97 protein-coding genes and 1 tRNA gene (2 of these 98 cut by a window edge) are annotated in these 115,343 nt (G+C 71.3%); 53 read left to right on the top strand and 45 right to left on the bottom strand.

The window, feature by feature from the left end:
- The 4 genes in view from KVT44_RS34280 to KVT44_RS34265 are tightly spaced (at most 7 nt apart) and all read right to left on the bottom strand, a layout consistent with a single transcriptional unit that may run on beyond the window.
- Positions 1–183: the 5' portion of an ADP-ribosylglycohydrolase family protein gene (locus tag KVT44_RS34280; RefSeq protein WP_217571241.1), read on the bottom strand. It extends 1,209 nt beyond the left edge of the window; 183 of the gene's 1,392 nt are visible here — the first part of the coding sequence; it begins with the start codon at positions 181–183; its stop codon lies off the left edge, out of view.
- Positions 183–1,343 carry an ADP-ribosylglycohydrolase family protein gene (locus tag KVT44_RS34275; protein WP_217571210.1) on the bottom strand — a complete coding sequence of 387 codons (1,161 nt, stop codon included), beginning with the start codon at positions 1,341–1,343 and terminating at the stop codon, positions 183–185. The genes KVT44_RS34280 and KVT44_RS34275 overlap by 1 nt, the downstream gene beginning before the upstream one ends.
- A 7-nt stretch (positions 1,344–1,350) precedes the next feature.
- On the bottom strand, positions 1,351–2,673 hold the full coding sequence (locus KVT44_RS34270) for an ADP-ribosylglycohydrolase family protein (RefSeq protein ID WP_217571209.1): 1,323 nt from the start codon (positions 2,671–2,673) through the stop codon (positions 1,351–1,353).
- Positions 2,670–3,770 (bottom strand): ADP-ribosylglycohydrolase family protein, encoded by a 1,101-nt coding sequence (locus tag KVT44_RS34265; protein WP_190170204.1) that lies wholly within the window; start codon positions 3,768–3,770, stop codon positions 2,670–2,672. The genes KVT44_RS34270 and KVT44_RS34265 overlap by 4 nt, the downstream gene beginning before the upstream one ends.
- A gap of 249 nt (positions 3,771–4,019) precedes the next feature.
- Here KVT44_RS34265 and KVT44_RS34260 point away from each other — a divergent pair, with 249 nt between their 5' ends.
- The 3 genes from KVT44_RS34260 (at position 4,020) to KVT44_RS34250 (ending at position 11,162) form a co-directional block, all read left to right on the top strand.
- Positions 4,020–4,751 carry a VIT1/CCC1 transporter family protein gene (locus tag KVT44_RS34260; protein WP_217571208.1) on the top strand — a complete coding sequence of 244 codons (732 nt, stop codon included), beginning with the start codon at positions 4,020–4,022 and terminating at the stop codon, positions 4,749–4,751.
- Between the two features lie 365 nt (positions 4,752–5,116).
- Positions 5,117–9,709, top strand: a complete 4,593-nt coding sequence (gene gltB, locus KVT44_RS34255) for a glutamate synthase large subunit (RefSeq protein ID WP_190170206.1) — start codon at positions 5,117–5,119, stop codon at positions 9,707–9,709.
- On the top strand, positions 9,702–11,162 hold the full coding sequence (locus KVT44_RS34250) for a glutamate synthase subunit beta (RefSeq protein WP_099923164.1): 1,461 nt from the start codon (positions 9,702–9,704) through the stop codon (positions 11,160–11,162). The genes gltB and KVT44_RS34250 overlap by 8 nt, the downstream gene beginning before the upstream one ends.
- Positions 11,163–11,303: 141 nt before the next feature.
- Here KVT44_RS34250 and KVT44_RS34245 read toward each other — a convergent pair whose 3' ends face one another.
- The 3 genes from KVT44_RS34245 to KVT44_RS34235 are packed head-to-tail and all read right to left on the bottom strand — an operon-like array spanning position 11,304 to position 18,524.
- Positions 11,304–12,314 (bottom strand): ABC transporter ATP-binding protein, encoded by a 1,011-nt coding sequence (locus KVT44_RS34245; protein ID WP_217571207.1) that lies wholly within the window; start codon positions 12,312–12,314, stop codon positions 11,304–11,306.
- Positions 12,311–15,088, bottom strand: a complete 2,778-nt coding sequence (locus KVT44_RS34240; protein WP_217571206.1) for an ABC transporter permease — start codon at positions 15,086–15,088, stop codon at positions 12,311–12,313. Before KVT44_RS34240 ends, KVT44_RS34245 begins: the two co-directional genes overlap by 4 nt.
- A gap of 1 nt (position 15,089) precedes the next feature.
- Complete coding sequence (locus tag KVT44_RS34235; RefSeq protein WP_217571205.1) at positions 15,090–18,524, bottom strand: FtsX-like permease family protein; 3,435 nt, start codon at positions 18,522–18,524, stop codon at positions 15,090–15,092.
- A gap of 104 nt (positions 18,525–18,628) precedes the next feature.
- On the opposite strand from KVT44_RS34235, the gene KVT44_RS34230 reads away from it, so the two are divergent.
- Entirely contained in the window at positions 18,629–19,360 is a 732-nt protein-coding gene (locus KVT44_RS34230) for an ABC transporter ATP-binding protein (protein ID WP_217571203.1), read from the top strand.
- Between the two features lie 63 nt (positions 19,361–19,423).
- On the opposite strand, the gene KVT44_RS34225 is transcribed toward KVT44_RS34230, so the two are convergent.
- Both KVT44_RS34225 and KVT44_RS34220 read right to left on the bottom strand, forming a co-directional pair.
- Positions 19,424–20,272 (bottom strand): chitosanase, encoded by an 849-nt coding sequence (locus tag KVT44_RS34225; protein WP_217571201.1) that lies wholly within the window; start codon positions 20,270–20,272, stop codon positions 19,424–19,426.
- 20 nt (positions 20,273–20,292) lie between these two features.
- A complete protein-coding gene (locus KVT44_RS34220) occupies positions 20,293–21,249 on the bottom strand; it encodes a rhomboid family intramembrane serine protease (protein WP_217571199.1) in 957 nt (318 codons plus the stop codon).
- 157 nt (positions 21,250–21,406) lie between these two features.
- On the opposite strand from KVT44_RS34220, the gene KVT44_RS34215 reads away from it, so the two are divergent.
- The 3 genes from KVT44_RS34215 to KVT44_RS34205 all read left to right on the top strand — a co-directional run bounded on the left by KVT44_RS34215 (position 21,407) and on the right by KVT44_RS34205 (position 24,686).
- On the top strand, positions 21,407–22,126 hold the full coding sequence (locus tag KVT44_RS34215; RefSeq protein WP_217571197.1) for a VWA domain-containing protein: 720 nt from the start codon (positions 21,407–21,409) through the stop codon (positions 22,124–22,126).
- On the top strand, positions 22,123–22,683 hold the full coding sequence (locus KVT44_RS34210; RefSeq protein ID WP_217571195.1) for a HutD family protein: 561 nt from the start codon (positions 22,123–22,125) through the stop codon (positions 22,681–22,683). The genes KVT44_RS34215 and KVT44_RS34210 overlap by 4 nt, the downstream gene beginning before the upstream one ends.
- A 341-nt stretch (positions 22,684–23,024) precedes the next feature.
- Positions 23,025–24,686, top strand: coding sequence for a cytochrome bc complex cytochrome b subunit (locus KVT44_RS34205; protein ID WP_217571193.1), 1,662 nt, complete (start codon positions 23,025–23,027; stop codon positions 24,684–24,686).
- On the opposite strand, the gene KVT44_RS34200 is transcribed toward KVT44_RS34205, so the two are convergent.
- Together KVT44_RS34200 and KVT44_RS34195 are read right to left on the bottom strand one after the other, a co-directional pair.
- Positions 24,661–25,629 carry an acyl-CoA dehydrogenase family protein gene (locus KVT44_RS34200; RefSeq protein WP_217571191.1) on the bottom strand — a complete coding sequence of 323 codons (969 nt, stop codon included), beginning with the start codon at positions 25,627–25,629 and terminating at the stop codon, positions 24,661–24,663. The two genes, KVT44_RS34205 and KVT44_RS34200, sit on opposite strands and share 26 nt — an antisense overlap.
- Positions 25,629–26,774, bottom strand: coding sequence for an acyl-CoA dehydrogenase family protein (locus KVT44_RS34195; protein WP_217571189.1), 1,146 nt, complete (start codon positions 26,772–26,774; stop codon positions 25,629–25,631). The genes KVT44_RS34200 and KVT44_RS34195 overlap by 1 nt, the downstream gene beginning before the upstream one ends.
- A 46-nt stretch (positions 26,775–26,820) precedes the next feature.
- Between KVT44_RS34195 and KVT44_RS34190 the strand changes: the two genes are divergently transcribed.
- From KVT44_RS34190 to KVT44_RS34180, 3 genes are read left to right on the top strand one after another with little or no spacing between them, the layout of a single operon-like run.
- Positions 26,821–27,612, top strand: coding sequence for an SDR family oxidoreductase (locus KVT44_RS34190; protein WP_217571187.1), 792 nt, complete (start codon positions 26,821–26,823; stop codon positions 27,610–27,612).
- 39 nt (positions 27,613–27,651) lie between these two features.
- Entirely contained in the window at positions 27,652–28,263 is a 612-nt protein-coding gene (locus KVT44_RS34185) for a TetR/AcrR family transcriptional regulator (protein WP_099923177.1), read from the top strand.
- Between the two features lie 39 nt (positions 28,264–28,302).
- Complete coding sequence (locus KVT44_RS34180; protein ID WP_217571185.1) at positions 28,303–29,460, top strand: acetyl-CoA C-acetyltransferase; 1,158 nt, start codon at positions 28,303–28,305, stop codon at positions 29,458–29,460.
- 398 nt (positions 29,461–29,858) lie between these two features.
- Here the strand turns inward: KVT44_RS34180 and KVT44_RS34175 are convergent, their stop codons facing one another.
- Genes KVT44_RS34175 through KVT44_RS34155 form a run of 5 tightly spaced genes read right to left on the bottom strand, consistent with a single transcriptional unit; the run spans position 29,859 to position 33,538 of the window.
- Positions 29,859–30,086, bottom strand: coding sequence for an SIMPL domain-containing protein (locus tag KVT44_RS34175; protein ID WP_254650255.1), 228 nt, complete (start codon positions 30,084–30,086; stop codon positions 29,859–29,861).
- Positions 30,083–31,147: a nitronate monooxygenase family protein gene (locus KVT44_RS34170; protein WP_217571183.1), complete on the bottom strand. Its 1,065-nt coding sequence runs from the start codon at positions 31,145–31,147 to the stop codon at positions 30,083–30,085. The genes KVT44_RS34175 and KVT44_RS34170 overlap by 4 nt, the downstream gene beginning before the upstream one ends.
- A complete protein-coding gene (locus KVT44_RS34165; RefSeq protein WP_217571181.1) occupies positions 31,147–31,917 on the bottom strand; it encodes a CoA-transferase subunit beta in 771 nt (256 codons plus the stop codon). The genes KVT44_RS34170 and KVT44_RS34165 overlap by 1 nt, the downstream gene beginning before the upstream one ends.
- Complete coding sequence (locus KVT44_RS34160; protein WP_217571179.1) at positions 31,914–32,777, bottom strand: CoA transferase subunit A; 864 nt, start codon at positions 32,775–32,777, stop codon at positions 31,914–31,916. The genes KVT44_RS34165 and KVT44_RS34160 overlap by 4 nt, the downstream gene beginning before the upstream one ends.
- Positions 32,774–33,538 (bottom strand): enoyl-CoA hydratase family protein, encoded by a 765-nt coding sequence (locus KVT44_RS34155; RefSeq protein WP_075026328.1) that lies wholly within the window; start codon positions 33,536–33,538, stop codon positions 32,774–32,776. The genes KVT44_RS34160 and KVT44_RS34155 overlap by 4 nt, the downstream gene beginning before the upstream one ends.
- A 108-nt stretch (positions 33,539–33,646) precedes the next feature.
- On the opposite strand from KVT44_RS34155, the gene KVT44_RS34150 reads away from it, so the two are divergent.
- On the top strand, positions 33,647–34,393 hold the full coding sequence (locus KVT44_RS34150; RefSeq protein ID WP_217571239.1) for an SDR family oxidoreductase: 747 nt from the start codon (positions 33,647–33,649) through the stop codon (positions 34,391–34,393).
- Between the two features lie 10 nt (positions 34,394–34,403).
- Entirely contained in the window at positions 34,404–35,321 is a 918-nt protein-coding gene (locus tag KVT44_RS34145) for an SDR family oxidoreductase (protein WP_217571177.1), read from the top strand.
- A 57-nt stretch (positions 35,322–35,378) separates the two neighbouring features.
- Here KVT44_RS34145 and KVT44_RS34140 read toward each other — a convergent pair whose 3' ends face one another.
- Both KVT44_RS34140 and KVT44_RS34135 read right to left on the bottom strand, forming a co-directional pair.
- Complete coding sequence (locus KVT44_RS34140) at positions 35,379–36,422, bottom strand: ankyrin repeat domain-containing protein (RefSeq protein WP_217571175.1); 1,044 nt, start codon at positions 36,420–36,422, stop codon at positions 35,379–35,381.
- 95 nt (positions 36,423–36,517) lie between these two features.
- Entirely contained in the window at positions 36,518–37,414 is an 897-nt protein-coding gene (locus KVT44_RS34135; RefSeq protein WP_190170224.1) for a hypothetical protein, read from the bottom strand.
- 230 nt (positions 37,415–37,644) lie between these two features.
- Between KVT44_RS34135 and KVT44_RS34130 the strand changes: the two genes are divergently transcribed.
- Positions 37,645–38,427, top strand: a complete 783-nt coding sequence (locus tag KVT44_RS34130; protein ID WP_217571173.1) for a trypsin-like serine protease — start codon at positions 37,645–37,647, stop codon at positions 38,425–38,427.
- A gap of 549 nt (positions 38,428–38,976) precedes the next feature.
- Here KVT44_RS34130 and KVT44_RS34125 read toward each other — a convergent pair.
- Positions 38,977–40,746: a beta-galactosidase family protein gene (locus tag KVT44_RS34125; protein WP_217571171.1), complete on the bottom strand. Its 1,770-nt coding sequence runs from the start codon at positions 40,744–40,746 to the stop codon at positions 38,977–38,979.
- Between the two features lie 109 nt (positions 40,747–40,855).
- Here KVT44_RS34125 and KVT44_RS34120 point away from each other — a divergent pair, with 109 nt between their 5' ends.
- The 6 genes from KVT44_RS34120 to KVT44_RS34095 all read left to right on the top strand — a co-directional run bounded on the left by KVT44_RS34120 (position 40,856) and on the right by KVT44_RS34095 (position 48,756).
- Positions 40,856–41,740, top strand: a complete 885-nt coding sequence (locus tag KVT44_RS34120; protein ID WP_217571169.1) for an AraC family transcriptional regulator — start codon at positions 40,856–40,858, stop codon at positions 41,738–41,740.
- A gap of 11 nt (positions 41,741–41,751) precedes the next feature.
- Entirely contained in the window at positions 41,752–42,120 is a 369-nt protein-coding gene (locus tag KVT44_RS34115; RefSeq protein ID WP_095858152.1) for a chorismate mutase, read from the top strand.
- Between the two features lie 207 nt (positions 42,121–42,327).
- Positions 42,328–42,927, top strand: a complete 600-nt coding sequence (locus KVT44_RS34110; RefSeq protein ID WP_217571167.1) for a two-component system response regulator — start codon at positions 42,328–42,330, stop codon at positions 42,925–42,927.
- Positions 42,928–43,009: 82 nt separating this feature from the next.
- Positions 43,010–45,508, top strand: coding sequence for an aminopeptidase N (gene pepN, locus KVT44_RS34105; RefSeq protein WP_217571165.1), 2,499 nt, complete (start codon positions 43,010–43,012; stop codon positions 45,506–45,508).
- A 465-nt stretch (positions 45,509–45,973) separates the two neighbouring features.
- Positions 45,974–47,338, top strand: a complete 1,365-nt coding sequence (locus tag KVT44_RS34100) for an aminotransferase class I/II-fold pyridoxal phosphate-dependent enzyme (protein ID WP_217571163.1) — start codon at positions 45,974–45,976, stop codon at positions 47,336–47,338.
- Positions 47,335–48,756: a lysine N(6)-hydroxylase/L-ornithine N(5)-oxygenase family protein gene (locus KVT44_RS34095; protein WP_217571161.1), complete on the top strand. Its 1,422-nt coding sequence runs from the start codon at positions 47,335–47,337 to the stop codon at positions 48,754–48,756. The genes KVT44_RS34100 and KVT44_RS34095 overlap by 4 nt, the downstream gene beginning before the upstream one ends.
- Positions 48,757–48,815: 59 nt before the next feature.
- Here the strand turns inward: KVT44_RS34095 and KVT44_RS34090 are convergent, their stop codons facing one another.
- Positions 48,816–50,630, bottom strand: a complete 1,815-nt coding sequence (locus tag KVT44_RS34090; RefSeq protein WP_190170233.1) for a bifunctional UDP-sugar hydrolase/5'-nucleotidase — start codon at positions 50,628–50,630, stop codon at positions 48,816–48,818.
- Between the two features lie 138 nt (positions 50,631–50,768).
- Between KVT44_RS34090 and KVT44_RS34085 the strand changes: the two genes are divergently transcribed.
- The gene (locus tag KVT44_RS34085; RefSeq protein ID WP_217571159.1) at positions 50,769–51,482 is read left to right on the top strand and encodes an SIMPL domain-containing protein; all 714 of its coding nucleotides are present in this window, start codon (positions 50,769–50,771) and stop codon (positions 51,480–51,482) included.
- A gap of 150 nt (positions 51,483–51,632) precedes the next feature.
- Positions 51,633–53,069, top strand: coding sequence for a pyruvate kinase (gene pyk / locus KVT44_RS34080; RefSeq protein WP_099923193.1), 1,437 nt, complete (start codon positions 51,633–51,635; stop codon positions 53,067–53,069).
- A gap of 17 nt (positions 53,070–53,086) precedes the next feature.
- Here pyk and KVT44_RS34075 read toward each other — a convergent pair whose 3' ends face one another.
- Both KVT44_RS34075 and KVT44_RS34070 read right to left on the bottom strand, forming a co-directional pair.
- Complete coding sequence (locus KVT44_RS34075) at positions 53,087–53,863, bottom strand: helix-turn-helix domain-containing protein (RefSeq protein WP_217571157.1); 777 nt, start codon at positions 53,861–53,863, stop codon at positions 53,087–53,089.
- A gap of 106 nt (positions 53,864–53,969) precedes the next feature.
- A tRNA-Leu gene (locus tag KVT44_RS34070) sits at positions 53,970–54,042 on the bottom strand.
- Between the two features lie 100 nt (positions 54,043–54,142).
- Here KVT44_RS34070 and KVT44_RS34065 point away from each other — a divergent pair.
- Together KVT44_RS34065 and KVT44_RS34060 are read left to right on the top strand one after the other, a co-directional pair.
- Complete coding sequence (locus tag KVT44_RS34065) at positions 54,143–54,793, top strand: ANTAR domain-containing response regulator (RefSeq protein ID WP_075026314.1); 651 nt, start codon at positions 54,143–54,145, stop codon at positions 54,791–54,793.
- 121 nt (positions 54,794–54,914) lie between these two features.
- Complete coding sequence (locus KVT44_RS34060) at positions 54,915–55,298, top strand: DUF2267 domain-containing protein (RefSeq protein ID WP_099923195.1); 384 nt, start codon at positions 54,915–54,917, stop codon at positions 55,296–55,298.
- Between the two features lie 121 nt (positions 55,299–55,419).
- Here the strand turns inward: KVT44_RS34060 and KVT44_RS34055 are convergent, their stop codons facing one another.
- From KVT44_RS34055 to KVT44_RS34025, 7 genes are all read right to left on the bottom strand, one after another.
- Positions 55,420–56,136, bottom strand: a complete 717-nt coding sequence (locus KVT44_RS34055; protein WP_099923196.1) for an ABC transporter ATP-binding protein — start codon at positions 56,134–56,136, stop codon at positions 55,420–55,422.
- Positions 56,133–57,116 carry an ABC transporter ATP-binding protein gene (locus tag KVT44_RS34050; RefSeq protein WP_217571154.1) on the bottom strand — a complete coding sequence of 328 codons (984 nt, stop codon included), beginning with the start codon at positions 57,114–57,116 and terminating at the stop codon, positions 56,133–56,135. The genes KVT44_RS34055 and KVT44_RS34050 overlap by 4 nt, the downstream gene beginning before the upstream one ends.
- Positions 57,113–58,897, bottom strand: coding sequence for a branched-chain amino acid ABC transporter permease (locus tag KVT44_RS34045; RefSeq protein WP_217571152.1), 1,785 nt, complete (start codon positions 58,895–58,897; stop codon positions 57,113–57,115). The genes KVT44_RS34050 and KVT44_RS34045 overlap by 4 nt, the downstream gene beginning before the upstream one ends.
- A gap of 5 nt (positions 58,898–58,902) precedes the next feature.
- Entirely contained in the window at positions 58,903–59,835 is a 933-nt protein-coding gene (locus KVT44_RS34040; RefSeq protein ID WP_075026312.1) for a branched-chain amino acid ABC transporter permease, read from the bottom strand.
- Between the two features lie 194 nt (positions 59,836–60,029).
- The gene (locus tag KVT44_RS34035; protein ID WP_180293036.1) at positions 60,030–61,250 is read right to left on the bottom strand and encodes a branched-chain amino acid ABC transporter substrate-binding protein; all 1,221 of its coding nucleotides are present in this window, start codon (positions 61,248–61,250) and stop codon (positions 60,030–60,032) included.
- 835 nt (positions 61,251–62,085) lie between these two features.
- Positions 62,086–62,571 carry a PaaI family thioesterase gene (locus KVT44_RS34030; protein ID WP_217571150.1) on the bottom strand — a complete coding sequence of 162 codons (486 nt, stop codon included), beginning with the start codon at positions 62,569–62,571 and terminating at the stop codon, positions 62,086–62,088.
- 54 nt (positions 62,572–62,625) lie between these two features.
- Complete coding sequence (locus KVT44_RS34025; protein ID WP_099923200.1) at positions 62,626–64,905, bottom strand: FdhF/YdeP family oxidoreductase; 2,280 nt, start codon at positions 64,903–64,905, stop codon at positions 62,626–62,628.
- A 122-nt stretch (positions 64,906–65,027) separates the two neighbouring features.
- On the opposite strand from KVT44_RS34025, the gene polA reads away from it, so the two are divergent.
- Together polA and KVT44_RS34015 are read left to right on the top strand one after the other, a co-directional pair.
- Positions 65,028–67,757 (top strand): DNA polymerase I, encoded by a 2,730-nt coding sequence (polA, locus tag KVT44_RS34020; RefSeq protein ID WP_190170239.1) that lies wholly within the window; start codon positions 65,028–65,030, stop codon positions 67,755–67,757.
- Between the two features lie 1,239 nt (positions 67,758–68,996).
- Complete coding sequence (locus tag KVT44_RS34015; RefSeq protein WP_099923202.1) at positions 68,997–69,959, top strand: serine hydrolase; 963 nt, start codon at positions 68,997–68,999, stop codon at positions 69,957–69,959.
- On the opposite strand, the gene KVT44_RS34010 is transcribed toward KVT44_RS34015, so the two are convergent.
- Entirely contained in the window at positions 69,880–70,734 is an 855-nt protein-coding gene (locus tag KVT44_RS34010) for a DUF4184 family protein (RefSeq protein WP_217571148.1), read from the bottom strand. The genes KVT44_RS34015 and KVT44_RS34010 overlap by 80 nt on opposite strands.
- A 256-nt stretch (positions 70,735–70,990) precedes the next feature.
- On the opposite strand from KVT44_RS34010, the gene KVT44_RS34005 reads away from it, so the two are divergent.
- The 3 genes from KVT44_RS34005 to KVT44_RS33995 all read left to right on the top strand — a co-directional run bounded on the left by KVT44_RS34005 (position 70,991) and on the right by KVT44_RS33995 (position 74,025).
- Positions 70,991–72,706 (top strand): lytic transglycosylase domain-containing protein, encoded by a 1,716-nt coding sequence (locus KVT44_RS34005; RefSeq protein WP_217571146.1) that lies wholly within the window; start codon positions 70,991–70,993, stop codon positions 72,704–72,706.
- A gap of 152 nt (positions 72,707–72,858) precedes the next feature.
- A complete protein-coding gene (locus KVT44_RS34000) occupies positions 72,859–72,993 on the top strand; it encodes an SPW_0924 family protein (RefSeq protein WP_107096558.1) in 135 nt (44 codons plus the stop codon).
- A 39-nt stretch (positions 72,994–73,032) separates the two neighbouring features.
- Positions 73,033–74,025 (top strand): DUF3068 domain-containing protein, encoded by a 993-nt coding sequence (locus KVT44_RS33995; RefSeq protein ID WP_217571144.1) that lies wholly within the window; start codon positions 73,033–73,035, stop codon positions 74,023–74,025.
- On the opposite strand, the gene hrpB is transcribed toward KVT44_RS33995, so the two are convergent.
- Together hrpB and KVT44_RS33985 are read right to left on the bottom strand one after the other, a co-directional pair.
- The gene (gene hrpB, locus KVT44_RS33990) at positions 74,015–76,585 is read right to left on the bottom strand and encodes an ATP-dependent helicase HrpB (RefSeq protein ID WP_217571142.1); all 2,571 of its coding nucleotides are present in this window, start codon (positions 76,583–76,585) and stop codon (positions 74,015–74,017) included. The genes KVT44_RS33995 and hrpB overlap by 11 nt on opposite strands.
- 4 nt (positions 76,586–76,589) lie before the next feature.
- Positions 76,590–77,441: a class I SAM-dependent methyltransferase gene (locus KVT44_RS33985; RefSeq protein WP_217571238.1), complete on the bottom strand. Its 852-nt coding sequence runs from the start codon at positions 77,439–77,441 to the stop codon at positions 76,590–76,592.
- 367 nt (positions 77,442–77,808) lie between these two features.
- Between KVT44_RS33985 and rpsA the strand changes: the two genes are divergently transcribed.
- The 5 genes from rpsA to KVT44_RS33960 all read left to right on the top strand — a co-directional run bounded on the left by rpsA (position 77,809) and on the right by KVT44_RS33960 (position 83,449).
- The gene (gene rpsA, locus KVT44_RS33980) at positions 77,809–79,308 is read left to right on the top strand and encodes a 30S ribosomal protein S1 (RefSeq protein WP_075026303.1); all 1,500 of its coding nucleotides are present in this window, start codon (positions 77,809–77,811) and stop codon (positions 79,306–79,308) included.
- Between the two features lie 295 nt (positions 79,309–79,603).
- Complete coding sequence (locus KVT44_RS33975; protein ID WP_217571236.1) at positions 79,604–81,130, top strand: flavin monoamine oxidase family protein; 1,527 nt, start codon at positions 79,604–79,606, stop codon at positions 81,128–81,130.
- A 147-nt stretch (positions 81,131–81,277) separates the two neighbouring features.
- The gene (locus KVT44_RS33970; RefSeq protein ID WP_099923207.1) at positions 81,278–82,216 is read left to right on the top strand and encodes a PAC2 family protein; all 939 of its coding nucleotides are present in this window, start codon (positions 81,278–81,280) and stop codon (positions 82,214–82,216) included.
- A gap of 193 nt (positions 82,217–82,409) precedes the next feature.
- On the top strand, positions 82,410–83,018 hold the full coding sequence (coaE, locus tag KVT44_RS33965) for a dephospho-CoA kinase (RefSeq protein ID WP_099923208.1): 609 nt from the start codon (positions 82,410–82,412) through the stop codon (positions 83,016–83,018).
- Between the two features lie 50 nt (positions 83,019–83,068).
- Entirely contained in the window at positions 83,069–83,449 is a 381-nt protein-coding gene (locus KVT44_RS33960; RefSeq protein ID WP_054235974.1) for a tetratricopeptide repeat protein, read from the top strand.
- Positions 83,450–83,487: 38 nt separating this feature from the next.
- Here KVT44_RS33960 and KVT44_RS33955 read toward each other — a convergent pair whose 3' ends face one another.
- Positions 83,488–83,754 (bottom strand): DUF6343 family protein, encoded by a 267-nt coding sequence (locus KVT44_RS33955; RefSeq protein ID WP_179436611.1) that lies wholly within the window; start codon positions 83,752–83,754, stop codon positions 83,488–83,490.
- A gap of 124 nt (positions 83,755–83,878) precedes the next feature.
- Between KVT44_RS33955 and KVT44_RS33950 the strand changes: the two genes are divergently transcribed.
- Entirely contained in the window at positions 83,879–84,865 is a 987-nt protein-coding gene (locus KVT44_RS33950; protein WP_217571235.1) for an acyltransferase domain-containing protein, read from the top strand.
- A gap of 90 nt (positions 84,866–84,955) precedes the next feature.
- Positions 84,956–85,441: a DoxX family protein gene (locus KVT44_RS33945; protein WP_217571140.1), complete on the top strand. Its 486-nt coding sequence runs from the start codon at positions 84,956–84,958 to the stop codon at positions 85,439–85,441.
- Positions 85,442–85,459: 18 nt separating this feature from the next.
- Here KVT44_RS33945 and KVT44_RS33940 read toward each other — a convergent pair whose 3' ends face one another.
- Entirely contained in the window at positions 85,460–85,945 is a 486-nt protein-coding gene (locus tag KVT44_RS33940) for an RNA-binding S4 domain-containing protein (protein ID WP_099923211.1), read from the bottom strand.
- A 224-nt stretch (positions 85,946–86,169) separates the two neighbouring features.
- Here KVT44_RS33940 and KVT44_RS33935 point away from each other — a divergent pair, with 224 nt between their 5' ends.
- The 3 genes from KVT44_RS33935 to pip all read left to right on the top strand — a co-directional run bounded on the left by KVT44_RS33935 (position 86,170) and on the right by pip (position 89,120).
- Positions 86,170–87,243: a HoxN/HupN/NixA family nickel/cobalt transporter gene (locus KVT44_RS33935; protein WP_217571234.1), complete on the top strand. Its 1,074-nt coding sequence runs from the start codon at positions 86,170–86,172 to the stop codon at positions 87,241–87,243.
- Between the two features lie 179 nt (positions 87,244–87,422).
- On the top strand, positions 87,423–88,148 hold the full coding sequence (locus KVT44_RS33930; protein ID WP_254650277.1) for a uracil-DNA glycosylase: 726 nt from the start codon (positions 87,423–87,425) through the stop codon (positions 88,146–88,148).
- A gap of 9 nt (positions 88,149–88,157) precedes the next feature.
- A complete protein-coding gene (gene pip / locus KVT44_RS33925; RefSeq protein WP_217571136.1) occupies positions 88,158–89,120 on the top strand; it encodes a prolyl aminopeptidase in 963 nt (320 codons plus the stop codon).
- Positions 89,121–89,126: 6 nt separating this feature from the next.
- Here pip and KVT44_RS33920 read toward each other — a convergent pair whose 3' ends face one another.
- Positions 89,127–89,810: a GntR family transcriptional regulator gene (locus KVT44_RS33920; RefSeq protein ID WP_095855243.1), complete on the bottom strand. Its 684-nt coding sequence runs from the start codon at positions 89,808–89,810 to the stop codon at positions 89,127–89,129.
- Between the two features lie 194 nt (positions 89,811–90,004).
- On the opposite strand from KVT44_RS33920, the gene KVT44_RS33915 reads away from it, so the two are divergent.
- Together KVT44_RS33915 and KVT44_RS33910 are read left to right on the top strand one after the other, a co-directional pair.
- A complete protein-coding gene (locus KVT44_RS33915; protein ID WP_190170247.1) occupies positions 90,005–91,480 on the top strand; it encodes an NCS1 family nucleobase:cation symporter-1 in 1,476 nt (491 codons plus the stop codon).
- A 5-nt stretch (positions 91,481–91,485) separates the two neighbouring features.
- Positions 91,486–92,196, top strand: coding sequence for an aspartate/glutamate racemase family protein (locus KVT44_RS33910; RefSeq protein WP_217571134.1), 711 nt, complete (start codon positions 91,486–91,488; stop codon positions 92,194–92,196).
- A gap of 13 nt (positions 92,197–92,209) precedes the next feature.
- Here KVT44_RS33910 and KVT44_RS33905 read toward each other — a convergent pair whose 3' ends face one another.
- The gene (locus tag KVT44_RS33905) at positions 92,210–92,638 is read right to left on the bottom strand and encodes a RidA family protein (RefSeq protein WP_217571132.1); all 429 of its coding nucleotides are present in this window, start codon (positions 92,636–92,638) and stop codon (positions 92,210–92,212) included.
- A gap of 185 nt (positions 92,639–92,823) precedes the next feature.
- On the opposite strand from KVT44_RS33905, the gene KVT44_RS33900 reads away from it, so the two are divergent.
- From KVT44_RS33900 to KVT44_RS33870, 7 genes are all read left to right on the top strand, one after another.
- Positions 92,824–93,663, top strand: coding sequence for a nucleotidyltransferase domain-containing protein (locus KVT44_RS33900; RefSeq protein ID WP_217571130.1), 840 nt, complete (start codon positions 92,824–92,826; stop codon positions 93,661–93,663).
- Positions 93,664–93,704: 41 nt separating this feature from the next.
- A complete protein-coding gene (locus KVT44_RS33895) occupies positions 93,705–94,436 on the top strand; it encodes a hypothetical protein (RefSeq protein ID WP_054235966.1) in 732 nt (243 codons plus the stop codon).
- Positions 94,437–95,069: 633 nt separating this feature from the next.
- Positions 95,070–96,947 (top strand): FUSC family protein, encoded by a 1,878-nt coding sequence (locus KVT44_RS33890; protein ID WP_217571128.1) that lies wholly within the window; start codon positions 95,070–95,072, stop codon positions 96,945–96,947.
- 34 nt (positions 96,948–96,981) lie between these two features.
- The gene (locus KVT44_RS33885; protein WP_217571126.1) at positions 96,982–98,370 is read left to right on the top strand and encodes an amidohydrolase; all 1,389 of its coding nucleotides are present in this window, start codon (positions 96,982–96,984) and stop codon (positions 98,368–98,370) included.
- Positions 98,371–98,394: 24 nt separating this feature from the next.
- On the top strand, positions 98,395–99,567 hold the full coding sequence (locus KVT44_RS33880; protein ID WP_217571124.1) for a cytochrome P450: 1,173 nt from the start codon (positions 98,395–98,397) through the stop codon (positions 99,565–99,567).
- Positions 99,568–99,662: 95 nt separating this feature from the next.
- Entirely contained in the window at positions 99,663–100,352 is a 690-nt protein-coding gene (locus tag KVT44_RS33875; protein WP_217571122.1) for a DUF899 domain-containing protein, read from the top strand.
- Positions 100,353–100,539: 187 nt separating this feature from the next.
- Positions 100,540–100,713 carry a hypothetical protein gene (locus tag KVT44_RS33870; protein ID WP_095855250.1) on the top strand — a complete coding sequence of 58 codons (174 nt, stop codon included), beginning with the start codon at positions 100,540–100,542 and terminating at the stop codon, positions 100,711–100,713.
- Between the two features lie 12 nt (positions 100,714–100,725).
- Here KVT44_RS33870 and KVT44_RS33865 read toward each other — a convergent pair whose 3' ends face one another.
- The 3 genes from KVT44_RS33865 to KVT44_RS33855 form a co-directional block, all read right to left on the bottom strand.
- Positions 100,726–102,639: an ABC transporter ATP-binding protein gene (locus KVT44_RS33865; RefSeq protein ID WP_229889005.1), complete on the bottom strand. Its 1,914-nt coding sequence runs from the start codon at positions 102,637–102,639 to the stop codon at positions 100,726–100,728.
- Positions 102,640–102,873: 234 nt separating this feature from the next.
- Positions 102,874–103,320, bottom strand: coding sequence for a hypothetical protein (locus KVT44_RS33860; RefSeq protein ID WP_217571120.1), 447 nt, complete (start codon positions 103,318–103,320; stop codon positions 102,874–102,876).
- Positions 103,317–104,069 (bottom strand): ATP-binding protein, encoded by a 753-nt coding sequence (locus KVT44_RS33855; RefSeq protein ID WP_190170256.1) that lies wholly within the window; start codon positions 104,067–104,069, stop codon positions 103,317–103,319. Before KVT44_RS33855 ends, KVT44_RS33860 begins: the two co-directional genes overlap by 4 nt.
- A 271-nt stretch (positions 104,070–104,340) precedes the next feature.
- Between KVT44_RS33855 and KVT44_RS33850 the strand changes: the two genes are divergently transcribed.
- On the top strand, positions 104,341–105,201 hold the full coding sequence (locus KVT44_RS33850; RefSeq protein ID WP_075026282.1) for a helix-turn-helix transcriptional regulator: 861 nt from the start codon (positions 104,341–104,343) through the stop codon (positions 105,199–105,201).
- The gene (locus KVT44_RS33845) at positions 105,202–105,480 is read left to right on the top strand and encodes a DUF397 domain-containing protein (RefSeq protein ID WP_190170257.1); all 279 of its coding nucleotides are present in this window, start codon (positions 105,202–105,204) and stop codon (positions 105,478–105,480) included.
- A 121-nt stretch (positions 105,481–105,601) separates the two neighbouring features.
- On the opposite strand, the gene KVT44_RS33840 is transcribed toward KVT44_RS33845, so the two are convergent.
- Positions 105,602–107,044: a PLP-dependent aminotransferase family protein gene (locus KVT44_RS33840; RefSeq protein ID WP_190170258.1), complete on the bottom strand. Its 1,443-nt coding sequence runs from the start codon at positions 107,042–107,044 to the stop codon at positions 105,602–105,604.
- A 41-nt stretch (positions 107,045–107,085) separates the two neighbouring features.
- Between KVT44_RS33840 and KVT44_RS33835 the strand changes: the two genes are divergently transcribed.
- The gene (locus KVT44_RS33835) at positions 107,086–107,622 is read left to right on the top strand and encodes a carboxymuconolactone decarboxylase family protein (RefSeq protein ID WP_217571118.1); all 537 of its coding nucleotides are present in this window, start codon (positions 107,086–107,088) and stop codon (positions 107,620–107,622) included.
- Between the two features lie 49 nt (positions 107,623–107,671).
- Here the strand turns inward: KVT44_RS33835 and KVT44_RS33830 are convergent, their stop codons facing one another.
- From KVT44_RS33830 to KVT44_RS33820, 3 genes are all read right to left on the bottom strand, one after another.
- Positions 107,672–109,159, bottom strand: a complete 1,488-nt coding sequence (locus tag KVT44_RS33830) for a glutamate synthase subunit beta (RefSeq protein WP_054235955.1) — start codon at positions 109,157–109,159, stop codon at positions 107,672–107,674.
- 157 nt (positions 109,160–109,316) lie between these two features.
- Entirely contained in the window at positions 109,317–109,796 is a 480-nt protein-coding gene (locus KVT44_RS33825) for a DUF1772 domain-containing protein (RefSeq protein WP_190170260.1), read from the bottom strand.
- Positions 109,797–110,030: 234 nt separating this feature from the next.
- A complete protein-coding gene (locus KVT44_RS33820) occupies positions 110,031–110,726 on the bottom strand; it encodes a DUF2293 domain-containing protein (RefSeq protein ID WP_217571116.1) in 696 nt (231 codons plus the stop codon).
- A 386-nt stretch (positions 110,727–111,112) separates the two neighbouring features.
- Between KVT44_RS33820 and KVT44_RS33815 the strand changes: the two genes are divergently transcribed.
- The gene (locus tag KVT44_RS33815; protein WP_217571114.1) at positions 111,113–111,745 is read left to right on the top strand and encodes a uridine kinase; all 633 of its coding nucleotides are present in this window, start codon (positions 111,113–111,115) and stop codon (positions 111,743–111,745) included.
- 128 nt (positions 111,746–111,873) lie between these two features.
- Positions 111,874–112,302, top strand: coding sequence for a CBS domain-containing protein (locus KVT44_RS33810; RefSeq protein WP_054235951.1), 429 nt, complete (start codon positions 111,874–111,876; stop codon positions 112,300–112,302).
- Between the two features lie 85 nt (positions 112,303–112,387).
- Here the strand turns inward: KVT44_RS33810 and corA are convergent, their stop codons facing one another.
- The gene (corA, locus tag KVT44_RS33805) at positions 112,388–113,515 is read right to left on the bottom strand and encodes a magnesium/cobalt transporter CorA (protein WP_054235950.1); all 1,128 of its coding nucleotides are present in this window, start codon (positions 113,513–113,515) and stop codon (positions 112,388–112,390) included.
- 260 nt (positions 113,516–113,775) lie between these two features.
- Between corA and KVT44_RS33800 the strand changes: the two genes are divergently transcribed.
- Positions 113,776–114,567, top strand: a complete 792-nt coding sequence (locus KVT44_RS33800) for a methyltransferase domain-containing protein (RefSeq protein ID WP_217571112.1) — start codon at positions 113,776–113,778, stop codon at positions 114,565–114,567.
- A 5-nt stretch (positions 114,568–114,572) separates the two neighbouring features.
- On the opposite strand, the gene KVT44_RS33795 is transcribed toward KVT44_RS33800, so the two are convergent.
- Positions 114,573–115,343: the 3' portion of a sugar kinase gene (locus KVT44_RS33795; RefSeq protein WP_308314190.1), read on the bottom strand. 147 nt of this gene lie beyond the right edge of the window; 771 of the gene's 918 nt are visible here — the last part of the coding sequence; the start codon falls outside the window, past its right edge; its stop codon occupies positions 114,573–114,575.

Raw genomic sequence — 115,343 nt, 5'->3', positions numbered from 1 at the left:
CGCCAGTGCGCGCAGATACCGCGAGGCCGGAGTCGGGGACGTGCCCGCGCGCGGTGGGGCCTCCGGTCCGCCCGCCGCGTGCCAGCGGGTGGCGATCGCCTCCGGTGCGCGGCCGTCCTGGTAGGCCTGGGCGAGTTCGTGGCCGAGCAGGTCCTCGGGTTGGACCCAGGTCAGTCGGAGCATCATGGGGTCCCCGCCAGCTCGGCGTACGCGGACTCGTGGGCGCGGCGACGGCCCACGTCACGAGCGAAGATCTCGCGGGTCACATCGGTGAGGGTGGTCGCCGGGGCGTGCAGGTCCAGGCGGCTGGCCTCGGCGACCGTCTTGGCCCAGTCGTGGGGGATCTCGGAGCCGAGGGCACCGGCGAGGGCGCCGGACATGGTGGCGATGGAGTCGCAGTCGCGGCCGTAGTTCACCGAGCCGAGGACCGCGTGCCGGTAGTCGCCCCCGGACACCACCAACATGCCCAGGGCGACGGGGAGTTCCTCGATCGCGTGGAGGCGGGAGGGGCGGCGGGCGGCGAGGGAGGGAGAGCGGTAGTCGGGGCCGACCGTGTCGTAGGGGGCCACCGCCTCGCGGAGCGGGATCAGCGCCGACTCGAAGTCCGTGTGCCGGGCGGCGACTTCGCAGACCGCCTCGATCGCCGACCGGGTGCCGTCCTTCGCCAGGGCCAGGCAGGCCGCGACGACCGAGTCCGGGCTCGCCCCGGGCGCGCACGCCGCCGCGACCCCCGCCGCGAAGACGCCCGCCGCCTCCCGCCCGTACGACGACTGGTGGGCGCCCGCGACGTCGAGCGCCTCGGCGTACGCGCCCGCCGGGTTGGCCGCGTTGACCAGGCCGACCGGTGCCATGTACATCGCGGCGCCGCAGTTGACGATGTTGCCGGTGCCGGCCTCCCGGGGGTCGACATGGCCGTAGTGGAGGCGGGCCACCAGCCACTTCTCCGCGAGGAAGATCCGCTGGAGGGGGATGGCCTCGGCCTCCAGTTCCGGGATCCAGCGCGGGCCCGTCATGAGGTCGGGGACCAGGTGCTCGGCGACGGCGTACGCGTCGAGGTGGTCGCGGACGGTGGCGTACACGCGTACCAGCGCATGGGTCATCAGGGTGTCGTCGGTGACGTGTCCGTCGCCCTTGTGGTACGGGGCGATGGGGCGGGCGGTGCGCCAGGCGTCGCCGTTCCAGGGGCCGACGATGCCGTGGATCCGGCCGCCGTGCCGTTCGACGATCTGCTCGGGGGTGTAGCCCTCGACGGGGCCGCCGAGCGCGTCGCCGACGGCGGCTCCGACGAGGGCTCCGGTGATGCGTTCGTCGAGGGTTCCCGTTCCTTCTCCTTTGGGCGTCATGCCCGAATCATCCCTCTGGGGTGGCCAGTTCCGTCGCTTCCAGGAGGTCGGCGAGTCCGATCAGGTCCGTGCCCGTGAGCCGGGGCAGCGCGCAGCCGGACAGGATGCGGCAGGCGTCGCGCCAGGAGGCCGGGATCGCGGCGCCGCCGCCCAGCGCGCCGGTGAGCGCGCCCGCGAGGGCCGGGGCCGAGTCCGCGACCCGGGACAGACAGGCGGCGGCGGGCACCGCCTCCGCGATCCGGCCGCGTGCGGCGGTGGCCAGGGCGAGGGCGACCGGCACGGTCTCCGCCGCCGCGATGCCGTAGCTGTAGACGTGGTCGACGATCTGGTGTTCCAGGAGGGGGACCAGGGCGAAGGTGTCCTCGCTGGCGCGGGCCAGCCGCAGTGCGTGCCGCGCGTTGCGGCCGATCTCCGTCGACTCGGGGAGCTCGGCGAGGGCGGCGTCCGCGCAGGCGTCGACGTCGGCCCCGGCGAGGGCGAGCGCGAGGGCCGCGGCCATCGCGCGGGCGCCGTGCACCCCGTCGCCGTCCTGGGTGTAGCGGGCGTCGAACTCGGCGAGTTCCGCGGCGAGTCGGGGGTCGCCCGGGTGCGCCACGGCGAGCACACAGGCCCGTACACAGGCCGCGTCGTCGAAGTAGTGCGGGTTGTCGTGGCCGGTCGCGGGCGGGCGCAGTCCGGTGGCGAGGTTGCCGAGGCCCGCCCGTACGGAGATCCGGGCGCGAAGGGGGAGCAGCGCGGACTCGACCTCGGGGGCGCGCTCGGCGGCCGCGGCGACCTCGCTGGCGACGGCATTCCAGGACAGGTCGATGGACGCCCGCATCCGGCGTTCCCGGCTGAGGTCGCCGAGCGCGCTGCGGTCCCCGGCGCGCAGCACGGCCTCCGCCGCGAACGCCGCCCATTCCGCGTCGTCCGACGGGCCGAGCCGCAGGGGTTCCGGCGGCTGGTTCAGCGCGATGGGCACGGGCAGGGTCGTCGTCGCGTTCTGTTCCGCGAAGGTGTCCAGCTCGCGGGTCAGCCGCCGGGTCCACTCGGGCATCCGGGCCGCGCGGTGCCGGCCGGCGGGCCAGCCCGCGGCGTCGCCAGCGGCCAGCCCGAGCAGGAGGCCCTCGATCCGGCGGGGGCACGGGGCGGGTGTGGGGGCGGCGCCCGGCTCGGTACGGGGGGCCGCGTCCGACGAGGGTGAGTCCCCGGTGTCGGACGTCGTGGGTGAGTCCTCGATGTCGGTCGTCGAGGGGAAGTCCTCGACGTCGCAGATCGAGACCGATCCCCCGGCTTCCGGTGCCGAGGCCGATCCCGTACCGGGTTCGTCGCCCACCAGGCCGGGTCTCATGGCTGCACCTCGTCATCGTCGTCGGCAAGGATGTAGTCGCTGGTGAGGGTGTACGGGTCGGGGGGCGGAGGTGCCGTGCTCCCGGTCCCCCACTTCCCGTCGTCCCCCGGTGTGAGCAGTTCCGCCACGTCCAGTACGTGGTGGCCCGCCATGGAGGGCAGGCAGCTGCCGCGTGCCGGGCCGATCGCCGCCGCCCAGTCCGCCGGGATCGCGGCAGCGCCCCGGGTCGCCCCGGCCAGCGCGCCCGCCACCGCGGCCGTGGTGTCGGCGTCGCGGCCCATGTTGACGGCGGTGAGGACGGACTCGGTGAAGTCGCCGTCGGCGGCGGCGTACGCGCCGAAGGCGAGGGCGACGGCCTCGGGCGCCAGGTCCGTCCAGGGGTAGCCGCCGATGACGACCGCCGAGCGGACCGCCCGTTCGCCGCGGTGGGCGACGGCCACCGCCCGGCGCAGGGAGCGGGCCGTCCAGGAGTCGTCCGGGATCACGGCGAGCGCGGAGGCGACCACCGCGATCGTGGCCGCGCCCGCCATCGCCGCCGCGACCCCCGCCGCGACCGCTTGGCCGCCGTAGATGCCCTCGCCTTCGTGGCTCACCGAGCCGTCGATCGCCACCAGCCGGGCCGCCTCCGCCGGGCGGCCCGCCGCGAAGACTCCGAAGGGGGCCGCGCGCATCGCCAGACCGTCGCTCCAGGCGTGCCGGTGCTGGGCCGAGATGGGGGCCGCGAGTCCCCGGCGCAGGTTCTCCAGGGTGCCGCGCTCGCTGAAGCCGGCGCCCCGGAACGGCCCCTCGTCGCGGTCGGCGATCCACTGGTGCCAGGCCGCCTCGACATGCGTCACGGTGAGCGCCGAACCGTGCCGGGCCAGCAGCAGCCCCGAGAAGATCGCGTACTCCGTGTCGTCCGTCCCGGCCGGGTGCTCGGCGACGTACCCCGTGATCCGTCCCCACTTCGCGCGGATCTGCGACGGCCTCATGTTCTCGGCGGGCGCGCCCAGCGCGTCCCCGACGGCGAGGCCGAGCAGCGCGCCGCGGGCCCGCTCGCGCAGAGCGGCCGAGTCCCCGGGTGCCGGGACGGAGGGAATGCAGGCGATGGAAGCCATACGGTGCCTCTCCTCTCAGGGCGCAGAGCCCTTTGGGGATGTGTCCCACGGGAGGGGGCGGGGAGAGCCGTCCGCGGCTCCTCATTCACCCGGTCGACATCTGTGCATGATCCTTCACGGATGAGCGCTTGAGGGTAAAGCCGCAGGTTAGCCCAGCCTTTCCTTGCTGGCGGAGAAGAAATTCCAGGCGTAGTTTCGTGGTTGTCGAAAAGTAGAAACAGTCCAATCGACGGATCCTGGGGGACCGGTATGTCCATCATCGACACCGAGGCGACGCTGCACGAGGCGCACCGCGACAACCACACCCACCGGGACGTGAACGGCGGATGGCTGCGCCCGGCCGTGTTCGGCGCGATGGACGGGCTCGTGTCCAACCTCGCCCTGATGACCGGCGTCGCCGGCGGGTCCGTCTCCCATCAGACGATCGTCATCACCGGGCTCGCGGGCCTGGCCGCCGGCGCCTTCTCCATGGCCGCGGGCGAGTACACCTCCGTCGCCTCGCAGCGCGAACTCGTCGAGGCCGAACTCGACGTCGAGCGGCGTGAGTTGAGAAAGCATCCGCAGGACGAGGAGCGCGAGCTCGCCGCGCTGTACGAGTCGCGCGGCGTCGATCCCGCGCTCGCCCGCGAAGTGGCCAAGCAGCTCTCGCGCGACCCCGAACAGGCCCTGGAGATACACGCCCGCGAAGAGCTCGGCATCGACCCCGGCGACCTGCCCTCCCCGGCCGTCGCCGCCGTGTCGAGCTTCGGCTCCTTCGCCCTGGGCGCCCTGCTCCCCGTACTGCCGTATCTGCTCGGCGCGACCGTCCTGTGGCCCGCGCTGCTGCTCGCGCTGATCGGGCTCTTCGCGTGCGGCGCGATCGTGGCCCGGGTGACGGCTCGAAGCTGGTGGTACAGCGGAATCCGGCAGCTCGCGCTCGGGGGTGCCGCGGCGGGTGTGACGTACCTCCTGGGCAGCCTGTTCGGTACCGCCGTAGGATGATGTCTCGCGCACCTATGCAAGGGACTGCATAAGTAGCCGTTACTCGCTGGTTTCGATCGCTTAACCACTGGGAATGAGCCGTAAGCGCTGCGGGCAATGAGGCCTGCGCCGCGCCAGTGCGGTGGGTGACGTTGCCCGCCGTACTCCGGGCCCACGGACATGGATCTGTCCGCTTAGGTCCCCTTAACTTCACTGTCGTGCGAGGTACCCCCACGCCACCCCTGGGTGTCCGCATGTTGGAACGTAGTATCCGGTTCCCGAGAACCGCCCCATCATGTAACCTGCACGAAATTTTGCACCCCTAAGCAGAGGGCCAACGTCGTCCCTCGGCACATGCATATGCCACGACGACGACGGGAGAGCCGATGCGTACGCCGCGCCAGCCGTCCCAGCACTCCGCGAATGGCCAGAACTGGTCCTTCATGGATGCTCGCCCTGCTGCGCAGGGTATGTACGACCCCCGCAACGAGCACGACGCCTGTGGCGTCGGCTTCGTGGCCACCCTCACCGGTGAGGCGAGCTACGCGCTGGTCGAGCAGGCGCTCACCGTGCTGCGCAACCTGGAGCACCGGGGTGCCACCGGCGCCGAGCCCGACTCGGGCGACGGCGCGGGCATCCTGTCCCAGGTGCCCGACGCGTTCCTCCGCGAGGTGGCCGGATTCGAGCTGCCCGCGGCCGGCGCGTACGCGGTCGGCATCGCCTTCCTGCCCGAGGACGGCATCGAGGATGTCGTCTCACAGATCGAGACGATCGCCGCCGACGAGGACCTGACCGTCCTCGGCTGGCGCGAGGTCCCGGTCGCCCCCGAGCTGCTCGGCGCCACCGCCCGCTCCACGATGCCCGCCTTCCGCCAGATCTTCGTCACGGACGGCGTCTCGACCGGCATCGAGCTGGACCGCAAGGCGTTCGTGCTGCGCAAGCGCGCCGAGCGCGAGGCCGGCGTGTACTTCCCGTCGCTCTCCGCGCGCACCATCGTCTACAAGGGCATGCTGACCACCGGCCAGCTGGAGCCCTTCTTCCCGGACCTGTCCGACCGCCGCTTCGCCTCCGCGATCGCGCTCGTGCACTCCCGGTTCTCCACCAACACCTTCCCGAGCTGGCCGCTCGCCCACCCGTACCGCTTCGTCGCGCACAACGGCGAGATCAACACGGTCAAGGGCAACCGCAACTGGATGAAGGCCCGCGAGTCCCAGCTGGTCTCCGACCTCTTCGGTGACAAGGGCCTGGAGCGGGTCTTCCCGGTCTGTACGCCCGACGCGTCCGACTCCGCCTCCTTCGACGAGGTGCTCGAGCTCCTCCACCTCGGCGGCCGCTCGCTCCCGCACTCCGTGCTGATGATGATCCCGGAGGCGTGGGAGAACCACGACTCCATGGACCCGGCCCGCCGCGCCTTCTACCAGTTCCACTCCACGATGATGGAGCCCTGGGACGGCCCGGCCTGTGTCACCTTCACCGACGGCACCCAGGTCGGCGCGGTCCTCGACCGCAACGGTCTGCGCCCCGGCCGCTACTGGGTCACCGACGAGGGTCTCGTCGTCCTCGGTTCCGAGGTCGGCGTCCTCGACATCGACCCCGCGAAGGTCGTCCGCAAGGGCCGCCTCCAGCCCGGCAAGATGTTCCTCGTCGACACCGCCGAGCACCGCATCATCGAGGACGACGAGATCAAGGCCGCCCTCGTCGCCGACAAGCCGTACGCGGAGTGGCTGGAAGCCGGCGAGATCGAGCTCTCCGACCTCCCCGAGCGCGAGCACATCGTGCACACCCACGCCTCGGTCACCCGCCGCCAGCAGACCTTCGGCTACACCGAGGAAGAGCTGCGCATCATCCTCGCGCCGATGGCCAACACCGGCGGTGAGCCGCTGGGCTCCATGGGCACGGACTCCCCGATCGCGGCCCTGTCGGCCCGCCCGCGTCTGCTCTTCGACTACTTCACCCAGCTGTTCGCGCAGGTCACCAACCCGCCGCTGGACGCGATCCGCGAGGAGCTCGTCACCTCGCTGCGCTCCTCGCTGGGCCCGCAGGGCAACCTGCTGGAGCCCACGGCCGCGTCCTGTCGTAGCGTCACCCTGCCCTTCCCGGTGATCGACAACGACGAGCTGGCCAAGCTCATCCACATCAACGCCGACGGCGACATGCCGGGCATGAAGGCCGCGACCCTGTCCGGTCTCTACCGGGTCAGCGGTGGCGGCGACTCCCTCGCCGCGCGGATCGAGGAGATCTGCACGGAGGCCGACGCCGCCATAGAGAACGGCGCCCGCCTGATCGTCCTGTCGGACCGCCACTCCGACGCCGAGCACGCGCCGATCCCCTCGCTGCTGCTCACCGCGGCCGTCCACCACCACCTCATCCGCACCAAGCAGCGCACCCAGGTGGGCCTGCTGGTCGAGGCGGGCGACGTCCGCGAGGTCCACCACGTGGCCCTCCTCATCGGCTTCGGCGCCGCCGCGGTCAACCCCTACCTGGCGATGGAGTCGGTCGAGGACCTGGTCCGCGCCGGCACCTTCCTGACCGGCATCGAGGCCGAGCAGGCCATCCGCAACCTGATCTACGCGCTCGGCAAGGGCGTCCTCAAGGTCATGTCCAAGATGGGCATCTCGACCGTCGCCTCCTACCGCGGCGCCCAGGTCTTCGAGGCCGTCGGCCTCGACCAGGCCTTCGTCGAGAAGTACTTCAACGGCACCGCCACCAAGATCGGCGGCGCCGGCCTCGACGTCATCGCCAAGGAGGTCGCGGCGCGGCACGCCAAGGCCTACCCGGCCTCCGGCATCGCCCCGGCGCACCGGGCCCTCGACATAGGCGGCGAGTACCAGTGGCGCCGCGAGGGCGAGCCGCACCTGTTCGACCCGGAGACGGTCTTCCGCCTCCAGCACTCGACGCGCTCCGGCAGCTACGACATCTTCAAGAAGTACACCGACCGGGTGAACGAGCAGTCCGAGCGCCTGATGACGCTCCGTGGCCTGTTCGGCTTCAAGTCCGACCGGCAGCCGATCTCGATCGACGAGGTCGAGCCGGTGAGCGAGATCGTCAAGCGCTTCTCCACCGGCGCCATGTCGTACGGCTCCATCTCCAAGGAGGCGCACGAGACCCTCGCCATCGCCATGAACCAGCTGGGCGGCAAGTCCAACACCGGCGAGGGCGGCGAGGACGCGGACCGGCTCTACGACCCGGCGCGCCGCTCGTCGATCAAGCAGGTCGCCTCCGGCCGCTTCGGCGTCACGTCGGAGTACCTGGTCAACGCCGACGACATCCAGATCAAGATGGCGCAGGGTGCCAAGCCCGGCGAGGGCGGCCAGCTGCCCGGCCACAAGGTCTACCCCTGGGTCGCCAAGACCCGGCACAGCACCCCGGGCGTGGGCCTGATCTCCCCGCCCCCGCACCACGACATCTACTCCATCGAGGACCTGGCCCAGCTGATCCACGACCTCAAGAACGCGAACCCGCAGGCGCGGATTCACGTCAAGCTGGTCTCCGAGGTCGGTGTCGGCACCGTCGCCGCGGGTGTCTCCAAGGCGCACGCGGACGTGGTGCTCATCTCCGGCCACGACGGCGGCACGGGCGCCTCCCCGCTGACCTCCCTGAAGCACGCGGGCGGCCCCTGGGAGCTCGGCCTCGCCGAGACCCAGCAGACGCTGCTGCTCAACGGCCTGCGCGACCGTATCGTCGTACAGACCGACGGCCAGCTGAAGACCGGCCGTGACGTCGTCATCGCCGCGCTGCTCGGCGCCGAGGAGTTCGGTTTCGCGACCGCGCCGCTCGTCGTCTCCGGCTGCGTCATGATGCGCGTCTGCCACCTGGACACCTGCCCGGTCGGCATCGCCACCCAGAACCCGGTGCTGCGCGACCGCTTCGCCGGCAAGGCCGAGTACGTCGTGAACTTCTTCAGGTTCATCGCCGAAGAGGTCCGCGAGATCCTCGCCGAGCTGGGCTTCCGCACCATCGAGGAGGCCGTCGGCCACGCCGAGAACCTCGACGTGGAGCGGGCCGTCACCCACTGGAAGGCGCAGGGCCTGGACCTGTCCCCGCTCTTCCACGTGCCCGAGCTGCCCGATGGCGCGGTGCGCCACCAGGTCGTCGCCCAGGACCACGGTCTGGAGAAGGCGCTCGACAACGAGCTGATCAAGCTCGCCGCCGACGCGCTGGCCGCGAACACCCAGGCCGACGCCCAGCCGGTGCGCGCCCAGGTCGCGATCCGCAACATCAACCGCACGGTCGGCACCATGCTCGGCCACGAGGTGACGAAGAAGTTCGGTGGCGGGGGCCTGCCCGACGACACCATCGACATCACCTTCACCGGCTCCGCGGGCCAGTCCTTCGGCGCCTTCCTGCCGCGCGGTGTCACGCTGCGCCTGGAGGGCGACGCCAACGACTACGTCGGCAAGGGCCTGTCCGGCGGCCGGGTGATCGTCCGTCCCGACCGGGGCGCCGACCACCTCGCCGAGTACTCGACCATCGCGGGCAACACCATCGCGTACGGCGCGACGGGCGGCGAGCTCTTCCTGCGCGGCCGCACCGGCGAGCGCTTCTGCGTCCGCAACTCCGGCGCGACGGTGGTCTCCGAGGGCGTGGGCGACCACGGCTGCGAGTACATGACCGGCGGTCACGCGGTCGTCCTCGGCGAGACGGGCCGCAACTTCGCGGCCGGCATGTCCGGCGGCATCGCCTACGTCGTCGACCTGAACCGCGACAACGTCAACGCCGGCAACGTGGGCGCCGTCGAGGAGCTCGACGACACCGACAAGCAGTGGCTGCACGACGTGGTGCGCCGCCACCAGGAGGAGACCGGCTCGACCGTCGCCGAGAAGCTCCTGGCGGAGTGGGACACAGCGGTGGACCGCTTCAGCAAGATCATCCCCAGCACGTACAAGGCAGTGCTCGCCGCCAAGGACGCCGCCGAGCGAGCCGGACTCCCCGAGTCCGAGATCACCGAGAAGATGATGGAGGCGGCGACCAATGGCTGATCCCAAGGGCTTTCTGAACCACGGCCGCGAGGTCGCCAGGACCCGCCCCGTCGGGGAGCGCGTCAAGGACTGGAACGAGGTCTACGTTCCGGGCTCGCTGCTCCCGATCATCTCCAAGCAGGCCAGCCGTTGCATGGACTGCGGGATCCCGTTCTGCCACAACGGCTGTCCGCTGGGGAACCTGATCCCCGAGTGGAACGACTACGCCTACCGCGAGGACTGGTCCGCCGCGTCCGAGCGTCTGCACGCCACGAACAACTTCCCGGAGTTCACGGGCCGCCTGTGCCCCGCTCCCTGCGAGTCGGCGTGCGTGCTCGGCATCAACCAGCCCGCCGTGACCATCAAGAACGTCGAGGTCTCGATCATCGACAAGGCGTGGGACACGGGCGACGTCGCCCCGCGGATCCCCGAGCGCCTGTCGGGCAAGACCGTCGCGGTCATCGGTTCGGGCCCGGCGGGTCTGGCCGCCGCCCAGCAGCTCACCCGGGCGGGCCACACGGTCGCCGTGTACGAGCGTGCCGACCGCGTCGGCGGCCTGCTGCGCTACGGCATCCCCGAGTTCAAGATGGAGAAGCGGCACATCAACCGCCGCATCGAGCAGATGCGCGCGGAGGGTACCCGCTTCCGCACCGGCATCGAGATCGGCCGCGACCTCAAGGCGACGGACCTGCGCAAGCGGTACGACGCCGTGGTCATCGCCGCCGGTGCGACGACCGCGCGTGACCTCCCGGTCCCCGGCCGCGAGCTCAAGGGCATCCACCAGGCCATGGAGTACCTGCCGCTGGCCAACAAGGTGCAGGAGGGCGACTACGTGGCGCCCCCGATCACGGCCGAGGGCAAGCACGTCGTGGTCATCGGCGGCGGCGACACCGGCGCGGACTGCGTGGGCACCGCCCACCGCCAGGGCGCGGCCTCGGTCACGCAACTGGAGATCATGCCGCAGCCAGGCGAGGAGCGGAGCCCGGGCCAGCCCTGGCCGACGTTCCCGATGCTCTACAAGGTCACCTCCGCGCACGAGGAGGGCGGTGACCGCGTCTACTCGGTCTCCACCACCCACTTCGAGGGCGACGAGGACGGCAACGTCCAGTGGCTGCACCTCACCGAGGTCGAGTTCGTCGACGGCAAGCTGAACCAGAAGCCGGGCACGGAGCGCAAGATCCCCGCCCAGCTGGTCACGCTGGCCATGGGCTTCACCGGCACCGACGTCGAGAACGGCGTGGTCTCGCAGTTCGGCCTGGAGCTCGACGCGCGCGGCAACATCGCCCGCGACGCCGAGTTCGCGACCAACGTGCCCGGCGTGTACGTCGCCGGTGACGCCGGCCGCGGCCAGTCGTTGATCGTCTGGGCCATCGCGGAGGGCCGCTCGGCCGCCCGCGGGGTCGACCGCTTCCTGACCGGGGCCAGCGACCTGCCGGCCCCGATCCGCCCGACGGACCGCTCGCTGATGGTCTGACGCTCCACCCCAACAAACGTCCCGTACAACGGCGTACGGAACTGAACGCGGCGCCTGCCTTGTCCCCGACCGGACGGTGGTGGGCGCCGTGGTGCGTCGTCAGCGGGTCGGGTCGGCGGCGGGGCGTCGTGGTGGCTGGTCTCAGTCGGCCGGGTGCCCGGTGTCGTCCGGCCAGACCCCGATGTGGTCCTGCTCCAGTTCCAGCATCACCCGGTCCTCCATCCCGAGGGCCGCAGTGTACTCGGCGGGCAGCTGGAGCCGGCCGGCCCGGTCCAGCGTCGCGAACTCCCGTGCCACCAGGGACTCCTGGCCCTGCGCGTCGACCTCCGTGCGGCGCAGCACCTCCGTCGAGGTACGGCCGTCACGGATCGCGACCGCGCGCCGGACCTCGCCGGCGACCGCCTGGTCGTGCGTGACGATCACGATCGTCGTGCCCAGCTCCTCGTTGGCCCGGCGGAACGCCGCGAAGACCTCCGCGCCGGTCGCCGAGTCCAGCTCACCGGTCGGCTCGTCGGCGAGCAGCACGGACGGCGAGTTGGCGAGGGCCACGGCGATCGCGACCCGCTGCTGCTGCCCGCCGGACATCTGCTGAGGCCGACGGTCCCGGCAGTCGGCGACGCCGAGCATCGCGAGCAGTTCCTCCGCCCGCTCGGCCCGCCGCTTGCCGCGGCCCCGGCCGCCCTTCAACTGCATGGGCAACGCCACGTTCTGGGCCGCCGTCAGATAGGGGAGGAGATTGCGGGCCGTCTGCTGCCAGACGAAACCGACCACCTCACGGCGGTAGCGCAGCCGGTCCTTCGCGTTCATCGTGAGCAGATCGCGGCCCGCGACCCGCGCGGCGCCCGCGGTGGGCACGTCGAGGCCGGCGAGGATGTTCATCAGGGTCGACTTGCCGCTGCCGGAGGCGCCGACCAGGGCCGTCAACTCGCCCTCCTGGACCAGCAGATCGAGCCCCTGGAGCGCCTGCACCTCCACCCCGGCGGAGCCGCCGCGCCCAGGGGAGCCGTCCCCGGCCGCCCGGCCGGAGAAGATGCGGACCAGCCGGTCGCAGGCGATCAGCGCGTCCCGCCCGTACGCGGGCCGGTCGCGGCGCGCAGCCGCCCGATGCTCCAGCTCCGCCAGACTCGTCCGCGAGCTCGTCGCACGGGTCATCGCATGCCTCCTGTCCTGAGTTCGGTGATCGACGTACGGCGCCCAGCCCACCAGGCCTGCGCGACGGCCACCGCCCACGCCAGCAGTACCGTGCCCGCCGCGGGCAGGAGCAGCGACCACACGTCGGTACGCAGCGACGCGCCGATCACCGGCACTCGGCCCGCCGCGGTGGCCAGCGCGAGACGTTCCAGGTCGATGCCGGGAGCGAGCAGCCGGACCGTGGCCCAGCCGGCGAGCATCCCGCCCGAGGCCGCGAGCAGCGCCTGGGGCAGCGCGTCCAGGCTGAGCAGCCGACGGCCCTGGCGGGGCGTGAGGCCCATGGTGTGCAGCCGGGCCAGCAGCGCGGCCCGTTCCGGCGCGGACTGCAGGAGGGAGAGCAGCAGGGCGAGTACGGCGTACCCCGCACCGGCCAGGGCGGCCGTGGTGTAGATCCGCTCGGCGCCCGCCTGCAACGGCGCATCGGAGAGCGCCGCCCGTTCCTCGCCGCGCAACGTCACGGTGAGTCCCTTCCCGGCGCCGCGCACGGCCGTCCGCAGGGCCGGTGCGTCGAGTGCGGCACCGGTCGCCAGCAGCGTCGTCGGGTCGGAGTGCGTGAGGCCCGCGGCGTCGACCAGCAGGAAGTCGGTGCCGGGGGCGGCGGGGGTGCGGGAGCGTACGGCGGCGATCCGGACGGTGATGTCACCGGCGAGGGACGTGATCCGACGCGGTGCGCGGCCCAGGCGCTCCGCGAGACCGGGGGAGGCGACGGCGTTCAGCACGCCCCCCGTCCCCGTACCCTCCGCCGCCTTCGGCTTCAACACATCCGCGGGGAAGGCCCCGAGGCCCGTCTGCCGGGCCAGCCGGGCGTACGACGCCGGCTCGACCCCGATCAGCGTCAGGCCCTCCTTCGCCCCTGCCCCGCCGGAGGTGAGCTCCGCCGTGCGCTCGATCCGCACGGCCGTCACCGCACGCACGCCCGCGACCTTACGTACCGCCCCTGCCACGCCCGCCGGGAGCGGCGTCACCTCACCCGGCCCGGCGATCCGCGCGTCCGCGCCGGTCGCCAGCAGCGCGGCCCGGTCCCGGGCGTCGGACACCCCGGCGAGCACGGAACCCCCGAACGCCGCCGTCGTCAGGGCCAGCAGCAGCGCCAGCAGCGGCAGCGCGACGCCCACCGTGGAGGAGCGGCCCGCGCGGGCCAGCGACAGGAAACCGACCACCCCGCGCCCTCGCGCGGCCGGGCGGGCGGCCCACCGCAGCGGCAGCGGGTACAGCCGTACGAGCACCAGCGCCGCGATCAGCCCGACCAGGACCGGAGCGGCGCTCACCAGGAGGTCGCCCGCGCTGGACGCGCCGCGCCGCCGCAGCGCCACGACCGAGCCGACGGCCAGCACCAGCACGGTGAGTTCGGCGACCGTGCGGCGCCTGCCGGGCCTGGCGTGGGCGAGATCGTCGCGCTCCGCGTGCGCCCGCGGCCTGCGGTGCGCCACGACCGCCCGCACCGGCAGTACGGCACAGGCGAGGAGAGCGACGGCGGACGCCCCGAGCACGGCGGGCAGGAGCCGGGCCTCGTCGACGGTGAGCACGGCGAGCAGCAGACCGGCGGCGGCCGCGGGCACCGCCACGACCGTCGTCTCGGCGAGGAGCCGTCCGGCGATCCCGCGCAGCGAGCCGCCCCGCGCACGCAGCAGGGCGAGTTCGGCGGCCCGGCGGACGGCGACCAGCCCGCCGGCCATCACCAGGACGACGGCGGCGACCGCGCCGATCCCGAACGCCCCGACCGCCACGACGGGCGTGATCGCCGCGCGGGTCGTCGTGTAGGAGCCGACGACCGTCTCCAGGTCGGTGGCGACGGCCGCGGTGCTCCCGGCCACCTCGCGCATCCGCAGCAGCTCGGGCCCGCCTTCGAGGGAGGCGATCCGGGAGACGAGCCCCGGGACGTCCTGTGCGGTGAGCCGTTCGGTGGCGGGGGCGAACCGCCAGTACAGCTCAGGCTGTCCCTGGCTGCCGAGGAGCACCGGGGCGGCGCCGGGTGCCAGCAGGAGGCCCGCCTGCCAGTAGAACTGCGGCGGGAGGGACGGGTCCGCGGCCACGCCCGGGGTGCGCAGGACCGGCTCCGCGGACCAGTAACCGCCCTGCGGATGCCGGGGCTCCACGATCCCGGTGATCCGCACGACCAGCGGCGCGCCCCCGAAGCCGTCCACGTCGATGACGGAACCGACCCGCAGCCGCAGCGTCCGGGCGGTCGCCTCGGTCACGGCGGCCTCGACCTTCCTGGTGTCCGCCGTCACCTCCCCGGCGGCGGTGGGGAGCCGTCCGTCGCGCACGGTGGAGTGGGCGGCGAGTTCCGACTGCGCGGCCAGCGTGAAACGGGGCGGCGCGTCGATCACCGGCAGCCAGGGGTTCAGTCCGACGAGGCTCTTGGAGGTCCGTACCCCGTAGGCCGACTCCGTGGTGTCCGCCCGCAGCGGCGCGGGCAGCCTGGCCAGCGCCGCGCGTCGGACGGCCGCGAGTGCCGGGGGCCGCACCGCCTTCTCCCGGGTGGCCTGCGCGATCTCCAACCCCGGCTGCGGTGCGCTCAGTTCCACCGAGGTGGCGGCCGGGGGCGCCCCGGCGATCTCCTGCCGCAGCCCCTTCGTCTCGTACGCGTCAAGGGCCCGCGGCAGCGCCGCCGCGAGGAACGCCGTGACCAGCACGAGCACTCCGAACGCGACGGCCGCCCCGGGGGCGGTCCGCAGCCGCGTACGCACCCAGGGCGCCACACCGCGCTCCGTGCGCTGCCTCCACCAGGCCATCTCAGCTGTCCCCCTGGTGGCGGAGCGCGACCGCCGGGTCGGCGCGGCGGACGGCCGTCGCGGCACTGATCAGCAGGGGCAGGGCCGCGACGCCCACGAGGAGCAACGCCACCTGGGACACCGGGAGTTCGACGAGGACGCGGGGGACCGGTCGCGCGGCCCCCGGGGTCAGCACGATCAGCGGGACGACGGCCCGGGTCAGGACGGTGCCGAGGCCGAGACCGGCGAGCAGACCGGCCCCGATCAGCAGGCCCTGCTCCACGGCGACCAGCCGGGCGAGTTCCCGGCGGCCCGCACCGAGCGCCCTGAGCACGGCGAACTCCGCGGACCGCTCGCGCCGGGAGCCCGCGGTGCCCACCGCGAAGCCGCCCGCGGCGAGGGCCGCCGCGGCCACCGCCACCGCCAGCAGCGCCGCGCGCGGCCCGGCGCCGAGCGGGTCGCCCAGCAGCCGGTCCGCGGCCTCGTCCCGTACGAGCACCTGGTCCGGCTCGATGTCGGGTCGTGCCCGCAGCGCGGCCGCGACCTGTGCGGCCCTGCCGGGGGCGGTGCTCAGCCACCATTCGGCGGGTGCGAGCGGAGCGCGTGCGCGCTGCGCGAACACCGCGTTCACGGCGCGCAGATCCAGCAACAGCGCGCCCCCGTCCGCCCTTTCCGCCCCGCCCTCGTCCGCCGCTCCGTCCGATGCTCCCGCTCCGTCTGCGGTGGCCCCGGCCCAGGCCGCGCCCGTTCCGGTCGTCGGCAACTCGCTCACCGACCGCACGATCGTCACCCGCAGCCGCTCCCCGTCCAGCGTCACGTCGATGCTCTCGCCCGGCTCGGTCCCGGCCGCGCGCAGAAACGCCCGGGTGGCGACGGCCGCGATCCGTGCCGGGGGCGTGGCCCGCGCGGCGTCGAGGCGGACGGTGAACTCCGGCGGACCGGAGGGCGACTCCTCGCTCCCGGGCGCGTCGCCCGTCCCGTACGAGACCGTCAGTGGCGCCGTCCTCGACGCGGCCGGACGCAGGGCCGTCGACGGGAGCGCCGCTCCGTCCGCCGTCTCGGTCCTGCTGCCGCGCCAGCGCACCCCGGCGGGCACCGCGACCTCGCGGGCGGTTCCGTCGGGGCCTGTGGACAGCATCCGTACGACGGTGAGCCGGTGCTGTTCGGGCTCGCCCGCGGGAACCGTGCCGTCGAGCTGCAGCCCGGCCACCCGCAGCGGCCCGGCCGGCGTGGCCCGGGCGCCCGAAGCCGACACGTCCAGGTCGAGGGTGACCCGGTGGACCCGGCCGTCGACGGGCAGCTTCCCGGCGCTCAGCCGGTACGCGATGCCGTAGCCGTCCTCGACGACGACAGTGACCAGCGGCGCGAGTCCGGAAGGAGAACGCCCCGCCTTCGCCCCTCCACCCGCGGCCGTCGTCCCGCCCGTTGCCGCCGTCTCGTCGGTGATGCGCAGGTCGAGCGCGAGCCGCCGGGTGCCGTCGGGCAGGGACACCGAAGGTCCGGCCGCCTTCTCCCGAGGCGCGAGATCCCGCAGCAGCCGCCCCACGGGCTCGTCGGCGAGGTCGCCGCGCATCAGCATCCCCTCCCCGGCGTGCGCCGTGTCCAGAGCGAGCACCGTCGTCCTGCGGCCGCCGGAGAGGTCCGTGGTGGCGCGGTAGGCGGGAGCGGCCTCACGTACCCCGGGCAGCGCGGCGTACAGACCGGTCTGGCCGGGGCTGCCCGGCCTGCCGTCCAGCACCCGTACGGAAGCGCCCGTCCCGAAGTCCGCCTGGTCTCCCTGCGACCGCTGCCACGACGCGCTCTGCCCGATCGCCAGCATCCCGGTCGTCACGGCGAGGACCAGCAGCAGCACCGGCCCCGCCCCACGCAGCGGACGCCGGCTGAACTGCCAGCCCGCCAGCGCCGCCGGCAGGCCCCGCCCGCTCGCGGCCCGCCGCTCCGCGAGCCGCGCCCCCAGCGGCAGCAGCCGCAGCGTCAGCACCGTGCCCGCCAGCAGGGCCAGTGCGGGCGCCGCGACCAGCAGCGGATCGATGCCCAGATCGCCCGCCCGGTCACGGCTGAGCGCGCCGCCACCGGACGAGCCGGTCTGCCGGTCGAGTTGCCAGTACGCCACCGCCGCGATCAACAGCAGCCCCACATCGGCCCCGGCCCGCACCGGCGCCGCGCCCGCCGCGGCCCGCACGCGCCGCAGCCGCGGCGGCGCACCCGCCGTCGCGGCCAGCGCGGGCGCCACGACCGCCGCCGCGCAGCACACCGCGACCCCGGCCGCGACCAGCCACACCTGGAGCACCGGAGCGTCCCCGAGCCGCACCCCGGACCGGTCGAGGGACGACCACCGGGCGAGCAACCGCACCAGCGGGCCGGACACCAGCGCGGCACCCACCGCCGCCGGTACGGCGAGCAGCAGCGCCTCCAGCGCGGCGAGGCCCGTGATCCGGCGGCGCGAGGCACCCCGCGCCTTCAGCAGATCGGTCTCGCCCGCCCGCTCGGTGTCGAGCAGCCGGGCCACCAGCAGCAGCGCGTACCCGGCGAGCAGCACCAGCTGGACGGAGACGATCATCAGCGTGGACCGGGAGACGAGCAACGCGCGCCCGGTCCTGTCGAGCACGGCGGGCAGCGCCGTCCGCACGGTCGCCCCGGCTCCGAACGCCGCGTTCTCGCGCAGCACTTCGGGCTCGCGCGCCGAAGCCTCGCGCAGCGCGTCGATGCCGTCGGTGGTCAGACTCCGGTAGTCGGCCGTCGCCACCCACCCGGTGGTGCCAGCGGAGGTGCGGGAGGCGAGGACGGACGGGTCGGCGAGCAGCGGGCCGTAGGTGGTGAAGTCGACGGTGCGCACCCCGTGACCGCCGAGGGTGTCCAGCTGCCAGTACGGATCCGCGCCGTCGGCGGCCCGGTACACGCCGGTGACCCGGACCGTCAGGGGCGCGCCGCCCAGCCGGTCGGTCAGGGCGATCCGCGCGCCAGGCCGCACCTTCAGCCGGTCGGCGGCCACTTCGGGCAGCGCGACGGGCACGGGAGCGGTACGCGCCGCCGGGGCCGGGCCGGGCAGCGTGCCCGAGACCAGCCTGATCCGCGACCGGTCGAGGGCGGCGAAGTGGGTGAGGTCCGGCTGCCCCGTGCGGCCCTCGGTGCCCTGGAGGGAACGGGGCAGCGCGTACGGCCCCGAGCCGCGCAACGTCCGTACGGTCACCGGAAGCCCCGCGAAGGTCCGGCGCGCGCCGCGGACCGCCGCGTCCTGGGCCTCCTCCTCCCGGCCTCGGGGCACATCGGCGCTGATGACGAGCGAGGCGGAGGTCGCGGCCGGGCCGCTCAGGTTCTGTCGGAGCGCCGCGTCCCCGACCGAGGCGGAGAACGCGGCGAGGGCGGCGAGCACCGAGGTGGTCAGCAGCACCGCGAGCAGGGCGGCGCCGAGCAGCAGCCGATGCGCCCGAACGCGCAGCAACAAGAAGCCCGTCACTCGTCCCCCACCCGATTGCCGAGCCACCTCCTCGCCAACCCGACATGAATATCATGGGGTTTCCGTTCTGGGTACATGAGTTCCATTCCGCAGGGGGTGCGTCGATGACGGAGAACACCGGCACGCGGTCCGGTGCCGCCCTCGTGGGCGAATCCGCCGACGAACCGATGGTGCGGGTCGAGAACCTGCACCACTCGTACGGCACGGGTGCCGTGGCCGTGCACGCGCTGCGCGGCGCCTCCTTCGAGCTGCGGCGCGGTGAACTCGTCGCCCTCAAGGGCCGGTCGGGCTCCGGCAAGACGACCCTGCTCCATCTGATCGGCGGCCTCGACCGCCCGGACCGCGGCCGCGTCCTCATCGACGGCACCGACCTGTCCGCACTCGGCGAGAACGAGCTGCTGGAACTGCGCCGCGACCGCATCGGCTACATCTTCCAGTCCTTCGGACTCATCCCCATCCTCACCGCGGCCGAGAACGTGGGAGTGCCGCTGCGGCTGCGCAGAGCCGACCCCCGCGAACGTGAGGAGCGCGTGGCCCTGCTGCTCGCCCTCGTGGGGCTCGCCGACCACGGAGCCCAGCGCCCGGCGGAGCTCTCCGGCGGGCAGCAGCAGCGGGTGTCCATCGCCCGCGCCCTCGCCAACCACCCGGCCCTGCTGCTCGCCGACGAGCCGACCGGACAGCTGGACGCGCAGACCGGCCTGGCGGTGATGGAACTGCTGCGGGCGGTGGTCGCCAGTGAGGGCGTCACGGCCCTGGTCGCCACGCACGACCCCCAACTCCTGGGCCTGGCCGACCGTGTACTGGAACTGAGCGACGGCGAGGTCGTCGAGCACTGACGGCGCCCGACCGACCGGGCGCGGGCACCTCGGCGGAGGGGCCCCGGCACCGTGGGGGAGGGGCTACGGCACCTTGTACGTCTCCCCGTACACCTTCCACTCCAGCGGCGTGCGCAGGTCCAGGTTCCCGTCGTACAGGAACATCCGCTGGGCCGTGTCGATGCGGGTCGTGTCGCGGTGGGCGCTCTCGGCCTTCATCGCCGCGCGACGGACGTCGAGGAAGATGTCGAGGTAGGTCTTCTCGGAGCCGCCCTCGGCCGGGGTGTCGGCCTGGGCCATGGCACGGGTGCGCAGGTCGTAGAAGCCGCCCGCGCCGGTGCCGGGCCCGTGCATGACCATGGCGTCGTAGTAGATGAACTGGCCCAGCGTGCCGAGGCCGTCGAGTGTGGCGCGGCGCACCGCGGGGTCGAAGTAGACGCGGTCCCGCTCGGCGTCCTGCGCCCTGCGGAAGGCGGCCACCGAGGCCTCCTTGCGCCAGGCCGCCACGAAGCCCGGGCCGAGACCCTCGTGCGAGTCCGTCCCGTCGACCTTGCGCAGGGCGGGCAGGTAGCGGGCGAGGCCGTTGCCCGGGTGGTCCTTCGTGTAGCCCTCGACCAGGACGAGCAGATCGTGGGTGCCGGTGCAGAAGCCGATGAGGCCCGCTGTGTACCCCTGGCCGTCGCCGATGTCCTCGATGTAGGCATACGCGCTGCGCCAGTCGAGTGTGGAGTTCTCCGCGCTCGCCACGAGCTTCTGCGCCAGCTCCTTCTTGTCCGGGGTGGCGAGGCCCGCGCCCGCCGTTCGCTCGGCGTCCTGGCGGGCCCGCGCGGGCCCGGCGGCCCCGCTCGCGTCCGTGAGTCCCGGGGCGAGGAAGCAGACCGCGACCGCGACCAGGGGGAGGACCGCGAGCAGGAGGAGCCGGGCGCGTTTCATGGGCTCAGCCTAGGGAGCGCTCAGGCCGCTCCGCTCGTCAGCTCGGACACCCTTCCGACGGCCGTGATCACCAGCAGCGCCAACAGCGCGGCGCACGCGGCCGCTTGGACGAGCGCCCGGCGGCGGTCCCGGGGCGCATACGCGTAGGCGAGCGTGACCACCCCGCCCGCCAGCAGTCCGCCGAGGTGGCCCTGCCAGGAGGTGAGTCCCGCCGAGATGAGCAGCCACAGCAGCAGGCCCGCCATGAAACGGTTGACGGCGCTCATGTCGGCGCCCAGCCGGCGGGCCATGACGTAGTACGCGGCCCCCAGCCCGAAGATGGCACCCGACGCACCGAGCGTGGGCGTGTACGGCGCGATCACCAGCACGAGGACCGAGCCGCCGAGGGCCGAGAGCAGATAGAGCGTGACGAAGCGGATCCGGCCGAGCTGGGCCTCCACCACCCGGCCCAGGTTCCACAGCGAGACCATGTTCATCACGATGTGCAGAATCCCGAACGTGCCCTCGGTGGGCGGCAGATGGAGGAACGCACCGGTCAGCATCCGGTACCACTCCCCGTCGACCACGCCCTCCGGGTGGAAGTCGGAGGGGTACTGGGCCTGCCAGACGTAGTGCCCGCCGTCGGGCCCCGTCAGCGCCGCGCCGAGCATCTCGAACCGGTCCACGATCGCCGGGCGCACCACCTCGCCCACATAGGCCAGCACGTTGAGCGCGATCAGGACGTACGTCACCACGGGCACGGTCGAGATACGGCCGCCGAACGCCGTGCGCGCCTGCCGGATCGAACGGGCGCCCTCCTTCACGCACTCCACGCACTGGTGACCGACGGCCGCCTCACGCATGCAGTCCGGGCAGATGTAGCGGTCGCACCGTGTGCAGCGCACATGGGACTCCACCTTGGGATGGCGGTAGCAGGTGGTGACGGGGGATGGGGCGGACTCGGTGGACTCAGTGGATTCGGTGGATTCGGATTCCACGACCGGCTCCTCGCGGGTACGGAGATCAGGGGGACGATGAGCCGGTGGGGTCGGCGGCGAACAAAATAGCGAACGCCCATGTGGGAGGGGGACGGCAGGGGTTGTCGGTGCCGTAATCTCGGCGTTTCCGCAACCCCTCGCGCGATGGGAGCCCCGCATGGCCGGAATCAGCCTCACCAAGGTGGAGGAGACCGCGCCCGCGCTGGTCAGTCTGTACAAGAGCGCCGGTGTCTCCCTCACCAAGCACGGGCTGAGCGGACAGCGGGCCGCGGTGTACCTGGTCGTCGACTACTCCGGGTCGATGAAGCCGTACTACAAGGACGGCAGTGTGCAGGCGCTGGCGGACCGGGTGCTCGGCCTGTCGGCGCACCTCGACGACGACGGCACCGTCCCCGTCGTCTTCTTCTCCACGGACATCGACGCGGTCACGGACATCGCGCTCGACAACCATCAGGGCCGGGTGGAGAAGATCGTGGCCGGGCTCGGCCACATGGGGAAGACCAGTTACCACCTGGCCATGGACGCGGTCATCGACCACTACCTCGACAGCGGCTCCACGGACCCCGCCCTGGTCGTCTTCCAGACCGACGGCGGCCCCATCAACAAGCTCGCCGCCGAGAGGTACTTGTGCAAGGCGGCGAAGCTTCCGCTGTTCTGGCAGTTCATAGGGTTCGGTGACCCGGACAGCAAGCAGTTCGAGTTCCTGCGCAAACTCGACGAGCTGCCGGTGCCGCGGAAGCGGGTCGTCGACAACGCCGGTTTCTTCCATGCCGGTTCGCAGCCTCGGCAGGTCTCCGACGGCGAGCTGTACGACCGGATCGTGGGCGACTTCCCCCAGTGGCTGACGGCCGCGCGCGAGCGGGGGATCGTCCGGTGACCGTGCGTGTTCTGCCGGCGGCCGGGCGGGTGGCCGTGCCCTGGAAGAACGGTGGCGGGGTGACGCGCGAGATCGTCGCCCGGCCCGAGGGTGCGGACATGGGGGACTTCGAGTGGCGGGTGAGTCTGGCCGACGTCGGCTCCGACGGGCCGTTCTCGGCGTTCGCCGACGTGGACCGGATCCTCACCATGGTCGAGGGCGAGGGGATGGACCTGACGGTCGGCGGTGAACACCGCCGGGTCGCCACGCGGTTCGTCCCGCAGCGCTTCGCCGGTGACCTGCCGACCGGCTGCCGCCTCCTCGGGGGGCCGGTCGTCAACCTCAACGTCATGTGGCACCGGGGCGCCGCCGCGACCCCGACCGTCACGGTCGCCGACCCCCGGCGGTCCCTCGCCCTCCCGGCGGGTCCGGCCGTCCTGGTCGTCGCCCTCGACGGCGCGGCCGAGGCGGCTGGGGTGACCCTCGGGCGCTACGACGCGGTGCTCCTGACGGACGAGGAAGCGACCCTCCGCGCGACGGGCCACACCGCCGTGATCACCCTCACGCCGAGAGCCTGAGCACCCACCCGGTTCCTCGCCCCCGCCGCCCCTACCCGTCCCATCCCAGGGGGCTCCGCCCCCAGACCCCCGGCTGGGCTCTCAACCTGCGGCTGGGTGGGGGCTGGCCGCGCAGTTCCCCGCGCCCCTGACGGGGCGCTCTTGTCAGCGCCGGTTCACATCTTCAGCCCGTCCGGCGTTTGAGGACGAGGCCGTTCAGGCCGATCGGGGGTCTGGGGGCGGAGCCCCCAGGTTGAGGATGGGACGGGTAGGGGCGGCGGGGGCGAGAGACAGGTGGGGGGTGACGCGCCGTTGGCTTCGGGGAGGTGTCGTGCCACCCTGGTGGGCCGAGGGGGTGGCCCATGGGCGCGGGAGAGATCAACTCCGGTCGGGGGCAAGGGACTTCACGTGCGGGGCGAAGGGACGAGACGCCGGCGGGCGAGCGCCTGGCGGACTGGGCCGACGGACGGCTCGGCCTCTACGCGCTGGCCAAGGCCAACATGCGCAAGGTCTTCCCGGACCACTGGTCCTTCATGCTCGGCGAGGTCTGCCTCTACAGCTTCCTGATCCTGATCCTGACCGGCGTCTACCTCACGCTCTTCTTCGAGCCGAGCGCCTCCGAGGTCGTCTACCACGGCCCGTACGAACCGCTCAACGGCATCCTCATGACCCGCGCCTACGAGTCCACCCTCCACATCAGCTTCGAAGTGCGCGGCGGACTCCTGGTGCGGCAGATCCACCACTGGGCGGCGATCGTCTTCCTCGCCGGGATGCTCGTGCACATGATGCGCGTCTTCTTCACCGGCGCGTTCCGCAAGCCCCGCGAGGTCAACTGGCTCTTCGGCTGGACCCTGCTGATGCTCGGCCTGATCACCGGCCTGACCGGCTACTCGCTCCCCGACGACCTGCTCTCCGGCACCGGCGTCCGCTTCGCCCAGGGCGCGATCCTGTCGGTCCCGATCGTGGGAACGTACCTCTCCTTCTTCCTCTTCGGAGGCGAGTTCCCGGGCCACGACATCATTCCGCGCTTCTTCCCGATCCACGTCCTCCTGCTGCCGGGCATCATGCTGGGCCTGGTGGTAGCCCATCTGATCCTGGTCTTCTACCACAAGCACACGCAGTACCCGGGGCCCGGACGCGACCAGAAGTCCGTCGTCGGGATGCCGTTCATGCCGGTGTACATGGCCAAGGCGGGCGGGTTCTTCTTCCTCGTCTTCGGGGTGCTGTCGCTGATGGGGGCGATCGCGACCGTCAACCCCGTCTGGGCCTTCGGCCCCTACCGGCCGGACCTGGTGACGACCGGCGCACAGCCCGACTGGTACCTCGGCTTCTCCGAGGGGCTCATCCGGGTGATGCCGGGATGGGAGATCAACGCCTGGGGCCACACCCTCCAACTGGGTGTGTTCATCCCCTTCTCCCTCTTCCCGCTGATCATGACCGCCATCGCCGTCTACCCGTTCATCGAGGCGTGGATCACCGGGGACAGACGGGAACACCACATCCTGGACCGGCCGCGCAACGTCCCCACCCGCACCGGGCTCGGTGTCGCCTGGCTGACGCTGTACGGAGTGCTCCTGGTCGGCGGTGGCAACGACCTGTGGGCCACCCACTTCCACCTCTCCATCAACGCCATCACCTGGTTCGTACGGGTCTCCTTCTTCGTCGCCCCGGCCCTCGCCTTCGTCGTCACGCGCCGGATCTGCATGGGACTCCAGCGACGGGACCGTGACAAGGTGCTGCACGGAAGGGAGTCCGGGATCATCCGGATGCTTCCGCACGGCGAGTACGTCGAGGTGCACGAACCGCTCACACCGGCGGAGCGGTTCACGCTCACCCAGCACGAGCAGCCCCCGCCGTACGAGGTGGGACCGCTCGTGGACGCCAACGGCGTCGCCCGCCGGGTCGGCCCCGGCCGCAGGCTGCGCGCCCGGCTCGCCCGCGCCATGTACGGGCCCGACACCCAGATCCCGAAGCCGACGCCGGAGGAGTACCGGGAGCTCACCGGCGGCGAGCACCACCACTGAGCACCTCGGCCCGGCACTCGGCCGGGGTGCCCCACGCGGTACGCAGGGCACGGGCCTTGGCCAGCCACAGGGACAGGTCGTACTCCGCGGTGTAGCCGATCGCGCCGTGCAACTGGAGCGCCGTGCGCGCGGTGGCGTACGCGGCCTCGCAGGCCGTGACCTTGGCCGCGGCCACGTCGGCGGGCGCCATCGTCAGGGCCGCGCCGAACAGCAGCGGCCGCGCGAACTCCAGGGCGATCTTCGCGTCGGCGAGGCGATGCTTCACCGCCTGGAACGAGCCGACGGGGACGCCGAACTGGGTGCGCTGCCTGACGTACGCGACGGTCCGGTCGAGGAGTGCGAGACCGACGCCGAGCGCCTGGGCGGCGGTGGCGAGCCGGGCCCAGACGAGGGCATGGGCGACGGGAGGGGCGGTGGAGAGCAGTTCACCGCCCGGTGTGAGGGGTGTGAGGCGGCGGGCGGGGTCCAGGGAGGCGCGCACCGGGCCGTGGCCTGGGGCCAGACGCAGTCCGTCGGCCGCCAGGGCGAGGCGGGTGGTCGCCGCGTCGCCGTCCAGTGCGTACGCCCCGTCGAGGGCCAGCGTCGCCGACGTCTCGCCCGAGGCCAGCGACGGGAGCAGCCGCCCGGCGGGCAGGGGGTCCGCCAGCTCGGCCAGCAGGGCGGCCGCCGCGACCGTCTCCACCAGCGGGCCGGGCACCGCGTGCCGTCCCAACTCGACGAAACCCACGGCCAGTTCCACCGGACGCGGGCCCATCCCTTCGTACGCGTCCGGCACCGCGAGCGCGAACACACCCGCCTTGGCGATACGGGACCACAGCGCGCGGCCGCCGCCGTGGTCGCCGCGGCTCCAGTCCCGTACGACCGACGGGGTGTCCGCGGCCGTCAGCATCGCGTCCAGCGAGTCGGCGAACGCCCGCTGCTCGGCGTCGAGGAGGAAGCGCATCAGCGGCGGCCCTTCGGGAGGCCGAGCAGGCGCTCGGCGATGATGTCGCGCTGGATCTCGTTGGTGCCGGCGTAGATCGGACCGGCGAGCGAGAAGACGTAGCCCTCGGACCAGTCCGTGTCCGCCGACTCGCCGTCCGGGCCGAGGAGGTCGAGGGCCGTCTCGTGCAGCGCGATGTCGTACTCGGACCAGAAGACCTTGTTCAGGCTGGCCTCCGGGCCGATGGTCCCGCCGTCCAGGAAGCGGGAGGCGTTGGCGTACGTGAAGAGCTGGTAGGCGCGGGCGCCGATCACCGCGTCGGCCACCCGGTCGCGCAGCGCCGTGTCCGAGGGGTCGGCGCGACTGCGCCACAGGGCCTCCAGCCGGTCCGCGGCGGCGAGGAAGCGGCCCGGTGAACGCAGCGTCAGCCCTCGCTCGTTGCCCGCCGTCGACATGGCGACCCGCCAGCCTCCGCCCGGCTCGCCGATCACGTCCTCGTCCGGGACGAAGACCTCGTCGAGAAAGACCTCGGCGAAGGCCGGTCTGCCGTCCAGGCGGCCGATGGGGCGCACGGTGACCCCGGGCGCGCGCAGGTCGAACATCAGATAGGTCAGGCCTTGATGAGGCCTCGGTGTGCCCGGCTCGCTGCGGAAGAGACCGAACGCGCGGTCGGCGAAGGCGGCCCGCGACGACCAGGTCTTCTGCCCGCTCAGCAGCCAGCCCCCGTCCGTACGCACCGCGCGCGAGGTGAGCGAGGCCAGGTCGGACCCCGCCTCCGGCTCGGACCACGCCTGCGCCCAGACGACCTCCCCGGTGGCCATGGAGGGCAGGATCCGGGCGCGCTGTCGCTCCGTGCCGTGGTCGAAGAGGGTGGGCGCCAGGAGGTTGATGCCGTTCTGGCCGACCCGGCCCGGCGCGCCCGCCGCGTAGTACTCCTCCTCGAACACCAGCCAGCGCACGATGTCCGCGCCCCGGCCGCCGTACGCCTCCGGCCAGGACACCACCGACCAGCGGTCCGCGGCGAGTTCGGCCTCCCACACGCGGTGCGCCGCGAAGCCCTCCTCGGTCTCCAGGGACGGAAGGGGCGTCCGTGGCACATGGGCGGCGAGCCAGGTCCGGGCCTCGGCGCGGAAGGCCTCGTCGGCGGGGGAGAGGGTCAGATCCATCGGCAGCACCTTCCCTAACAAGTGTTTGGTAGGTTAGCGTGGAGGTATGAGCGACGTCGAGAGTCCGGCGTACGTCAGCGGGCACGGGCTGCTGACCGGGCGCACCGCTGTCATCACCGCCGCCGCGGGCGCGGGCATCGGCGGGGCGACGGCGCGCAGGTTCCTGGAGGAGGGGGCGCGGGTGGTCATCAGTGACGCCCATGTCTGCCGCCTCAAGGAGAGCGAAGAGGCCCTCGCCGCGGAGTTCGGCGCGGCGAACGTCGCCTCGCTGCCGTGCGACGTGACGGACGAGCAGCAGGTGGAAGCCCTCTTCGCGCTGGCGGGAGAGCTCCACGACGGCCTGGACATCGTCGTCAACAACGCCGGCCTCGGCGGCACTTGTGCCCTCGTCGACATGACCGACGAGCAGTGGTCGAGAGTGCTGGACGTGACACTGAACGGCACGTTCCGGTGCACCCGGGCCGCCCTGCGCCGATTCAGGGACCAGGGCGGCGGCGGAGTCGTCGTCAACAACGCCTCCGTCGTCGGCTGGCGCGCCCAGGCCGGTCAGGCACACTACGCCGCCGCCAAGGCGGCCGTCATGGCGCTCACCCGGTGCGCGGCCGTCGAGGCCGCCGAGTACGGGGTGCGCGTCAACGCGGTGTCACCGAGTCTCGCCATGCACCCGCACCTGGTGAAGGTGACCACGCCCGAACTGCTGGAGGAACTGACGGGCCGCGAGGCCTTCGGCCGCTACGCGCAGCCCTGGGAGGTGGCCAACGTGATGGTGTTCCTGGCGTCCGGCTACTCCTCGTACATGACCGGCGAAGTCGTCTCCGTCAGCAGCCAACATGCGTAGGGCGCCGTCGGCCGGCACCCCTGGGACCACAATGGAACCGTGCCTACCAAGAAGAAGCCCCAGGTGACCGCCACCCCCGAGCGGCGCCGCGAACTCCTCGACACCGCCGCGGAGGTCTTCGCCGAGCAGGGCTACAACGCCACCACCGTACGCAAGATCGCGGACGAGGCCGGGATGCTCGCGGGCAGCCTCTACTACCACTTCGACTCCAAGGAATCGATGCTGGAGGAGATCCTGCGGACCTTCCTCGACGAGCTCTGGGAGGGCTACGACGCCGTCCTGGACGCCGAACTCGACCCGCGCCGGACGCTGGAGGCCCTGGTCACCGAGTCGTTCCGGGAGATCGACCGGCACCGTGCCGCCGTCGCCATCTACCAGAAGGAGTCCCGGCACCTCGCCGCCCAGCAGCGCTTCGCCTTCCTCGCCGACTCGCAGCGCAACTTCGAGAAGGCGTGGCTGAGCACGCTGGAGCGCGGCGTGGCCGCCGAGGTCTTCCGGGCCGACCTCGACATCCGGCTCACCTACCGCTTCGTGCGCGACACCGTGTGGGTCGCCGCGTCCTGGTACCGGCCCGGCGGACAGCACAGCCCCGAGGAGATCGCCCGGCAGTACCTGTCGATGGTGCTGGACGGCATCTCCGTACGCGAATAACCCATGTCTGCGATACCCCATGTCTGCGAGGGAGTTGTCATGGCCGAGGCCTACATCGTCGAAGCGGTCCGTACGCCCGTCGGGCGGCGCGGGGGAGGCCTGAGCGGTGTCCACCCGGCCGACCTCGGCGCGCATGTCCTCAAGGCGCTGGTCGAGCGCTCCGGAGTGGACCCCGCCGCCGTCGAGGACGTCGTCTTCGGCTGCCTGGACACCGTGGGGCCGCAGGCCGGGGACATCGCCCGCACCTGCTGGCTGGCGGCCGGACTCCCCGAGGAGGTGCCGGGCGTCACCGTCGACCGGCAGTGCGGCTCCTCCCAGCAGGCCGTGCACTTCGCCGCCCAGGGCGTCCTGTCCGGCACCCAGGACCTGGTGGTCGCGGGCGGAGTGCAGAACATGAGCCAGATCCCCATCGCCTTCGCCTCCCGCCAGGCCGCCGAACCCCTCGGCCTCACCGAAGGCCCCTTCGCGGGCAGCGAGGGCTGGCGGGCGCGCTACGGCGACCGGCCCGTCAACCAGTTCGCCGGCGCCGAGATGATCGCCGCCAAGTGGGGCATCAGCCGCCGCGACCAGGAGGAGTTCGCCCTCCGCTCGCACCGGCGGGCGATCCGCGCCATCGACGAGGGCCGCTTCGCCCGCGAGACCGTGGCCTACGGCGAGGTCACCGCCGACGAGGGCCCGCGCCGGGACACCTCACTGGAGAAGATGGCGGGCCTGAAGCCGGTCGTCGAGGGCGGCACCATCACCGCCGCCTGCTCCTCCCAGGTCTCCGACGGCGCCGCCGCGATGCTGCTCGCCTCCGAGCGGGCGGTACGGGAGCACGGGCTGACCCCGCGCGCCCGCGTCCACCACCTCTCCGTACGCGGCGAGGACCCCATCCGCATGCTGTCCGCGCCCATCCCGGCCACCGCGTACGCCCTGAAGAAGACCGGCATGTCCCTTGATGCCATCGACCTCGTCGAGATCAACGAAGCCTTCGCCCCGGTCGTCCTCGCCTGGCTCAAGGAGACCGGCGCCGACCCGGAGAAGGTCAACGTCAACGGCGGCGCCATCGCCCTGGGGCATCCGCTGGGGGCGACGGGCGTGAAGCTGATGACGACGCTCCTGCACGAACTGGAGTGCACCGGCGGCCGGTTCGGCCTCCAGACGATGTGCGAGGGCGGCGGCCAGGCGAACGTGACGATCATCGAACGGCTCTGACGCGTAGGACGGCGGGGCGGGCGACGGTGGGCCTCCGCCCGCCCCGGTGCCAGGTAGCGTACGAGCCTGGCAGCGTTGGCGCCCTCACCTGCGCGAACACAGGCGATTTTGGTCCGCACCGCTACACAGTGCCACCACGGGTTCCTGCTTCACAGGCCCTTGCCCCTCTCCTGCGAGAGCTGGTCTTGCAAGGCCTCCACAAGCGTTACTTTCCGCCCGCCCGGCGGTAGGTCCGACGAGTTTGTTGTCGGACATTGCGACCTTAGCAATGGGGTCGTGCCCCAGGGGGCCGTGTGCGCAGGATGCCCGCTGGCTTCACCCTGAAGAGCGGTCAGCCGATCAAGCGTCCGATATCAGGAACCTCCCAGTCGCCTCCGTAACCCTCAACCCTCGCACTCCTAGCTGAACCTGAGCCGGGATCCGGAGACCGACGCGTCCGGTATCCCGTGTCCGCGCAGTGTCTCGCGCAGGCGGGACACCGCCGAGCCCGCCTCCTGGAACGCCTTGTCGGGCGACGGCTCCAGCATGTCGACCGCCAACTTCACCCGCACCAGCTGAGGTTCCGCCCGCACGCTTCCCGCACCGAACACACTGAGGCCCCACGGCTCATCCATGGTCTGAGTCATCCGGGCATTGAAGCACCCACGACCGCCAGGACACCGAGAGTTTCCCGGGCTTCCGCCATCACCCGGTCGACCAGCTCCTTGCACGACGGCAGGTCCTCGATCACCCCCGCGACCTGTCCCGAGGCCATCACCCCCAGGTCCGTGCGCCCATCCACCATCGACGACTTCAGGAGCATCGGCGTGTTCGCGGCGAGCAGTACCTGGCTCCAGGTCAGCTCCTTGCCGTGCTTCATGGCGAGACCGTCGCGGAGCATCCGCGACCAGGAGAGCCCGGACAGCCTCCGGAACCCGGCGGCCCGGCGGACGGCCTGTGCGAGGGCCCTCGCACGGCCGGACCTCTCCAAGGAGTCGACGAAGTCCGTACGCAGCATGCGATGGGGGAGGCCGTCCACGGCCGTCGTGACCGTGACGTCCCTGACCGTCGCCGCCAGGTACTTCGCCTTCACTGCGGCCGGGACCGTCGAGTCCGAGGTGAGCAGGAAACGGGTGCCCATCGCGATGCCCGCCGCCCCGTACGCCAGCGCCGCGACCAGCCCCCGCCCGTCGTGGAAACCGCCCGCCGCGACCACCGGGATGTCCACCGCGTCCACCACCTGCGGCAGCAGCACCGTCGTCGCGACCTCGCCGGTGTGGCCGCCGCCCTCGCCGCCCTGCACGATCACCGCGTCCGCGCCCCAGGCGGCCACCTTCTCGGCGTGCCGGCGCGCCCCGACGGAGGGGACGACGACCACGCCCGCCTCCTTCAGCTCGGCGATCAGCTCGCGGGAGGGCGCGAGGGCGAAGGACGCGACGCGCACCCCCTCGTCGACGATGATCCGTACCCGCTCGCCCGCGTCCCCGGCGTCGGCGCGCAGATTCACCCCGAACGGCGCGTCCGTACGGGACCTGACCTCGCGTATGGCCTCTCTCAGATGGTCGAGGGTCATCGTCGCGGAGGCCAGGATGCCCAGCGCCCCCGCGTTCGCCGCCGCCGACACCAGGCGGGGTCCGGCCACCCAGCCCATACCGGTCTGCACGACGGGGTGACGGACACCGACGAGGCGGGTGAGCGCGGTCTCCATCAGCTCCTGACCTCCCGGTCCCGGGCGCCGGCCGGATCGATGACCTCGCGGATCAGTCTCAGCTCCTCGGGCGTCGGTTCACGGGTGCGGGGCACCTCGTCGGGGACCGACAGCGCAAAGCCCGTCGCCTCCCGCACCTGCTCCACGGTGACGCCCGGGTGCAGTGAGGCGAGCCGCATCGAGTGGTCGGGCGTGGCGAAGTCGAAGACACCGAGGTCGCTCACCACGCGCGGGATGCGATGAAAACGGGTGGCGCTCGGGCCCGCGGCGGCGGCACGGTCGTACCCCACCCCGCACACCATGTCGACCCGCTCGACGAAGACGCGCGGCGAGTGCCTGGGGACCCAGTAACTGGTCGGGTTGTTCAGGGTGTTGACCGGCGCGCCGCGCACGCCGAGCAGCTGGCGCGCGGGCCTGGACCAGTCACCGATACAGGAGATGTTCTGGTTGCCGAAGCGGTCGAGCTGACTCGCGCCCATCATCACGTGCCGACGTCCGCCGGTGACCATGGTCAGGTGCTGCCGGTACGGCAGCCAGCCCTCCGGGGTGCCGTCGAGGCCGACGAGCATCGCCTCGCCGTCGGTCAGCAGCAGATTAGGGGAGAAGGTGCGCTTGGCGAGACGGGCGCCGATGGAGGGGATGGGGCCCATGGGGCTGGCGAGCACCTCGCCGTTGTCCCGCCAGGCCTCGGCGCAGGCGATCACGCAGTACTCGGCGCGGGTGACCACGGCTGCGGGGGCGCCGGGGGCGGGGGTGGATGCGGGGCTCATCGCTGCTCCTCGTGCCAGGCCCGTACGGCGGACTGGTAGGCCTGTTCGTCGCCGGCGAGGAAGCGCGCGGCGAACTCGGTGTACGGCGTGGTGGCGTACAGCTTCTGGAAGGGCTCGTCGCGTCCGTGGTCGGGGGCGCAGGACGTGAAGTGCGCGCCGTTCGGAGTCTCGACCACGCCCGTCACGCTCGACCGCTTCAGCAGCAGGGTCTGCGGGGCGGCCTCCTTGGTGAGCTCCGCCGTGTCGACCACGCGCTCGCACGAGACGTACGCGGCGTCGGCCGCCTCGCAGAACAGGTCGTCGAAGTACGGGTCCGGGCCCAGATACTGGCCGTTGCCCAGGCGGTCGGCGCGGTTCATGTGGACCAGGGCCGCGTCCAGGCGCAGGGCGGGCATGGCGACGAGCTCCTCCCGTACCCCCGAGGAGGCATCGGCGTACGGCGAAGTGACCGTGCGCAGACCGGGGTTGACCCGCATCACGTCCGAGCCGAGCCCGGCCCGGACGGGGAGGAAGGGCAGGCGGTTCGCGGCGGCGTGCAGGCCCCACATGAACATCGCCTCGTCGACCTCCATCAGCTCGAACGCCCCGCGCTCGCGCGCCGCCCGGTAGTGCGGTTCGAGCGGGATCGAGTCGAGGGTGGTGAAGGCGGTGACGAGCCTGCGGATCCGGCCCGCGGCGGCGAGCAGGCCGACGTCCGGGCCGCCGTACGACACCACGGTGAGATCGGTGATCTTGGTGCGGAGCAGTGCTCTCACCAGGGCCATCGGCTTGCGGCGCGAGCCCCAGCCGCCGATGCCGAGAGTCATCCCGCTGTGGAGCCGGGAGACCACCTCGTCGGTGGTCATCGTCTTGTCGCTCACCTGTCGACCCCCTCCTTTCCGAAGGTGTCGCGGACACGGTCGGCGACCCCGCCGAGGTTCGCCTCGAAGGTGAAGCCCTGCTCGAATCGGTAGCTGCGGCGCACGTCCACGGGGTCGATGCCGTTGAGCGCGGCCTTCGCGAGCCGGATCAGCTCGCCGTCCTTGGCGGCGATCTCGCGCGCCAGCTCCAGCGCGGCGCCCAGGAGTTCCCCGCGCGGCACGACCCGCCACACCGAGCCGTGCGCGTGCAGCTCGGCGGCGGTCGCCGTGCGCGAGGTGTAGTACAGCGCGCGCACCAGGTGGCCCGGGACCAGGCGGGCCAGATGCGTGGCCGCGCCGAGGGCGCCGCGGTCCAGCTCGGGCAGGCCGAACGTGGCGTCCTCGCTCGCCACGATCGCGTCCGCGTTCCCCACCAGCCCGATCCCGCCGCCCAGACAGAAGCCGTGCACCGCCGCGACGACGGGGACCTCGCACTCGTAGACCGCGGCGAAGGCCTCGAAACAGCCGCGGTTCGCCCCTATGAGCGCGCGATGGCCCCCGCTGTCCCTGGTCTCGCGCTGCATCTCCTTGATGTCCACGCCCGCGTTGAAACCGCGCCCCTCTGCCGTCAGCACGACGCACCGGACGCCGGGGTCGCGGCCCGCCGCGCGCAGGGCGTCGGCCAGGTCGAACCAGCCGCGCACCGGCAGCGCGTTCACCGGCGGGAAGTCGACCGTGACGACGGAAATCCCCTTTTCCGGGGACGAGGTGGAGACACCCATGGACGCATCAGCTACCTTTCCACCTCAGGACCATTCCACCAAACGTTTGTTAGGCGCACTCTCGAAGCTAGCAGTGAATGCATCCGGGCGGGAGGCCCTGTGGACAACCTGGAACTCGGGGGCAGGACCGTCGTCGTCACGGGCGGTACCCGTGGGGTGGGGGCCGGGATCGCCCGGGCGTTCGTCGAGGCGGGCGCGGACGTGGTGGTCTGTGCCCGCAGACCCCCCGACGTACCGCTGGAGGGCACGGAGTTCGTGTCCGTGGACCTCCGCGACCCGGCCGCCGTGCACGCCTTCTTCGCCGCGCTGCCCCGGCTCGACGTGCTGGTGAACAACGCGGGCGGCGCGCCCTACCGGCCACTGACGGAGGCGGACGCCGGGCGCCACGCGCGCGTGATCGAGCTGAACCTCATCGTGCCGCTGACCGCCTCGCTCGCCGCGTTCGAGCACCTCAGGCGGGCCCGGGGATCGATCGTGATGATCGGCAGCGTGAGCGGGGCGCGGCCGTCGCCCGGGTCGGCGGCGTACGGGGCGGCCAAGGCGGGCCTGGAGAACCTGGCCCGTTCGATGGCCGTCGAGTGGGCTCCCGACGTTCGGGTCAACACCCTCGTCGTCGGCATGGTCCGCACCGAACTCTCCCATCTGCACTACGGCGGCGAGGACGGCATCGCGGCCGTCTCCCGCACCGTCCCGCTGGGCCGCCTCGCCGACCCGTCCGACATCGGCGGGGCCGCGGTCTTCCTCGCCTCGGACGCGGCGAGGTACATCAGCGGGGCCTCGCTGCTCGTCCACGGCGGCGGCGAGCGGCCCGCCTTCTTGGACGCGGCGACCGCCAACAAGGCCGACAGGCCCTAGGAGGACTGAGATGAGTGGACCGCTGCTGTGCGAGGGGCGGGTCGTGATCGTCACGGGCGCCGGGCGCGGACTCGGCCGCGCGCACGCGCTCGCGTACGCCGCCGAGGGGGCGCGGGTCGTCGTGAACGACCTCGGGGTGGGCCTCGACGGCACGCCCGGCCCGGACAGCCCGGCCGCGCGGGTCGTGGAGGAGATCCGGGCGGCGGGCGGACAGGCGGTGGCCCACGGCGGCGACATCGCCACCACCGACGGCGCCGCCTCCCTCGTACGCACCGCGCTGGAGACGTACGGTCGCCTGGACACCCTCGTCAACAACGCGGGGTTCCTGCGCGACCGTATGCTCGTCAACCTCGACGAGGACGACTGGGACGCCGTGCTGCGCGTCCACCTCAAGGGCCACTTCCTGCCGCTGAAGCACGCGGCGGCGCACTGGCGGTCGCAGGCGAAGGACGGCCGCACGCCCCGGGCCAGGGTCGTCAACACCAGCAGCGGGGCAGGTCTGTTGGGTTCGGTGGGACAGGGCAACTACAGCGCCGCCAAGGCCGGGATCATCGGCCTGACCCTGGTCGCCGCGGCCGAACTGGGCCGCTACGGAGTCCAGGTCAACGCGATCGCCCCCGCGGCCCGCACCCGGATGACCGAACGCACCTTCGCGGGCATCATGGCGGCCCCCGACGCCGACTCCTTCGACGCGATGGCCCCCGAGAACGTCTCCCCCCTCGTCGTCTGGCTCGGCGCGAGCGCGAGCACCGGAGTCACCGGCCGCGTCTTCGAGACCGAGGGCGGCCGCATCACCGTCATGGAGGGCTGGCGCCCGGGCCCCACCGCGGACAAGGGCGCCCGCTGGACCCCGTCCGAGGCCGGCGACACGGCCCTGAAGCTGCTGGCGGAGGCGGAGGTTCCGGGGGCGGTGTACGGGGCGGGGTAGGGGGCGTTTCAAGGGGGCGCCTCCATCCGTGAGGACGTGCCCCTGTGGGCGCGTGGTTCAAGGACCGGACGGGCCGGGGGAGTCCAGCCGCGCCAGCGCGCTCGCCGCCCGGTCGCGGATCACGGGGTCGGTCGCGCCGGTGAGGACGCGCAGGATCGGCAGGCCGTGGGGGTTGCCCAGGTGGCCCAGTACGTCCGCGCCGAAGGCCTGGCGGAGAGGGTCGGGGGCGGCGCACCACTCGACCGCCGCCCGGAACGTCTCCTCGTCGCCGCGCAGGCCCAGCGCCGTCGCCGCCTCGGTCCAGTCGTCGTTGTCGGGGTCGGCGGGACGCAGGGCGCGGGCGGCCAGTTCGGCGGCGGGCGCGGTGATCCCGAGGGCGGATTCGAGGAGGGTCGCTATCGCGGCGTGGCCCGTCTGCTGATCGTCGCTCGCGACGGGATTCCCGGCCGGGTCGAGGAGTTGGACCTCCACGGTGATGCCGCCGTCCTCCGGGTAGCGGTGGGTGACGGAGGGATGGCCCGGGCCCCAGGTCTCTTCCAGGCCCGCGCGCACCTCGGTCTCCACATCGGCGGTGAGCCGGCGGTGGGCCTCGGCGAGCGCCGCCGACCGCGCCCGCGCTCCGTGCCGCAGGAGGGCGCGTACGCAGCCGGGTGAGCCACGGCGGGCGGCCGCGACGAGCGGTGGCTCACCGGTCGGGCCCGGGCGGTCGGGGTCCGCGCCCGCCGCGAGGAGCTCCCTCACCACCGCGACCCGCCCCAGCCGCACCGCCCACGTCAGCGCCGTGAACCCGAACTCCTCCACCGTGTCCGGCGCGGCCCCGGCCGCCAGCAGGGCGCGTACGACCTCCGTGTGCCCACCGCACGCCGCCCCGCACAGCGGCGCGTCCGTGCCCTGGCTGAGCCGGTCGGGCGCGGCCCCGGCCACCAACAGCAGTCGTACGACGCCGGGCCGGTCGCTCACCGCCGCGAGATACAGCGCCGTCTGGCCGTCCTCGTCCACCGCGTCCGGGCTCACACCGGAGCGCAGCAGCCGTACCACCGCGTCCTCGTCACCCTCGTGCACAGCCGTGAAGAGGTGTGCCGCGGGGTCGTTCGTGCTCATCCTTCGACCCTCGCTCGCGAAGGACGCGAGAGGCAAAGTCTTTGGGGGTGTTGTGTCTCACCTCCCCACACGCACACCCGCGCGCGTCGCACGTCCTACGTGTCGCACTCCAGCACCGTCCTGCACAGCGTGCAGCGCGCCCGTACCCGGCCCCGGACCGGCACGCGGATCCGCTGGTGGCAGGTCGGGCAGGGGAAGGAGACGCGCAGGGGCCCGCGGCTGTCGGGGCTGAACGCGTAGGGGACACCCGGGTGCGGGCCCGGTGCGTGCTGGTCCTGGGCGTGCCGTCGGTCCTTCGCGTAGCGGCGGCGGCCCGCCCAGCCGGCCGCGGTCAGCGGGGGCTGCTGCTCGTCGCGGCGGGCCTGCGCCATGCCCTGCGTGTACGCCGTGTACGCCTGTGGGCTGGTGAACCAGATCGAGGGGTCCTCGTCGAAGACCAGGGCGCGTTTGGCGAGGACGTAGCCGAACTCCTCCGGGGTGAGGTAGCCGAGTTTCTGTGAGGAGTCGGCGTCCTCCCGGTAGGCGTCGAGAAGCAGCCAGCCCGCGCCGAGGTAGGTCGCCGCGGTGTCCGTGAGGATCTCGTTGTCGCGCGTGCCGGGGAAGTAGAGGTCGAGGCGGTGCAGATAGACGTGCATCACCTCGTGGGCGAGGGCCGCGCCGATGTCCCGCCGATGGGAGCGGAAGCGGTCGTTCAGTTCGACGAAGTACTCGGGGCCCGCCGTGAGTTCGACGTTGGCCGCCTGGGTCATCTCGCGGAAACCGATGATCAGCCGGGCGTCCGGGAGGTGGTAGTGGTGCACCATCTCGCGAGCCACGCGTTGCGCGCCCAGATGCAGGTCGTCGATGTCGCCGAAGGCCACGTCGGCGGGGGCCACGCTGGTCGCGAAGGTGTGGATGGTGTCGTACGAGAGCCGCTTGTAGAGCGCGGTGATCGATGCCCGCACCGTGTCCAGATGCGGGAAGCCGTGCTCGACGGGTCCGCCGTTCGCCACGTCCGTACCCCCTGAAGACGCCGGGCCTCCTGCATTCCACTCTAAGCGCCGTTCCGGTGGGTGGCGGGGCGCGGCTGGCCGAAATGGGGTCCTTGTCGGAGCGCTCCGGTGTCTAAATAATTCGCAAAGGCTTGGCGGGTGCATGTCACTCGGTGTGTGCGACGGCTGTCGTGTCGTGCGGCCTCGGTGTGACCCCGTCGGGCTTCCAACCCCCCACGAGAGGAAGCACGTTGAAGTCTTCGAAGAAGTTCACGGGCATCAAGAGAGTCCTCGCCCTCGGCGCCGTCACCCTCGCCACCGTCTCGCTCCAGCCCGTCTCCGCGCAGGCCGCGCCCACGCCCGTCGTCGGCGGCACCCGCGCGGCGCAGGGAGAGTTCCCGTTCATGGTCCGGCTCTCCATGGGCTGCGGCGGAGCGCTCTACACCCAGCAGATCGTCCTCACCGCCGCGCACTGTGTGAGCGGTTCCGGCAACAACACCTCCATCACCGCCACCGCCGGCGTCGTCGACCTGCAGAGCAGCAGCGCGATCAAGGTCAAGTCGACCAAGGTGCTCCAGGCGCCCGGCTACAACGGCAAGGGCAAGGACTGGGCGCTGATCAAGCTCGCCTCGCCCGTCAACCAGCCCACACTGAAGATCGCCACCACCACCGCGTACAACAACGGCAACTTCACCGTCGCCGGGTGGGGCGCCGCGCGCGAGGGCGGTGCCCAGCAGCGCTACCTCCTCAAGGCCACCGTCCCCTTCGTCAGCGACGCCACCTGTCAGCAGGCGTACGGCAGCGATCTCGTGCCCGGTGACGAGATCTGCGCCGGGTTCGTGCAGCAGGGTGGGGTCGACACGTGCCAGGGTGACTCCGGTGGGCCGATGTTCCGCAAGGACGACTCGGGGGCGTTCATCCAGGTCGGGATCGTCAGTTGGGGGCAGGGCTGTGCGGAGCCGGGGTATCCCGGGGTGTACTCCGAGGTCTCGACCTTCGCCGCCGACATAGCCAGAGCGGCGTCCACCCTGTAGGGGCTGAGCCCCTCCGATCCTGGGTGCGTGCCTTGGGTGCGGGTGCGGGTGCGGGTGGGCGGTGGCTGGTCGCGCCGTTCCCCGCGCCCCTTGGACGGGGCTGCGCCCCGATTCCCCGTCCGGCTGTGGTCGTTCGGGTGCGGGTGGGTGTGGGCTGGTCGCGCCGTTCCCCGCGCCACTGGGGCCGGGGCTGCGGCCCCGGATCCCCCGGCCGCCGGAAGTTCTTCGGCTGTCGGATGGTGGGGGCTGGGCGCGCCGTTCCCCGCGCCCCTAAGAGCCTCGGGCGGCCGGGGTTCGAGGCCATGGCTGAAGGACGCACCCCACCCACCCCGGCCCGCGTCATTCAGCCCGTCCGGCGTTTGAGGACGAGGTCGGAGGCCGATGACCCGCCCACCCCGGTGCGCGTCTTCAGCCTGTCCGGCGTTTGAGGACGAGGCCGTTCAGGCCGATGGGGGTCTGGGGGCGGAGCCCCCAGGTTGGGGATGGGACGGGTAGGGGCGGCGGGGGCGGGGGAAGGCCGTTGTCGTTGCCGGGGCGCTCGGCCGGGGCTCATCGGCCCGGCGCCGACGCAGCCGCGTCAGGGCGCCTCAGGACCGGCGCCGTCGGCGACGTCTCCTGCAGCTCCAGGACCCACACCTCGTTGGCACCCTCACGCAGCACCGGCCCAGGAACGTACAACGACCGCTGCGGCCCCACCGACCAGTACCGCCCGAGACAGAACCCGTTGACCCACACGAACCCCCGCGTCCAGCCCGGAAGTTCGAGGAAGGCGTCCCCGGCGCCACGCACCTCCACGGTGCCCCGGTACAGCCCGCGCCCGCCCTCCGCAGGCAACCCCCCGAACGGCATCCGCCCCACGCCCCCGGCATCGAACGCGTCAAGACGCAGCCCCCGCGCCCGCACCCCGTGCAGATACTGCCGCTCGTGCAACATCCCCCCGGTGATGCCCTTCGGCTCACCCGAACGCGGACCGTAGTTGACCCTCCCCAGGGACTCCACCCACGCCTCCACGCGCGCGTGCCCCGCGACAGGCTCCTTGAGCCCCGGATCGTCCTCGGTGAGCACACCGGCCGCCACACCGTCGACGTACACCACCGCCAGGTCCCGCAGCCCGCGCAGCAGGAGGGGGTACGGCCCCCGCGGACCGGGGACGGTCACCTCGTACTTCACCAGGCCCCGGTCGACGTCCAGTTCCTCGAAGGTGGGCGGGACGGGGTACTCGGCGTCCCGGCTGCCCAGTGTCTCCAGTACGGCGTCCAGGGCGGCCCACTCCCGAAGGTCCACGGCCGCGCCCGCACCGAGCGGCGCGGGCGCGGGCGGCAGCTCAGGCAGCGGCCCGTCCGCGTACGCGCCCAGGATCTCCCTGAAGCGCCAGAACTTCTCGGTGGGACGGCCGAGTTCGTCGATGGGCGCGTCGTAGTCGTAGGAGGTGACGTCGGGCTCCAAGGGGCCCTCGTGCAGCGCGCCCCCGCCCCGGTTCGCCCCCGCCCAGCCCGCGAAGTTGGTACCCCCGTGCGCCATGTACAGGTTGACCGAAGCCCCGCACTCCAGGATCTCGCGCAGCGCCTGTGCCGCGTCCCCCGCATCCCGTACGACGTGCTCGCCGCCCCAGTGGTCGAACCAGCCGCACCAGAACTCCATGCACATCAGCGGCCCCTCGGGCCGGTGCCGGCGCAGCACCTCGAAGGCCGCGCGTGCGCGGGAGCCGAAGTTGACGGTCGCGAGGACACCGGGGATCGAACCGCCGGTGAGCATGTGGTCCTCGGGACCGTCCGAGGTGACCAGCGGAACGCTCACGCCCTCGGCGCGCAGCACGTCCGCCAGGCGCCGCAGATACACCTGGTCGGAGCCGTAGCTTCCGTATTCGTTCTCGACCTGCACCATCAGCACCGGCCCGCCGCGGTCGATCTGCCGCGGCACGATCTCGTGCAGCACCTGGTGGAACCAGCGCTCCACATGCCCCACGTACTCCTCGTCCCTGGTGCGCAGCTTCCCCGTCAGCCAGTGCGGCAGCCCCCCGTTCTCCCACTCCGCGCAGATGTAGGGGCCGGGGCGCACGATCGCCCACAGGCCCGCCTCCCGCACGGCGTCCAGGAACCGGCCCAGCGCCTGGACGTCGCGGTACTCGCCCGGGCGCGGCTCGTGCAGATTCCACGGGACGTACGTCTCCACACAGTTGAGCCCCATCGCCCGCAGCATCGCCAGCCGATGCCCCCACTGCTCCTCGTGCACCCGGAAGTAGTGCAACGCGCCGGACAGCAGCCGCACCGGGCGCCCGTCCAGCAGAAAATCCGTGTCCCCCACCGTGAACTCGCTCATGAGCTCACCCTCACCTCTGGCGGCGGCCGCGTCCATGGACAAAGATCAGCTCTGGTTGGACCAAAGAGTGACGCCGGCGGCAGGGGCGCGGAGGGCGGGAGGCGCGCGGATGCACCACACCTGGATGCGCTATTTCTCCCCCGCTCCCGTCCACCACCGGCTCGGCCTCGCCTGCCTCGGCGTAGGCATGCAGCACGGCGAACTGCCCACCGTCGGGCCCCGCACCCTCGACCACCACGTGGCCGTCGTCGTCAGCGCGGGCGGCGGCTGGTTCCGAGGCCCCGACGGACACCACCACACCGTCACCGCGCCCGCCCTGCTTTGGCTCACCCCCGGCGTACCCCACCACTACGGACCCGACCCCAGCTGGGACGAGTGCTTCGTCGACTTCACCGGGCCCGCCACCGCCACGTACACCGAACTCGGCTACATCGAACCCGACCGCCCCGTCGTGCCGCTCTCCGACGCCACCGGCGCCCGCGCCACCGTCGGCCGCATCGCCCGCGCCGCCCGCCGCGGCAACCCCCTCCTCGAAGTCGAGACCGGCGCCGCCGTCCATGAACTCCTCGTCGCCCTGCGCCGCGCCCGCGCCGACCTCGCCCCCGACGGCGACCCCGTCCTGCACGCCCTCGCCCGTGACGCGTTCCAGCCACTGTCCGTCGCCGAGCACGCGGCCCGGCACGGCATGACCCCCGCCGAACTGCGCGCCGCCGTCCGCCGCGGCGCCGGCCGCAGCCCCAAGGACTACCTCCTCGGCATCCGCCTGGGCCGCGCCAAGGAACTCCTCGCCGCCACCGAACTCCCCGTCGCGGCGGTCGCCCGACGCGTCGGCTACGACGACCCCGCCTACTTCTCCCGCCTGTTCACCCGCCGTGTCGGCATGGCCCCCGTCCGCTTCCGCGAACAGCAGGGCCGCACCCTCCCCGGCGGCGGGAGCGACCGCATACCCGACCCCGACGATCCGCCCATGATCGAGCCCCCGCACGCCACGTAAAGTTGCTCCTCATGACCACCAGCAACACCAGCAACACGAACGACGGGGCGGGCGGCGAGGTCGACCCCGCCGTGCGTGCGGAACTCGCCCGGCTGCGCGACAGCATCGACAACATCGACGCCGCCGTCGTCCACATGCTCGCCGAACGCTTCAAATGCACCCAACAGGTCGGCCATCTCAAGGCCGCCCACCAACTGCCGCCCGCCGACCCGTCCCGCGAGGCCCACCAGATCGCCCGGCTGCGCCGTCTGGCCGAGAGCGCCAAGCTGGATCCGGCCTTCGCGGAAAAGTTGCTGAATTTCATCATCGCCGAGGTCATCCGGCACCACGAGAGCATCGCGGACGGTGCCGGGCGGGGCGCGGCGGCCACGGGGGAGTGACACCGGGTGCCCCCAGCGTGCATCCTGCGTGAGCACTCCCTGTCAGGTGTCAGGCCAATGGCACATGCCGGCCGACCGTCCGTACGGGCCCCAGGGCACCCGCCACCCGTGGCACCCGCCATTCGCGGCATCCGCCATCCGTGGCACCCGCCCCCCGGCTCGTACCGGCCCGGGCCGGCATGTGGCCGATCGAGGGGACGTCGGGCCATGCCGTCGGATGCCAAGATCCTCATCGTCGACGACCACGAGGACACGCTGTACGCGCTCGAAAGCGCCCTCGCCCCGCTGGGCCACCTCGTGACCCGCGCGACCAGCGGCGACGACGCCCTCAAGGAAGTGCTGCGCGGCCAGGTCGGACTGCTCCTCCTCGACGTGCGCATGCCCGGCGTCAGCGGCCTCGACGTCGTGCGCTACATGCGCCGCCTGGAACAGACCCAGCACATCCCGGTCATCCTGCTCACCGGCTTCGGACGGGACACCGAACTGTCCGCCACCGCGTTCGCCCTCGGCGTCGCCGACCTCGTCATGAAACCCGTCGACCCCTGGACCCTGCGCACCAAGGTCCGCTACCTGTACGACACCCACCAGCGCCGCCGGGCCCTGGAGGCGGAGGTGCGCGAGTTACGCGCCCGGACCGAGGAACGCGCCTCACCGCCCGCCCCGGGCCGCCTCCACCCCGACACCCGCCTCCACCCCGACACCCGCGTCCCCCCGCAACGCGACGGCCACACCGACGCACGGGACGCACGGGAGGCACGGGAGGCATGGGAGGCATGGGACGCACGGGAGCGGGACCGCACCGCCTGAGTACGCCGATCCCGCCGTGACCGTGCCGAACAAAAGCCGCATACCGGGCCTGCCCTGTGTCCTGTCCGAGCCATCAGGCAGCATGTCCCCCATGTCCGTACTGACGCGCGACGAAGCGCAGACCCGTGCCCAGCTCCTCGACGTCCACCACTACGGGATCGCACTCGACGTGACCCGCGGGGACGAGACCTTCGACTCCCTGACCGTCATCCGGTTCACCGTCCGCGCCGACGCGGACACCTTCGTCGAGCTGAAGCCCGCCGAGCTGCGCTCCGTCACCCTCGACGGACAGCCCCTCGACCCCGAGGCCCTCGACGAGAACCGGCTGCCCCTCAAGGGCCTCACCGCGGGCGAGCACGAACTGCGCGTCGACGCACGGATGCGCTACTCCCGCACCGGCGAGGGCATGCACCGCTTCACCGACCCCACCGACGGCGAGACCTACCTCTACACCCAGCTGTTCATGGAAGACGTCCAGCGCGTCTTCGCCGCCTTCGACCAGCCCGACCTGAAGGCCGTCTTCGAACTCTCCGTGACCGCCCCCGACGGCTGGACCGTCCTCGCCAACGGCGTCACCGAACACCTGGGAGAGGGCCGCTGGCAGGCCGCCCCCACCCCGCTGATCTCCACCTACCTCGTCGCCGTCGCCGTCGGCCCCTGGCACTCCGTCCGCACCGAGCACCGCGGCCTGCCCTTCGGCATCCACTGCCGCCGCTCGCTCGCCCCCTACCTCGACGCCGACGCCGACGAGATCCTCGACGTCACCCGCGCCTGCTTCGACCGCTACCACGAGAAGTTCGACGAGCCCTACCCCTTCGACTCCTACGACCAGGCGTTCGTCCCCGAGTTCAACGCCGGCGCCATGGAGAACCCCGGCCTCGTCACCTTCCGCGACGAGTTCGTCTACCGTTCCGCCGTCACCGACACCGAACGCCAGACCCGCGCCATGGTCATCGCCCACGAAATGGCCCACATGTGGTTCGGCGACCTCGTCACCCTGCGCTGGTGGGACGACATCTGGCTGAACGAGTCCTTCGCCGAGTACATGGGCTACCAGACCCTCACCGAAGCCACCCGCTTCACCGACACCTGGACCGACTTCGGCGTCACTCGCAAACCCTGGGGCTACGACGCCGACCAGCGCCCCTCCACCCACCCCGTCGCCCCCGACCCCGACGCCGTCCCCGACACCGCGTCCGCCATGCTCAACTTCGACGGCATCTCCTACGCCAAGGGCGCCTCCGCCCTGCGCCAACTCGTCGCCTGGCTCGGCGAGAAGGACTTCCTGGCCGGCATCAACACCCACTTCGCCCGCCACAAGTTCGCCAACGCCACCCTCGCCGACTTCATCGACAACCTCGCCTCCGCCACCGAACGCGACGTCCACGCCTGGGCCGACTCCTGGCTGCGCACCACCGGCGTCGACATCCTCACCCCCACCCTCACCGCCGGACCCGACGGCACCCACACCCTCACCGTCGAACACCACGGCAGCCGCCCGCACCGCATCGCCGTAGGCCTCTACGACAACGACCTCGGCGTCGAAGGCCGCCTCACCCTGCGCGACCGCCTCGAAGCCGACGTCCCGGGGACCGAGCCGACCGTGATCGGCAAGCGCCCCGCCCTGCTCCTCCTCAACGACGGCGACCTCTCCTACGCCAAGGTCCGCTTCGACCCCGAGTCCTTCCAGACCGTGCGCACCGCCCTCGCCGGACTGCCCGAACCCCTCACCCGCGCGGTCGTCTGGAACGCCCTGCGCGACGCCGTCCGCGACGGCGAACTGCCCGCCATGGCCTACATCGACGCCGCCCGCGCCCACCTCCCGCACGAGAGCGACCTCGCCCTCGTCCAGGGCGTCCTGTCGTTCGCCGCCGCCCAGGTCGCCGACCGCTACCTCCCCGCCGAGGACCGCCCCACCGCACTCGCCACGCTCACCGACCTCTGCCGCGACCTCATCCGCCGCACCGAGGACGGCTCCCAGCCCGGCCTGCGCCTCACCGCCGTGCGCCACTGCATCGACGTCGCCGCCCACCCCGACACCATCAGCGCCTGGTTCTCCGAAGGCACCGTCCCCGGCGGACCCGAACTCGACCCCGAACTGCGCTGGCGCATCCTCGGCCGGCTCGCCGTCCTCGGCGCCATCGACGACGCCGTCATCGAGGCCGAACTCGTCCAGGACCCCAGCGCCACCGGCCAGGAAGGCGCCGCCCGCTGCCGCGCCGCGCTGCCCGACCCCGAGGCCAAGCGCCGCGCCTGGGAGGAGATGTTCACCTCCGACCACCTCTCCAACTACCTCTTCACCGCCACCGCCCAGGGCTTCTGGCAGCCCGAACAGACCCACCTCGTCCGGGAGTACGTCGAGCGCTACTGGGCCGACGCCGTCGCCGTCTCCGCGCGTCGCGGCCCCGCCATCGCCGATGCCGCCGGGCGCTACGCGTTCCCCGTCCACGCCGTCGCCCCCGAAACCCTCGCCCTCGGCGAAGCGTGCCTCCGTGACGCCGACCCCATCCCCGCCCTCCGCCGCAAACTCGTCGACCAACTCGACGACCTGGCACGGGCGTTGAAGGTACGAGCCGCATAACCACGACCTGCGGCCACGGGCGCGCGGGGGCTGGTCGCGCAGTTCCCCGCGCCTCTAAAAGCCCGGGGTCGTCCGGCGCTCCAGGGCGAGGCCGGTGGTCGCACCCCGCCCACCCCGGCCCACGCCATCCAGCCCGTCCGGGTGTGAGGAAGGGGCCGGAGGCCGATGCCCCACCCACCCCGGCCCGCGTCTTTCAGCCCGTCCGGCGTTTGAGGACGAGGCCGTTCAGGCCGATGCGGGGGTCTGGGGGCGGCAGCCCCCAGGGATGGGACGGGTAGGGGCGGCGGGGGCGAGGAAAGGTGGTTCCCGTCCCGGCGTGGCGTCTAGCAGCTTCACCCCCCACCCATATTTTCTCCGCCCACCAGTACCCCCATTCGGGTCGGATCGTTGACCTTTCAGGGCGCGCAGGCCCATCCCCGTACAGGCTGGTACTCCCCCTGCCGCGCGCCCACCGGAGGACACCTCATGAGCACGCCGCCCCTCGCCTCAGGCCCCGAAGGTCCCGGCGCGCTGAGGCCGCTGCTCGACACCGTCCTCGACGCACTGCGCGAGGGCGGCGAGGCACGCGGCGGACCACTGCCCGCCGGCGGACCGGAGAGCGTGGCCCGGCGGGTACGGGACGCGGTCGGCGACGTACTGCCCGAGCAGGGAACCGAAGACGCCCTACGCGTCCTCGTACGGGCTCTCGCCGAGGGCGCGGCCGACCCCGCCGACCCCCTGTGCGCCGCCCACCTGCACTGCCCACCCCTCGCCGTCGCCACCGCCGCCGACCTCGCCGCCTCCGCCCTCAACCCCTCCATGGACTCCTGGGACCAGGCCCCGGCCGCCTCGGAACTGGAGGCACTCGTCACCCGGGCCCTCGCCCAGGAGATCGGCGCCGGCGACGCCCTGGTCACCACCGGCGGCACCGAGTCCAACCAACTCGCCCTCCTCCTCGCCCGGGAGGCACACGCCGGCGTGCGGCTCATCCACGGCGCCAACGCCCACCACTCCCTGCCCCGCGCCGCCTGGCTCCTCGGCCTGCCCGACCCCGTCGTCGTCCCCGCCCCCGCCGGCACCATGGACCTCGCCGCCCTCGACGAAGCCCTCACCGAACTCCAAGGCCACCGCGGCTCCCTCCTCGTGGCCGCCACCGCAGGCACCACCGACGCCGGACTCATCGACCCCCTGCCGGACATCGCCGACCTCTGCGAAGCCCACGGCACCCGCCTCCACATCGACGCCGCCTACGGCGGAGGCCTCCTCTTCAGCGACCACCACCGCGGCAAGCTCGACGGCCTCGACCGCGCCCACACCGTCACCCTCGACCTGCACAAACTCGGCTGGCAGCCCGTCGCCGCAGGCCTCCTCGTCGTCAAGGACCCCCACGACCTCGACGCCCTGAGCCACCGCGCCGACTACCTCAACGCCGACGACGACACCGAAGCGGGCCTCCCCGACCTTCTGGGCCGCTCCCTGCGCACCAGCCGACGCCCCGACATCCTCAAAGTCGCCGTCACCCTCAAAACCCTGGGGCGAGCGGGACTCGGCGCGCTCGTCGACCAGGTCTGCGCCCGCGCCGTCGAGCTGGCGGACCTCGTCGAAGCACACCCCGGCTTCGAGCTCTACGACCCGCCCACCCTCAGCACCGTCCTGTTCCGCCCCGCCGAGGCCTCCGACGAAGCCGTCGCCGCCGTACGCCGCACCCTGCTCCACGAAGGACGCGCCGTCCTCGGCCGAGCCCTGCTCGACGACCGGCTCTGGCTCAAAGCCACCCTCCTCAATCCCCACACCCGGCCGGGCGACCTGGCCGCGCTCCTGAAACTGGTGGAAGGACACACACCCCGATGAGCCCGACGCCCCTCCCTCCACTCCACGAGCCCGACGCGCCCCGCGACCTCGTGGGCATCGGCATCGGCCCGTTCAACCTCTCCCTCGCCGCCCTCGCCCACCCCCTCCCCGAACTCGACAGCGTCTTCTACGAACAGCGCCCCGGCTTCGACTGGCACCCGGGCCTGCTCATCGACGGCGCCACCCTCCAAGTCCCCTTCCTCGCCGACCTGGTCACCCTCGCCGACCCCGCCAGCCCCTGGTCCTTCCTCAACTACCTCAAGGACCGCGACCGCCTCTTCCCCTTCTACTTCGCCGAGCGCTTCCACATGCAGCGCGCCGAGTACGACGCCTACTGCCGCTGGGTCGCGGGCCGCCTCCCCGGACTCCACTTCGGCCACCAGGTCGACGCCGTCCGCTGGAACCCCGAACGCGCCCTGTTCGAAGTCGACTTCACCCAGCTCGGCAGCGAGGGAGAAGCCGAGGCCCTCGGCCGTACCTACAGCCGCAACATCGTCCTCGGCGTCGGCACCGCACCCCACATCCCCGAGCCCCTCAAACCCCTCGTCGACGCCCCCGGCGTCCCCGTCATCCACGCCGCGGACTACCTCGCCCACCGCGAACGCTTCCTCACCGCCGAACACATCACCGTCATCGGCGCGGGGCAGTCGGGCGCCGAGGTCTTCCTCGACCTCCTGCGCAACCGGCCCGCCGGACGCGAGAAGATCCACTGGCTCGCCCGCACCGAGGCCTTCGCCCCGATGGAGTACTCCAAGCTCGGCCTCGAACACTTCACCCCCGACTACACCCGCTACTTCCACGCCCTCACCGAGCCCGTACGCGACCGGCTCGTCGCCGCCCAATGGCAACTCCACAAGGGCATCGACGCCGACACCATCGCCGCCATCCACGACGAGCTCTACCGCCGCACCCTCCACGGCGGCTGGCCCGACGCCGTCCTCACCCCCGCCGTCACCGTCCGCACCGCGGGCCGCGTCGCCACCACCCAGGTCGAACTCCACCTCGAACACGGCCAGCAGGGCGCCCGCACCCGCCTCATCACCGACGCCGTGGTCCTCGCCACCGGCTACCGCGAACGCCCCCTCGGCCAGATCCTCGCCGGACTCGACCCCTACCTGCGCCGCGACAGCGCCGAACGCCCCCGCATCGACGACCAGTTCCGCCTGGCCCTCGACCCCGCCGTCAACGGCCGCGTCTACGTCCAGAACGCCGAACTCCACACCCACGGCGTCGGCGCCCCCGACCTCGGCCTCGCCGCCTGGCGCAGCGCAACCATCCTCAACTCGCTGACGGGCAAGGACCCCTACCCGCTGCCGCGCCGTACGGCCTTCACCACCTTCGGACTCGAACCCCAGTCCCAGGTCCCGCCCGCCCGCCACACCGCCCAGACCCTCACCCCGCTCGTCGACGGACGGTAAGAAGAAGACCCCGGACACGCGCCCGGGGTCCAGAGAACAAGCGTGCTGGAACAGGCGGGCTAGAAGACCGGCGTGCCGTCCCGCGTGAGCTTCCAGTCCACCGAAGCGAACTCCTTCGGGTCGAGCACCCCCTTCGCGGTCACCCACTCGGCGATCCGCGTGCGGATCTCCGTCGACTCCGACCAGACCTCCTTCGCGGACGCCACATGGGGGAAGGCGCCGCCACCGTTCGCCCGGTAGTTGTTCACCGCGAACACGAACTGCTGCGCGTCGTCCAGCGCCGCACCGTTGTACGTCAGGTTCTTGATCCGCGAACCCTCCGCCTGCGCGATGTCGATGTCGTACCGGAGTCCCGACACATAGTCGTAGTTGTAGTCCGGACGGTTGTTCGCGTTGGTCAGCTTCTCCGTGTCGATCACCGCACCGGCCGCCGTCCGCACGAAGTAGTTCGCCGAGTACTCCAGGTACGCCCGCACCTGCGCCCCCGTCAGCACCTTCGCGACCAGCGTGTTGTCGTACACGTACAGGCTCGACAGATCCCGGATCGTCACCTTGCCGGCCGGGATCTCGGAGGTGCGCGAGAACGGCGAGGCCTGCGCGATCACGGGCAGCGACGCGTACTCCGTGCCCACCAGCGCCGCCTTGACCACGTCCTCCTGCACCTTGGTGATCAGGTCGATGATCGGGGCGTCCTTGTAACGCGCCTCGACCGTCGTCAGCGTGTCCGTGGCCGTGCCGACCACCTGGTTGACGTACGCCACCACCAGGTCGTGCTCGTCCTTCAGCAGCCGGGTGATCTTCGGGTCGTCGGCGACCGAGTTCGAGTTGCGGACCGAGGCCGCCACCGACTCGACCTGCCACTTCCCCTTCTCGAGGACCAGCTCGAAGTCGAACACCGACAGCCGCTCCGCATACGCCAGCGGCTCCGACAGCACCACGGTCCTGCCGGTCTTGGTGTTGGTGACCTTCAGCTCCGGGATCTCCACGTGCGCGTGCCCGACGAGAATCGCGTCGATCCCCGGCACCTGCTGGGCGACGAGCGCCGCCGAGTTCTCGACGTACGGCAGCTGGTCACCGTAGGAGGACGTGCCGGACGAACCGGAGTGCGCCGACACGACGACCACGTCCGCACCCATCGACCGCAGCTTCGGCACCCACTTCGCCGCCTGCTCCTCCAGACCCGGGAACGTCAACTTCCCCTGGACATACGCCTTGTCCCAGATCGCGATACCCGGGTTCGTCAGACCGAGCACCGCCACCTTCACCGACGGGGCACCCGGCACGTGAAACGTCTTCATGAAGTACGGCGGGAAAGCCGGCTTCAGCGTCTTCGCGTCCAGCGCGTTCGCACCCAGCAGCGGGAAGCGGCACTGCGACTCGAACTTCCGCAGCGTCTCGATGCCGTAGTTGAACTCGTGGTTGCCCAGCGCCACCGCGTCATAGCCGATCGCGTTCATCGCCTGCGCCATCGGGTGCACCGGACCGCCCTTGGCGGTGATCGGGTCCACCTTCGCGTAGTAGTACGTCAGCGGGGTGCCCTGGATCGTGTCGCCCGCGTCCAGAAGGAGGGTGTTGCAACGCCCCTTCTCCTTGCGGATCTCGTTCACCAGCGTCGAGATCCGCGCCAGCCCCTGCGCGTTGCCCGCCGTGTCCTTGTATTCCGCGTCCTTGAAGTAGTCCCAGTTGAAGACATGTCCGTGCAGGTCCGTCGTGCCCATGACGGTGAGGGAGTGCCGCTTCACAGGCTTCTTCCCACCCCCTGCCGCCGCCGAGGTCGCCGCCTGCGCGGACGGAGCCGCGACCGCACCGGTCAACGCCACCCCCGCACCCGTCACGGCGGACTTCTTCAGGAACTTCCGGCGGTTCAACGGCATGTCTATGGCTCCTTGGGAATTGGTCAACGACGCGCGTAGATTCTGACCTACACATGACACTCAAGAACAGGTCCGGGAGGTTTCCATCTGGTGACCACCGGGCACCACGCCCACCCTTCCGGTGACAGAGTGGGGCGTATGGCCCCCACCGCAGAGGAACCCCGACCCGCAGTCCCCTACGGAACCCCCGAATCACCCCGCATCGCCGTCCGCGGCGAAGCCCACCTCGAAGTCGACCCCGAGATCGCCCGCATCGGCATCACCGTCAGCGCCCGCGGCACCGACCGACGCGAGGCCCTCGCCGACCTCACCCGCCGCAACGCGACGGCCATGGACCTCGTGAAGTCCTACGGAGACGCCGTCGAACGCCTCGAAACCGGCGCCTTCTCCATCAGCCCGGAACTCACGAAACACGGCCGCGGCGAACGCGTCCGCGCCTACCACGGCCGCGTCCACCTCACCGCCGAACTCACCGACTTCACCGCACTCGGCGAGCTGACGACACGCCTCGCGGACCTCGACCTCACCCGGGTCGACGGCCCCTGGTGGGCCCTGCGCCCCGACTCGCCCTCCCACCGCCAAGCCCGACAGCAGGCGGTCCGCGAAGCCGTCCAACGGGCTTGCGAATACGCCGAAGCCCTCGGCACCACCCTCGCCGCCCTCGTCGAACTCGCCGACATCGGCGCCGAGAACGCCCAGCCCTACCCGGCGGCCCCCGGTCGCGCCATGCGCTCCATGTCCTTCGCCGGCGGCACACCCGAAGAAGCCGCCCCCCTCGACCTCGAACCCGAGCGCCAACACGTCTACGCCCAGGTCAACGCCCGATTCACGATGGCCCCGCCGGAACTGTAAAGCGCGGACCGGTCGCCATAAAGTACCGACGCGCTCATCAGAGCACCCCCGCGCACAATTCAACTGTTGTCAATAAGGCTTCATGCAAAGGTTGTTGAGTAGTCATGCTGGACCAATTCTCTACCGACCGGTAAGGCCTAGGCTCAAACCATGCGCCGAGCAAAAATCGTCTGTACATTGGGCCCCGCCACCGACTCGTACGACCAGCTCAAAGCCCTGGTCGACGCCGGAATGGACGTAGCCCGCTTCAACCTCAGCCACGGCACCTACGCCGAACACGAGGAGCGCTACCAGCGCGTGCGAAAGGCCTCCGACGAGACCGGCCGCAGCGTCGGACTGCTCGCCGACCTTCAAGGCCCGAAGATCCGACTCGGCCGCTTCACCGAAGGCCCCGTACTCCTTGAACGCGGAGACACCTTCACCATCACCGTCGAAGAAGGCGCCGAGGGCGACCGCCTCACCTGCGGCACGACGTACTCGGGCCTCGCGGCCGACGTCACCCCCGGCGAACGCATCCTCGTCGACGACGGCAAGGTCTGCCTCGAAGTCACCGCCGTCGACGGCCCCCGCGTCCACACCACCGTCGTCGAAGGCGGCATGGTCTCCGACCACAAGGGCCTCAACCTTCCCGGCGTCGCCGTCTCCGTCCCCGCCCTCTCTGACAAGGACGAAGCGGACCTCCGCTGGGCCCTGCGCACCGGCTTCGACGTCATCGCCCTCTCCTTCGTCCGCAGCGGCCGCGACATCGACGACGTCCACCGCATCATGGACGAGGAAGGCCGCCGCCTCCCCGTGATCGCCAAGGTCGAGAAGCCTCAGGCGGTCGAGGCGATCGACGACATCGTCGCCGCCTTCGACGGCATCATGGTCGCCCGCGGCGACCTGGGCGTCGAAATGCCCCTCGAGCAGGTCCCGATCGTCCAGAAGCGCGCCATCAAGCTGGCCAAGCGCAACGCCAAGCCGGTCATCGTCGCCACCCAGATGCTCGACTCGATGATCGACAACTCCCGCCCCACGCGAGCCGAGGCGTCCGACGTCGCCAACGCCGTCATCGACGGCACGGACGCCGTGATGCTCTCCGGCGAGACGAGCGTCGGCAAGTACCCCGTGGAAACCGTCCGGACGATGTCCCGCATCGTCGAGGCCGCCGAGGAGGACATCCTCGCCAAGGGCCTGCCGCCCCTGACCGACCGCAACAAGCCCCGCACCCAGGGTGGTGCGGTCGCCCGCGCGGCGGCGGAGATGGGCGACTTCCTCGGCGCCAAGTTCCTCGTCGCCTTCACCCAGTCCGGCGACACGGTCCGCCGCCTGTCCCGCTACCGCTCCCCGATCCCCCTGCTGGCCTTCACCCCCGACCCGGCCACCCGCTCCCAGCTGAACCTGACCTGGGGTGTAGAAACGTTCCTGGGACCGCACGTCGGCTCCACCGACGCGATGGTCGACCAGGTGGACGAACTCCTCCTGAAGTACGGCCGCTGCGAAAAGGGCGACATCGTCGTCATCACCGCCGGCTCCCCGCCCGGCGTCTCCGGCACCACGAACCTCGTACGCGTCCACCACATCGGAGAGGACGACAGCCCCAAGTAGCACCCAAGGAGAGGGGATCAGTATTTGGGGCCTACGTGGGCGTCCATGAGGGCGACGGAGGCCTTCTTGGCAACGGAGATGTTGTACGGGTTTCCGTTGCGGGTGCAGTGGGTCCACTGAATGCCGAGCTTGTCGAGTGTGTCGGTGTACAGCTGCCGGATGTCGTCGGAGACGTTGGTGAAGAAGTACCGGGGGTATTCGTAGCGCTTGCGCTCGCCTGCGATGACCTTCTCGGTCCAGTTGGTGATCCGGCAGCCGTCGGAGTGGATGAGACTGCGGATGAATTCCCAGGGATGAGCGTCGACGATTTCCTGTTGCCAGGGTTCGAGGGCGATCGGGCGCTCGTGCTTCTTGCCGGGGCCGTGCTGGGGGAAGAGGCAGGGCCAGTGCTGGCTGTATCCGACGACAGAGACGTACCCGACTGCTTGGACCCGGTTCGACTTCTTGCTGGGATTGATGGCTTCGATGGCGACAGCGCAAGCTTCGATGAGGCCTGGCCAAGTGTTGGCGCATGCGATGCGGAGAACGTAGCCGGCTCGCATGCCGGGGCTGATACAGCCGTCACCGAGGTAGAGCCCCAAGAGGTAGCTGTAGGCCGCAGTGTTGGAGGGTGGCTCAGCCGCTGGGCCGCATCTTGAGCATGGTGTGCGCTGCATGCGCGGTAACGGGTCGATGCGCGATTGCCAGCAACGGATCGCTGACCTGGATACCCCGGTCTCCTTGCTCACGGAGTTCAGGCTGCGCCCCTGAGCGACAAGTGCCAGAGCTCGCTCGCGTGTGCCCATGTCGTACATGTGGTTACTTTGTGCGAGTGATCGCGACCGTGCGCAGCAAAAAGCGGATGTTCACGACAACGGGAACATCCGCTTTTCTGTGGTGACCTTGGAATCCAAGGAAAAGTGCCCCGAGTCGGATTCGAACCGACGCTGTATGGGTTTTGAATCCATGGCCTCTACCGCTGGGCTACCGGGGCCCCTTCGAAACGAAGGTCAGCGGTCACCCGCCGTGACACCACCATACCGCAGCTGGGTAGGCTCTTGTCAGCAGTACCCCGCCCTGAACGAGGAGCCCCCGTGACCGCCCCCGAGTCGCCCCAGCCCGTCGCCGACGACGACAAGTCGCACGTGCCTCCGCTGACGACCCGTGTCGTCATCGCCGAGGACGAGGCGCTGATCCGCCTCGACCTCAAAGAGATGCTCGAGGAAGAGGGCTACGCCGTTGTGGGCGAGGCGGGGGACGGGGAGCAGGCCGTCGAGCTGGCCCGTGAGCACCGGCCCGACCTCGTGATCCTCGACGTCAAGATGCCCAAGCTGGACGGGATCTCGGCGGCCGAGAAGATCGCCGAGGAGAGCATCGCCCCCGTCCTGATGCTCACCGCGTTCTCGCAGCGCGACCTCGTCGAGCGGGCCCGTGACGCCGGCGCGATGGCGTACCTCGTGAAGCCCTTCAGCAAGAGCGACGTCGTACCGGCGATCGAGATGGCCGTCTCGCGGTTCACGGAGCTGAAGCAGCTGGAGAAGGAGGTCGCCGACCTCAGCCAGCGTCTGGAGACCCGCAAGCTGGTCGACCGGGCCAAGTCCGTGCTGCAGACGCAGTACGGGCTGACCGAGCCCGCCGCGTTCCGGTGGATCCAGAAGACCTCCATGGACCGCCGTATGTCCATGCAGCAGGTCGCCGAGGCGGTCATCGCGGACGCCGAGGAGAAGAAGTCCTCCAAGGGCTAGGGAGCGGCGGCGCCCGTTTCGGGGTGCCGTGGCTTGCCCGCGCGAGCCCGGCGACCGCGTGTCAGGCTGGTTTCGGGGCCGCGTGGCCTTCGGGGCGGCAAGGCAGCAAAGGAGACAGCGCGTGGAAGAGAAGGCGTTCGTCCAAGCGGTGTCGGAACGTACGGGCCTGACTCGGCAGGAGTCGGCCGATCTCACGCGTGCCACGCTCGAGACGCTGGCCCATCGGCTGAGCTCGGGTGAGGCACGGAACCTGGCGCTGGAGCTCCCGGAGGGGCTGGCGGAGTCCGTTCGGCGGGGTGCGACGGCGGAGATCGAGCGCTTCGACTACGACAAGCTCGTGCGGCGTGTGGCCCAGCGCAACGTGCTCAAGCCGGACGAGGCCGACAGCGGCGTCCGTGCCGTGCTGGTCACGCTCCGTGAGGCGATCAGCGAGAAGGAGTTCGGCCACGCGATGTCGCAGCTCGGTGCCGACTTCTCCAGGCCGATCGAGAATTTCGTCGGCTGATTCTCCGGCGAGCGGTACGGGTGAGCGGTACTGGTGAGTGACGAAGAGGCCCGCGCCCCCCGACCGGGGGCGCGGGCCTCTTCGTGCAGCGGCTGTACGGTCGTACGGCCGGAGCCTGGTCTCAGTCCTCGCCCAGGTAGGCCTTGCGTACCGACTCGTCGTGCAGCAGGTCCTGTCCGGTGCCGGAGAGGACGATGTTGCCGACCTCCATGACGTGTCCCTGATCGGCGAGGGAGAGCGCCGCCTGGGCGTTCTGCTCGACGAGGAGGATGGTCGTACCGTCGGCCTTGAGTTCGACGATGGTGGCCATGATCTTCTGCATCATGATCGGCGAGAGGCCCATGGAGGGTTCGTCGAGCATGAGCAGCTTGGGCTGGGACATGAGCGCGCGGCCCATGGCCAGCATCTGCTGCTCGCCGCCGGAGAGGGTTCCCGCGGCCTGCTTGCGGCGTTCACCCAGGATGGGGAAGAGGTCGTAGGCGCGCTGGATGTCCTTCTCGATGCCCGCCTTGTCGGTGCGCAGGAACGCGCCGAGCTGGAGGTTCTCGGTGATCGTCAGCCGAGGGAAGATGTGACGTCCCTCGGGGGAGTGGGCGAGGCCCAGGGAGACGATCTTGTGGGCGGGGATGCCGCTGAGGGGTTTGCCGTCGAAGGTGATGCGGCCCGCGGCGGGCTTGAGGAGCCCGGAGAGGGTGCGCAGGGTGGTCGTCTTGCCGGCGCCGTTGGTGCCGATGAGGGTGACGATCTGGCCGGCTTCGACGGAGAAGGAGATGCCCTTGACGGCTTCGATCTTGCCGTAGGCGACCTTGAGGTCTTCGACCTCGAGCAGTGCGGTCACTGGGCGTTTCCTTCCTTGCTGGTGGTGCCCTCCGCGGCGGCGTCGCTCTCGGCGGCCTCAGGAGGCTCGGTGGCCTCGGGAGTCTCGTCGGCCTCGGGAGTCTCGGAGGCTTCCGCGGGCTCGGGAGCGTCCGTGGCCTCCGCCGCCTCGGCGGCTTCGACCTCGGCGAGTTCCTCCGCGCCGGGGGCGCCCTCGAAGGGGGTGCCGAGGTAGGCGGCGATGACGCGTTCGTCGCCCTGGACGACCTCGGAGGTGCCCTCGACGAGCTTCTCGCCCTGGACGAGGCAGGCGACGCGGTCGGACAGGTTGAAGATGAAGCGCATGTCGTGCTCGATGACGAGGACGGCGATGCCCCTGTCGCGGATGGCGAAGACGAGGTCTTCGGTCGCGCGTGTCTCCTGGGGGTTCATGCCGGCCGTGGGCTCGTCCAGGAGCAGCAGTCCCGGTTCGCTCGCCATGGCGCGGGCGATTTCGAGCTTGCGCTGTTCGCCGTAGGGGAGGTTGCGGGAGAGGTGGTCGGCCTTGTGGTCGAGGCCGATGAACTCCAGCAGTTCCATGGCGCGTTCGCGGGAGGCGGCCTCTGCCTTGCGGAAGCCGGGGCCGCGCAGGAGGGCCGACCAGAGGCCTTCCTTGGTCCTGGTGTGGCGGCCGACGAGCACGTTCTCCAGGACGGTCATGTTGGCGAAGAGCCGGATGTTCTGGAAGGTGCGGGCGATGCCGGCGCTGGTGACGAGGTGGGGCTTGGGCGGGAGGACGGTGCCCTTGTAGGAGACCTTGCCCTCGGTCGGCACGTACAGACCGGTGAGGCAGTTGAAGAAGGTCGTCTTGCCGGCGCCGTTGGGGCCGATGAGGCCGACGATCTCGCCCGAGTTGACGGTGAGGTCGACGCTGCGGACGGCGGTGAGGCCGCCGAAGCGCATGGTGACGCCGCTGGCCTCGAGTACGGGGCTGGTGGCCGTGGTGGTGGTCATGTGGGTCACGCCCCTGCCTTGGTGACGCCGACAGTGGAGTCGGGCAGGCCTTGTTCGGGGATGTCGACGCTGTCGTCGGACTCGTGGAATTCGAGCTGGCGACGGCGGTTGGCGATGATGCCTTCGGGGCGGAAGCGCATGAGGATCACGAGCGCGATGCCGAAGGCGAAGAGCTGGTACTCCTTCAGGAAGCCGAGCTTCTCGGGGAGGAGGTAGAGCAGGGTGGCGCCGAGGATGGGGCCGTTGACCGTGCCCATACCGCCGAGGACGACCGCGGCCAGCAGGAAGGCGGAGTTGGGCGGTACGGAGCCGGCGAACTGGTACGGGGCCGGGTTGACGCTGTAGCCGACGTGGGCGCTGACCGTGCCGGCGAGGCCGGCGAGGGAGGCGCCGAGGGCGAAGGCGATGAGCTTGACGCGGAAGCCGTTGATGCCCATGGCGGTTGCGGCGGTCTCGTCCTCGCGGATGGCGATCCAGGAGCGGCCGATACGGGAGTCGGCGGCGCGGTTGAAGACGACCACGACGATGCCGGTGATGATCAGCATCAGCAGGAAGTAGTTCGCGAAGCGGCCGAGGGTGATCGAGCCGATGTCGTGCGAGTTCCCGAGGTTGAACCCGAAGATGTCGAGGTCCGGGATCATCGAGATGCCGTTGGGGCCGTTGGTCAGGTTCGGTCCGGAGGAGCCGTCGAGGTTGTTGACGGAGATGCGGAAGATCTCTCCGAAGCCGAGGGTGACGATGGCGAGGTAGTCGCCGCGCAGTCGCAGGGTGGGGGCGCCGATGAGGACGCCGAAGACGAGCGACGCGGCCATGCCGGTGAGCATGGCGGCCCAGAAGGGGAACTGGACGCCGGAGAAGCGGGAGAACTCGGAGCCGGAGACGAGTGCCGCGGCGTACGCGCCGACGCCGAGGAAGGCGACGTATCCGAGGTCGAGGAGTCCGGTGAGGCCGACGACGATGTTCAGGCCGAGGGCGACGGTGGCGACGACGAGGATGTTCACGCCGAGGTTGGCGTTGTGCTCGTTGTTCTCGACGAAGGGGAAGACCGCCGCGGCGAGGAACGCCATGGAGGTGGCGAATCCCTTGTGGCGGGCGTTGAGCGCGGCGAACCGGTCGAAGAGTCCGGCGGCTTGGAGTGCCCAGGTGCCGAAGATGACGAGCAGCAGGTAGCCGATGAACGTCTCGCTGGCGTCGGGGTCGACGCCGATGCCGTACGTGAAGACGATCAGGGCGACGGCGGTGGCGCCGGTGATGACGAGGCGCTCGGCCCAGCCGGGGAGCTTCTGGGCCGCGGGGATGCGGTCGGGCTTGCTGACCCAGTCCTTGAAGGTGTCGCCGGGGCTCGGGAGAGCGAGGGCGCCGACGAGGGCGATCAGGGAGCCGATGGCGGTGACGTAGGCGCCGGGGTCGAGGGCGACGAGGCCCTTGAGGTCGACCGCGATGGCGATGGCGCTGAACCAGCTGACGGCGAACGCGGAGGCGGCGGCGAGGACGACGGGCGCGGTGGCGCCTGCCGGGTTGAGCCAGCGCAGGCCGCGGACGCCGAAGAGGGTGAGCGCGAAGAGCAGGGTGATCGCGCCGGCGACGAGGTCGAGGATCTGGAGGCCGGCCGGGGAGCCGTAGTAGGTGAGGTCCCCGGGGAAGTCGGCCGTGTAGGTCCACGACATGAAGGTGCTGGCGATGGTGGCGACGGCGCCGACGGCGACGAGGGCGCGCGCGGCGGTCTGGGGGAGTGCGATCAGGCCGCGCGCGGGGGCGGCGATCTCGGCGGTGTTCTCGGTGGTTGCCATGGTGTTCACGCCCTGTCCGCGACGCGTTCGCCGACCAGGCCTTGTGGCCTGAACAGCAGTACGAGGATGAGGAGGACGAAGGCCCAGACGGAGGACCAGCCGCCGCCGCCGAGCTGCTGCATGCCGGGGATGCCGTCGATGTAGGAGGTGGCCATGGTCTCGGCGAGGCCGAGGACGAGGCCGCCGATCATGGCGCCGTAGATGTTGCCGATGCCGCCGAGGACTGCGGCGGTGAAGGCCTTGAGGCCCATCTGGAAGCCCATGTTGTACTGGATCGAGCCGTAGCGCAGGCCGTAGGAGACGGCGGCGACGGCGGCGAAGAAGCCGCCGATGGCGAAGGCGATCACGATGATCTTGTTGGTGTCGATGCCCATGAGCTGGGCGGTGTCAGGGTCTTGGGCGGTGGCCTGCATGGCGCGGCCGGTGCGGGACATGCTGACGAAGAGGGCGAGGGCCGCCATGCAGAGCGGGGCGGCGACGATGACGAAGAGCGAGCCGCTGCTGATGCTGATGGACCCGATGTGCCAGGGTCCGGCGTCGATCTGGGGGAAGTTGCGGTCGGTCTTGGCGTTCGGGTACCAGTTGAAGACGGCCTGCTGGAGCGCGAGGGAGAGGCCGATGGCGGTGATGAGGGGTGCCAGGCGTGGCGCGCCGCGCAGTGGTCGGTAGGCGAACCGTTCCGCCCCGACGGCGATGAGGACGGCGACGAGTCCGCCGCCGATGAGCATCGCTGGGAGGGCTATCCACATGGATGTGCCGTCGGGCAGGACGTAGAGGTAGACCGTGAGTGCGCCGAAGCCTCCGGTCATGAAGATCTCGCCGTGGGCGAAGTTGATGAGCTGGACGATGCCGTACACCATCGTGTAGCCGATGGCGATCAGCCCGTACATCGAGCCGAGGAACAGCCCGTTGGCCAGCTGCTGCGGCAGGGTGTTCACCGCATGGCCTCCATGTGGGTGGGGAGAGTGAACGGGGGGATATGGGGCGGGCCGCGCGGTGACGTGTGGTCTTGGCCGCGCGGCCCTGGGGTGTAGCTAGCGGCGGATCTCGAATCAGCTGGAGTCAGCTGGTATCAGCTGGACTTGGCCGGAATCGGCTGGAGTCAGCTGAAATCAGCTGGGATCGGATCGGATCAGCCGTTGAACGTGCCGCTCTTGACGGCCTTCCACTTGCCGTTGACGACCTGGTAGACGGTGAGCTGCTTGTTGGTGGTGTCGCCGTACTCGTCGAAGGAGACGGGGCCGGCGATGCCCTCGAACTTCGTCTTCTGGACCTCGTCCACGATCTTGGCGCGGGCGCCGTCGGGGACCTTGCCGTCCTTCACGACGTTGGCGATCGCCTTGATGATGGCGGTCGCGGCGTCGTAGGAGTAGCCGCCGTAGGTGCCGTAGTCGCCCTTGAGGCCGGAGGCCTTGTACTTCTTGATGAAGTCCGCGGCGGAGGGCAGGGAGTCGACGGGCTGGCCGACGGAGGTGGCCAGGTCACCCTCGGAGGTCTTGCCGGCGGTCTGGATGTAGGTGTCGCTGAACATGCCGTCACCGCCGAACAGCGGGATCTTGACTCCGCCGTCCTTGAGCTGCTTGGTGAGCTTCTCCGACTCGTCGTACTGGCCGCCGTAGTAGACCAGGTCGGCCTTGGAGTTCTTGATCTTGGTGACGAGGGCGGAGAAGTCGGTGTCGCCGGTGTTGACGTGGTCCTCGCCGGCGACCTTGCCGCCGTTCTTGGTGAAGCCGGCCTTGAACAGCTTGGCCAGGCCCGCGCCGTAGGTCTGCTTGTCGTCGACGACGAAGACGTTCTTCTTCTTGAGCGTGCTGTACGCGTACTCGGCCGCGAAGCCGCCCTGGAGGGCGTCGGTGGTGGCCGTGCGGAAGTACGTCTTGAACGGGCGCGACTTCGAGGTCTGCCAGTTCTTGCCCTGGGTGAGCTCGGGCGCCGTGTTGGAGGGCGAGATCTCGACCAGGTTGGCGGTCGCGAAGACCTGCTGCATCTGCGTGGCCACACCGGAGTTCAGCGGGCCGACGACGCCGAGGACCTTCTCGTTGTTGACGAGGGCGGTGGCGTTCTGCTGGCCGCTGGCCGGGATCGCCTTGTCGTCGAGCGCCTGGACCTTGAAGGTCACGCCGGGGACGGTGTTGTTCTTGTTGGCGTCGTCGACGGCGATCTGTACGCCGCCCTGGATGCCGAGGCCGGTTGCGGAGTTCTGACCGGTCAGCGGAGCGTCAACGCCGATGATGATCTCGGTCTTGCTGCTGCTGCTCTTGTCCCCGCTGTTGTCACGCGAACCGCAGGCGGTCAGCGTGAGTGCTCCGGTGGTGAGCACGGAGGTGAGTATGACCAAAGAACGCTGTCGCACGTTGAATCCTCTCCCTGGCGCAGCAGCCCTGCTGAGCTGCCGTGTGTCTCGCCGGGCCGTACTGGGTGATACCGAGCCGTGCTGCAGACGCGCCCGGCGGCGCGGTGACTGGCCGTGACTCTAAGCCTGTCTGTGGGCCCGGGCATCGCCGTGGGCTGGCTTGTGACTTTCTTGTTATGACGTGCCGGTTGATGGGCTTCAGGGATGGGTATTCTCGGCCGATTTGGCGGAAATTCTTCTTGTTCCACATGTTGAGAATCCGCACTTCCGGTTGCGCGTGGGCGAAGGTCGCGGTCGGGCGCCGTCGCAGGTCGCGTGGAGTCGCCGGGAGAGGTCGCGGGAGTGCGGGCCGTCGAAGACGGAACTCTGATGCCGTATTGCGTGCGTGTTACGCAGCGTTACGTCGAGAAAAGGGAACTCGGAGTTCGGTCGGCGTACACGGTATTCGGGCGCATGAGGTGCGGTCCGGGCGTGCGGTCTCGTGAAGGCGCGTGAAGTCACCCGAAAGGGTGGTGAGTTGCCGCTGATTTCCGATAACCCCGGCGTATTGGAGTGCGGTTGCGGCGGGCGGGGTGTGCGGGGGCGTCGCGGGGGCGTGCGGAAGGTGTGTGTGGGGGGTCGGGGCCGGGGCGGAGGTATCCGTCCTCGGTCAGGCGCGGAATCGGTCGGTCCCAGAAGGGGCCGGTGCTGACGCGCCGGCCGCTGCGGGCGGACACCTCCGCCCCGTCCCCTGCCCGCCGTACCCGACTGCCGGTGAGTAGGGGGCAGTTCTCTCCTGCCCCCTTGCTCGCCGTACGCCGGTGCCGGTGAGTGGGGCTCGTTCTGGAGGTGGGGGTCAGGGCCGGCGTACGTGGGCGGCGTCGGAGGGGTTGACGTCGCGCAGGAGGCAGGTGAGGCGGGCGGTGCAGACGCGCTTGCCGTTCTCGTCGGTGATGACGATCTCGTACGTCGCTGTCGTGCGCCCGCGGTGTACGGGGGTGGCCACGCCGGTGACGAGGCCGGACCGGGCGCCGCGGTGGTGGGTGCAGTTCAGGTCGACGCCGACGGCGATCTTGGAGCTGCCGCCGTGCAGCATGGAGCCGACCGAGCCGAGGGTCTCCGCGAGGACGGCGGAGGCGCCGCCGTGCAGGAGGCCGTACGGCTGGGTGTTGCCCTCCACGGGCATGGTGCCGACGACCCGGTCCGCGGAGGCCTCGATGATCTGTACGCCCATGCGGGTGCCGAGGTGGCCTGCCGAGAAGAGGGCGGGCAGGTCGACGCCGAGTGCGGCGTACTCGTCGATGACCTCTTGCGGGAACTTCACTTGGCTCTGCTCGCCCATGGGGGCCGGCTCCGATCGTCGTCGATCTCTCTGGCTGACTGGCTGAGCAAACGCTCAGTCGGTGGCCGATTGTTCCAGACGGACCACGACGGACTTGCTGGCCGGGGTGTTACTGGTGTCCGCGGTGGCGTCGAGGGGGACGAGGACGTTGGTCTCGGGGTAGTACGCGGCGGCGCAGCCGCGGGCGGTCGGGTAGTGCACGACGCGGAAGCCCGCGGCGCGCCGCTCCACGCCGTCCCGCCATTCGCTGACGAGGTCGACGTACGAGCCGTCGGTGACGTTCAGCGCGCGGGCGTCCTCGGGGTTGACGAGGACCACTCGGCGGCCGTTCTTTATGCCCCTGTAGCGGTCGTCGAGGCCGTAGATGGTGGTGTTGTACTGGTCGTGCGAGCGGAGGGTCTGGAGGAGGAGGCGGCCTTCGGGGAGCTTCGGATACTCGACGGGCGCTGCGGTGAAGTTGGCCTTGCCGGTGGCGGTGGGGAAGCGGCGTTCGTCGCGGGGGGCGTGGGGGAGGGCGAAGCCGGCGGGGTCGGCGACGCGCGCGTTGAAGTCGTCGAAGCCGGGGATCACGCGCGCGATGCGGTCGCGGATCGTGGCGTAGTCCTTCTCGAACTCCTCCCAGGGGGTGCGGGAGGAGTCGCCGAGCACGCGGCGGGCGAGGCGGCAGACGATGGCCGGCTCGGACAGGAGGTGCTCGCTCGCGGGCTCCAGACGGCCGCGTGAGGCGTGGACCATGCCCATGGAGTCCTCGACGGTCACGAACTGCTCGCCGCCGCCCTGGAGGTCGCGCTCGGTGCGGCCGAGGGTGGGCAGGATCAGGGCGCGGGCGCCGGTGACGACGTGGGAGCGGTTGAGCTTGGTCGAGACGTGCACCGTGAGGCGGGCGCGCCGCATGGCGGCCTCGGTGACCTCGGTGTCGGGGGAGGCGGAGACGAAGTTGCCGCCCATCGCGAAGAAGACCTTCGCGTCGCCGTCGCGCAGGGCGCGGATGGCCCGTACGACGTCGTAGCCGTGCTCGCGGGGCGGGGCGAAGCCGAACTCCTTCTCCAGGGCGTCCAGGAAGGCCGGGGCGGGGCGCTCGAAGATGCCCATGGTGCGGTCGCCCTGCACGTTCGAGTGGCCGCGGACCGGGCAGACGCCCGCGCCGGGGCGGCCGATGTTGCCGCGCAGCAGCAGGAAGTTGACGACTTCGCGGATCGTGGGCACGGAGTGCTTGTGCTGGGTGAGGCCCATGGCCCAGCAGACGATGGTGCGCCGGGAGGACAGGACGAGGCGCAGGGTCTCGTCGATCTCCTCGCGGGTGAGGCCGGTGGCGGTGAGGGTCTCGTCCCAGTCGGCGGCGCGGGCGGCGGCCGCGAACTCCTCGTAGCCGTGGGTGTGTTCGGCGATGAAGTCCTCGTCGACCGCGCCCTCGGTCTCCAGGACGAGCTTGTTCAGGAGGCGGAAGAGGGCCTGGTCGCCGCCCAGGCGGATCTGCAGGAACAGGTCGGTGAGGGCGGCGCCCTTGAGCATGCCCTGGGGGGTCTGCGGGTTCTTGAAGCGCGCCAGGCCCGCTTCGGGCAGCGGGTTGACGCTGATGATCTTCGCGCCGTTGGCCTTGGCCTTCTCCAGGGCGGAGAGCATGCGTGGGTGGTTGGTGCCGGGGTTCTGCCCGGCGACGATGATCAGGTCCGCCTTGTAGAGGTCCTCGAGCAGGACGCTGCCCTTGCCGATGCCGATGGTCTCGGAGAGCGCGGAGCCCGAGGACTCGTGGCACATGTTCGAACAGTCCGGCAGGTTGTTCGTGCCGAGCTCGCGGGCGAAGAGCTGGTAGAGGAACGCGGCCTCGTTGCTCGTGCGCCCCGAGGTGTAGAAGAGGGCCTCGTCGGGGGAGCCGAGGGCGGCGAGCTCCTCGGCGACGATGTCGAAGGCGCGCTCCCAGGAAACCGGCTCGTAGTGGTCGGCGCCCTCGGGCAGGTACATGGGGTGGGTGAGGCGGCCCTGCTGGCCGAGCCAGTAGCCGCTGCGGCCGTGCAGGTCGGTGACCGCGTGCGCGGCGAAGAAGTCCGGGGTGACCCGGCGCAGGGTGGCCTCCTCGGCGACCGCCTTCGCGCCGTTCTCGCAGAACTCCGCCGCGTGCCGGTGCTCCGGCTCGGGCCAGGCGCAGCCCGGGCAGTCGAAGCCGTCCTTCTGATTGACGCGCAGGAGGGTCAGCGCGGTGCGCTTCACCCCCATCTGCTGCTGGGCGATGCGCAGGGTGTGCCCGATGGCGGGCAGCCCGGCCGCGGCACGCTTCGGCTCGACGACCTGCGGCGCGTCCTGGACCGGATCGCTCTTGGGCGGCTTGCTGGCCATCGGGGGACCCCCTCGCATACACGTATGAAGTACGTGGGCGATCCTCGCACGCGCCGGTGACGACGACGGCGGCCGGTCCCGGGAGGTCCGCACTGTCAGTGGGGCGTGCGAGGATCGGGGGCGTGGCAGAAACAGCATCGAAGAAGACCGAGAAAACCGCAGGTGCGGGCCGTCCGCGGCTGATGCTCATGGATGGGCACTCGCTGGCGTACCGCGCGTTCTTCGCGCTGCCCGCGGAGAATTTCACGACCGCGACGGGTCAGCCGACGAACGCGATCTATGGTTTCGCGTCGATGCTGGCGAACACGCTGCGCGACGAGGCGCCCACGCATTTCGCGGTGGCGTTCGACGTCTCGCGCAAGACGTGGCGCTCCGAGGAGTTCACGGAGTACAAGGCGAACCGTTCGAAGACCCCGGACGAGTTCAAGGGGCAGGTCGAGCTGATCGGCGAGCTGCTGGACGCGATGCACGCGCAGCGGTTCGCGGTCGACGGCTTCGAGGCCGACGACATCATCGCGACGCTCGCCACGCAGGCCGAGGCCGAGGGCTTCGAGGTCCTGATCGTCACCGGTGACCGCGACTCCTTCCAGCTGGTGTCCGAGCACACGACGGTGCTGTACCCGACGAAGGGCGTCTCCGAGCTGACCCGCTTCACTCCGGAGAAGGTCGTCGAGAAGTACGGGTTGACGCCGGCGCAGTACCCCGACTTCGCGGCGCTGCGCGGCGACCCGTCGGACAACCTGCCGGGCATCCCCGGCGTCGGCGAGAAGACGGCCGCGAAGTGGATCAACCAGTTCGGTTCGTTCGCGGACCTCGTCGAGCGTGTCGACGAGGTCAAGGGCAAGGCCGGGCAGAACCTCCGCGACCACCTGGAGGCGGTGAAGCTCAACCGCCGTCTCACGGAGATGGTGAAGGACGTCGAGCTCCCGAAGACGGTCACCGACCTGGAGCGCGCGGCGTACGACCGTACGGCGGTCGTGATGGTCCTGGACACCCTGGAGATCCGCAACCCGTCCCTGCGTGAGCGGCTCTTCGCCGTCGACCCCGGGACGGAGGAGGCCGAGGCGGCCGCTCCGGTCGTCGAGGGGGTCGAGCTGGACGGGGCGGTCCTGGGTGCGGGCGAGCTGAAGCCGTGGCTCGCCGAGCACGACGGCAAGGCGGTCCTGGGTCTGGCCACCGTCGACACGTGGGCGCTGGGTTCGGGGTCGGTGGCCGAGGTCGCGCTGGCCGCGGCGGACGGGGCGGCGGCGTGGTTCGACCCCTCGCGGCTGGACGAGGCCGACGAGAACGCGTTCGCCAAGTGGCTCGCCGACCCCAAGAAGCCCAAGGTGCTGCACAACGCCAAGGGTGCGATGCGGGTCTTCGCCGAGCACGGGTGGACGATCGAGGGCGTGTCCATGGACACCGCGCTCGCCGCGTATCTGGTGAAGCCGGGCCGCCGCTCCTTCGCGCTGGACGCGCTGTCCCTGGAGTACCTGGGCCGGGAGCTGGGGCCCGCCGCGGCGGCCGACGGTCAGCTGGCCTTCGGTGCGGACGACCAGGCTGAGGCCGAGGCGCTGATGGTGCAGGCCCGCACGATCCTCGACCTGGGCGAGGCGTTCGGCGAGAAGCTGGCGGAGGTCGGCGCGGCCGAGCTGCTGCGCGACATGGAGCTGCCGACGTCGGCGCTGCTGGCCCGGCTGGAGCGGCACGGCATCGCGGCGGACCGGGCGCACCTGGAAGCCATGGAGCAGATGTTCGCCGGCGCCGTGCAGCAGGCGGTGAAGGAGGCCCACGCCTCCGTCGGGCACGAGTTCAACCTCGGCTCGCCCAAGCAGCTCCAGGAGGTCTTCTTCGGCGAGCTGGACCTGCCCAAGACGAAGAAGACGAAGACCGGTTACACGACGGACGCGGACGCGCTGGCCTGGCTGGCCACGCAGACCGACCACGAGCTGCCGGTCATCATGCTGCGCCACCGTGAGCAGGCCAGGCTGCGGGTGACGGTCGAGGGCCTGATCAAGACGATCGCCGCGGACGGCCGCATCCACACCACGTTCAACCAGACGGTGGCCGCGACGGGCCGACTCTCGTCGGTGGACCCGAACCTGCAGAACATCCCGGTGCGTACGGAGGAGGGCCGCGCGATCCGCCGCGGCTTCGTGGTCGGCGAGGGCTTCGAGTCCCTCATGACGGCCGACTACAGCCAGATCGAACTGCGTGTGATGGCCCATCTGTCCGAGGACGAGGGCCTGTTGGAGGCGTTCACGTCGGGCGAGGACCTGCACACGACGGTGGCGTCGCAGGTGTTCTCGGTCGAGCGTTCGGCGGTCGACGCGGAGATGCGCCGCAAGATCAAGGCGATGTCGTACGGCCTCGCCTACGGGCTGTCGGCGTTCGGTCTCTCCCAGCAGCTGAACATCGACGCGGGTGAGGCGCGTGCGTTGATGGACACGTACTTCGAGCGTTTCGGAGGCGTACGGGACTATCTGCGCCGGGCGGTCGACGAGGCCCGCGCCACGGGCTACACGGCGACGCTCTTCGGGCGCCGCCGCTATCTGCCCGACCTCAACAGCGACAACCGGCAGCGTCGTGAGGCGGCCGAGCGCATGGCGCTCAACGCCCCCATCCAGGGCACGGCCGCGGACATCGTCAAGATCGCGATGCTGAACGTGGACCGGGCGCTGCGCGAGGCCGGGCTCAAGTCCCGCATGCTCCTCCAGGTCCACGACGAAATCGTCCTGGAGATCGCCCCCGGAGAGCGGGCGCAGACCGAGGAACTCGTCCGCCGCGAGATGGCGTCCGCCGTTCATCTCCGGGCGCCCCTCGATGTCTCCGTCGGCGCGGGCCCCGACTGGGAATCCGCAGCGCACTAGCCCCCGGCGAACGAGCCCCTGAAACCCCGGCCCAGCTTTCCGACCCAGGACCCCGTCGCCGGTTCCGGTCCAGGTCCCGGTTCCGGCCCAGGGCCCCGGCGCCGGTCCCGGTTCCGGTCCCGGGTCCCGGGTCCCGGGTCCTGGCCTCGGTCCCGGCCCAGGGCCCCGGCGTCGGGCTCGGTCTCGGCCCCAGGCCTCGCGCCCCGGGCTCCGGCCTCGGTCCCGACTTCGATCCGGCCCCGGTTCCGGCCTCGGGCCCGGGTCCGGCGTGGGCCTTGGGGCCGGCCCTGGCGTCGGTCCTGGCCCCGGTCCCGGCCCCGGCGTCGGTCCTGGCCTCGGGCCCGGTCCCGGGTCCCGGCTTCGGCTTCGGCTTCGGGTCCGGGCCTCGGCTTCGGGTCCCGGCCCCGGCCGCGGGTCTCGGCCCCGGCCCAGCGCAGGGCCGGGCCGGGCCGGGCCGGTTCGGTCCCGGGTGGCGCTGGTCGTGGCTCCGCCTGCTCCCGGCGTCGGCTGCCCTGCGGGCGGCTTGCGCGCCGATGTGGACAGATGCCCCACCCCGCAAGGGGAAGCCCCCGACCACAGGGCACCCCCCTCGCCGGAGCTTGCGGCGCAAGCCGCCCCGCGCTCCGCCGTGCGAGCCGCCCGCGGGGAGAGTCGTCCCACGCTCCGCCGTGCGTGCCGCCGCAGGGAGAGCCGCCCCCCGCTCCGCCTTGCGAGCCGCCCGCAGCGAATGTCAGCTTCAGCCCCGTCGTGCGCGCCACCCGCAGAGAGAGTCGCCCCCCGCCCCGTCTTGCGCGCCGCCGCAGGGAAAGTCGCCCCCGCGCTCCGCCTTGCGAGCCGCCCGCTGGGAATGTGGCCTCCCGCTCTGCCGTGCGAGCCGCCCGCAGGGAATGTCAGCTTCAGCCCCGCCGTGCGAGCCGCCGCAGGGAGAGCCGCCCCCGCTCCGCCTTGTGAGCCGCCCGCAGGGAAAGTGGCCTCCCGCTCTGCCGTGCGAGCCGCCCGCAGGGAATGGCTGCCTCAGCCCCGTCGTGCGAGCCGCCCGCAGGGAAAGTCGCCCCCCGCCCCGTCTTGCGAGCTGCCCGCAGGGTGAAGTCCTTGCGCTGGCTGCCCGTAGGGCATGAGCCCTTTCCGGTGGGCCGGAGGCGCAGGGGAGGGGGGTCCGCTCAGCCCCCGGAGGGAACCGTCACTCGCGTGGCCCTCGCAAAGACGCCCCCCGCGCAAGGTGACCGCAAGGATGCGGGCATGGGTATACACATGCTTCACCGTCGCACGGCCATGGCCACAGCCATCGTCTCGGCGCTGCTCGCGCCGGTACCCGCGGTGGCCGCGAGGGCGAGCACCGCCCAGGTGCCAGCGGCCTGCCGTTCCACCCGCAACCCCGAGCTCGCCGCCCGGATGTCCCGCGACATCAGGGCGGCGCTGTCGTCACGCCAGGGCACCGTCGCCGTGGCGGTGCGCGACGACAACAGCGACCTGACCTGCGCCCTCGCGAGCGAGCGTCGGTACGACTCGGCGAGCGTCGTCAAGGTCACGATCATGGAGGCCACACTGCAGCGCGCGGACGAGTTGCAACGCACCCTCACGGAGTGGGAGCGCGCCAACGTGCAGCCCATGATCACGACCTCGGACAACACCGCCGCCCAGCATCTGTGGAACGACCTGGGCCGCACCTACCTCGGCCGTTTCCTGGACCGTGTCGGAACGCGCCGCACCGAGCTCGGCCCGGCCGGCTACTGGGGCCTGACCCGTACCACGGCCGCCGACCAGATGCGGGTGCTGGGCGTGCTCTCCAGCGCCGGTTCCTTCCTGAAGAGCCGCGCCTACGGCCTGAAGCTGCTCAACCAGGTCCGCGCGGACCAACGCTGGGGCGTCCCCGCCGGCATGCCGAGGAAGCTGCAGGCGCACATCAAGAACGGCTGGTTGCCCCGGTCCACCCACGGCTGGCGCGTCCACAGCGTCGGCGTGTTCACCGGCTCCGACCGCACGTACCGCATCGTCGTCCTGTCGCACGACAACCCGACGATGGCGTACGGGGTCCGCACCATCGAGCGCATCGCCCAGGCCGTCCACCGCGGCCTCAACCGCGGACGCGGCGCCGTCCAGGGCCTCACTCCGGAGAACAGGATCAGCGAGGTGTCGGACGGTTCGGCGCCGCGCGGACCGGTGCCGGGCTGGGACGAGCCGGAGCGGGGCGCCACACCCTGACCCCGACGGCGTACAGCGCGAAGCCGAGCACGAGACCCGCGCCCGCGCCGAAACAGAGCGCCGGGATCAACTCCCGGGGCTTCGCGCGGGTGCCCCAGTAGGCCCACCAGCGTGACGTCCGCTGCACGGCGCCCACCAGCCCGCAGCCGCCGATGACGGCGGCGGCCAGCCACCGGTCGGAACGCGAAAGCACCGGCACCCTCACCGGTTCGGCCGAGGGCGCCCGGCGCAGCGCGACGCTCACGAAGGCCACGATCACGACGGCCCCCACCAGCGAACTGCCGTACTGCGCGTAGGTGAACACCGGCGTGCCGTCGGCGTTCCGCGACAGCACGGGGACGAGCCGGACCCCCCACCGGTCGTGGTGCGTGAACGCGTCCCACACGACGTGTGTCAGCGCGCCGAGCACCGCGGAGGCGTACCACCACAGTGCGGCCGAGGAGCGCACCGGCCCGCGCGGTGTCCCGCAGCGCAGCAGAGCCGCGGGCCGGCCCTGACGGGCCCGTGGCAACAGCGCCACCAAGGGTTCGCGCAGGACCAGCCAGGCACCCACCAGCGCGCAGGCGACGAGTACGTCGAAGGTGAGGACACCGGTGAACGAGTGCGTGAAGTCGCCGAACTCCATCGCTCCGGGGACCACGCTCGCCGCGTAGTAGGTCATGTCGGGGGCGAAGGAACCGGCCACGAGTGCCGCGGGCGCGAGGCGGCCGCGGCCGCTTCCGTCGCCGCGCAGGGCGGGCAGTACGGCCGCCGCGTGGCTGAGGGTGAAGGGCAAAGCGTCCCCCTGTGGCAGACGTTGGTCTGATATGTCGGCCCCGGTGATCTCCGACGCCCAGTATGAGGGGCGTATGAAAATGTCCGCGGGCGCCACCCCGAGCTGCGTGTTCTCTTGGACAATCCCACATGGCCAACCGGTGAAAATCGGGCACGAACGGGTGCCCGGGCGACGGAAGTTGTCGTAGGGTCGCCTGGGTCACTGAGCCAGCGAACGCGCGGTGCGCGGGCGGTCGTCCACGGGAGGGGTTCACTCAATGGCGGCGCATTTCGGCAGACTGCGCAAGGGAGCGACGACCACCGCCGTGGCCGCGGTAGCGGTCGCGGCCCTGTCCGCTTCCCAGGCACCCGGAGTGACCACCGACGACCTCGGCAGACAGGCCGCCGGCGCCGCCCAGCCATCGGGGGACGCGAACACCGGCGGCGAAGGCGGCGGCGCGACCGGCGACTCGCCGTACTACACCGACCTTCCGCCGCTGAAGAGCCCCAACCCGAGCCCGTCGGCGAGCCCGACCACCGGCACGACCGTCTCCGTGGGCGAGGCCGAGGCCGGCATACCCGCGACCGTCCTCGACGCCTACAAGAAGGCCGAGGCCGAGCTGCGCGCCTCCAAGCCGGGCTGCAACCTGCCCTGGCAACTCCTCGCCGCCATCGGCAAGGTCGAGTCCGGCCAGGCCCGCGGCGGCCGGGTCGACGCGAGCGGTACGACGTACTCGCCGATCCTCGGCCCCAAGCTCGACGGCAACGGCTTCGCGCTGATCGCCGACACCGACAACGGCGCGTACGACGGCGACCCCGCCTACGACCGGGCCGTGGGCCCCATGCAGTTCATCCCCTCCACCTGGGAGTGGGCGGGCCGCGACGGCAACGGCGACGGCAAGAAGGACCCCAACAACGTCTACGACGCGGCGCTCGCGGCCGGCCACTACCTGTGCCGGTTCGACCGGGACCTGTCCGTGCAGTCGCAGATGAACGCCGCGATCCTGAACTACAACAACTCGACGGCGTACCTCAACACGGTTCTGTCGTGGCTGGAGTACTACCGCAAGGGCACCCACGAGGTCCCGGACGGCACGGGCACCCTGCCTTCGAACAGCAGCAACAGCCACCCCGGGGCGAGCCCCAGCCCGACCACGCCCGCGACACCGAGCACACCGAGCACACCGAGTACGCCGAGCACGCCGAGTACCCCCAAGCCGGGCAGCGGCGGCTCGACGAGCCCCACCCCGAAGCCGCCCGCGCCGAGTTCGCCCGCGCCGAGCCCGACGCCTCCCACGCCCACCCAGACGGTGGACCATCTGGAGGACGCGAACACCGGGAAGCTCACGGCGACGGCGGGCAGCGCCTTCGGCACCAAGGTCGCCGTGCGGGCCGAGTCCAAGGCGAGCAAGGGCGTGGCGAAGGTCCGGGTGCGGTTCACGATCATCGGTGACACGGACGCCACCTTCACCGGCGGCGAGAGCGTCGCCACCGTCGTCACCGGCAGCGCGGGCACGGCCACCGCGCCCGCACTCGTGGCGGGGGAGAAGGCCGGCGACTTCACCGTCCGCGCCACCGTCGTGGGCCGCGTGCTGGGCGGCCTCGACTACACGGCCACCGTCACCCCGCGCCAGGCCGACACCCTCACCCGCACCAGCGACACCGCGCTGACCTGCGTGCCGGGCGGCGAGTTCGCCGACCAGGTCGAGCTGAAGGCCACCTACAAGGGTGCCGTCGCGGGCAAGGTCGCGGCCACCGCGACGCTCATCAAGTCGGCGGACGACGCGACCGAGAACGACAAGGGCCCGTACTTCAAGGACGCGGACGGCAAGACGATCCGCACCCTCACGGACCTCACGACGGACGCCGACGGCGTGCTCAAGCTCCCCAAGCTGTACGCGGACGACGCGACCGGCACGTTCCTGCTCCGCGTCAACACCACGGGCGGCGCGGTGCTGACGGTCGAGCTGAAGGTCGCCGCGGCCGCCTCGTAGGCCGTACGCGCGTCAGGGCGCCCCTCCGCCGACAGGCGGAGGGGCGCCCTCGTTCGTGTGCGCAATGTGTTCTCATCTCGCCCCGCCGTTGCTACGGTGCCGGATCTGACGAGGTATCAGTTCTCGATCCACCGTCCCCCGGGAGGCCCCGCATGCGCGCCCTCATCGCCGCCGCGACCGGTCTCGCCGTGGCGTTCGCCCTGGTGCTCACGATCACGGCCATGGGCTCACCGGCAGGCAAGACCTCGCCCAAGCCGCTGCTGACGACCGTGCCCGCGCACCCGTAGCGCTCAGGGCATCCGCAACTCTCAGGGAGGGACGCCGAGATGCGTCGCAAGGCCAGCCTGATCCTGCTCGCCTTCGCCGTGTTCTTCGCGGCGCTGTCCCCGCTGCTGCGCTGGTACGCCTTCCCGCGGCTGGCGAAGATCCCCGCCGACCAGTACCAGGACATGGTCCTGGAGGCGAAGGACGCGACCCTGCTCGACTACGGCACCATGCAGGCCAAGAAGGTCCCCAAGGTCACCATCGTGCAGACCCTGAAGGGCAACGTCGAGGCCTCCGACCGCATCGAGAAGACGGCGGGCCGCGACGTCGTCGTCTGGGACAGCCTCTCCTATGTCCAGGGCCCCGACGGGAAGATGGTCTCCAAGCTCCCCGAGCGCTACATCTTCGACGCGCACAGCCAGGACCCCGTCCACGCCACCGGGGAGTCCGTCGACGGCGACCCCGTCACACGCGAGGGCATCGAGTTCAAGTGGCCCTTCCACACGGAGAAACGGGACTACGAGTACTTCGACGCGCAGACCCGCACCTCGGCCCCCATCCACTACAAGGGCACCCAGACCTTCCGCGGCGTCAAGGTGTACTACTTCGAGCAGACCATCCCCTGGACGAAGGTCAAGTTCCCCAAGGTCATGCCGGTCCAGGGCATCACTCCGGAGTCGGTCGCCAAGACGGGCACGACACGCTGGTACACGACCGTCCGCAAGTTCTGGGTGGAACCGGTCACCGGGGCGCCGGTCTACGGCGAGGAGATCCACAAGGAGGAGTTGCGGGGCGGCACCCTCCTCGGGGACCGCGACAAGGTGACCGCCTTCGCCGGACACGTGAAGATGCGCGAGGACTACATCAAGCACACCGTCGCCCTGGTCAAGTCCAACCGCACCCTGATCCTGCTGCTGACGTCGTACCTGCCGTGGGGCTTCCTGCTCCTGGGCGCGGCTCTGCTGTCCCTCTCCCTCTACCTGGAGGCGCGCAGCCGCCGCCCCGGCGACCCGGCCCCCACGGTGGCGGCGGAACCGGAGCCGGTCAACGCCTGAGCCGCGCGTTCGTGTGCCGGGTCGGCTCGGCGGTGGCCGGGTCCTCGGGCCACGGATGCTTGGGGTAGCGGCCCCGCAGCTCCGCCCGCACCGCCTTGTACCCGTCCTTCCAGAAGGAGGCGAGGTCGGCGGTGACGGCGGCGGGGCGCCCGGCGGGCGAGAGCAGATGGACGAGCACGGGCACCCCGGCGACGGCCGGTGACTCGTGCAGCCCGAACATCTCCTGCAGCTTGACGGCGAGCACCGGCTGCTCGGGGTCGGCGTAGTCGATCCGGATCCTGGACCCACTGGGCACCTCGATCCGCTCGGGCGCGAGCTCGTCCAGCCGGGCCGCGTCCCCCGTGGCCCAGGGCAGCAGGCGGTTCAGCGCCTGCCCGGCGTCGATCCGCGCCAGATCGGCCCGCCGCCGGGCACGGCCGAGCTCCGGCTCCAGCCACTCGTCCACGCGCGCGTGGAGCGCGTCGTCGGACACGTCGGGCCAGGGGTCGCCCAGGTGCAGCCGCAGAAACCCGAGCCGGCGCCGCAGCCCCTCGGCATCCGGGGACCACCGCAACAGCCCGAACCCGTCCTCCCGCAGCCCTTCGAGCAACGCCTCCCGTACGAGCCCGGGGTCGGCGTTCTTCAGCGGACGCACCGCCAGCTCCACGGCCCCGAGCCGTTCGACCCGCCGCGCGACGACGTCGCCGTCGGCCCAGTGGACCTCGTCCCCCTTGGTGTGCAGGGGCGCCGCGGCCCTGCGTGCCGTCTCCTCGTCGACGACGGCGGCAAGCCGCACACGCGCGTGTCCGGCCCCGACCGGCCGATCGGCCACGGCGACCGCCAGCCAGGGCGAGCCGCGCAGGGCCGAGCCGTCACCGATGTCGGCACGGGTGCCGTTCAGCATGAGGTACGAGCCGCCCTGGGCCTGCGCGAGCCGCTCGGGGAACGTCAGGGCAGCCACCAGCGCGACCACGCGATCGTCGCCGCCGGCGGCCGGCCACGGACCACCTTCGAGCCCCTCACCGCGGGCGCTGTCCTGGGCGGGTGGCTGGGAAAGTCCCGTCGACGCGGAGCGCAGGCGTCGGGATTCGGTGCGCCAGCGGGACGCGTAGGGGTCGCCGCCGCGTCGGGCCAGTCTCCAGGCCCCGGCCAGGTCGTCGCCGTACTCGCGGGGCGGCTCCTCGCTCAGGAGGGCGACCACTTCGGCGGCGCGGTCGGCGCCCACCACGGGGGCCGCGTCCAGCAGCGCCCGGGCGAGCCGGGGGTGCAGGCCCAGCCGGGACATGCGCACACCCCGTTCCGTGGCCCGACCGGCCGCGTCCACCGCACCCACCGCCGACAGGACGGACCGCGCCGCCGCCATCGCCCCGCCCGGCGGCGGGTCCAGGAGTGCCAGCCCCGTCGCCCCAGGGTCGCCCCAGCAGGCCGCCTGGAGGGCGAACGCCGTCAGGTCGGCCACCTTGATCTCCGGGGCGGGAAATCGCGGCAGACGGGCGTCCTCGGCCTCCGTCCAGCACCGGTACACCCGCCCCGGCGCCTCACGCCCGGCCCGCCCCGCCCGCTGCCGTCCGGCCGCCTGCGAGGCCCGTACCGTCGTCAGCGCGCTCAGCCCGCGCGCGTGGTCCACCCGCGGCTCCCGCGCCAGCCCGGAGTCGACGACCACCCGCACCCCCGGAACCGTCAGGGACGACTCCGCCACGGAGGTCGCCAGGACCACCCGGCGCCGGTCCCCGGTCCCCGGTGACAGCACGGCGTCCTGCACGGCGGCGGGCGCCCGCCCGTGCACCTGCAGCACGTCGACCCGGCCGCCCAGATCCCCCAGCCCGCCCGCCACCCGCGCGATCTCCCCGACTCCGGGGAGGAAACACAGGACGTCCCCCTCGGACTCCGCCAGTGCCCGCCGCACCACCGACGCGACATGCGTCAGCAGCGCCGGGTCGACACGCATGCCGTGCGGCGGCCGTACCGGACGTACCGGAGGCGCCCACTCCACCTCCACCGGATACGAGACGCCCTGCGCCGCGACGACGGGCGCGTCGCCGAGCAGCCGCGCCCACCCCGCCGCGTCCGTGGTCGCCGACGCCGCCACGAGCCGCAACTCGGGACGGAGCGCGGCCCGTACGTCCAGGAGGAACGCGGCGACCGTGTCGGCGTCCAGATGACGTTCGTGGCACTCGTCGAGCACCACCACGTCGACGCCCGCGAGCTCCTGGTCCCGCTGGAGCCGTTGGAGGAGTACACCCGTCGTGACGACCTCCACGCGCGCGCGTGGCCCCACGACCCGCTCCCCGCGCACGGTGAACCCGACGCTCTCGCCGACCTTCTCGCCGAGCAGCCACGCCATCCGCCGCGCCGCGGCCCGGGCGGCGATCCGCCGCGGTTCGGCGACCACGACCCGGCGCGCCGGCCGCCCGTCACCCGGGCCGCCGAGGAGTCCGGCGAGCGCCAGCGGCACGAGGGTCGTCTTGCCGGTCCCGGGCGGCGCCACGAGCACGGCGCTGCCGCCGTCCTCCAGGGCGTCGTGCAGGGCGGGCAGGGCGCCGCGTACGGGCAGCGCGTCCAGGGCGTCGTAGCGGATCACCCGTTCAGTCTCGTACGCACACGAAGATCGCCGTACCGGGGATCAGGTTTCCGCGCAGCGGGGACCAGCCGCCCCACTCCTGGGTGTTCCAGGCGGGCCACTGCGGCTCGACCAGGTCGAGCAGCCGGAAGCCCCCGGCCACCACGTCCCGTACCCGGTCGCCGACCGTCCTGTGGTGCTCGACGTACACCGCGCGGCCCTCCTCGTCCTGCTCGACGTAGGGAGTGCGGTCGAAGTAGGAGGAGGAGACGGACAGGCCCTCGGGGCCGGGCTCGTCAGGGAAGGCCCAGCGGATCGGGTGCGTCACGGAGAAGACGAAGCGGCCGCCGGGGCGCAGCACCCGGTGGACCTCCTTCAGGACGCGCACCGGGTCGGCGACGAACGGCAACGCGCCGTACGCCGAGCACGCGAGGTCGAAGGAGCCGTCCGCGAAGGGCAGCGCGCCCGCGTCGGCCTCCACGAGGGGCACCCCGCCGCCTATGCGCAGCGCGTGCTGGAGCTGGCGGTGGGAGAGGTCGAGGGCGACCGGACGGGCCCCCTGGGCGGCCAGCCAGCGCGAGCACTGGGCCGCGCCGGCACCGATCTCCAGGATGTCCTTGCCCTTGAGGTCCTCCGGCGGGCCGAGCAGCTCGGCCTCCACCTCGTCGAGGCCCTCGGGGCCCCATACGAAACGGTCGTCGCCGAGGAACGTGCCGTGTTCTGTCTGGTAGTCGTCCGCGTTCCGGTCCCACCAGCCGCGGTTGGCGCGGGAGCTCTCCGTGACGCCCGCGTCGCGCCGGGTCGCCTCCGGCTCGGCGGGTTCGGGCTCCCGGACCTCGGAGTGTTCCGGTTCGTGGATCTGGGGCTCTTGGATGATCGGCTCCCTCGTATTAGTCTGCGGCTCCAACCGGTCTCGGGAGTGTCACGGCAGGGGTTGCCTTTGGCCCGCGTGGCCTCGTGAGACGGGTTTTGTGCCGGGATTGCGGCGATCCGCCCCGGGTGTGCGCCTTCGCGCATTGACCCTGCCCGGCTGCCCCCGTATGCTACAAGTTGCGCTGCGGGCCTGCGCTCCTCAGACGTAGCAGGCTGCGCTCGCATCTGTATGTATGTCCCCTCGGTTTTCGAGGCGCCACCGGGCAATCGGGTTCGGCGCTTCCTTGGCTGTCCGGCTTCTACAGGGCGAAACGGGCTCCCGGCGTAAGCAGTACCTACGACTCTCTGTCCGTACCGGAGCCCTTTCCCACATGACGAGCAGCACCGAGACCACCGCCACCACTCCGCAGGTTGCGGTCAACGACATCGGTAACGAGGAAGCCTTCCTCGCCGCGATCGACGAGACGATCAAGTACTTCAACGACGGCGACATCGTCGACGGCGTCATCGTGAAGGTCGACCGGGACGAGGTCCTGCTCGACATCGGTTACAAGACCGAAGGTGTCATCCCGAGCCGCGAGCTCTCGATCAAGCACGACGTCGACCCGAACGAGGTCGTCGCCGTCGGTGACGAGATCGAAGCCCTTGTTCTCCAGAAGGAGGACAAGGAAGGCCGCCTGATCCTCTCGAAGAAGCGCGCCCAGTACGAGCGCGCCTGGGGCACCATCGAGAAGATCAAGGAAGAGGACGGCATCGTCACCGGTACCGTCATCGAGGTCGTCAAGGGTGGACTCATCCTCGACATCGGCCTCCGTGGCTTCCTGCCGGCTTCCCTCGTCGAGATGCGCCGTGTCCGCGACCTCCAGCCCTACGTGGGCAAGGAGCTCGAGGCCAAGATCATCGAGCTGGACAAGAACCGCAACAACGTGGTCCTGTCCCGCCGTGCCTGGCTGGAGCAGACCCAGTCCGAGGTTCGCCAGACGTTCCTCACCACCCTCCAGAAGGGTCAGGTCCGCTCCGGCGTCGTCTCCTCGATCGTCAACTTCGGTGCCTTCGTGGACCTGGGTGGCGTCGACGGTCTCGTGCACGTCTCCGAGCTCTCCTGGAAGCACATCGACCACCCCTCCGAGGTTGTCGAGGTCGGCCAGGAAGTCACCGTCGAGGTCCTCGACGTCGACATGGACCGCGAGCGCGTCTCCCTCTCGCTCAAGGCGACGCAGGAAGACCCGTGGCAGCAGTTCGCCCGTACGCACCAGATCGGTCAGGTCGTCCCGGGTAAGGTCACCAAGCTCGTTCCGTTCGGTGCGTTCGTCCGCGTGGACGAGGGCATCGAGGGTCTGGTCCACATCTCCGAGCTGGCCGAGCGCCACGTGGAGATCCCGGAGCAGGTCGTCCAGGTCAACGACGAGATCTTCGTCAAGGTCATCGACATCGACCTCGAGCGCCGCCGCATCAGCCTCTCGCTGAAGCAGGCCAACGAGTCCTTCGGTGCCGACCCGGCCTCGGTCGAGTTCGACCCGACCCTGTACGGCATGGCCGCGTCCTACGACGACCAGGGCAACTACATCTACCCCGAGGGCTTCGACCCCGAGACCAACGACTGGCTCGAGGGCTACGAGACCCAGCGGGAGGCGTGGGAGCACCAGTACGCCGAGGCGCAGTCGCGCTTCGAGCAGCACCAGGCTCAGGTCATCAAGTCCCGCGAGGCCGACGCTCAGGCCGAGGCCGAGGGTGCCACCTCGACGGGTGCGGCTCCGGCCGCCTCCGGTGGCGGTTCGTACTCCTCGGAGTCGGACGACACCTCCGGCGCCCTGGCGTCGGACGAGGCCCTGGCTGCCCTCCGCGAGAAGCTCGCCGGCGGCCAGAGCTGAAAGCTCACCGCTAGCCAGTAGCACGTGACTGCGGGCCCGCACCCTTCGGGGTGCGGGCCCGCAGTGCGTTTGCTCCCCCTTCGTTCCCCGGCCGTCCAGCGGGCCGCACGTGTGCGGTTGCAGAAACGTGCGGGATACACGAGTAACTGACGGGCCGTAACCCGCCCTTGGGAGGCTTCCCCGGTCGTTCAAGATCGAAAGGGGAGCCCCCGTCATGGCACAACCTCAGAGCGGTCCTGGCACGAGTCGGCGTTCCTTCCTGCGCAACGTGGGACTCACGGGCGGCGCGGGCACCATGCTCGCCACCATGGGTGCCCTCGGCCTCGCGCCCACGGCCGAAGCCGCCCAGCGCGAACAGCCCTTCCGCGCCCCGCGGCCGGGCGACTTCACCCTCACCGGCCGCGGCGCCGCCAAGGTGGTCATAGTCGGCGGCGGCATCGCCGGCCTGGCCTCCGCGTACGAACTCGGCAAGGCGGGTTACGACTGTACGGTCCTGGAGGCCAGAGGCCGCACCGGCGGCCGCAACTTCACGGTCCGCGGCGGCGACACCACCACCGACCTCCACGGCAACACGCAGACGGCCCGCTTCAGCGACGGCCAGTACATGAACTGCGGCCCCGCCCGCATCCCCCAGTGGATGATCACCCTCGACTACTGCCGCGAACTCGGCGTCCCCATCGAGGTGTTCACCAACGTCAACGCGGACGCGTACCTCTTCAACGAGTCCGCCGGGATGAAGAAGCCCGTGCGGTACCGCACCGCGAAGGCCGACGTGTACGGCTACGTCTCCGAGTTGCTCGCCAAGGCCACCGACAAGGGAGCCCTGGACAAGGAGCTGACCGCCACCGACCAGGAGAGGCTCGTCGAGTTCCTCAAGGACTGGGGCGAACTGGGCGACAAGCTGACGTACGAGGGCGGCGAGCGCCGCGGATACACGACCGTCCCGGCCGCCGCGGGTACCTCCGGAGTGCTCCTCGGCGACGTCCCGTCGGCCTCCGACGTCCTCGCGTCCGGTGTCGGCCGCTACTTCTCCTTCGAGTTCGGCTTCGACCAGGCGATGCTGATGTTCCAGCCGGTGGGCGGCATGGATCAGATACCGCGCGCGCTCACCAGGGCGATAGGCGAGCACCGCATCCGTACCGGGGCCGCGGTCTCCAAAATCACCGACAAGGGGAGCGGCGTTTCGGTCACTTACACCCAGTCAGGCCGTACGAAGGTGATCGACGCCGACTACTGCGTCGGCGCCCTCCCGCCCAACATCCTCGCCAGGATCCCGCACAACCTCGGCTCCGGTGTGCAGAGCGCCCTGGAGGCGATCACTCCCTCGTCGGCGGCGAAGATCGGGCTCGAGTACCGTTCCCGCTGGTGGGAGCTCGATCACCACATCTACGGCGGTATCACCGAGACCGACCAGGACGTCACACACATCTGGCACCCCTCGTACGGCTTCCACGGCGCGCGCGGCGTGATGATCGGCTACTACAACTACGACGGCGACGCCGACTCGTACGCCGAGCTCACCCCCAAGGAGCGCGAGAAGCGCGCCGTGGCGGCCGGGGTGAAGATCTACGGCGAGAAGTACCGCACCGAACTCGCGTCCTCCTTCTCGCACCACTGGCGCCAGACACCGCATCTGGAGGCCGCCTGGCACAACACCCCCGGCGGCCCCGACGACATCCGCTACAAACCGCTGAACGAGCCCACGGGACGCGTCTACTTCGCGGGCGACTGGCTCAGCTACACCGACGCCTGGCAGCACGGCGCGTTCACCTCCGCCCGCAAGGCGGTCAGCGCGCTGCACACACGCGTGCTGTCGGCGTAGGCAGGCGGGGCGACGAACCCGGCGGGTGAGCCGAAGGGGCGCGCCTGTGCGCCCCGGAGGCGAACCGAGCCGTAAAAGGAGCGGTCCGGGGAATGCTCGCGATCCTCACCACGTTGTGAAGTACGAACACGAGGAGGAGCGGTCACAGTGCTTGATCCGCAGGGTTTGTACGCATGGGAGCCGAAGGGCCTGGCCGTGGTGGACATGGCACTCGCCCAGGAGTCGGCCGGTCTGGTCATGCTCTACCACTTCGACGGATACATCGACGCGGGTGAAACGGGCGACCAGATCGTCGACCGTCTGCTCGACTCGCTGCCCCACCAGGTCGTGGCCCGTTTCGACCACGACCGGCTCGTGGACTACCGGGCGCGCCGCCCGCTGCTGACGTTCAAGCGCGACCGCTGGACCGACTACGAGGAGCCCACGCTCGACGTGCGGCTCGTCCAGGACGCCACGGGCGCGCCCTTCCTGCTGCTGTCGGGACCCGAGCCTGATGTCGAGTGGGAGCGCTTCGCCGCCGCCGTCCAGCAGATCGTGGAGCGGCTCGGCGTCCGGCTGTCCGTGAACTTCCACGGCATTCCCATGGGCGTCCCGCACACCCGCCCCGTGGGCCTCACCCCGCACGGCAACCGCACCGACCTGGTGCCGGGCCACCGCAGCCCCTTCGACGAGGCGCAGGTCCCCGGCAGCGCCGAATCCCTCGTCGAGTACCGCCTCATGGAGGCCGGACACGACGTCCTGGGCGTCGCCGCGCACGTCCCGCACTACATCGCCCGCTCCCCGTACCCGGACGCGGCGCTGACCGTCCTGGAGGGCATCACGGGCGCCACGGGCCTGGTGCTCCCCGCCATAGCGCACTCCCTGCGCACCGAGGCGCACCGCACCCAGACGGAGATCGACCGGCAGATCCAGGAGGGCGACGAGGAGCTCGTGGCCCTCGTCCAAGGCCTCGAGCACCAGTACGACGCCGCCGCGGGCGCCGAGACGCGGGGCAACATGCTCGCGGAACCGGTGGACATCCCGTCGGCGGACGAGATCGGGCTGGAGTTCGAGCGCTTCCTGGCGGAGCGCGAGGGTGACGCGTAGGGCGGGGCGACGCCGTAGCGGGGCGAGACCGTAGGGCGAGGGTGCAGGTAGGCCCCTTCGTGCCTACGCACAGGCCCCTTCGTGCCTACGCACAGGCCCCTTCGTGCTTACGCACAGGCCCCATCGTGCTTACGCGCAGGCCCCTTTGGGGGCCGTGGGGGGCTCGTCACCGGCAGGCTCTAAGCTCTCGGTCATGCTGAAGGTTGGCCTGACCGGCGGTATCGGCGCCGGCAAGAGCGAGGTGTCGAGGCTGCTCGTACGGCTCGGCGCGGTGCTGATCGACGCGGATCTGATCGCGCGGGAGGTCGTCGCACCCGGAACCCCCGGGCTCGCGGCCGTCGTCGACGCCTTCGGGCAGGACGTGCTCGCACCCGACGGTGGTCTGGACCGCCCCAAGCTGGGCTCGATCGTCTTCGCCGACCCGGAGAAGCTCGCCGTCCTGAACTCGATCGTGCACCCCCTGGTGGGTGCCCGCTCCCGCGAGCTGGAAAGTGCCGCGGCCCAGGACGCCGTCGTGATCCACGACGTCCCGCTGCTCGCCGAGAACGCCCTCAGGCCGTTGTACGACCTCGTGGTCGTCGTCGACGCCAGCCCCGAGACCCAGCTCGACCGTCTCGTGCGGCTGCGCGGCATGACCGAGGCGGACGCCCGCGCCCGCATGGCCGCCCAGGCCACCCGCGAGAAGCGGCTGGGGATCGCGGACGTCGTCATCGACAACGACGTCCCCCTGGAGGAGCTGGAGGGGCGCGTACGGGAGGTTTGGGCGGATCTCGTCCGCCGGGCGCAAGCCCGCAAGGAATAGCCGCCCTGGACGGGGGCGTTGAACCCGTTCAGTGAGGGAAGGACTCTGCCGTGCCCGAGACCAGCGGATCGACCGGACGTACTCCGGAGACGCATGTCATCGACTTCCGTGCCGCCGAGCAACTGCTCGCCGCGCGGGACCCACGGGGCGCGGTGAAGCTGCTCGATCCAGTGATCGCCGCGCACCCGGAGAACACCGCCGCCCGACTGCTGCGCGCGCGTGCCTTCTTCGCCGCCGCGCAACTGCGGCCCGCCGAGCTGGAGTTCACGATCGTCCTGGAGCGCGAGCCGGACAACGCGTTCGCGCACTTCGCGCTCGCCCGCACCTATGAGCGCCAGCTCCGCCCCGACCAGGCGAAGCGGCACTTCCGGCTGGCGGCGGCGCTCGACCCGAAGCCCCAGTACCTGGAAGCGGCGCGCTTCGACTCGTAGGTCCTAAGTCGTGACTCGTCGTGGCCGTCGCCGATCCGCTACGGGTGACGGTGCTCCGGAGGCCGGTACGGCGGGATGTCGCGGCCCGGCTGGTAGTGCGGCCCCTGATGGATGTGGCGCAGGATCATGGTCATGTCGGCGGTGACGATCAGCCACAGCACCCCGCACGCGGCCGCCCAGCCGGGGCGTCCGACCAGCGCGAACGCGGCCGTACCGAAGATCGTCCAGACCAGGCCCCAGACACTCAGCCAAAAGCGCATGCGCAGGGCGCTGCGCGCCGTCGTCGGTTCACTGCCTGTACGCATACGGATCACTACTCCGTGACGCTGATCCGTGACCATCGCTCCTACTGGAAACGTACTCTTCGTCGTGCACGTTGACCAAGGGGCCGCGGAGAGCGAGCGGCGGCCGGACCGACGGGAGGCGCGGGTGCTGCTGGAGGCGCTGCGGGCGGACGCGAGACTCGCCGAGTGGCTGAGGGACCTGGAGAGCGAGGGCGCTCCCCGGCTGGAGGCGGTGCTCCCGGACGCGGACGAGCTGCCGGACCTCCTGCTCGACCTGACCGTGGCCCACGAGCACATCAACGAACTCGTCGCGCTGCGCGGCCGGCTGGCGGCCGATCCGGAGGCGATGACGCTCCTCGCCCGGTGTGTCGGCCGCTTCGTACGGGACATGGGGGAGATCGGGAAGGGGTGGGAGCCGCCCGCGTTCCCCGAGTCGGCGGGGTCGCTCGGGCGCTGCTTCCACCTGTATGTCTTCATCGCGGCGCTCCCGTACGTCCGGGCCCACCACCGAGAGCTCGGCATCCCCGACGACGTGTCCCGGCGCACCCTGGCCGACCTCGGCCGGCATGTGTCCGTGCACCACAGACGGCTCGGGACGCCGGGGCTGCTGTTCCCCTGGTGGATCGCCCTGCACTTCCACGGTGAGCTGTTCCAGCTGGGCCGGCTGCAGTTCCAGCGTTCGCGCCTCGGCCGGCGCACGGGGCGGGCCGTCGCGGCGGCGGGCCTCGACGCCGGCCCCGGCGACGCGTGTCTGAGCCTGCACATACCCGACTTCCACGGGCCGCTGTCACCCGCCGCCTGCGAGCGGTCGCTCGCGCTGGCCCGGGAGTTCTTCGCCCGGCACTATCCCGACGAGCGCCATGAAGTCGCCGTGTGCCACTCCTGGCTGCTCGATCCACAGCTCGGGCGGTATCTCCCGGCGGACTCGAACATCATCCGCTTCCAGGAACGCTTCCGGATCGCGTACCAGGAGACGACCCCGGACGACGGGGTGCCGGTCGGCTTCGTCTTCGGCGATCCGGAGCTGCCCACGCGCGCGCTGCCGCGCCGGAGCGCGGTGGAGCGTGCGGTGGGGGACCATCTGCGCGGGGGCGGGCACTGGTACGTCGGGCACGGCTGGTTCGCGCTGTAGCCCGTTTCCGGTCCACGGCGATGAGTTCCGGACGCGCCCCCGGTCTACCCCTGCGACAGCAACGCGTACCGCTTCGCACAGGAGACCCTCATGTCCGAGACCAGCGTCCCCGTCACCACGCTCGCCTCCACCTCCACCTCCACGTCCTCCACCTCTTCCTCTCCCACCTCTGCCTCTTCGCTGAAGTCCCGCGGCCGCGGTGCCCGGATCTCCCTGGGCGCGCTGCAGATCGTGCTCGGTCTCTTCTACGCGTTCGCGAGCGCGCTGCCCAAGCTGATCGCGCACCCGTCGGCCGCCGAGGCGTTCGACAAGCTCGGCTGGGGCAGCACGGGGATGTACCTCATCGGCACGCTCGAACTCGCCGGAGGCCTCGCCCTGCTGGTCCCGCTGCTGTCCTCGGTGGCGGCGGTGGCGCTCAGCGCGCTGATGGTGGGCGCCTTCATCGTGAACGTCACCGTCATCCACGGGCCGTACGTGGCGACCCCGCTCATCCTGATCCTGCCGCTCGCGCTGATCGCGTGGGCCAGGAGGGGCCACACCACCGAGCTGGTGCGGTGGGTGCGGCGACGGGCATGACACGGCGACGCCCTCGGGTCAGGGCGAGTCGGGGCCGCCGAGGCCCCGGAGGCGTTCCATCTCGCGGCGGTCGCGCTTGGTCGGGCGGCCCGCTCCGCGGTCGCGGACGCCGGCCGGGGCGATCGCCTCGCGCGGCGGGGGCGGCGGGCTGTTGTCGACGTAGCACTCGGCGGCGACGGGCGCGCCGACCCGCTTGCGGATCACCCGTTTCACGACGACGACCCGTTCCCGGATCCCCTGCCGCAGGCGCACCTCGTCGCCGACGCGCACGGCGTACGCGGGCTTGACGCGTTCTCCGTTCACCCGGACGTGTCCGCCCCGGCACGCGGTCGCACCCGCCGAGCGGGTCTTGACCAGACGTACGGACCAGATCCAGCTGTCGACCCGGACGCTCTCGCCGCCCGCCGGACGGGCGGCCTCGGCGGCGGCCACCGCCTTCTCCTCGTCGACGTTCTCGTCGACCTTCTCGTCGTTCCGCTCGACGTCCGCACCCTCAGAAGCCATGCCTCGACTCTAGAAGAGTCCTGGCCCGGCATGCCCCGATGGCTTTACTGCGAGTTGGTTGCAGCTGCGACAACTGTGCCAGAGAGTGGCTTCGGCGCTTGCGCCGACACCGTGAAGCTCGCAATAGGAAGTAAGGACAGGCACGTATGGTCACCGTCCCCGCTCCCACCTCCCCGCAGCCCGTCGCCCCGGCGGGTTCGCGTCGGCAGCGGATCCTCGCCTCGATGACCCGCAGGGAGTGGGCCCGGCTCGGCGGCATGGCGGCCTTCGTCCTCGCGCTGCACGTCATCGGCTGGTTCATCCTGGTGGTGATCGTGGCGCCGGAGCACTACAGCATCGGCACCAAGAGCTTCGGCATCGGGATCGGTGTCACCGCCTACACCCTCGGTATGCGGCACGCCTTCGACGCCGACCACATCGCCGCCATCGACAACACCACCCGCAAGCTGATGGGCGAGGGCAAGCGCCCGCTCTCCGTCGGCTTCTGGTTCTCGCTCGGGCACTCCAGCATCGTCTTCGCGCTGGCCCTCCTGCTGTCGCTGGGCGTCAAGGCGCTGGCCGGACCCGTCCGGGACGACAACTCCCAGCTGCACAGCGTCACCGGCATGATCGGTACGACCGTCTCCGGGGTCTTCCTCTACCTCATCGCCGGGATCAACCTCTTCATCCTCGTCGGGATCTGGAAGGTGTTCCGCCAGATGCGCACCGGGCACTTCGACGAGGCGGCGCTGGAGGAGCAGCTCAACAACCGCGGGCTGATGAACCGCCTCCTGGGCCGGCTGATGAAGTCGATCAGCAAGCCGTGGCAGATGTACCCGCTCGGCATGCTCTTCGGCCTCGGTTTCGACACCGCCACGGAGATCGCCCTGCTGGTCCTCGCCGGTTCCGGCGCCGCCTCCGGCCTGCCCTGGTACGCGATCCTGTGTCTGCCGGTGCTGTTCGCCGCGGGCATGTCGCTGCTGGACACCATCGACGGGTCCTTCATGAACTTCGCCTACGGCTGGGCGTTCTCCAAGCCGGTCCGCAAGGTCTTCTACAACCTCACCATCACGGGTCTGTCCGTCGCCGTCGCCCTGATCATCGGCACCGTGGAACTACTGGGGCTGCTCGCCGAGAAGCTCGCTCTGCACGGAGTCTTCTGGGACTGGGTCGCGGGTCTGGACCTGAACGTGCTCGGCTTCGTCATCGTCGGACTGTTCTTCGTGACCTGGCTCGTCGCCATGGCGGTGTGGAAGTTCGGCCGGATCGAGGAGAAGTGGACCGCCGGGCTGCGCCCCGCCGAACAGCCCACCGACTGACCCACCGACTGACCCACCGACTGACCCACCGGGGCCGGGTGGGGGAGGGGCGGGGCGCCCGGTCGTACGGTGGGGGCATGGACAGCAGCCCGGCCGACAGGAGCGATCCCGGCATCGTCGGCGACCTGGACGGCCTGGACCCGGTGGGTGATCTGGACGCACTGACCGATCTGGACGACCTGGACGCACTGACCGATCTGGACGCCCGGATCGCCGGGTGCCGAGCGTGTCCGCGGCTGGTCGCGTGGCGCGAGGAGGTCGCCCGCACCAGACGTGCCGCCTTCGCCGACCAGACGTACTGGGGCCGCCCCGTTCCCGGCTACGGACCGGCCGACGCCTCGTTGCTCATCGTCGGGCTCGCACCCGCCGCCCACGGCGGGAACCGGACCGGACGGATGTTCACGGGGGACCGCTCCGGGGACGTGCTGTACGCGGCGCTGCACGACGTGGGGCTCGCCTCGCGCGGGACCTCGGTGAGCGCGGACGACGGACTGGAGCTGTACGGCGTACGCGTCACCTCGCCCGTGCACTGCGCGCCGCCCGCCAACAAGCCGACACCCGGCGAACGGGACACCTGCCGCCCCTGGCTCGTACGGGAGTTGGAGCTGCTGCGGCCCACGCTCCGGTCGGTGGTCGTGCTGGGAGCCTTCGGCTGGCAGGCCGCGCTGCCCGCCTTCGCCGCGGCGGGATGGACGGTGCCCCGGCCCAGGCCGGTGTTCGCGCACGGGGCGAGGGTTTCCCTGGGGGCGGCGGACGGGCCGGTGGCGTCCGTCGAGCTGTTCGGGTGCTTCCACGTCAGCCAGCGGAACACGTTCACCGGACGGCTGACGCCCGCCATGCTGCGGGAGGTGCTGCGTACGGCGGCCGGGGCGGCGGGGCTGACGACGCGACCGTACGACGGTTAACCTCACCCGATGGGCCTGTATCCGGAGATCGAACCGTACGACCACGGCATGCTCGACGTCGGCGACGGCAACCGCGTCTACTGGGAGGTCTGCGGAAACCCCGACGGCAAGCCCGCCGTCATGCTGCACGGCGGTCCGGGGTCCGGCTGCGGTCCTTGGTTCCGGCGCTACTGCGACCCCGCCAAGTACCGGATCGTGCTGCTCGACCAGCGCGGCTGCGGACGCTCCACGCCGCACGCCGCCGCGTACGGGACGGACATGGCCGTCAACACGACCGCGCATGTGATCAGCGACCTGGAGCTGCTGCGACAGCACTTGGGTATCCGGCGGTGGCTGGTGTGGGGCGTGTCGTGGGGGTCGGTGCTGGGGCTGCGGTACGCGCAGACGCACCCGGACGTCGTCTCCGAACTGGTGCTGACCGCGGTGGGCACCGGCGCGAACGCCGAAGTGGCCCTGCTGACCAGGGGACTTGGACGGTTCTTCCCCGAGGCCTTCGAACGGTTCCTCGCCGAACTGCCCGAGGGGGAGCGGGACGGGAACCTCGCGGCCGCGTACAGCAGGCTGCTCGAATCGCCCGACCCCGAGGTGCGGGCACGGGCGGCGCGGGCCTGGACCGACTGGGAGACGGCGATCGTTCCCGCGCCGCCGCGGTCCGAGAAGCGCTATGAGGACCCGGAGTTCCGCATGGCTTTCGCGCGGACCGTCACCCACTACTTCGGCAACGACCACTTCCTGGGGGAAGGCAACGACGAAGGCGTCGTGCTCCGCGACGTGCCCCTGCTGAAGGGCATCCCCGGCACCCTCGTCCAGGGCAGTCTCGACTTCGGGAACCTGCTGGGCACGGTGTGGCGGCTCCACCACGGCTGGCCCGACAGCGAGTTGATCGTCGTGGACGACGTGGGGCACACCATGGGGGCGAGGGGTGTGGTGGACGCGTTGGTGGCGGCGACGGACAAGTACGCACTGCGCTAGCCGACTTCAGGCTCGGGGAGCCTCTGTTTCGCCGAAGAGGTGCCGCACAGTCGACCGGTAGTTGGCCTGGACGTGGGCGAGGGCGTGCGCGCGGGCGCGCTCCGGGTCGCCGGAGGCGATGGACTCGTACAACTCGTGGTGTTCGGTGAGGAGTTGGGGCCACTCCTCGTTCTGGCGGGTGAGCCAGCGCAGGCGGCCGTCGACCGGCTCCATGACGGAGATCAGCAGGCTGTTGCCCGCCATGGCGAGGATGCGGTCGTGGAAGCGGGTGTTGATGTCGGTGATCGCCTCCGCGTCGTCGGCGCGGGTCGCCGTCGCCGCACGGTCCAGCAGGTCCGCCAGCTCAGCGAGGTCCCGCGGTGTCGCCCGTGCCGCCGCGAGCCCGGCCGCGTAGACCTCCAGCGCCTCGCGCAGCTCGAAGAGTTCGGCCACGTCCGTCGGGGTGAGCCGGCGTACGACCGTGCGGCGCGGTGTCTCGAAGTGCACGAACCCCTCCGCCACGAGCGCGCGGATCGCCTCGCGCACGGGAACCCGTGAGACTCCGAACCGCTCCGCCAGCTCGCGCTCGACGAGACGGTCCCCGGGGCGCAGCCGCCCCGCGATGATCTCCTGCCGCAGCGCGGCCAGGACGCGTTCACGGACCGCGCCCAGGGGTTCCCGTTCCGCGCCCAGGGGTTCGATCTTCGTCATGGGGCCATCTTCGCCGACTCCGGGGGTGTTTTACGGAGCCGTAACCGCTCGGACATCGGTCAGAACGCTTGACGGCGAGACCATGACGGCAGTTTGGTATACCAAACACGCTCCGCAGGGCCGTCTCGCACGCGCCACAGCCGCCGCCCCCCACGCGAACCGCCGTCCTCCGTCCCCTCGCCCATGGAGGCCCCGTGTCCCTCGCCGACCGTGCCGAAGTCACCGGCACCCCAGCGTTCGTCCCCGACCCCCGGCTCACCAACGAAGACCTCGCACCCGCGGAGAAGCGCAACTGGAAGGTCTTCGACCTCTTCGCCATGTGGATGTCCGACGTCCACAACCTCGGCAACTACACCTTCGCCGCCGGCCTGCTGGTCCTCGGCATGAACGTCTGGCAGATCTTCACCTCGCTGCTCGTCGGCTTCGTGATCATCTACGCCGGCATGAACCTGATGGGCCGCATCGGCCAGCGCACCGGCGTGCCCTTCCCCGTCGTCAGCCGCATCAGCTTCGGCGTCTGGGGCGCCAACATCCCGGCGCTGATCAGGGCCGTCATCGCCATCATGTGGTACGGGATCCAGACCTACCTGGCCTCCGTCGCCGTGAACGTGATGTTGCTCGCCGCCTGGCCCGGCCTGGAGTCGTGGACCCACCACTCCTTCCTCGGCCTGGACGCGCTCGGCTGGACGTCCTTCGTCTCCCTCTGGCTGATCCAGGCGATGATCATCAGCCAGGGCATGGAGTCGGTCCGCAAGTTCCAGGACTTCTGCGGCCCGGCCATCTGGCTCGTCATGATCGCGCTGGCCGTCTGGGTCCTCGCCAAGGCCGGCTGGAGCATCTCGCTCACCTCGACCCCGCACCCGGTCTCGGTGGGCGAACAGTGGCGCCAGTGGTTCGGCGCGGTCGGCCTGATCCTGGCCACCTACGGCACGCTGATGCTCAACTTCTGCGACTTCTCGCGCTTCGCCCCCAGCTACAAGACGGTCAGGCGCGGCAACTTCTGGGGCCTGCCGATCAACTCCACGGCCTTCGTCATCGTGTCCGTCATCGTCACGGCCGGTTCCATCGAGGCGTTCGGCGAGGCCATCACCGACCCCGCGCTGCTGGTCGCCAAGGTCGGCAACACCTGGGTCCTGGTCCTCGGCGCCCTGACCTTCGCCATCGCCACCATGGGCGTCAACATCGTCGCCAACTTCGTGTCACCCGCGTACGACCTGGCGAACGTCTGGCCGCAGAAGATCACCTTCAGGATCGGCGGCATGATCAGCACGGTCGCCGCACTGGTCGTGACACCCTGGAACCTCTTCTCCAACCCCACGGTCGTCAACTACTTCCTCGGCGGCCTCGGCGCCTTCCTGGGCCCGCTGTTCGGCGTCATCATGATCGACTACTACTGGGTGAAGCGCGGCAGGATCGACGTCGACCAGCTCTTCGACGCCCGTCCCGGATCGCCGTACTACTACCGCAAGGGCGTCAACCCCAAGGCCCTGTGGGCGTTCCTGCCCTCGGCGGCGGTCGCCGCGGTACTGGCCCTGGTGAAGGCCTTCAGCGACGTGGCCCCGTACTCCTGGTTCATCGGAACCGCGCTGGCCGCAGGCCTGTACATGACCCTCTGCCGCACCGAACGCGCCGCCGACGAGACCACCGTCACCGAGCCCGTGGAGGTCTGAGCGGCGTGCACATCGTCGTCACCAACTGCAACACCACGCAGGAGATGACCGAGGAGATCGTGCGAGGTGCCCGGGCCGCCGCAGGCCCGGGCACCACCCTGACCGGCCTCACCCCCGCCTGGGGACCCGAGTCCGCCGAGGGCTGGCTCGACAGCTACCTCTCCGCCGCGGCCGTCCTCGACACCCTGCGCACATACGAGGGTCCCTGCGACGCCGTGGTCATGGCGGGCTTCGGCGAACACGGACGCGAGGGCGCGCGCGAACTCGTGGACGTGCCCGTCGTCGACATCACCGAGGCAGCCGCCCACCTCGCCTGCCTGCTCGGCCGCCGCTACGGAGTCGTCACCACCCTGGAGCGCTCACGCGGCCAGATCGAGGACAGCCTGTACGCCGCCGGAGTCGCCCAGAACTGCGCCGCGGTCGTCGGCACCGGCCTCGGCGTCCTGGACCTCGGCGACGTCCAGCGTACGGAGGAGGCGTTCGTGACCGCGGCGGAGCGGGCCCGGGAGGCCGGCGCCGAAGTCCTCGTCCTCGGCTGTGCCGGTATGACGGGCCTGCAACGGGCGGTCGGGGAGAAACTGGACCTCCCGGTCGTCGACGGCGTCGCCGCCGCGGTCAAACTCGCGGAGTCCCTGGTCTCCCTGGGCCTCAGGACGAGCCGGGTGGGCAGCTATGCGCGACCGCTGCCGAAGCGGAGGGTGTGGGGCGGCGGTTGAGGGTGAAGGTGGCCTAGGACTCGGACTCGGACTCGGACTCGGACTCGGGGACGACCGCCGTCGCCGTGATCTCCACCAACTGCCCCGTGTACCCGAGGCAGGCCACGCCGAGCAGCGTCGACGAGTGGGGTCCCGTACTGAGCCCGGACGCCTCGACGACACCCCACACGTCGGACAGCACCCTCGGCTCACCGCTGACGACGTACACATCGGTCGCCACCACATGCGCGAAGTCACTGCCCACCGCACGGAGTTGCTCGCCGAGATTGGCGATCACCTGCTCGGCCTGCCGCACGGGATCCCCCACACCGACGATCTTCCCCGCCGCGTCCAGCGGCACGGCTCCGGCGAGAAAGGCGAGCCGCGCACCCGCCTCGACGACCGACGCGTGAGCGTAGCCGGGAGGCGGGAAGAGACTGGGGACGGTGACGCGAGCGGGCACGGGAACTCCGGGAATCCTCGACTGGACGGGCAACCTTTCCATGGTGTGGGCGGACGGAGGGCGGTCGCATCCGATTTAGCCCCGGCTCGTCCCCGAGCGAAGCCACGTCCCTCACGAGGGGGACGGTCCGCCCTCCCGGCGGATATCGGCTCGACAGCCCCGTCACCCGACCGCATCCTCACCTCATGCCCACACCGACCCGGTCGCCGCACATCGACGACGAGAAGTTCCTCGCCCACGTCACCGACCGCCTGGCCGCCCTCCCCGCCGTCCGGGCCGTCGCCCTCGGCGGCTCCCGTGCGCAGGGCACCCACGGTCCCGACAGTGACTGGGACCTGGCGATCTACTACCGGGGCGCCTTCGACCCCGACGACCTGCGGGCCGTCGGCTGGCAGGGCGAGGTCTCGGAGATCGGTGGCTGGGGCGGGGGCGTGTTCAACGGCGGTGCCTGGCTGACCGTCGAAGGCCGTCGTGTCGACGTTCACTACCGCGATCTCGACGTGGTGGAACGGGAGTTGGCGAGGGCGGAGCAGGGGCGGTTTCACGTGGAGCCGCTTCTCTTCCATCTCGCCGGAATCCCCAGCTACCTCCTCGTAGCCGAGCTCGCCGTCAACCGTGTCCTGCGCGGCGACCTGCCCCGAGCCGCCGCCTACCCGGCGAAACTCCGCATCTCCGCCTCCGCTCACTGGCACGGCACCGCCCGCGCCACCCTCGCCTACGCCAAGGCCAACCACGCACCCGCCGGTCGTCTCACGGAGGTCGCGGGAGCGCTGGCGACCGCCGCCCTGCACACCGGTCACGCGGTGCTGGCGGCGCGTGGGGAGTGGGTGACGAACGAGAAGCGGTTGCTGGAGCGGGCCGGGTTGAGAGGGATCGACGAGATCCTGCGCGGTGGGGTGAACGAGCCCGAAGGGCTGGTGCACATGCTCGGGCGGGCGGAGGTGGTCTTGGACGCGGCGGTCACCCGGGCCGAGGAGGTCCTGGACGCCGAGGGCGTCCGGGTGCGGGAATCCGGGGTCGAATAACCCTTCGAAAAGCCCCCGCCGCCACTGCTACCGTCACCGACGTGGCGAAACTCAATCAGATCATCGCAGTGGAGAAGGGCATCAAGTCCAAGTCCCATCAGGACCTGACGGCCGCTCATCACGGGTTGCAGAAGCCCGCATTGCTGGCCGGTATCTCGCGGACCTATCAGCCGAAGGACGAGGAGGGTGAGCAGCTGCCGCCCGAGTCGACGCGGGTGCAGGTGCAGGCCGAGGACGTGTTGCGGGAGACCGCGGGGACGCTCACCCGGCTGTTCGACGTGACCGCCACCAAGGACTGGGCGAACTGCACGGCCCGGGCGGATGTGAAGGTGGACGGGCGGGTCCTCGTCGCCGACGTGCCCGTGTCGTATCTGCTCTTCCTCGAGAAGCAGCTCACCGATCTCAACACCTTCGTGAGGAAGCTGCCCGTTCTCGACGCCTCCGAGTCGTGGGTGCAGGACCCGTCGACGGACGCGTGGAAGACCGAGCCCGTGCGGACGCTGCGTACGAAGAAGGTGCCGCGCAACCACGTCAAGGCCGAGGCCACCGAGAAGCATCCCGCCCAGGTCGAGGTGTACTACGAGGACATTCCCGTCGGGTACTGGACGACCGTGAAGTTCTCCGGCGCCCTGCCCGCGCGGCGTGTGAACGAGCTGCTCGACCGGGTCGAGAAGCTGCAGCAGGCCGTCAAGTTCGCCCGGGAAGAGGCGAACGGCGTGGACGTCGTCGACCAGCGCGTCGGGGACTCCGTGTTCGGCTACCTGTTCGGGTAGCCTCTGAAACTCCCCGGCCACAACGCACCACGGCCGGGGTGCGCGAGGAGCGCAAGCTGAACCTGAAGCTTGTCGTGAATGCACGGTTCCAGTGGAGGTTCGAATCCTCCCCGCGGCACCACACGGCACTCCACGGAGTGCCCACGCGCCGCGGTAGCCCAACTCGGCAGAGGCAGACCGTGATCAATCTCAGACTCTTGCTCCAGACTCAGCATTCGCCGCCGATCGCCGGATCGACCGGGCCCAGGCCCCGGGACGCCGAAATGCTGGTTCAAGTCCAGTCCGCGCAGCTCGATGCGTGGTGGTCCAAAGGCAGGACGCGGCGACATAACGACTGACCTGGGTTCTCAAGCGTGCCGGCGTGTGACATGGGTGGCATCACAAGGGTCCGGGGGCCGGCTACGCCCTCGGACCCGCTCCGTTTCATCCCCGGCTCCATCCTCGGCTCCATCCCCGGCTTCATTCCCGGCCGACCGGCAGTTGCGTTCATAAAGAACGCGGCATCCTCGCGATGCGTCACCTTCCGGAAATACATACGTTCCATTTCCTCCAGCAACGCGATCTACCGTAGGCAGTACACCGCCCGGCCGATGTCGCCCGAAGGCGCCCCCGCCCTCGCCCGACAGGAGTCCCGTGTCCCGCCTCAGTGCCGCCGTACCGCCCTGGCTCGCCCACGCCCTGCGCGCACAGCGCGGCCCCGTGCCCTGGAGCGCGGTCGTGCGGGGCGCTCTGGCCGCCGGACCGCTGCTGCTCGCGGCGGTGCTGAGCGGGCGTACGTCCGTCGGTGTCGTCGCCGCCCTGGGTGCCATGCTCGCCGGGATCAACGACCGGCCGGGCAGCCGTAGGGCCGCGGTCAGGCGGCTCGGCGTGCCGGCGCTCGCGGGAGCCGGTGGGCTGCTCGTGGGGTCGTACGCGGGACAGCACGTCGGCGCGGTGACGCTCACCCTTCTCCTCACCGTGCTCGGGCTGCTCGCGGGAGCGGTCAGTGCCGTCGGGCCCGTCGCGAGCGGAGCGGGTACGCAGCTGCTCGTCGCCGCCGCCATCGGGGCCGGGATGCCGCTGCCCGAGCCCGGCTGGCAGCGTGCGCTCTTCTTCGTCGGCGGGGCCGGCTGGCTGCTCGTGCTGCGGCTCGCGCTGCCCACACCCGGGGCCACCGCCGGCGACTACCGCTTCGACGGCGAGCGAGACGCCGTCGGGGGTGTGTACGACGCCGTCGCCGCGCTGCTCGAAGCGGTCGGGGGGCCGGACGCGCCCGGTCGCCGGGTCGCCCTCACCGCCGCGCTCGACCACGCCCAGGACGCGCTCGGCGGGCCCCGGTTGCGGCGCTACGCCAGTTCCGCGGCCGAGCGGCGGCTGCACGCGCGGTACGCCGCCGCGCTCCCGCTCGCCGAAGCCGCCACCGCGCTCGCCTGGGCGGGCGAGGCGGTGCCCGCAAGGGCCGCCGAAGGGCCACGGCGGCTCGCCGTCGCCGTACGGACCAGCACGCACACCGGGCCGCTGCCCGCGCCCAGCCGCTCGGCACCGGCCCTGCGAGCCCTGGACGACGCGCTCCTGCACGCCGCGGACGCCTTCGACGGGGGTGGCGACGACAACGCGCTGCACACGCGGCGGCGTACCGCCGCGTCCCTCGCCCGCACGGCCCTCGGCTCCGGAGGACGCGAGTACGGACTGCGCGTCGCCCTCGGCTTCGGCGCCGCCGTGGCCGTGGCGCAGGCCCTGCACCATGCCCGCTGGTACGGCAACCACTCCCACTGGTACTGGCTCCCCGCGACCGCCGTCTTCCTGGTCAAGCCCGACCTCGGGCCGCTCGTCTCGCGCGTGATCTGCCGGGCGGCGGGGACCGTGCTCGGCGCCGTCCTCTTCGCCGGGTTCGCGGCGCTGCTGCCGCGCCCCGCCGGGCTGGTCGCCCTGGTGGCGCTGTGCGGCGCCCTGATCCCCGTCGCCACCCGGCACTTCGCGGCACAGACCGCCGTCGTCACCGTCCTCGTACTCTCCCTCGTCATGGTGGGAGGGGAGCCGGGGGCCTCCTGGAGCCGGATCGGCGAAACGCTGCTGGCCTGCGCGATCGTGCTGCTCGTCGGGCATCTGCCGGCGCTCGGACAGCGCGGGGGAGGGGTACGGGCCCGCCTCACCCACGCCGCCGAGGCCGCGCACGTCTACCTCGCCCACGTACTGGACGACGGCACGACCGACGACCGGGCCGGCCGCTGGACCCTGCGCCGCGAGGCCTACCGCGCGCTCGCCGAGGCCCGCGTCTCGATCGACCTCGCCGCCGCCGAACTCCCCGCCCTGGCCCGGCACGCCGAGGGAACGGACGAGGTCGCGGCCACCCTCGAACGCCTCGTCGACACCACGACCGCGTGCGCCGTGCAGCTCGACGACACCGGACGGCTCACCCCCGAGCACACCGAACGCATCACCGCACTCCTCGACGAGCTGGCCGAGGGGCGGGAACGAGCAGGGCTGGTGGTGAGGGAGGGGCAGGCGCTCCCCGTTCCGCTCGCGGGCTGAGCGCCGGGAGCCCGACCCGTCGTACGGTGACGCCATGACGCCGTCCGTCCCGGCCCCGTCCGCCACCACCTCGTCCGCGGCCGGCCCCGCCGACCTCCTCATCACCGGATGCACCGCGCTCGTGCACGACGAGCACGAGGAGATCGCGTTCGTCGAGGACGCCTCGATCGTCGTACGGGGTGGGGTCATCGAGGCGGTCACGCGCGAGGCGCGCCTTCCGGACGCCGCCCTGCGCATCGACGCGCACGGCCAGGTGGCGATGCCCGGCCTGATCAACTGCCATACGCACACCCCGATGGTCGCCCTGCGCGGGATCGCCGAGGACCTGCCCGCCGAAGAGTGGTTCAACGACCTCATCTGGCCCATCGAGTCCAACCTCACGCAGAAGGACGTGGAGTTGGGGGCGAGGCTCGCCTGCGCCGAGATGATCCGCGGGGGCGTCACCTGCTTCGCCGACCACTACTTCTCGATGGACGCGGTCGCCGCCGTGGTGAGCGAGAGCGGGCTGCGCGCGCACCTCGGCGAGGCCTTCTTCTCCTCTCAGGGCGCCGAAGGCCGCGAGAGGTCTCTGGAGTTCGCGCTGCGCCGGCGCGGCGGCGCGGGCGGCCGTATCACCACCGCCCTCGCCCCGCACGCCCCGTACACCGTGGACGACGCCGATCTCGCCGCCACCGCCGCCCTCGCCCGCGAGCACGGCCTTCCCGTGCACCTGCACGCGGCCGAGAGCCGCGGCCAGACCGACACCAGCCTGGCCCGGTACGGCCGGACGCCCATCGAGATCCTCCAGCGCGCCGGGCTTCTCGACAACGAACCCGGTCTGCTCATCGCGCACGGCACCGGCATCGTCGACCGCGACCTGCCGGTGCTGGCGGGCGCGAGCGGACCCGTGGCCGTGGCGACCGCACCCCGCGGCTATCTCAAGTTCGCCTGGGGCCCGACCCCGGTACGGGCCCTGCGCGAGATCGGCGTCCCCGTCGGACTCGCCACGGACGGAGCCGCGTCGAACAACTCCCTGGACGTGTGGGAGTCGATGGCGCTCACCTCGCTCGTGCAGAAATCCACCGAAGGCGACCCACGATGGCTGACGTCCCGTCAAGCCCTGCACCACGCGACACTCCAGAGCGCGCGGGCCGTCGGCCTGGGCGAGCGGATCGGCAGCCTCGCGCCGGGGCGGCGGGCCGACATCGTCCTCGTCGACCTCAGCGGCCCGCACACCCAGCCCGTGCACGATCTCGCCGCCACCCTCGTCCACAGCGCCCGCTCCGGGGACGTGACGACGACGATCGTCGACGGACGTGTCCTGATGCGCGACCGCGAGCTACTGACACTCGATCTGCCCGCCACCGTCGCGGAGTTGGGGGAGCGGTTGCCCGCGCTCGTCGACCGGAGCCACGGGAGGCGGATTCAGGAGTACGACACCTGATCCACGCTGCCTAGGCTGGAGGGCATGGACCCCGCAGAAGGCCTCATCGACCACCCGTACGCCGTCTACGACCGCCTGCGCGACACCGCGCCCGTGCACCGCGTCGCCGGTACCGACGGCAACCCCGCCTGGCTCGTCACCCGGTACGAGGACGTTCGCGAGGCACTCGCGAACCCGCTGCTCTCGGTGGACAAGAAGCACGCGCTGCCCGGTAGTTACCAGGGGCTGTCGCTGCCGCCCGCTCTCGACGCCAACCTCCTGAACATGGAGGCGCCCGATCACACCCGCATCCGGCGCCTGGTGGTCCGCGCCTTCACACCGCGCCGCGTCGAGCAACTGCGCACACCCGTGCGGGAAACCGCCGACCGGCTCCTCGACGCGCTCGGACCGCACGGCAGCGCCGACCTGATCGCCGCGTACGCCGCGCCCCTGCCGATCACCGTCATCTGCGACCTGCTGGGCATCCCGGGGGAGCACCGCCGGGACTTCCGGGCCTGGACCGACGTGCTCGTCGCGCCGGACCCGGCGCGTCCCGGGGCCGCCAAGGAGGCGGTCGTGGCCATGCTCGGGTTCCTCACCCAACTCCTCGCGGACAAACGGAAGAGGCCGGCGGACGACCTGCTCTCCGACCTGATCGCGGTGCGCGACGAGGGCGACCGGCTCACCGAGGACGAGCTGATGTCGCTCGCCTTCCTCATCCTCTTCGCGGGCTACGAGAACACCGTGCAGCTCATCGGCAACGCCATCCTGGGACTGCTCACCCACCCCGACCAGCTGGCCGCCCTGCGTGCGAACCCGGAGCGATTTCCCCACGCGGTCGAGGAGTTCGCGCGCCACGAAGGGCCCGCGCTGCTCGCCATCCGGCGCTTCCCCGTCGAGGACGTGAGGATCGGCGCGGTCACCGTGCCCGCGGGCGAGACCGTCCTGCTGTCCCTGGCCGCGGCCAACCGGGACCCGGCCCGCTTCCCCGACCCCGAGCGCCTCGACCTCGACCGGGACGCCTCCGGTCATCTCGCCCTCGGCCGGGGCATCCACTACTGCGTGGGCGCGCCGCTGGCCCGCCTGGAGACGGAGATCGCCGTCTCCGCGCTCCTGGAACGCCTTCCGGACCTCGCGCTCGACGCCGACCCCGCCGAGCTGCGGTGGCGACCCTCCCTGCGCGCCCGCGGCCTGCTCGCGCTCCCGGTGACGTACTGAATCCAGAAATTCTCCGCTCCGCCGATGAGTTCCGCTCCCGTGCCCGGTCACCACTGCGAAGGCACTGTTTCGTAGGAGGGGCATAGGAGGGGCACATGACGCTTCCACAGATCGTCTCGAGCGAGGAGTGGCGCGCCGCGCGCGAGGAACTGCTGGTCAAGGAGAAGGCGGCGACCCGCGCGCGCGACGCGCTCAACGCGGAGCGGCGCGGGCTGCCGATGGTCGAGATCGACAAGGAGTACGTGTTCGAGGGCGGTGACGGCAAGGCGGACCTGCTCGACCTCTTCGAGGGGCGCCACCAACTCGTCGTCTACCACTTCATGTTCGCGCCGGAGTGGGACGCGGGCTGCCGCAGCTGCTCGGCCTTCCTCGACCAGATCGGCCACCTCGCCCATCTGCGGGCTCGGGATACGGAGTTCGCCGCCGTGTCGCGGGCTCCGTACACGAGGATCCTGCCCTTCAAGGCCCGTATGGGCTGGACGGTGCCCTGGTACTCGTCGTACGACAGCGATTTCAACCACGACTTCCGGGTGTCCGTCGAGGTCGACGACGAGCCCTACGAGCGGCCGGGCGTGAGCTGCTTCCTGCGGGACCGCGACCGGGTCTTCCACACCTACTCGACGTACGAGCGCGGCCTCGACGGGCTCGGCTCGACGACGACCCTGCTGGATCTCACGGCACTCGGCAGGCAGGAGGAGTGGGAGGTGCCCCGGGGACGCGCCTCGGCACTGGGGGCGCCGGCGGGCAGCGAGCGGATCAGGTACCACGACGAGTACGAGGAATGACAGGAAAGTACGAGAAAGGGAAACTCACGAAACGAAACGCGCACAGGCCGAGAGTTCCCTCACAGCAGAGCAGTGAACGAGTGTTGACTATGTCTCAGTACCGTCACTGACCGAGCCCTTCACCCCGCCTTTGGCGTTTAACTCTATGAGTACGCGTCATGAGTACGGCGCTACATGGAGGTGCAGGGTGAACGGGCGAATGGTGCTGGAGCGCTTTCCCGCCGGTGGGCCGCGCGGTTCGTGGCCCGCCGAGGAGTTCGCGCAGGCGTGCCGCCTTCAGGGGCAGGCAGCCGAGGTCGTCATGGACCTCGCCTCGGACGCGTTCCTGGTGATCGTGCGCGCCGGGGAACTCGTCGAGTGAGGCCGGCCGAGGTCAGCCCACTTTCGGAGCGGGCACTTTCGGAGCGGGCGCTTTCGTTGACGCTTTCGTAGGAATCTTCGTCGGCACCTTCGTCGTGAACTGCTCGGCCTGCAAGGAGTACAGCTCGGCGTAGACACCGCCCTTCGCCAGCAGTTCGTCCGGGCTGCCGGACTCCACCAGGCGACCCTGTTCGAGGACATGCACCAGATCGGCGTGGCGGACCGAGGCCAGCCGGTGGGTGATGAGGACGACCGTCTGGCCACTGCCCGCCAGGGCCCTGATCTTGTCGAAGACCTCCAGCTCGGCCCGGGCGTCGAGAGCCGCGGTCGGCTCGTCCACGATCAGGATGCGACCACGGCGGTACGCGGCCCGTGCGATGCCCAGCCGCTGCCACTGCCCGCCCGACAGCTCGTGCCCACCGCTGAACCCGCGGGCGAGCAGCGTGTCCAGGCCGCGGGGCAGGTCGGCGACCACGTCCTCGGCCCCGGCCTCCGCCACCGACGAGGTGACACGCTCGTCCGTCAGCGGCGCCGAGGCGCGGCCGACCGCCACGTTGACGCGGGCCGTGAACGGCCAGCGTTTGAAGTCCTGCGCCACCATCGCGATGCGTTCGGCGAGTTGCTGCCGGTCCGCGGTCGCCGCGTCGACGCCGTCCCACAGGATCCGGCCCCGCTCGGGCGCGTACAGGCCCGCGAGCAGCTTCACCAGGGTCGTCTTGCCCGAGCCGTTCTCACCGACGAGCGCCACGATCTTGCCGAGCGGCAGACGCAGGGTGACATCCGCGAGCGCCGGCCGGGTCGAGGCGCCCGGATAGGTGAACGTGACGTTCTCGAAGCGGATCTCGCTCGGATCGTCGGGGAGCGGCTCGCCGCCCACCGGGATCGCGCGCTCGGCCGCCTCCACGTACAGACGCTGCAGATCGCCCACGAACAGGGCTTCCTCATGGAGGGAGTTGACCTCCAGGACGAGCGTGTCGAGACTCGCGGAGCCGGTACGGATCGCGATCACGGCCGTACCGGCGACGGAGAGTGCCATCGCACCGGCGAGCAGCAGTCCGCCGAGCGTCGCGTACGTCGCCACGGTGGCGATGCCCGTCCAGCCCGCCGCGACCAGGCCGGTGCGGGCGGAGAGACGGGCCAGGCGGGCCTGTTCCGCCTCGGCGGTCTCCGACATCGAGCGGAAGTGACGCAGCAGGAACGGGCCGACGCCGTGCACGCGGATCTCCGGGGCCGCGGCGGGCTCGGTGAGCAGACTGCTGATCAGGTGCCCGGCACGGGCGTGCTGCACCCAGGTGTGGAAGGACTCGTAGCGGCGCCGGGCGATCGTCAGGGAACTCCAGGCGCTCGGCAGGGTCATCGTCACGAGCAGCGGCAGCAGGGCGGGATGCAGCACGGTCAGCACGCCCGCGGCCGCGATGAGCGAGATCATCGCGTTCACCACGCGGGTGGCGATCGCGATCATGCGGCGGGCCGAGGAGGCACCGTACTGCGCGGTGTCCAGCAGCTTGTGGAAGGCGTCGTCCTCGATCGCGGACAGTTCGACGGCCGCCGCCCGCTCCAGGTACAGCTCGGTGGCGACGCGTTCCACCTTGGGTTCCAGGCGCCCGGTGGCATACGTCGAGGCCGCCCGCAGCAGCGCGCCGAGCAGCATGACGGCGGCGACCGTGATCAGCGCGGGGACCGCGCCGTGCAGCCGGTCCCCGACGGAGCCGCTCGTCATCAGCCGGCCCAGCACGATGTTGACGGCCAGCAGGCTCACCGCCTGCGCCGCGCCCCGGGCCAGTTCGGCGGACACCACGATCCGGGCGGCGCGGCGGTCCGCGGTCCAGGCCAGCCGGAAACTGGACGCGAGCAGGGACGGCAGCCGCGTCACCATCGCGCGGAAGTTCAACTCGAGGAACGCGTCGGAGTGCTGCGACCAGCCCATGTCGTAGCGCAGGGGGCCGCCGAAGAGCAGGTGTTCGGACGCGGACGGCGCCGGTTTGTCGTCGTCGCGTTTCTTCTTGCGCGCTTTCCCTGTGGACTTCCCCACCATCGGCCTCCCCGGGAACGGATGAACGGTGCCCTCCCCAGGAACACGGCACTCCACTCGTGGTGATGGCGGAGTACGGGTGGCGACCGGCGCACTTCGGACACACTCGCCAGCCCCCTGACGGGAGGATCACGCGCTGATCGGACGCGACCAGACGGGTGTCGTACCGATGACGCGGCACAGGGCCAGATAGAGGGGGATCGGCGGAGTGTACGGCAGGGTGCCGGCCGGCTTGTGGATGAGGCCGGGGGCGTGCGGGGTGTCCGGTACGACCGCCCCGGCGGCGTAATGGGCGGGCGCGGGCCAGTCCAGGGCCACATCGGACTCGGAGGGCACGAGCCACCACCAGTGCGCCCCGTCGGCGTACACACAGCCCACCCGGGGCAGCCGGGTCATCAGCAGGGGCCCGAACCGTGCGGGCACCGCGACCGCGTCGCAGCCCAGCGGTACCGTCATGCCCTCGGGCAAGGGGAGACGTCGCAACGCCCTGGACACCGTCTGCTCGCGCTTCAGGCGGACCAGCGTGTCCAGGCTCAGGACCTGAGCACCGGGTCCTGTCGCCGACGTACTCCTCACAGCCTTCCCCGATCCCGGCTTCGCCCCATCGGGGGGATCCCCATGGTCCGCTTACCCCAGGAGGATTCCCTCCGCCAGGACGCCTCCGCCCGCCAGGAGGCTTCCGTCACCGGGGATGCCTCCGTTCCCCAGGACCCTTCCCTGGCCGAGGATGCTTCCGTTCCCCAGGACCCTTCCGTCCCGGTGCCCCGGCCGTCGGCCGGTGGCTTCCTCGCGCCCCATCCGAGGTCGGAGCGGGCCGCCGCGGCACCCGCGGCGTCGGTCGCCGGGGAGCGCGGGAGATCCGCCCAGACCAGCAGCCCCGGCGCGGTGTCCTGGGCGCCCCAGGACCGGCACACGGCCGCGACGAGCAGCAGCCCCCTGCCGTGTTCCTCCTCGGGACGCTGCGGCGAGGGGTGCGGCTCATCAGGAGCGCATCCCTCGTCACGTACGGCTATCCGCACCAGGTCGTCCCTGTCGTGCAGCTCGCACACCACACGCGCGCTCGCGCTGTGCACGATGGCGTTGGTGACCAACTCGGAGACGACCAGGACCGCCGTGTCACAGGTGTCGTCGGACACGGCCCAGCCGGAGAGCCGGGCGCGCGTCAGATGCCGGGCCTGAGCCACGGAACCCGGGTGTGCGGCCAGCTCGAAGCGGAACCGGCGCGCGGCGGCGGCGCCGGGGCGCGCCCCTGCGGCGGCACGCAGACCGGAGCGGTCCTCGGCGGCGTCTGTTCCTAAGGGCGCGGACGGAATCACGCTTGCCACTATCTCCCCGCCGTGAACACTTGGCAAGTGTCACTCTGAAAATTGCAGAGTGCCGTGTGACTCTGAGAAGGGCCGTGGCACACTGCTGGCAACAGCACGCCGAGCGGCGCCAGTTGGGATCGTCGAAGAAGACGAAGAGGACCCCGAACGGCGCCGTCCGGTCTGTCAGGACGCAGTACCTGTTCAGAAGCGTTCAGAACGGCGTCCGACCGTTCACCACGGCATCCGACCGTCGGAACGGCGCCTGTTCGGGAATCAGTGGAGGTGGGACGTGAGCGAACCGCGGTCCGCGCCGACGGTCGGCCAGGTCGTCCTCGGCCGACGCCTGTTGGACCTGCGAGAACGCGCGGGTCTCAAGCGTGAGGAGGCGGCGCGCATCCTGCGTGTCGCGCCCGCCACGGTCCGCCGGATGGAGATGGCCGAAGTCGCCCTCAAAATCCCGTACCTCCAGCTCCTGCTGAAGTCGTACGGGGTGTCGGACGAGGAGGCCGAGGCCTTCGTCCAACTGGCCGAGGAGGCCAACCGGCCCGGCTGGTGGCAGCGCTTCCACGACATCCTGCCGGGCTGGTTCTCGATGTACGTCAGCCTGGAGGGCGCGGCCACCCTCATCCGTTCGTACGAACCCCACTTCGTGCCCGGAATCCTGCAGACCGAGGAGTACGCCCGTGGGGTCCTGAAGTCGGGCGCCATCGGCCAGACCAGACCCGAGGACATCGAGCGCCATGTGGCGCTGCGCATGCAACGCCAGAATCTGCTCACTCGAGAAGGCGCACCCCGGATCTGGGCCGTGATGGACGAGACGGCCCTGCGCCGGCCCGTCGGCGGTCCCGAGGTGATGCGCGCCCAGATCGACAAGCTGATCGAGACCACGAAGCTGCCCAACGTGACGCTCCAGGTCGTCCCGTTCTCCACGGGGCCGCACCCCGGCACGTACGGGCCCTTCGTGCTCTTTCGCTTTGCCATGCCGGAACTCCCGGACATGGTCTACAGCGAGTACCTGACCGGCGCCGTCTATCTGGACGAGCGTTCCGAGGTGGCGACCCACCTCGAGGTCATGGACCGCATGGCGGCTCAGGCCGCCACGGCACATCGCACGAAGGAGATCCTCCGGGATTTCCGCAAGGAGTTGTGAATGGACAACATCAAGCAGCGGATACGCAACGAGCGGATCCGCAATGAGCGGATCTACAACGGGATGCCCGCCCGTGAACTGGGCAGCGAGGGCTGGCACAAGCCGTGGAGCGGCGGCAACGGCGGCAACTGCCTGGAGGCGATGAAGCTCGCGGACGGGCGTATCGCCGTCCGCCAGTCGGCGGACCCGGACGGGCCCGCGCTGATCTACACACCCGGCGAGATGACCGCGTTCATCCAAGGCGCCAAGGAAGGCGTGGCCGACTTCCTTCTTTCCTGAACTCCCTTGACATTGGTGCTGAATAAATTGGTGCTGAATTGATTACTTGCAGCGATAGAAGACCGAGACCGAGACCGTAGGACCACGACAACACCGTAGGACCACGACTACAAACGTCGCTTTACCTGGCGGGGCGTCGGCCAAGGGGTGTCCAAGGACCCGGCGGCAGCGCCCCGCACAACGCCTCCAACGCCGCCCCGTACGCATGCTCCGAGGGCGTCGCGTAACCCACCACCAGCCCGTCCGGCGCGGACATCGTCGCCTCCGGATGCCGGAACCCGGCAAGTCCGTCGAGCGCGACACCCTGCCAGGTCGCGGCCTTGACGGCCGACCGCTCGGTCCCGGGCGGCAACCGCAGCACCGCGTGCAGCCCGGCCGCGATCCCCGTCACCTCGATGTGCGGCGCCCGCTCCGCGAGGGCCGCGACGAGCCGGTCACGCCGCCCGCGGTACCGCTGCCGCATCCGGCGGACATGACGGTCGTACGACCCGGAGGCGAGGAAGTCCGCGAGCGTCAGTTGCTCCAGGACGCTCGCCCACGCCTCCCGTTCGCCTTTGACGGCGAGGACGGCGTCGACGTACCGCCGCGGCAGGACCATCCAGCCGAGCCGCAGCGCGGGCGACAGACTCTTGCTCACCGAGCCGATGTGGACGACCCGCTCGGGGTCCAGTCCCTGCACGGCGCCGACGGGCTTGCGGTCGTAGCGGAACTCGCCGTCGTAGTCGTCCTCCAGAATCACGCCGCCACGCGCGCGTGCCCAGTCGACGACGGCAGCCCGCCGCTCCGGGTGCAGCGGGCCACCGGTCGGGAACTGATGCGCCGGCGTGAGCAGGACCGCCCGCTCCCGGCCCAACTCGCCCACCTGGGCGCCGTCCTCGTCCAGCGACAGCGGCACGGTCCGAACCGACGCGGCGGCCAGCAGCTCGCGATGGAAGCCGAGGCCGTACGACTCGACCGCCAGCGGCCCGCGCAACACGCCCGGGAAGAGCAGCCGCAGGGCGTGCGCGAAGCCCGAGCAGATCACGATCCGTCCCGGCTCGGTGCGCACGCCACGCGCGCGTGCCAGGTACTCGGTGAGGGCCTCGCGCAGTTCCACGCGGCCCGCGGGATCGCCGGGCCCGAAGGCCGCGTTGGGCGCCTGCTGGAGCGCCCGCCGGTATGAGGCGAGCCAGGCGGCACGCGGGAACGACGAGGCGTCAGGTGTTCCCTGCCGCAGATCGTGTCGGGGTCCACGCGCGCGTGGAGGTGCCTTTTTCGGTACGCGCTCCGGGGCCCCCAGCGGTTCGGCGCGCTCGGCAACGCGGGTGCCCGACCCCTGCCGGGCGGTCAGCCAGCCCTCGGCGACGAGTTCGGCGTACGCGTCGGCGACCGTGTTGCGGGCCACGCCCAGGTCGGCGGCGAGCGAGCGGTACGGCGGCAGCCGGGTGCCCGGGGCGAGCCTGCCCTCGCGTACGGCCTCGCGCAGGGCCCGGATCAGCGCGGCCCGCCGTCCGCCCGGCCCGGACAGCTCCAGATGGAGGTCGGCGCCGATCCGCTCCGCAGAATTGACCCATGATTCCGCCATGAAAATGCACCCTACAGTCGGTCTTTCCGGTCCGTAGATTCATGGTCATGACGACGAACACGAACACGACGAACACGAACACGAACACGACGAACGCGAGGGACACCATGAACACGACGACCACCGTTCCCGCTCGCCTCGACTTCACGAAGTCCGCCCCGAAGGTCTTCCGTTCCCTCGTCGGCTTCGACGCGGCGGCCCGCGACGGGCTCGACCCGGCCCTCGTCGAACTGATCCAGATCCGCGCCTCCCACCTCAACCACTGCGCGTACTGCCTCCACATGCACACCAACGACGCCCGCAAGGCCGGCGAGAGCGAGGACCGTCTGCACATGGTCCCGGTGTGGCGCGAGGCCCGGCACTTCTTCACCGAGAGGGAGCGCGCGGCCCTCGCGCTCACGGAGGCGGTCACGCGCGTCGCCGACGCGGGTGTGCCCGACGACGTCTACGCGGAGGCAGCCGCCCACTTCGACGACCAGGAACTGGCCCACGTCCTGGCCCTCATCCTCACGATCAACACCTGGAACCGGGTCGCGCTGGCCACGGCGAAGGTGGCGGGCACGGACGAACGCCGCTGACCCGCACCGCAACGCAGACCCGGGGTCTCCCGCACCGACCGACGGGGCCCTACGCGGTCATGGGGCGGTCGTACGGTCCGATCGGCGCCGGCAACTGCGATGTCCCGGCCAGCGCGCGGTCCACGGCGGCCGCCACCGCCCGCCCCTCGGCGATGGCCCACACGATGAGCGACTGCCCGCGGGCCGCGTCCCCGGCGACGTACACCTTGGGCACGTTGGTCGCGAAGTCGGTGTCGCGGGTGATCGTGCCGCGCGCGTCGAGGACCAGGCCGAGCTGGTCGATCAGCCCGTCGTGCCGGTCGGGCCCCGAGAAGCCGAGGGCGAGCAGCACGAGGTCGGCGGGGAGGGTCCGCCCGGAGCCGGGGACCGGGCGGCGCCGCTCGTCGACCTCGACCAGGTGCAGGGAGCGCACATGCCCGTCCGCGTCGCCGGTGAAGTGGAGCGTGGACGCCGCGAAGAGGCGCGCGTCCGCGTCCGCGGCGGGCGCCGTCTCCAGGTCGCGGGCCTCCTCGTGCGCGGCCGAGAGCCGGTAGATCTTCGGGTAGGTCGGCCACGGCTCGACGTCCTCGTCGCGCTCGGACTCCGGCTGCGGATAGATGTCGAGCTGGGTCACGGACGCGGCGCCCTCGCGCACGGCGGTCCCCAGACAGTCGGCGCCCGTGTCACCGCCGCCGACGATGACGACGTGCTTCCCGGCCGCGGACAAGGGCGAGACCTCCAGATCCCCCTCGCACACCCGGTCGGCCAACGGCAGATACTCCATCGCCTGATGGATGCCGGCCAACTCCCGCCCCGGAACGTCGAGTTCGCGCCAGGCCGTGGCACCCACCGCGAGCACGACGGCGTCGTAGCGCGCCCGCAGCTCGGCCGCCCCGAGGTCCCGCCCGATCGCCGTGGACGTCCGGAACTTCGTGCCCTCCGCCCGCATCTGCTCCAGCCGCCGGTCCAGATGCCGCTTCTCCATCTTGAACGCGGGGATCCCGTACCTCAGCAGCCCACCGATCCGGTCGGCCCGCTCGTACACGGCGACGGTGTGCCCGGCCCGGGTCAGCTGCTGCGCCGCGGCGAGCCCGGCGGGCCCCGACCCGATCACCGCGACCGTACGGCCCGAGAGCCGGTCCGGCGGACGCGGTGGCGTGAAACCGTCCGCCCAGGCGCGGTCGGCGATGGCGACCTCGACGTTCTTGATCGTCACCGCGGGCTGGTTGATCGCCAGAACACAGCCCGCCTCGCAGGGCGCGGGGCACAGCCGGCCGGTGAACTCGGGAAAGTTGTTCGTCGCGTGCAACCGGTCGCTCGCCGCCCGCCAGTCCTCGCGCGAGACGAGGTCGTTCCACTCGGGAATCAGATTGCCCAGCGGGCAGGCGTCGTGGCAGAACGGGATGCCGCAGTCCATACAGCGGTCGGCCTGCCTGCTGATGATCGGCAGCAGCGCACCGGGGACGTACACCTCGTTCCAGTCCCGCACCCGTTCCTCGACGGGCCGACGGGGATACTCCTCGCGCGGAGTGGTCATGAATCCCTTGGGATCGGCCATGGCCGTCTCCCTCACGTACGCGTACCGGTACGGGGCCGCGCGACCATCGAACGCCTTCGGCCCACGGCCCTGGGCGGCACTCCTTTCCCGCCACGATACGTCGCCTCCGAGTACCCTGCCGCTCAGCTGCGGGCACCGTTCTCGGGTGCCGCAGGCCTCAGGTGAGGGCCAGCGTGTACGAGACCGCCGCGGCGGCCGACGCGACCGCGCGGATGTGGTTCCACAGCGTCCACTCGCGCACATACGAACGCCAGTACACGGCGGCCTCCGGCGTACCCGGGGCCAGCTTCAGCAACGCGTCGTTGCGCGGGACGTTCGCGACGACCGTCACCCCGAACGTCCCGAACAGATACAACGCGCTGCCCAGCAACAGCTCCACCGTCCCCTCGTCGGGCAGCAGCACGAAGGTGACCACGGCGAGCACGGCACACAGCCCCGCCGACCCGACGAACACGAACATGAACGCCGGGCGCACCGCGGCCACGTTGATCGCGTTCATCGCCGCCACGCCCTGCGCGGGCGGCAACTCGGCGAGCCCCCGCATCACGAACGTCGAGAACCCGCAGAACACCCCGGCCACCAGCCCGCAGCCGAGCACCCCCAGCACGGTCAGCACGAAATACGGTCCATCGATCATGACAACCCCCGCGTAGCTCCCCGAAGCCGAAGTCCAAGATCCTGAGATTCCGAGATCCTGCACGGCACCCACCGTCACCACAAGTGAAATCCCTTACTGTCACAGTGACCATGGCCGAGGGACGCGGAGGCATGCGCGAACGTCCAGAACCGGGTGGCACGTCTTCGCCGGGTGGCGCGCCTTCGCGGGTGGCACGTCTTCGCTGGATGGCACGCCGTCGCCGGGTGCACGCCGTCACGCGCGTGCCGCGAGCTCGTCCCGCCACCCCTCAAGGCGCGCCTCCACCGCGGCCGCGATCCGCCGGCGCGCCTCGTGCCGCGGCACGCCACTCATCAGCAACTGGTCGTACGGAGTGTCCGTGTGACGTACGGCGGCACGGACGGCAGCCGTCACGGCGGCCTCGGACAGCGCGCGGCCCGCGGCGCTGCGCCCCACCCGCCCGCTCCCGCGCACCGAGGCGTGCGCGGCGATCGCGTGCGCCCGGTCGGCGGGACAGCCGGGAAAAAGCCCGCGTATCTCCCGCGCGAACGCCTCCGTGAACCGCAGATCCTCCGCCTCCCGCCGCCGCGCGTCCCGCGCCCGGCGCCGCCGTCGCGCCTCCGCGTCCGCCAGGCACCGTGCCTCGGCCAGGGCGAGCGCCGCCTCCTCGACGAGGACGCCCTGCCGCTCGTACCGGCTCCGCCGCCGGTTGAAGCGCACCACCACCGCCGACAGCGCGCTGCCCTCCCGCGACCGGCGCGTCAGCGCGGTGTCGCCCCGTGGCAGGAACACCAGGTGTCCCAGGTCCGCGCAGTCCAGACAGCGTGGCTCCCCCTCCTCCAGCACCAGCAGCGCAAACGGCCCACTCCGGCACTCGACACAGCGGCGCTTCTTCAGCGGCTGGATGACGAGAAGTCCGCCACGGGGCGGGGGAGTTGCGCTCGGTGCCATAGGTCGTTCATTCCCCTGTCCGGGGCGGCTCCCTACGCGATGCCGCCCCCTTCTCGATGCCGCCTTCTTCTCGACCCCCGCGTCCTCCTCGAGCCCCGCCTTGTTCTCGGCCCGCCCCTTGGTCGACGCGGCCGCCTCCGGCCCGCGGCCCCCTTTCGCGACGCGGCCCCTCCGGCCCACGGCCCCCTCCTCGATGTGCCTCGCTCCTGGCCACGGCCCTCCTCTTCGGCGCGACCCCTCCCGGCCATACCCGCCCGCCTTGACGCGTCCCTCGCCGGTCGCGGCCCACGCCCGGAGCCGCGCGCAGCCTCCGTCCGACCTCGCTGCCCGCCTTCGCCGCTCGCCGCGCCCACGAGAGCGACGCGTGATCGCGGCATCATGGGCCTGTGCGACTCGAAGCGATCACCTGGGAACGGCTCGGCGACCTCCTCGCCGAGCGCCTGCTCGACCTGAAGCCGGACGACGGCAGTCCGTGGCCGCGGATCGCCTTCGACGGAGCCCCCGCCGCCCACCCCGGTGACCTCGCCCACCGCGTCAGTGAGGCGCTGCGTATACGCGGCCGGTCCTCGCTCGTCGTCGGCACGGAGGGCTTCCTGCGCCCCGCGTCACTCCGGCTCGAATACGGTCACGAGGACGCCGAGGCGTACTACAACGGCTGGGTCGACACCGGCGCCCTGTGGCGCGAGGTCTTCGGCCCGCTCGACCCCGGCGGCGACGGCCGCGTCCTGCCCGACCTCTGGGACCCGATCACCGACCGCGCCACCCGCAGCCCCTACGTCCAGCTCCCGCCCGGCGGGGTGCTGTTGCTCCACGGCCCCTTCCTGCTTCGGCACTGGTTCCCGTTCGACCTGAGCGTCCACGTCCTCCTCTCCCCGGGCGCCCTTCGCCGCCGCACTCCGGAACCCGAGCACTGGACCCTGCCCGCCTTCGAGCGCTACGAGACGGAAGTGGACCCGGGCGCCACGGCCGACGTCCTGGTCCGCGCCGACGATCCACGCCACCCCGCCTGGAACGGCTGAGCGGCGGCCACGGAAGCGCATCCCGGACTTCCGGGTGCGCGTGCCTGGGGACACGGCGAGAATGTAGGGCGCCGGGACTAGCGGTGTGTTCCGCGCCGCGCCGGCCGTCCGGCACCGGGAGGTACTTCATGACCACCGCCGGAGACATCATGCACCGTGGTGCCCAGTGGATCCCCGCTCACGAGACCCTGGACCGCGCAGCCCAGCTGATGCGTGAGCTCAACGTGGGCGCGCTGCCCATCAGTGACGAGAACGAACGGCTCTGCGGCATCCTCACCGACCGCGACATCGTCGTCGGTTGTGTCGCCATGGGCCACGACCCGGCCCAGGTCACCGCGGGCGAGATGGCCCAGGGCACCCCGCGCTGGATCGAGTCGGGTGCCGACGTCGGCGAGGTGCTCCAGGAAATGAAGGGGCACCAGATCCGCCGGCTTCCCGTGATCGAGAACAAACGACTCGTCGGCATGATCAGCGAGGCCGACCTGGCCCAGCACCTGACGGACGAACAGCTCGCCGCGTGGGTCGAGAGCGTCTACGCGAGGAGCGCGATGCGCTGACCGCGCGGACTCTCCCGACCGGGAGGGTCGTGAGCGCGCACTCCCGCCCGGCCGGCCGTGCCGGGCGAGGGGCGGCTCACCACTCTCACAGCCAGCCGTTGCGCCGGAACCCCCGGTACAGGACGAGGCAGGCGAGGGTGATCACGCCGATGACTATCGGGTAACCGAACCGCCAGTGCAGTTCCGGCATGTGGTCGAAGTTCATGCCGTAGAGCCCGCAGACCATCGTCGGTACGGCGATGACCGCTGCCCATGCCGTGATCTTCCGCATGTCCTCGTTCTGTGCCACCGTCACCTGCGCGAGGTGTGCCTGCAGGATCGAGTTGAGCAGTTCGTCGAAGGCGGCGATCTGCTCGGTGACCCGCAGCAGATGGTCGGAGACGTCCCGGAAGTACGCCTGTATCTCCGGGGCGATCACCCGTATCGGCCGGGTGGCGAGCTCCTGGACGGGGCGGGCGAGTGGCACCACCGCCCGCTTCAGTTCCAGGAGTTCGCGTTTGAGCTGGTAGATGCGGCCCGCGTCCGCCCGCGCGCCGTTCTCGGCGAACACATCGGCCTCGACCTGGTCGATGTCCTCCTGGACCGAGTCCGTGACATGTACGTAGTCGTCGACCACATGGTCGGCGATCGCGTGCAGCACCGCGGCCGGGCCCTTGGCGAGTTGACGGGTGTCCGCCTCCAGCTCCTCGCGCAGCGGCCCCAGCGACCCGTGCCGTCCGTGCCGCACGGTGATGACGAAGTCGGACCCGACGAAGACCATGATCTCGCCGGTGTTCACCACCTCGCTGGTCGCCGTCAGCTCCTTGTGCTCGACGTAGCAGACCGTTTTGAACACCGCGAAGAGTGTGTCGCCGTACCGCTCCAGCTTCGGCCGTTGATGGGCCTCCACCGCGTCCTCGACGGCCAGTGGGTGCAGGTCGAAGAGGTCGGCTATGCCGGCGAACTCCTGGTCCGTGGGCTCGTGCAGTCCGAGCCAGACGAAACCCTCGTCGCTCTTGCGGATCCGCTCCACGGTCTCGACGAGATCGCGTCCGCCCGGGACCCTGGCGCCGTCCTGATACGCCACGCAGTTCACCACCGCCGTGCCCAGCGGGGACCGGGCGTGGTGACTCAGGTCGACACGGGTACGCCGCCGGGCCAGCCGCGCCACCTTGCGGAGCCCACCGACCTTGCCGAGGCTCGTGACCTTCCGCAGATTCCCTGCCATGGACATCCGGAACTCCTTGCGTGGATCTCCCCGCGCCGCACTTCGCGCCCTGGCGTGCAAGTCTGCCAGTCCCTTTCGCTCGCCGGGAAAGCCTGTGGGAACGGAATGTTCCACTTCGTTTCAGCGGTGCCGGGCGGCATCGGACCAGACCGGCAGGGGTTGCTGTCCGAGCGTCAGAGGCGTGCGGTGCCCGCGGTGACGCACGGGTGGGGAGAACGGGAGCGTCGGCGATTCCGGACAAGCGGGTCAACTGGGATGATCTCTGTATGACGCAAACCGACGGCTATCTCCTCGACAACCGGCAGACCGAGGCGGGGCAGCGCTTCGACGCCTTCGCCACTCTCTTCGACCCCACCACCTTCCGGCACATGGAGCGCTTCGGCATCGGGTCCGGCTGGCGCTGCTGGGAGGTCGGCGCGGGTGGCACGTCCGTGGTGTCCTGGCTCGCCAAGAAGGTCGGCCCGACCGGGCGGGTCGTGGCGACCGACATCGACACGTCGTGGGCGGCCTCCGCGGCCCGCCCGCCGGTCGAGATCCGGGTGCACGACGTGGGCGCCGAGGAACCGCCGGGGGAGGGCTTCGACCTCGTGCACGCACGGCTCGTGCTGGTCCACGTGCCGGACCGGGAGCGGGCGTTGCGGTCGATGGTCAAGGCACTGCGGCCGGGCGGGCGGCTTCTCATCGAGGACGCCGACCCCGCGCTGCAACCGCTGCTCTGCCCCGATGAGCACGGCCCCGAGCAACAGCTCGCGAACCGGCTGAGGCACGGTTTCCGCAAGCTGCTCGCCGAGCGCGGCGCCGACCTTTCCTACGGCCGCAAACTCCCTCGCTTGCTGCGGGAAGCGGGACTGCGCGAGGTGGAGGCCGACGCGTACTTCCCCGTCACCTCAACCGCCTGCGCGGACCTCGAGTCCGCGACGGCCCGTCAGATTCGCGACCAGCTCGTCACCGCGGGAATCGCCACCGACGAGGACATCGACCGTCACCTGGCCAACGTGGCCTCCGGCTCGATGGACCTGGCGACCGCGCCGATGATCTCGGCCTGGGGACGCAAGTAGCGCCCCTACCGGACCCGCGCCCCCTCGGGCCTACCTCCGACCCGCTCCACCGCCATCGCCCCCGCCCTGCACCCCTCCACCGCCGCCGCCTCGGGCTCGGCGCCCGCGAGAAGGGCGGCGAGGAACGCTCCGGTGAAGGCGTCGCCGGCGCCCGTGGTGTCGCGAGGGTCCGCGGGCACCGCGGGGACGTGGGCCCGTACGGCGCCCGAGCGGGCCACCAGGGCCCCGTCGGGGCCCTGCTTCGCGACGACCAGGGGGACGTGGCGGCTCAACTTGGCCGCCGCGTCCGCCGGATCGGGCAGTCCCGTCAGCAGGAACGCCTCGTCGCGACTGGGCAGCAGCAGGTCGACGCCCTCGGCGAGCGCGAGGAAACGGTCCGCGCCCAGTTCCGTGAGGAACCCCACCGACGCGGGGTCCAGGCTGACCGGGACCCCACGGGCGCGTGCCGACTCCAAAGCCACCGACACCAGCGCCCGGCTCGGTTCGGAGAAGAACAGATAGCCCGACAGATGCAGCCGCGCGACACCGTCGAGCAGCGCGGGCGACCAGTCGTCGGGGTCGAGCCGCAGGGAGGCCCCGCTGTCGGTGAGGAACGTCCGCTCGGCCGAGGCACCCTGGTCCACCAGGCAGATCACCGTCCCCGTCGGCGCCTGCGGATCGACGACGAGGAGGGGACGTACGCCGCAGGCCACCAGCTCGCGCTCGTGCCAAGCGGCGGCATCCGCCCCCACACGGCCCAGCAGCCGCACCTCCGCGTGGCCCCAACGCGCGGCCCA

It is taken from the genome of Streptomyces sp. GbtcB7, assembly GCF_019091445.1.
Lineage (GTDB): Bacteria > Actinomycetota > Actinomycetes > Streptomycetales > Streptomycetaceae > Streptomyces > Streptomyces mirabilis.
The sequence above is the reverse complement of the archived record's forward strand: the minus strand, read 5'-3'. Positions and strand labels throughout refer to the sequence as shown.

What these genes read in the sequence shown, in the direction of transcription:
- KVT44_RS34275 (WP_217571210.1), bottom strand. Translation starts at nt 1,343, where the DNA reads ATGACGCCCAAAGGAGAAGGAACGGGAACCCTCGACGAACGCATCACC.
- KVT44_RS34270 (WP_217571209.1), bottom strand. Translation starts at nt 2,673, where the DNA reads ATGAGACCCGGCCTGGTGGGCGACGAACCCGGTACGGGATCGGCCTCG.
- KVT44_RS34265 (WP_190170204.1), bottom strand. Translation starts at nt 3,770, where the DNA reads ATGGCTTCCATCGCCTGCATTCCCTCCGTCCCGGCACCCGGGGACTCG.
- KVT44_RS34260 (WP_217571208.1), top strand. Translation starts at nt 4,020, where the DNA reads ATGTCCATCATCGACACCGAGGCGACGCTGCACGAGGCGCACCGCGAC.
- gltB (WP_190170206.1), top strand. Translation starts at nt 5,117, where the DNA reads ATGCGTACGCCGCGCCAGCCGTCCCAGCACTCCGCGAATGGCCAGAAC.
- KVT44_RS34250 (WP_099923164.1), top strand. Translation starts at nt 9,702, where the DNA reads ATGGCTGATCCCAAGGGCTTTCTGAACCACGGCCGCGAGGTCGCCAGG.
- KVT44_RS34245 (WP_217571207.1), bottom strand. Translation starts at nt 12,314, where the DNA reads ATGACCCGTGCGACGAGCTCGCGGACGAGTCTGGCGGAGCTGGAGCAT.
- KVT44_RS34240 (WP_217571206.1), bottom strand. Translation starts at nt 15,088, where the DNA reads ATGGCCTGGTGGAGGCAGCGCACGGAGCGCGGTGTGGCGCCCTGGGTG.
- KVT44_RS34230 (WP_217571203.1), top strand. Translation starts at nt 18,629, where the DNA reads ATGACGGAGAACACCGGCACGCGGTCCGGTGCCGCCCTCGTGGGCGAA.
- KVT44_RS34225 (WP_217571201.1), bottom strand. Translation starts at nt 20,272, where the DNA reads ATGAAACGCGCCCGGCTCCTCCTGCTCGCGGTCCTCCCCCTGGTCGCG.
- KVT44_RS34215 (WP_217571197.1), top strand. Translation starts at nt 21,407, where the DNA reads ATGGCCGGAATCAGCCTCACCAAGGTGGAGGAGACCGCGCCCGCGCTG.
- KVT44_RS34205 (WP_217571193.1), top strand. Translation starts at nt 23,025, where the DNA reads ATGGGCGCGGGAGAGATCAACTCCGGTCGGGGGCAAGGGACTTCACGT.
- KVT44_RS34200 (WP_217571191.1), bottom strand. Translation starts at nt 25,629, where the DNA reads ATGCGCTTCCTCCTCGACGCCGAGCAGCGGGCGTTCGCCGACTCGCTG.
- KVT44_RS34195 (WP_217571189.1), bottom strand. Translation starts at nt 26,774, where the DNA reads ATGGATCTGACCCTCTCCCCCGCCGACGAGGCCTTCCGCGCCGAGGCC.
- KVT44_RS34190 (WP_217571187.1), top strand. Translation starts at nt 26,821, where the DNA reads ATGAGCGACGTCGAGAGTCCGGCGTACGTCAGCGGGCACGGGCTGCTG.
- KVT44_RS34180 (WP_217571185.1), top strand. Translation starts at nt 28,303, where the DNA reads ATGGCCGAGGCCTACATCGTCGAAGCGGTCCGTACGCCCGTCGGGCGG.
- KVT44_RS34175 (WP_254650255.1), bottom strand. Translation starts at nt 30,086, where the DNA reads ATGACTCAGACCATGGATGAGCCGTGGGGCCTCAGTGTGTTCGGTGCG.
- KVT44_RS34170 (WP_217571183.1), bottom strand. Translation starts at nt 31,147, where the DNA reads ATGGAGACCGCGCTCACCCGCCTCGTCGGTGTCCGTCACCCCGTCGTG.
- KVT44_RS34165 (WP_217571181.1), bottom strand. Translation starts at nt 31,917, where the DNA reads ATGAGCCCCGCATCCACCCCCGCCCCCGGCGCCCCCGCAGCCGTGGTC.
- KVT44_RS34155 (WP_075026328.1), bottom strand. Translation starts at nt 33,538, where the DNA reads ATGGGTGTCTCCACCTCGTCCCCGGAAAAGGGGATTTCCGTCGTCACG.
- KVT44_RS34145 (WP_217571177.1), top strand. Translation starts at nt 34,404, where the DNA reads ATGAGTGGACCGCTGCTGTGCGAGGGGCGGGTCGTGATCGTCACGGGC.
- KVT44_RS34140 (WP_217571175.1), bottom strand. Translation starts at nt 36,422, where the DNA reads ATGAGCACGAACGACCCCGCGGCACACCTCTTCACGGCTGTGCACGAG.
- KVT44_RS34125 (WP_217571171.1), bottom strand. Translation starts at nt 40,746, where the DNA reads ATGAGCGAGTTCACGGTGGGGGACACGGATTTTCTGCTGGACGGGCGC.
- KVT44_RS34120 (WP_217571169.1), top strand. Translation starts at nt 40,856, where the DNA reads ATGCACCACACCTGGATGCGCTATTTCTCCCCCGCTCCCGTCCACCAC.
- KVT44_RS34115 (WP_095858152.1), top strand. Translation starts at nt 41,752, where the DNA reads ATGACCACCAGCAACACCAGCAACACGAACGACGGGGCGGGCGGCGAG.
- KVT44_RS34110 (WP_217571167.1), top strand. Translation starts at nt 42,328, where the DNA reads ATGCCGTCGGATGCCAAGATCCTCATCGTCGACGACCACGAGGACACG.
- pepN (WP_217571165.1), top strand. Translation starts at nt 43,010, where the DNA reads ATGTCCCCCATGTCCGTACTGACGCGCGACGAAGCGCAGACCCGTGCC.
- KVT44_RS34100 (WP_217571163.1), top strand. Translation starts at nt 45,974, where the DNA reads ATGAGCACGCCGCCCCTCGCCTCAGGCCCCGAAGGTCCCGGCGCGCTG.
- KVT44_RS34095 (WP_217571161.1), top strand. Translation starts at nt 47,335, where the DNA reads ATGAGCCCGACGCCCCTCCCTCCACTCCACGAGCCCGACGCGCCCCGC.
- KVT44_RS34090 (WP_190170233.1), bottom strand. Translation starts at nt 50,630, where the DNA reads ATGCCGTTGAACCGCCGGAAGTTCCTGAAGAAGTCCGCCGTGACGGGT.
- KVT44_RS34085 (WP_217571159.1), top strand. Translation starts at nt 50,769, where the DNA reads ATGGCCCCCACCGCAGAGGAACCCCGACCCGCAGTCCCCTACGGAACC.
- pyk (WP_099923193.1), top strand. Translation starts at nt 51,633, where the DNA reads ATGCGCCGAGCAAAAATCGTCTGTACATTGGGCCCCGCCACCGACTCG.
- KVT44_RS34075 (WP_217571157.1), bottom strand. Translation starts at nt 53,863, where the DNA reads ATGTACGACATGGGCACACGCGAGCGAGCTCTGGCACTTGTCGCTCAG.
- KVT44_RS34045 (WP_217571152.1), bottom strand. Translation starts at nt 58,897, where the DNA reads ATGGCAACCACCGAGAACACCGCCGAGATCGCCGCCCCCGCGCGCGGC.
- KVT44_RS34030 (WP_217571150.1), bottom strand. Translation starts at nt 62,571, where the DNA reads ATGGGCGAGCAGAGCCAAGTGAAGTTCCCGCAAGAGGTCATCGACGAG.
- KVT44_RS34025 (WP_099923200.1), bottom strand. Translation starts at nt 64,905, where the DNA reads ATGGCCAGCAAGCCGCCCAAGAGCGATCCGGTCCAGGACGCGCCGCAG.
- KVT44_RS34015 (WP_099923202.1), top strand. Translation starts at nt 68,997, where the DNA reads ATGGGTATACACATGCTTCACCGTCGCACGGCCATGGCCACAGCCATC.
- KVT44_RS34005 (WP_217571146.1), top strand. Translation starts at nt 70,991, where the DNA reads ATGGCGGCGCATTTCGGCAGACTGCGCAAGGGAGCGACGACCACCGCC.
- KVT44_RS34000 (WP_107096558.1), top strand. Translation starts at nt 72,859, where the DNA reads ATGCGCGCCCTCATCGCCGCCGCGACCGGTCTCGCCGTGGCGTTCGCC.
- KVT44_RS33995 (WP_217571144.1), top strand. Translation starts at nt 73,033, where the DNA reads ATGCGTCGCAAGGCCAGCCTGATCCTGCTCGCCTTCGCCGTGTTCTTC.
- rpsA (WP_075026303.1), top strand. Translation starts at nt 77,809, where the DNA reads ATGACGAGCAGCACCGAGACCACCGCCACCACTCCGCAGGTTGCGGTC.
- KVT44_RS33975 (WP_217571236.1), top strand. Translation starts at nt 79,604, where the DNA reads ATGCTCGCCACCATGGGTGCCCTCGGCCTCGCGCCCACGGCCGAAGCC.
- coaE (WP_099923208.1), top strand. Translation starts at nt 82,410, where the DNA reads ATGCTGAAGGTTGGCCTGACCGGCGGTATCGGCGCCGGCAAGAGCGAG.
- KVT44_RS33955 (WP_179436611.1), bottom strand. Translation starts at nt 83,754, where the DNA reads ATGCGTACAGGCAGTGAACCGACGACGGCGCGCAGCGCCCTGCGCATG.
- KVT44_RS33945 (WP_217571140.1), top strand. Translation starts at nt 84,956, where the DNA reads ATGTCCGAGACCAGCGTCCCCGTCACCACGCTCGCCTCCACCTCCACC.
- KVT44_RS33940 (WP_099923211.1), bottom strand. Translation starts at nt 85,945, where the DNA reads ATGGCTTCTGAGGGTGCGGACGTCGAGCGGAACGACGAGAAGGTCGAC.
- KVT44_RS33935 (WP_217571234.1), top strand. Translation starts at nt 86,170, where the DNA reads ATGACCCGCAGGGAGTGGGCCCGGCTCGGCGGCATGGCGGCCTTCGTC.
- pip (WP_217571136.1), top strand. Translation starts at nt 88,158, where the DNA reads ATGGGCCTGTATCCGGAGATCGAACCGTACGACCACGGCATGCTCGAC.
- KVT44_RS33920 (WP_095855243.1), bottom strand. Translation starts at nt 89,810, where the DNA reads ATGACGAAGATCGAACCCCTGGGCGCGGAACGGGAACCCCTGGGCGCG.
- KVT44_RS33900 (WP_217571130.1), top strand. Translation starts at nt 92,824, where the DNA reads ATGCCCACACCGACCCGGTCGCCGCACATCGACGACGAGAAGTTCCTC.
- KVT44_RS33885 (WP_217571126.1), top strand. Translation starts at nt 96,982, where the DNA reads ATGACGCCGTCCGTCCCGGCCCCGTCCGCCACCACCTCGTCCGCGGCC.
- KVT44_RS33880 (WP_217571124.1), top strand. Translation starts at nt 98,395, where the DNA reads ATGGACCCCGCAGAAGGCCTCATCGACCACCCGTACGCCGTCTACGAC.
- KVT44_RS33875 (WP_217571122.1), top strand. Translation starts at nt 99,663, where the DNA reads ATGACGCTTCCACAGATCGTCTCGAGCGAGGAGTGGCGCGCCGCGCGC.
- KVT44_RS33865 (WP_229889005.1), bottom strand. Translation starts at nt 102,639, where the DNA reads ATGGGCTGGTCGCAGCACTCCGACGCGTTCCTCGAGTTGAACTTCCGC.
- KVT44_RS33845 (WP_190170257.1), top strand. Translation starts at nt 105,202, where the DNA reads ATGGACAACATCAAGCAGCGGATACGCAACGAGCGGATCCGCAATGAG.
- KVT44_RS33840 (WP_190170258.1), bottom strand. Translation starts at nt 107,044, where the DNA reads ATGGCGGAATCATGGGTCAATTCTGCGGAGCGGATCGGCGCCGACCTC.
- KVT44_RS33835 (WP_217571118.1), top strand. Translation starts at nt 107,086, where the DNA reads ATGGTCATGACGACGAACACGAACACGACGAACACGAACACGAACACG.
- KVT44_RS33830 (WP_054235955.1), bottom strand. Translation starts at nt 109,159, where the DNA reads ATGGCCGATCCCAAGGGATTCATGACCACTCCGCGCGAGGAGTATCCC.
- KVT44_RS33825 (WP_190170260.1), bottom strand. Translation starts at nt 109,796, where the DNA reads ATGATCGATGGACCGTATTTCGTGCTGACCGTGCTGGGGGTGCTCGGC.
- KVT44_RS33820 (WP_217571116.1), bottom strand. Translation starts at nt 110,726, where the DNA reads ATGGCACCGAGCGCAACTCCCCCGCCCCGTGGCGGACTTCTCGTCATC.
- KVT44_RS33810 (WP_054235951.1), top strand. Translation starts at nt 111,874, where the DNA reads ATGACCACCGCCGGAGACATCATGCACCGTGGTGCCCAGTGGATCCCC.
- corA (WP_054235950.1), bottom strand. Translation starts at nt 113,515, where the DNA reads ATGTCCATGGCAGGGAATCTGCGGAAGGTCACGAGCCTCGGCAAGGTC.
- KVT44_RS33800 (WP_217571112.1), top strand. Translation starts at nt 113,776, where the DNA reads ATGACGCAAACCGACGGCTATCTCCTCGACAACCGGCAGACCGAGGCG.